The following is a 115,343-nucleotide window of genomic DNA, read 5'->3' on the forward strand; positions in this document are numbered from 1 at the left end:
GATTGGGGTCGACATGTTTTGGCTTGGCTTGTGGGAGTCGTTCAGGAAGGCGATTTGGTTGTCAGCTTCAGCAACGGTTCCTTTGGCGGGCTGTTGTCCTCGCTGCGCGGCGCCTGAGGGGAGAGAACTGCGACGCGTTTGGGTGGGGACACTGGGTTCAAAAGGGTCTTCATTTCTCGATTTTGGTGGGGACAAGTGGGGACAGGCTTCTGAGTTGGGAGTGGGTTTTCGGTCATCGGGAGAAGAGAACTGCGACGCAGTTTGGTGGGTAGTCAGGTTCAACGAAGTTCGGATTTTGCCTGAAAGGTGGGTAGGGCTGGGTAGGCCGGTGGACGTTGGAACTGGTTTTGGCCGGTCGCTTTGCTCGAACATCAGTGTGGAAAGGCGAGACACCCCGACTGCTTCGCGATGTGCCACCCCAAATTCATATGGATCTCCGTCCTGAGTCCCAGCGCGGACCACGTTTGGTTAATCCTTTTCAGACATTCATCGACCATCACTAATAAGCGACAAGAATCGGGTTTTGTCAACCATGCCGCGGCAAAACCGCCCTTTACGTTCTTGTGCCAGGCTTCGAAGTGGGGATCGCGGCTAGCCATTCGGGAACATCGTGCGGGGCGTAGCTCGTCGCTTCGACAGTGAAAGCGCTAAAGAGGTTTGGAAGATCGAGCTGGCCTTGGGCGCGGTTGATGAGGACCCCATAGCCGACGGGGGTTCCACCCGCTTTTTGAATCGCATCTCGGCTCTCGAAGAGTGAGCGACCAGTTGTGAGGACATCGTCGACGATGAGAACTTTCGCGCCTTCGGGCAGGGTTTTGCCTCTTCGTAATGTCTTTTCGCCATTCTCGGACTCGATGTAGACCGCCTGGATGCCCATTTGACGGGCGACTTCGAAGGCGATGATGATGCCGCCGGTGGTTGGTCCGGCGACGAATTCGATGTCCTGCCCTTTGAAGTTCTCCGCGATTTCGCGGCAGAGTGCGACGAGCACTTCGGGTTGCTCAAGCACTCGGAACTTCTCGAAGTAGGTGTCGCTGTGACGTCCACTTGTTAGCACAAAGTGTCCTTTCAGGATTGCTCCCGACGCTTCGAGAATCGCTCCAAGATCAGTCTTCATCTTCGCTGGGATCCTTCTCGGGGCGCATGAAGGGGAACATGAGGCATTCGCGGATGGTGTTTGAGCCCGTCAGGAGCATGGCCATACGGTCGAGGCCGATTCCGCAGCCGCCGGTGGGCGGCATTCCGCATTCGAGGGCGTAGAGGAACTCCTCGTCCATTGGGTGGGCTTCGTCGTCTCCGGCTTCGGCTTCGCCGACTTGGAACTCAAAGCGCTCGCGCTGGTCGATTGGGTCATTGATCTCGCTGAAAGAGTTGCAGACCTCGCTGCCGAGCACGTAGCCCTCAAAGCGACGTGTAAAGCGAGGGTCGTTGGGATCCTTCTTCGCGAGTGGAGAAGTTTCGAGCGGATAGCCTACGATGAAGGCAGGATGAATCAGGGTCGGTTCGACGTAGACTTCGAGAAGCTTCTCCAGCAGCCCACCAAGATTTCTCTCGTCGGCGGGAGCGACCTTCTTTCCGGTCACGGGGTTGACCCGAACGCCGTCGCCAAGGGCTTCAACCGCCGTATTGAGGTCGAGCAGCAGTTCACGAGCGACACCGGTGTGCTTGGAGATTTCATCAAGCATGTCGATGCGTGTCCAAGGCTCGGCAAAGTCGACCGTAACATAGCCGTCTTGGTGCGGGAGGTCTACCTTTGTCCCACCGAACACGGCGAGAGCCACGTACTTGAAGCAGTTCTCAACATGCTCCATCATGTCCTCGAGGTTTGCGTAAGCCTCGTAAAACTCGAGGAGCGTGAAGTCGGGGTTGTGCTTGTAGCTGACGCCTTCGTTCCGGAAGACGCGCCCTACTTCGTACACCTTTGGTACGTCGCCACAAATGATTCGCTTAAGATACAGCTCGAGCGAGATGCGGAGCTTTACTTCAACGTCGTAGGCGTTCAGGTGGGTCATGAACGGGCGGGCAGCGGCTCCGCCAGCTTCCATTTGCAGGACTGGGGTTTCGACCTCTAGATATCCTTGTCCATCGAAATACGACCGAACTGCCGACACGATGCGGGCTCGGTTGAGGAGCTTGGCGCGGCCCTCTTTGCTCGACATGAGGTCCAAGTGACGGTGACGGAGCTTTGTCTCGACATCTTGGAGGCCGTAGAAAACGTGGCCGTCCTTTTCTTTCCCAAGTGGCAGGGGGTGCAGTGCCTTACTGAGCGGGTGGAAGGAAGTGACGTGGATCGACTGCTCGCCGGTTTTGGTGACGAACATCTTGCCTTCGACACCGACGTGATCGCCGAGGTCGAGAAGCTTGTAAACCTCGTATAGGTCATCGCCGAGTTCGTCTTTGCGGAAATAGCCTTGGATTTTGCCCTCGCCATCGCTCATGTGGGCAAAGCCTGCTTTTCCCATATCGCGATAGGAAACGATTCGACCTGCGAAGGAAACTTCACGGTCATCCTCAAACTGTTCGAGCAAGGCCTCTGCAGAATCAGTGAGTTTCCATTTCTCGACCCGATAAGGATCGTAGCCAAGCTCGCGCATTCGGGCGAGCTTGGCAAGGCGGATATCTCTGATAGATTCTTCGTTGCTCATTGGGAGGGTGTAGTTTACTTGAGGAGGGTTCAAATGAGAATCGCCCTCGCCTGATGGCGAGGGCGATTCTTGGTATCTACGGTTCGCTTAGAGACAGGGCTCAGCGATGCCGTTTGGAATTCCGTTGATGTCGAACGGAAGGTTGTAAACGCGCTGGTTGATGTTGGTGTTACCCATGCAAGCGGCGTCATTGGTGCCGAAGAACTGGAGACTTGCGTTGCTCTTGAACGACTTGGCATGGGTGTCTGCGAAGTTGAGGAGCATTTGTCCGTTGTGTCGAGCGGTTCCTGGGAAGTTCTCGCCAGCGAACGGACCAACTGGAGTCAAGTACTTTGTTCGAATACCAGGCGCGGCTGCGTCGATTCCAGCTGCCTCGGCAGCGGTAAGCAAGGAAACTTCAGTGTTCGTAATCCCTGCATTGACTCGCTTTCCGGTTGCGAACATGATGGTGTCTGCCGGAAGGTCGAGCGAGGTTGCGCTGATGGTGACGTCGGAAGATCGCCCGAGGTTCGGGTCTTCGAAGACTGCGAAGTTAGGTGTTACACCAGCGAACTGGATGTAGTTGCCGTTGGCAGCAGCCAAGGTTGCAGCTCCGTTAAGGAATGGAAGCGCGCCGACGGTTGCGAGGGCGTTCACCCAGTTGATCGCCTTTGGCTCGGCGACGTCAAGAATGATGTCTCGGTTCTTAGTGTAAGGCATCAAAGCATCGTACACCGAATAGATCTGCGTTCCGACTGGGCTCTGCGGAGTTGCCTGCGGGGTAGCCGAGTAAGCACTTGCTGGGAACACGTCGTCTGAGTCAGAGAGATAGATCGCAACTGCGGTTGCGTTCTGCTTCAGGTTGCTGAGCGTGGCGGACTTCTTCGCAGCAGCTTTTGCTTGTGCGAAAACGGGGAAGAGGATTGCAGCGAGGATCGCGATAATAGCGATAACCACGAGCAGCTCGATGAGCGTGAATGCTTTTGTGCGAGTCATGTTAATGTTCAAGTTCTCCTAAAAGAATGTCAATGAGTTCGGATCGACAACACTGTCAGCCTTCTTCGACCCGCAGTGCATAGTGACAGATTTTGCAAGTGTTATGCCACTGTTAAGGAAAAAACTCGAATGACGGGTTCGAGCAACCTACAAGACTAGCAATCATGCTTGGTAGAATCTGAAATATGCCTTCTGAGTCGTCGGTCGAGCGCGTCTCCGTACTCGGGTTTCCGATTGACCGTGTTTCTCTGGTTCAGACGGAAGAAATCCTAACAAAGTTCCTGAGCTATGATGGTACGAAGCTGGTCTTCACTGCCGATTCGAACGCATTTGTTTGTGCCGGGAACGACCCCAGATACTCTCGCTGTTTCGATGAAGCTGCTCTGATTACTCCGGATTCTGCAGGGCCAGTTTGGGCTTTAGGACGCTACCGGAAGTCGATAGAGGGCCGCGTAAGCGGGGTTGACCTTGTTGAGGTACTTTGCCAAATTTCGGCCAAGACAGGTGCGAGGATGTATTTCTTGGGATCTGCCCCTGGGGTGGCGGAGGCTGCGGGTAGGAACTTGGCCGCTAAGTTTCCCGGTTGCGTGATTGTGGGCTCCCGAGACGGATTCTTTGGTGGTTCGAGCGATGAGGAGATTGCCAGGGACATTGCAGGAAGTGCGCCTGACATCTTGTTGGTCGGAATGGGGATGCCTCGACAGGAAGAGTTCATCCTGGATACGGCTTCAATCATCGGGGCAAAAATTGGGATCGGAGTCGGTGGCTCGCTGGACGTGCACTCTGGAATGGTGAAGCGGGCGCCTGTCATTTTTCAGAAACTGAAGATCGAGTGGCTGTGGAGGACGCTTTTGAACCCAAAGAAACTCGATAAGGTCAAGAACTTGCCGAAGTTCTACTTCATGGTGCGTAGAGCAACGAAGTGAAGATTTATACAAAAGCTGGAGACGCAGGCGAGACCGGCCTATTGGGTGGTAACCGCATTTCGAAAGCTGACCTGAGAATGGAGGTGATTGGGACCCTTGATGAACTCAATGCTTCGCTGGGGGTTTGTTTGCTTTGTCCGGGGCCAATGCTTGTTCTGAACACTTTGAGTTGGCTGCAAAGTTTGTTGTTTGATGTTGGATCGGAGTTCGCATGCCCGCCAGATGGGAAGTTCGAGTTGATATCCGTGAATTCAGCAGATATCGAACGACTAGAGGTTGAAATCGACGAGATGACTGCGGTGTTGCCTGAGTTGAAGAACTTCATTCTCCCTGGCGGATCGCCATTATCGGCTCAGTTGCACATCGCACGGGCGGTGTGTCGTCGGCTGGAACGCTCACTTGTGGCGTTTTCTGGTCAAACAAAAGTCAGAAATGAACCATTACAGTTCGTCAATCGTCTTTCAGATTGGATATTCTGTAGTTGTCGCCTTGCGAACTTTGAGTCCGGGGTCGCCGACATTCCGTGGAGTAAGAGAGAACAATGATAGCTTCGAGTTTAGCCATGATCTTGATCACCCAACAGGGAGATCAATCCGCTGCGCCAAGCGTCGCTGACGTCATCCAAGGTGTTGCAAAGCGATACTTGGACGCGGAGGCTTTTGCTGGAACGATTACGAGGACGCAGACAGTTGCTGACGTGAAGCAAGTCTATGTCACTCAGCTACAAGCCCAGCGACCAAACAAACTGTTTCTCACCCAGGAGTGGTTACAACCTACGGCAGGACGAACGAGCCGATGGACAGTCATTTCCGATGGAGCGCAGTGGCGCTATGACGCCCCGCAGAGCGAGAAGTTCATCAATGCTCCGCCACAATTTGAACCAACGGCCGTTGAAGAGACCGCCACTGGCACGCGGCGAGTGCTCAAGTTCAATGACTTCATCAATGGCGCACGGCGCAGCCTCGGAGACCCCTGGAACCCCTATCTTCAATTCACGATGCAGTCGCCCGGTGAAGGCAACAACACATCTCTGCGGGCCTACATCAATCGCATGCAGAAGCTCTCGGTTGTTCCGCGTAAGCTTAAGGACGGCTCTGATGGGTGGGCTCTGAAGGGAATGATCCAGTGGGGTGCCAAGTTCGCCGGAGAAGTTAAGCAGATTGGTGTCACCGAAGAAGTTGATCGAATTGAGCGGTTCGAGATGCAGATCAGCAAAGATTTCGACATTAAGAAGGTGCAAACGGTTGAGTCGGTTCGAATTGTTCCGGAAGGAAGCAATGTACCTACAGACTTGAACATTAGCACCATCTGGGAAGGGGAGTTGAAGTTAAACTCTGATCTCAATCAGGCTCTTTTCAAAGTCAACTGAAGGAAACTATACTATTTAGGGTAGATTAAAGAAGCAAGGCTCATGATGACGTTTGCAGAACTCAAGAAGGGAATGTCCGCTAGGATCGTACAAGTTCCGTCGATCGGAGACGACCACCGACGGCTGATGGAAATGGGACTTGTCAAAGACACCGAGTTCAAAGTCATCAAAGTTGCTCCTCTGGGCGACCCAATCGAAATCGACCTTCGAGGCTATCGGTTGTGCCTTCGCAAGCAGGAAATGACCGGTTTTGGCGTCGAAGTCTTCTAAGCGAATTGCCTTTGTGGGCAACCCCAACGCGGGTAAAACCACACTTTTTAACTCATTGACAGGTTCCCGACAGAAAGTAGGGAACTATGCTGGTGTCACCGTCGAGCGAGTTTCCGCGACCCGCAAGGTGGGGTCGTTTGATTGTGAGTTCATTGATGTTCCGGGGCTCTATTCTCTGACCCCCGCTTCCGAAGATGAGGCAGTCGCAGTTCAAGTTCTTGGGGAAGCAACCGACCTGATCGTCTGCGTCATCGATGCCTCCAATCTGGAGCGAAACCTCTATCTGTATTCGCAGATTGCCGAGCTATGGCGACCGGTTGTTGTCGCATTGACGATGACTGACCGAGTTGAGGCGGCGGGATCGATTCTTAAGCTGGATCGCCTTCGGCGTCTTCTTGGTTGCCCCGTCGTTCCGATGGTTGGACACAAAGAAAAAGGTGTGAAGGAACTTCTGGCGGCCATCGAAGCAGCTTTGACTTCACCCTCCGAGCCAACGCTGCTGTCCGACATCGGCGCTCTTCGAGAACTTCAAATCGAACTTGCTCGAAGGGGTTATGATCATTCAATAGGCGATTTACGTTCGGAAGTTTTGAATGACGCTTCGACGATGATCGTCCCGTTCGCCGAGCTTCGACCTGCATGGGATAAAGCGAAAGAAGCGGCTGAAAATGCGGCGTTTACGGACCCCTCCGCGCGATATGCCTGGACCGCACAAGTCCAACGCGAAGCGATCGTACAGGCGGCTCCGAAAAGGGAACTCACTCTGACGGACCGAATCGACAAGGTCTTGACACATCGAGTGTTTGGACTGATCGTGTTTACGGCAGTCATGTACTGCGTCTTCTTCTCGATCTACACGCTGTCGCAACCGTTTATGGATGCGATTGAAGCCGGGTTTGGCTGGCTCGGGGCGGCGATTTCGCCTCGACTTGAGACCATCCCGGTACTGCAGAGTTTTATTGTTGATGGCCTTATCGCCGGGGTGGGCGGAGTCGTCGTTTTCTTGCCACAAATTTTGATCCTCTTCTTCTTTATCGCCATGCTCGAAGGCACCGGATACTTAGCTCGCGCGGCCTTTTTAATGGATCGATTGCTGGGGTGGTGTGGGCTCAACGGGCGCGCGTTTATTCCGTTGCTGTCTTCCTTTGCCTGCGCAATTCCTGGGGTGATGGCAGCGAGAGTGATGCCTGACCCTAAGGCGCGCTTAGCCACGATTCTGGTCGCTCCACTGATGTCTTGCTCTGCGCGGCTTCCGGTTTACATGCTCATCATCGGGTCATTCATCGAACCTCAGTACGGTGCTTTCTGGGCCGGATTCGCGCTGTTTGCGATGCATCTCTTGGGGTTGATCGTAGCAATTCCGGTCGTATTCCTCTTGAACCGAGGAGTGTTGAAAGGGAAGCGATTGCCGTTTATGCTCGAGCTCCCGCCGTATCAGATGCCTCGATGGAAGGATGTTTTCCTGGGGATGATGAACAGAGGGAAGGTCTTTTTGACAACGGCAGGAACGACGATTGTCGTAATGTCAGTGATCATTTGGGCGGCTTCCTACTTCCCTCGCAAAGCGGAGTCTAGGCTTCCGGAGAATGAGGCTGCGGTTGCACAGTTAGAGTATTCCTTGATGGGGCGAGTCGGAAAGGCGGTGGAGCCGGCTTTTGCACCACTTGGGTTTGACTGGCGAATTTCGACCGCGATTCTTAGCGCGTTTCCGGCGAGGGAGACGGTCGTGCCGTCGTTGGGAATACTTTTCTCGTTGGGTTCTGGAGATGAGGCAGAAGCGAAGCTAGGGGAAAAAATTAAGGAGGCGAAGTGGCCCGACGGACGCCCCCTTTTCACGCTGCCAACTTCGATTGGGCTGATGGTGTTCTTTGCGCTGTGCGCACAATGTTTGTCAACTCTGGCAGTAGTCCGGCGCGAGACAAACTCACGCAAGTGGCCACTGTTCATGTTCACCTACATGACCGTTCTCGCGTATATTGGAGCCTGGGTTGTGCAATGGATCGGAAGCCGGATTTAAAGTCGAACTACCCTCGGGAAACGAATCCGGAGCCCGTGTTCCAGGAACCAAAGACTCCTCTTGTGGCTCCGCTCATCGTTATCGGGATGATGGTTTCCCTTGTGGCACCTGCGGGAATTACTCCAAGGAACCAAATTCTGGTCTGCACTCTAGGGATCATTCTGATTTGGTTGATCTATAAAATCGTTTGGATCGAGCGGCAGTTTCGGGTGACGGTGAATGAGGTTGCTCCTGAACCGACCGAGGCTTTACACTCTGTTAACGAAACCAATGGAAACTAGCGATATGTCGGTGATCGAGCAGATCTTTGATCTCTTTAACAATCATGGAGGTTCGCTTTACTTTGGCGAGCAGGTTACAGAGACGGAGCATGCGTTGCAAGCGGCACATCTGGCACGTCAGGCTGGCGCGGCTGATGAGGTGATTGCGGGGGCTTTGCTTCACGATATCGGGCATTTGATGCACGGACTGGGCGAGGATATTGCCGAGCATGGAGTTGATGGCAAGCACGAGGATGTCGGTGCGTCCTGGCTGGAGGGGAAGTTTCCGCAGGTTGTCATTGATTGTGTAAGACTTCATGTGGCGGCTAAGAGGTATCTGACTGCTGCTGATCCGGGTTATCTGGAGGGACTCTCGGCGGCGTCCGTTGAGAGCTTGCGCTTGCAGGGCGGTCCTTTTTCGGACGAGGAAGTTGCCGAGTTTGAGCGGAGTGAGCCGAACTTCGAAACCGCGATTCAGGTTCGGCGGTGGGATGATGAGGCGAAGGTGGTTGGGCTAGCTGTTCCGGCGGTGGAGAGTTATCGGGATGTTTTGGAGCGGGTATTCCTCGGTTAAGAAACTCCCGAAGCTACACGCCGAGCAAGCTCGGCTGACTGAAAGCGCGAGCAAGCTCGCGCACTCCAGAACCCCTTACGGCTCGATCATCTGAGCGATAACGTCCTCTTCCTCGGCTTCCGGAGTCGTGGTGATCGTATGCCTCGGCATCGGCCTTGCCACAGCTTGAACTGCCTCTGCCTTCTCTCGAAGTGCCATCTGCTGGTATCGCTCTTCGGCACCTGGCGAGACGGGCCAGACGGTGTTGGCGGCCCAGTAGCTGTCGAGAAACTCGCGCCAAACGCGGTCGTAAACAGCAATTGTCTGATCAGCCAGATTCGCCCAGTGGAAGTCGGTTTGGAGCCGTTCTTTCGCCTTGGCGGCCATCTCTCGGGTGTGAGCCGCATCTCCTAGAGCTTGACGGATACCCCACGCTAAGGAGGCCGGGTCGTTGGCAAAGCTCGTTGTTCCGGTTACCCCATGCTGTACGATCTCCTTGAGCCCACCGGCATCGGAAGAAACGACCGGAACTCCGGCAGCCATGCCCTCAAGGGCCACAATTCCGAACGGCTCGTAGAGAGAAGGGAAGACGGCGACATCGGCGCAACGGTAGAGCTCGTGGAGCTGACGACCGGACATGAATCCAGTGAACTTGACGCTGTCACCAAGCCCGGCCCAGCGAGTGAAACTCTCGAATTTGTCTCGAACTCCTCCGCCAACAATGAGGAACTTGGTGGTTGGCTGCTCGGCGAGCACTGCATGAACCGCATTTAGAAGCACTTGGATTCCTTTCTCGCGCACAAAGCGTCCGACGTAGATCACGATCTTTTCGTCGTCCTTTGCGTACTTGCGACGAGTCTCCAGTCGCTCGGCTTCGGTCCAGTCGAATTCAAACTTTGCTGAGTCCACCCCATTGAAGATCACATCCACCTTATCCGCCGGGGTGTTGAAAAGACGAACCGCCTCGCCCTTCATGAACTCAGAGCAGACGATGAGCCGCCAGGCTTCGTACGTCAGCCAATACTCCTGCTCGGCGATGTACTTGCTGATGTCGCTGAAAATTCCGCCATGACGCCCCCACTCGGTAGCGTGAAGAGTGGCGATGATGGGGAGCTTGTATTCGTACTTCAGGTTCCTCGCGGCGTCAAGCGAGAGCCAGTCGTGGGCATGGAAAACGGTCGGCTGTCCACCCGGGCGCCAGTCTTCAAGCATCGTTCGCACCCTTCGGTCGGTGGCCTTGTTTAAGAGCTGGATCTCGTGGACGAAGTCTTTGGGTTCGTCGTCGAGGTGAACGCGGTGAACGTGAACCCCGCTCTCCTCAATCTCCTCATCTGGAGCTTTGGGGGTGGATTTCGTGATGACGTGGACTTCGATGTCCTTCTTCACCAGCTCCTGCGAGAGTTCATGCACGTGCGGGCTAATCCCCCCTACGATTCGAGGTGGGTATTCCCAGGAGAGCATCATCACACGCATGCCGCTAGTTTATCAATCTTCGCCGGGGCGCATGCCGTAAATCAGCTTCACGCGCATAATTTCCTCGTCCAAATCGATTTCGATGATGAACTCGTCGACAAGCGGAATCATGATGTCGCCGACGAGGACGATTTGGTGGGCGGGGTAGTCCTCAATGTCGGTGACCGTGCCCAGTTCTTCGCCTTCTTCGGTGATGACTCGTAACCCAATCAAATCTTCAATAAGGAACTCATCATCTTCAAGTTCAGGCTCGCCTTCCGCTTCCATGTACTTCCATTGAAGAGCTTCGGCCTGGTTGATATGATCGACTCCTTGGAGGGTGATCAGAGGGCGGTTTTTGTGGATCTGAAACTTCTGGATGACGTATGGCTTGTCATCAATGAAGACGGTATTGCCTTTCTCGAAGCGGCTCTCGAAGTTGGTGAGGGCTTCGACCTTAACTTGGCCCTTGAGGCCGAAGGCACCGACGATTTGCCCGATCCTGACTCGTTCTTCAGGCATACGGGACTCCGAAACGGAAAAGCCCAGGTTGCGACAACCTGGGCTTTGGAACCACGTACAAAACCATTACTCGGTGACGATTTTAACGTATGCCTTTTCTTTGCTCTTGCTAGCAATCGCAGAAACGACTTGCCGGATGGCGGAGATGACTCGTCCGCTCTTACCGATAACTTTGCCTACGTCTTCTTGTGCAACTCGAACGTTGAAAGTTCGCGTGTTGCCTTCCAGTACTTCGTCGACTTCAACGCTATCTGGCTCAGAAACCATTTGCTTGACGAGCTCTTCTACGAAAGGGGAGTAGCTCATAAATTACTCAGCAGCAGGAGCGGCTTCGACGGCGGTCTTTTTGCTGATGGCAGCGGTGCGCTTGTCCAGGAACTTGTACTTCGGCTTCTGCGAAGGTCGCTCTTCGAGGAACTTTGGAAGAATCTCCATCTTGTTCAGCAGATAAGCGGCGGTTTCGGTAGGCACTGCACCAACTCGGAGCCAGTGCAGAGCGCGCTCCTCGTCGATGCGGATTTCCTTTGGCTGAGAGATCGGATTGTAGATGCCGATGTTCTCAACGAAAGCCGAGTTGCGGCCTGCTTCACACTTAGTGACAACCACGCGATAGAATGGGCGTCCTTTGTTTCCGAGTCTTTGAAGTCGAATTTTTACCATGGTTCCAGTTTGGTTTTAGCGTCGGCGTTGGAGCTTGCTCATCCGGCTCTGCATCTTGGACATTTGTTTCATGCCTCGACGCATTTCGTACATCTGTTTGATCAAGTGGTTGACCTCTTCGACCGACGTACCCGAACCCGCAGCAATGCGTTTCCTTCGCGAACCGTTTATTATATCCGGGTTTCCTCGCTCTTTGCTCGTCATGCTCAGGATGATCGCTTCGGTGCGGTTAATCTGCTTGTCGTTGATGTGCTCCATCGCGTCCTCGGGCAGGGAAGCGGCGAGGCCGGGGATGAGCTTGAGCATCGATTTCATCGACCCCATCTTCTTCATCATGGTGAAGCTCTGGAGCATCATGTTGAAGTCCATTTGGCCCTTTCCGAAGCCTTGCTCCATCGACGCCATGTCGTTGGCGTCGAATGCTTTTTCGACCTTCTCAATGAGCCCAAGCACATCGCCCATGCCGAGGATTCGCTGGGCCATTCGGTCGGGGTGGAAGAGTTCGAGAGCTTCGACCTGCTCACCGACACCAGTAAATCTAACAGGTACGCCGGTCGCTTGGCGGACGCTTAAGATGGCACCGCCACGGGTGTCACCGTCGAGCTTGGTGAAGATTGCACCGGTGATGTTGACCCGGGCATGGAACGCCTCGGCAACACTGACCGCTTCTTGACCGGTAGTGGCGTCCAGGACTAGGAACGATTCGTGGGGGTTTACGGCCTTGTAGATGGCTTCCAGTTCGTCCATGAGCTCGCCGTCGATGGTGGTCCGTCCGGCTGTGTCGACAATCAAAACATCATTGAAGAGATATTTACACTTCGCAAGCGCCTCGGCAGCGATCACCGGAGGCTTCGTGCCGTCCATCTTGGTGAATACCGGAACCCCCACGGACTCGCCGAGAACTTCTAGCTGCTTGATCGCCGCAGGGCGGGCAATATCGCAAGCGGCGAGCATAGGCTTTTTTCCCTGCTCAAGCAGCCATTTGGCTAGCTTGGCGGTGGTAGTGGTTTTTCCCGAACCCTGAAGGCCGCACATGAGAATAACGGTCGGCGGCGCAGATCCCCAGTTGAACTTGACGGCTTCACCGCCAAGCATCTCCTCAAGTTCGTCTTTAACGATCTTGATAATCGTCTGGTCGGCGTTTAGTGATGAGAAGAGTTCTTCGCCAACGGCCTTCTCTTTAACCCTGGCCATGAACTGCTTGGCGACGCCAAAATTGACGTCCGCTTCGAGTAGAGCAACTCGTACTTCGCGGAGCATTTCGTTGACGTCGTCCTCGCTAAGTTTGCCTTTTCCGCGCAAACCGGCAAAAACACCCGAAAGTCTTCGCGTTAAGTTGTCAAACATATAGTTAAGAGTGTACCGACGCTGAAACGTTCAGGTTCTTTGGAACGAATAATACAGTGTTGGCTTCAAAGAAGAAGGGACGCTCAATATGGCCACGGAGAATGTAGAAATGAAGAAAGCCACTTTTTGGATGCTAGGTGTCGCCGCAACCGGCGCCCTTGCTTATGCGCTTGCAAAGAAGCTGCGCGCCACAGAAACTTGCGAACTCGGCAAAAGCTGGGTTGATGCCTGCGATGAGGCAACTAAAAGCTTGCAGTTGAAGCTCGAGACTTATCAGAAGGCTAGCTGATTCTTCTGAAATAGCTTCAAGCGCTAATCCTGTATCTTAGAGTATTCCGCCGAATTCAAACGCCAGCGAAGAGAAACTCAGGGGTCCAGAATTTGGATGGACGCTCCAGCGGATTCCAAAACGCGCCCGGTTAGTGTTCTCGAAGCCGATCATGCTCGAGTAAGACATCCCTTGCGAAGAATAGCCACTGCTCAAATTGCTCCCAAAAATCTTATAAGTGTTGTGCTGGATTCCGAAAGCAATGAAAGGAACTAGAGGCTTCTTTGTCGCGAAAACTTTCGATTCAGATTGTCTTAGGCGATATGGGCTACCAATCGATTGAGTCCACTCGAGACCCAGTGAGTAGGAAAAGAACTCAGACCTGTCGAGGTCAAACAAGTTAATCGGTTCCTCTTGTAAGTCGCGTACTTTGTAGCTGAATCCGAGCTTCCATTGAGTTCGTTCCCCTCTAAGTGAAAAACGGGCCGGCGAGAAGAGATCGATGCCGGAGAAACCTGGGCCGATCACGTCCCGTGTTCGTGAACTGAGCGGCTTTACAATCGTAAAGACTCCAGACGACTCGACGTTGGCGTTCACGTATACAATCTCAATCTCGGGTCGCTCCAAGTTGTCGATCTTGGGAATATCGTTGAGCGTGATCATCTATTCAACTTCTACGCAGCCAGACGACTTACTTCGATATCGCAGGGTACTGATTCATTGCTTTCTGTGAACGAGACCTTTGAACTTGAACTCGAACTCGAACTCGAAAGGACTGCATGCCCGACCTCAAAAGCTCTTCACGATGTCGAATCTAAATCCGCTGACTTTGCCAAATGCGTTACCGGGCTGAACGCCCTGGATTAAGCCAAGTTTCAGCCACATTCCGTCCGACCAACTTCCGTTCTTTAGCAGAGTCGGTCGCTGCAACGGAATAAAGCCTCCAATGTCAAAGGCGGGTTCAAACTGCCTCGTGCCGAACTGGTTAGCTGTTGAAGAAGGGAAGTAGTAGAGGTTCAAACCAAGATTGAACTTCGTGAACCCCGACGCATCAAAAGCCACAGGAATGTTGATACCTGCTGCTCCGTAGATGCCTGAACCGGGATCGGCTCCGCCCGTGGTGTTGGAGTCCACCCGAAGTTGCCGGGTGAAGTAGATCCCGCTCGTAGAGCTAAAGCGCGGCGAGACTTCCCCCTTGTAGTTAAACGGATACTCCGGCCCGAAGAAACTCGTCTTCTCGTATCCGGCCGTTAGCATTTGCGAGGTTCCAAGTTGACTGCTCGCGGCCTGAAGTTTAACGTTTTTCGCCGGAAAGAAATCCAAACCGACGTTCGCCTGCTTGTCTTTCATATTCGTCGACAGCACGCCATTGAGCCTCAATTTCGAATTGAGGGGCATGTTCAGACCGATCTGGTAGACGCCACCGGTAGAGCCGTCAGTAAGTTGAGCTGCGGGCTGAAATCCTAGAAGAGTGAATGAAGATGGCCCTTGGGTGCCCACAGAGTCTCCGTATGTGATGCCGCCCTTGTAGACCTCTTGCCCTCCAAATTCGAGTCTAGGAACCTCCTCGACTGCCTTACCCAGGTAGATGATCAGCTGCTCAGATGGCTCATCGAATTTAACTGCAACCACTGGAATCGATTTCGACAAAGTCGACGCTTTCCAGAACTTCGCGTCGAGGATGTTTAATGGAGCACTCTCTTTGGTTCGATTGTCAACTAGGGGTCCCTTCAACAAACTTGAATGGATCACAACCGCAGCAACACCTGTACTCTCGCTGGCTGGCTGAACCTGAACCAGCTTGAATTGCCTCAAGATCAATGGTGGTTGATAAGATTCTTGGCCACCTCCAATGGTGATTTTTTGCTGAGCAAACACACTTGTAGCCAAACAAAAGCAAACTAGAACTGCGCTACATTTCATAGGAAGCACTATACATCTCAAGCCGAAGCAGAAGGATATGCATACGTTCCGATAATCATTATTATGACTCTTTATGTTGAATCGGAACAGAGTATGCATTTCCTGTTCCGAGTTCCAGCATCTGCTGGGCTATCGAATTCGCTTTTCAGCCAGAGCCAACAAATACTGGCCGTAGTGCGTCTTTTGAAGCGGTCTGCTAATCTCGGTGAGGTGCTGTGCGGAAATCCAGCCTCGACGGAACGCGATTTCCTCTGGACAACACACCATCAGCCCCTGGCGTTGCTCAACAGATTCGACAAACTGAGATGCTTGCAGCATCGACTCGTGCGAGCCAGTGTCAAGCCAGGCGTACCCTCGGCCCATGACCTCAACGCTCATCGAACCCTCTTCGAGGAACAACCGGTTGAGATCAGTAATCTCCAACTCGCCCCTGGCCGACGGCTTGAGGTCCCGAGCCTTGGCGATGACCGAGTTGTCATAAAAGTACAGCCCCGTCACCGCAAAATTGGATTTGGGCGCCTTGGGTTTCTCTTCGAGTCCAATTGCTTTTCCGTTTTCGTCAAACTCGACAACGCCATAAATGGACGCGTCCCTGACCGGATAAGCGAAAACAGTCGCTCCAACCTCCCGCTGATCTGCGTTCTTAAGAAGCAACTCTAAATCGTGACCAAAGAAGATGTTGTCCCCAAGCACTAGCACAGCGGGGTCCTCGCCGACGAAGGAGGCACCAATATGGAAGGCCTGCGCCAGCCCATCTGGCGACGGTTGAACGGTGAATTGAAGAGAAATTCCCCATTGAGACCCGTCCCCCAGCAGGCGCTGGAATGCCGCCTGATCCTCGGGTGTGGTGATGATCAAAATCTCTTTGACTCCGGCCAGCATGAGAACGCTGAGCGGATAATAGATCATCGGCTTGTTGTAGATTGGGCAGAGCTGTTTGCTTGTCCCGAGAGTTACTGGATACAAACGGGTTCCCGAACCACCGGCGAGAATGATGCCTTTTCGCGCCATCAGTTTCGCCCCGCGTAGTTTGTCTCAAGCCATTTCTGATAATCACCGGACTTCACGTCCGCGACCCATGAATCATTCTCTAGGTACCACTGAATTGTCTTGCGGATACCGGTGTCGAAGGTCTCGGTTGGCTCCCATCCGAGCTCGTCCCGAAGTTTTGAGGCGTCGATCGCGTAACGCCAATCGTGCCCAGGGCGGTCAGCGACATACGTGATCAGATGAGAAAGATCGCCCTTCCCCGTTTCTTCTCCCATAAGCCGGCAGATGGTTTTGACAACGTCAATATTCTTCTGCTCAGCGTTGCCGCCAATGTTGTAGGTCTCCCCTTCCCTTCCTCGGTCCACGACCGCCATGATCGCCGAGTTGTGATCGTCCACGTAGAGCCAATCACGAGTGTTGAGTCCTTGACCGTACACGGGCAAGGGCTTCCCTTCTAGGCAGTTCAGAATCATGAGCGGAACAAGCTTTTCAGGGAATTGACGTGGGCCGTAGTTGTTCGAGCAATTCGTGATCGTGACGGGGAGCTTATACGTTCGGTTGTACGCCCGAACCAAGTGGTCAGAAGCTGCTTTTGAAGCTGAATAAGGGGATGACGGATCGTAAGAGGTGGTCTCGACAAAGAAGCCTTCTTCTCCTAGCGAGCCATAGACCTCGTCGGTGGAGACGTGGTGGAAGCGGAAGACTCCTTTCTGCTTTGCGGCCTCCAGAAGGTTAAAGGTGCCGACGATGTTGGATTGAATGAACTCGGCTGGCCCGGTGATGGATCGATCAACATGGGATTCGGCGGCGAAGTGGATGATGACATCCGGTGCGTACTCAGTGACTAACTCCATCGTGGCGGCAAAGTCGACGAGATCCAGTCTTGAGAACTGGTAGTTCGGCGATGCATCGATCGGACTAAGTGAGGCCATATTGCTTGCGTACGATAGCTTGTCGATGCTATGGAAGTGATCGTTTGGTCGCTCTGCGACGTACTTGACCAAAAAATTTGAGCCGATAAACCCCGCCCCGCCCGTGACCAGATACTTCATAAATTGGAAATCCCCATAAATCGTCGGTTTATGCCGCATGAACCTAAACCGGTAAACTACTTATTATGTTCCTTGACGAGGCCATTGTAGAGTTCACCTCGGGAAAAGGGGGCAGCGGAGCGGTTGCATTCCATACCGAAAAGCACGTACCGCGTGGCGGTCCGAATGGTGCTGATGGCGGACGCGGTGGAGATGTCATTCTCATCGCCGAGCGCGGAAAGCGAACGCTATATGACTTCAAGCTCATGGATCACCATGAGGCCGAGAGCGGCGTTCACGGCCTAGGCAACAAGCGGGGTAAGAACGCCAAGGACATCATCATCAAGCTTCCGGTAGGAACCGTGGTGACGAACGTCGAGACAGGCGAGCTGCTGGTTGACCTCACCAAGCACGGCATGAAGTACATCGTCGCCAAAGGCGGGCGCGGTGGGCACGGCAATATGCACTACGTTAATTCGGTGCGCCAGGCGCCAAATTTTGCCGAGAAGGGGGGTCCAGCGGAGAAGGTCAAGGTAAAGCTCGAACTAAAGCTTCTTGCCGATGTCGCCTTAATCGGGCTACCGAATGCCGGGAAGTCGACTTTGATTAGCTCCATTAGTGCGGCGAAGCCCAAGATCGCAGACTATCCGTTCACGACGATCGTGCCAAACCTCGGCGTCGTCAGCTTCCGCGATACCACTTTTACCGTGGCTGACATGCCAGGTCTAATCGAAGGGGCCTCAGAAGGGATTGGCCTTGGTCACCAGTTCCTCAAGCACGTTGAACGTACTCGCGTGCTGGTCCACGTGGTCGACATCCTTCCAATCGACGAAAGTGATCCCGTAGCGAACTACGAGCTCATCGAACGAGAACTAGAAAAATACAGTGAAGAGATCGCGGCTCGCCCACGACTCATTGCGCTCAACAAGATCGACATGGTTCCGGCGGAGTCCATCGCTGAAACAGTTGAGAAGTTCGAAAAGTTTGGTCATCAGATCTTCCCGATATCGGGATTCACGAACCGAGGGTTGACGGATCTTCTGAACGCCATGACGGACGTTGTAGAAGAGGCTCTGCCAGAGAGCGAGATTCCGGTGTTCATGCCCGCACTCGAGAAGCAAGGCGAAGATCATTGGGAGATCATTGAAGAGGAAGATTGCTACCGAGTCGTTGGAAAACGATTGGAACGTATGGTTGCCATGACCGATCTCGAGCGAAAGGACGCGGTTCGCTACATGCAGCGTCGCCTCGAAAGAATTGGAGTTCTGGAGAAGCTCCGGCTGTGCGGAGCTGAGGAAGGCGACACCGTCGTGATCGGCGATTTTGAGTTCTCCTACATTGACGAATCATGAGAATTGGCATTTTAGGCGGGACGTTTGATCCTCCACACTTGGGGCATTTGAGGCTAATCGAGTCCGCTCTCGAAGAGCTTGAACTTGATGAAGTCATTGTTTTGCCTGCAAACAAGAACCCATTCAAGAAGGGTCGCGCGGGTGCCACGCCTCAGCAACGTATGGAAATGGTGAGCTTGCTCGCCAAGCAGAACCCGAAGATCATGGTTAGTGACATGGAGATCACTCGAGGGGGACTCAGCTACACGGTGGACACGCTTGGGGAACTCCAGATGGTTTATCCAGGCGAATACTGGTTCATCATGGGCGCCGATGCCCTCAAAGGATTTGGCGAGTGGAAGAACCCCCAACGCATCCTCCGACAATGCCGATTGGCGGTTGCGGCCAGGGCACCAATCGTTCAAGAAGAAGTTTTATTGGGACTGGAAGACTATGTTAAAGAAAGAGTCGACATCATCGAAATGCCCCTGATCGACGCAAGCAGTACGGACATTCGCCTCAAAGTTCAGCGCGGAATGCCCATCGGAAGCCTCACAACTCCCGAGATCGTCGACTATATTAAGAAGAACAAGTTGTACAAATGACATCACAAGAAACCCTAGAACTGATCCGCAATGCGGCAGACGACATGAAAGCCGAGCGCATCGAAGTGCTTGACGTACGCGCAAAGACCTCCATCGCAGACTACTTCCTAGTCTGCTCGGGAACGTCGGATCGACACGTGGACGCGATCGCCGACCGAGTTGCTGAGAAGCTGGTAGAGCACAAGATTAAGCCCCTGAGAAGCGAAGGAGAACGGAGCGGCTGGATTCTTCAGGACTACGGCGACGTCGTTTTTCACGTCATGAAAGAAGAACAACGGCAGTTTTACGACCTGGAATCTCTCTGGGCCTCCGCTCAGGTAAACACAGACTTGGTGTAATTCTCCATGGATCCGAGCGCACACGTTGCTGAACTGAAAGCCGAAATCGCCCGACTCGGGGCGAAGATCTCGGCTTCCTCGGACAGCGACATTGTTGAAGCTCTTAAGTTCAAAAAGGACGCTATAGAAGCCCAGCTTGTCGAGGCCATTCAAAAAGTCGAGGAAGCGAAAGAACAGGAGACGGCAGAAACTGAACCTGAACTGGAGCTGGCGCCTGACGAGCTCGAGAAACTGATCCGCGCCGCCCGCGCGCACTTTTCAGCCGAGCGAAAGCCTGCCCTTCGCGAAGCGTTGGCTACTTTGGAGAAAGCATCACCAAATCACCCGGACGTTTTGGAACTTAAAGCTGATCAACTGATGGCCGCCAGGGACTTCGTCTCCGCGGTACCCGTGCTGAAGAAAGCCCGAAAGATCGCCCCGAAGAGCAAATCGATCGAGGAAAAACTTGCCCAGGCGAGCCTGAAGGCTGCTTATGCGGGTTCGATCGAATCTCAACTCCGGGCTGGATTATCGGATTCTCCCTTCATCGGCGAAGGCGACATTACAGCTTCACCGACCGCCGCCACCTTTGCGTCACTGTTCCTTCCCGGGTCTGGACACATATTCATCGGCCAAACGGTCAAGGGGATTGCCTACCTTTGCTTTTGGCTCTTCTCTCTGATTCCGCTTCTCATCCTGGTGAAGAATGAATCCGATCGCGGCGGCGGGGCCCGACAGTTCAATTTCTCGATGCCCATGATCGTTTTGGGTTTCGTTGCTGTCATGACCTACATGATTGCGCTTTTCGAGGTCGCTGCCATTGCGAAACGGGGTGGCAGTCGACGAGAACCCCCGAACCGTCCAAAGCCACCTGTGGACTTGCCGTTCGAGTAAACCCGAGCGAAAAAACGGTCTAGCTTCGTTCACGTCGGAGTTCGGCGATGAGGTTTTGCTGACTGACGGTTAACGTGAGATCGCTCCGAGTTCGCTCTAAAACCGCCCGAAGGGCGTCAACCGCACGGCGGAGTCCGTTGGTTAGTGAGTCTGGGAAGTCAAATGTGACGAGTTCTTCGTAGATTCCGTCCATCTGAGCAAGAATTCTCTCCGCTTCGGGCATCTTCCCTTCCCGAATTAGATCCAAGACAAACCGCCGCACCTCGCTGGCGGCCTCACACGCACCGTGGAGATAGGCCATCGTCTGCGCTCCCAGTTCGCTGGGCGATGGCAGTGCTTTGTCCAAAACAATCGCCAGAACGCACGCCGCTTCGACCATTTCCTTCTCGGTATCGTGGAGGTAGGACGGATTGAGATTGGGTTGGGCGGACAACAACTCTCTGACCGCGCCTGCCTCCGCCTGAGCTTCGGCTAGCAAAGCACTAGCCTCATCAAACTGATGCCGATGCACATGCCGGATCGACTTTGCGCTAAGTTGTCCAAGTTTGCGGCACCGTACAAGAACCTGTTCTCTTGCCTCGTGCATCGCTTGCGCGTCCGACCTCAGTTCATCCCAGTGACTCATAGTTATTACAAAATGGAACTAGGTCGGCAACTTGCCGAGTATCTAGACTCATGCGAAGGTTACCACTTGCCCTATCTTCCCTTCTTCTCCTGACGGCGACTGCAGTATTCCCACAGGAGAAGGTCAGACTCGCCCCAGGAGACAAACTTCCCGCACTCAGGGTGGGGGAGTGGCTCAAGGGTGCCCCACCAAAGAACATCAACAAGGGCATCGCGATCATCGACTTCTGGGCGACATGGTGCGGACCGTGCAAGGAGATGATGCCAGAACTGTCCGCGCTCGCCGCCGCTAATCCGGATATCTACGTCGTTGGGCTGAGCGTTTTGGAGCGTGACATCACGTCTGCAAAGCTGCGCTCTTTCGTGGCTGGTATGGGAGACAAGATGAAGTTCAACGTCGCATGTGACAAGAAGGATTTCATCTCGAAGAACTGGATCACTCCAGCTGCAATTAGCCAAATCCCGACTACCATTTTGGCCAAAGATGGAGTCATCCAGTGGATCGGTCACCCCGAGGATCTCCCCAGAACGTTGAGGGCCGTGCGCGAAGGATCGCACGATCTTCCGAAAACGCGCAAGGCTTACGTCGAAACTGGCGACGAGGGACTCCGGGAGCGGGCGTTCAACCAACTCCTCTACGTCGTCGATTCGCAGCTCGATGAACCGAACCCGACCAAGGGTATTCAGGCCTTCGAAAAGCTTAAGACAGACTATCCGAAGTATTGGGGATTAGCATCTGACTGGGAGTTGAAATACCTGCTACGAGCCGATTCGCCAAAAGGTGAAGCTCTCATCGCATCATTGTTTGAGAAGAAGAAATATTTCAAACTCTCCATCAGCCTCACCTATGTAAGATTCGAGAACCAGGTTGCACTGGAGGCTGCGAGGAAGTTGTTGGCCACGGAAGGCATCAAGGACCCCATGGTGTACTTCTTCCTCGCTAACTACTTCGTCGTCTCCAAGCTCAAGACGGAGGCTTTGACCGCCGTCGACTTGGCGACCAAAGCCTACGATGCGAACGGAAAGGACATTCCGGACATTCCCAAGAATATCGAGATGAAGCGAAAGCAAGCCAATGCCCTACCCGGCCTTACATCAACTTCTGTCGATTGAGGCTGACAAATCTGCGCTCGCCGATGATGACGTGATCTAGTAGCTGGATGTCGAGCAACTGACCAGCTTCCTTGATCTTCGCGGTGACCTCGATGTCCTCAGTCGAGGGCTCGGGATCACCGCTTGGGTGGTTGTGGGCCACAATCAGGCTCACGGCGCCCTCGCGGACGGCTTCGCGGAAGATTTCTCGGAGGCCGACGATGGATGCGTTGGCCGTCCCAATATGGATGGTCGCGACCCGCAAGATCACACTCTTGGAATCGAGGTAGATTGCGACAAAGTGTTCTTGCCGTTCATGCCGGAGATCGTCGAGTAGGTCGGCAACATCTTGTGGGTCGGTGATGGTCTCGATCTCTAGTTCCCCTTTGCCGGCAACACCGACTTTTCGGCCCAGAGTAAACATCGCAACGAGCCGCTTGGCAGTTGGTTCGTCTAAGTCGAAAGCACGTTGCAGTTCGTCCGCGGAGAGATCGGCGAACTTTCGGAGCTTCCTCCCAGCTAGCATCATTTCTCGCGAAACCCCAAGCCAGCGGTCAACTTCATCGTCACTCTTGCTCACCGCAAATGCAAGAAGTTCCATCGGAAGCATGGCTTGCATCCCGAGCGTCTTGAGTCGTGCGAGAGTTTCGGATGCCATCTCAATAAGAATAGTCCCGATGCAGGCATCGGGACTATGGTTTTGATTCGAAACTGCCTAGTTAGGCTTTCTTTCGTCGCTTGAGGAGCCCAAGGACTCCGAGTCCGAGAGCAGCCATGCTAGCTGGTTCGGGAACTGGCTGGTTAAGCGAGAAAACATAGAGTTGTCGGTTCGCAAAGTCGGTGACTGCCAGAGTTTGGTTTGATGCGGCATACGAGAAGCCGTAGGCACCGTTTCCGTTCGCCAAACTGAGCGCGGAGCTGTTCATGTCGAACAAGTTCAAAGCGAGGGAACTTCCCGTATTGGAAATGGCCTTTAGAATGGAGGAAGCTGCTTGTCCAGAAGAGCCGGACGTTCTGTCGTTGAAAATCAAGAACGAATTGACTCCTGCCTCGACATAGGCGAGGCTGTTATTATCAACGCCTGTTGTGTAGGTTCCAGGCGTGTAGATAATGGAACTCGAACCTCCGAAGTTGTTATCGGCACTCCGGACAGCTTTGGTAACGGCGTTTCCGTTTCGGGCATACAGGTCTCCGTTGCTGGAAAATGCCATTCCGCGCCATGTGGTTCCACCAGTCACCGGAGCCGCGGTTGCATTGATGATGGCACCAGCGTTCTGGCCGTTTATATATCCACCAGTCGTCTCATCCATCAAGTGACGTCGACCGCCGCCGATCCCGAGATATGCCACCCCTACATTGGATCCGCCACCTAAGAACCCTGGATCAAAACCGACCCCGTTTCCTCTCCGAGTAGCATCTGGAGTGCCGCCGCCCGTCGCCCAATTTAGAGCTCCTGTCGTAGCATTAAAAGCGCGAACACTGTTGACGCTTCCAGCACCATTGTCAAGACTCGCTGCCAGAGTGTTGCCTTTGACAGCAAGTTGAGTGAAACCTCGAGTGTTCGCCGTGCTGAAGACTCCGAATGAAGTACCAAACGCTCCGGCTGATGTGAAATCTGTTGCCTGGTTTAGGCCGTTGAGCGATAAGCTCACCGTTACCGGAGCGATTGCTGTGTTCGCTGTACCACCCGCAGCGTTGTAGCCTCCGACGTAGGCTGTGGAACCGTTCCATGCCACGGCGCTCGGATTTGATCCGATGAATTGAGCATTCGCCCCCACTGCGGTGGAGGACAAGTCAACCTGTCCAACCATGTAGAGGTTAACTTGAGAAAGTGCCGATGCGGAAAGACCACCGAGTGCCAAAAGGAGACTGCTTCGTCTAAACATAATCAAAAACTCTTCAAGGAACGCCCTTGATACACTGATTATCCCGAAAACCTAAAGCAAAGTGTTAGATTCACTACCAGGTTTTCAGCCTCGTACAGGAATAGGCTGGGCAATCTTCAGCCCACCTTCGGGCTCAACCCACTTGTGATCAGCCTTAAGCAATTCAATGAGCTCCTCAACCCCACGCTCCTGCGGAATGTTGTTCTTTACAACGTCACGTTTCCGGTAGAGGGTGATCTTCCCTCCGGCCGCGCCCACGTAGCCATAGTCGGCATCCGCCATCTCGCCCGGGCCGTTTACAATGCAGCCCATGACGGCAATATCCAAGCCGACAAGATGCTTCGTCGCCTCTCGAACCTGATTCAAAACGATTGGAAGGTTGAACTTTGTTCGCCCGCACGATGGACACGCAATGTACTCGACCTTGGTTTTCCGCAAGCCGAGGGACTGGAGGATGTCGTAGCAAACTGGAATCTCATTCTTCGGATCCTCACTAAGGCTAACTCGAATCGTGTCTCCGATTCCCTCCATCAGCAAAGTCGCGATTCCAGCCGTGGACTTGATTCGAGCGTATTCGCCATCCCCCGCTTCGGTTACTCCCAGGTGCATCGCGTAGTTCATTCCTTCCTCCGCCATTCGCTTTACCATGAGGCGATTCGCGGCGACCATGACGGGAACTCGCGAAGCTTTACACGAGATATTGAGGTTTGTATAACCGTGCTTTTCGCAAAGCCGAAGATATTCGAGTGCTGACTCCACCATTCCATCCGGGGTATCTCCATAGGTCACTAGCAACCGCTCGGAAAGGGAGCCGTGGTTCACGCCGACTCGCATCGCCCGGTCGAACTTCTTACAAGCCTCGATGACGGGAACCAAGCTGTCCTCGATGGCGGCAAGTTCTTGTGAGGATTCGTCCGAGGAATAGGCCAGTTCCTCTCGCAACCGAGCAACCTCGTCTCCTTCCCTTCCGCGAACGTCAACTGCGTCACCCACCGCTTTCTTCGCTCGCGACCCGTGTCTTACAAAAACGAACAGCCCAGGATTAAGACGAATCTCGTCGACATGCTTCGCAGCTTCGACAGCAATGTCGGTCCCTTGGTGGTGAACGTCAGCGGTGAGAGGCACATACTGGTACTGCTCCGTCACCTTCGCTCGTATGGCTTCCAAACACTCGGCTTCGCCAAGAGAGGGGGTTGTCACCCGAACCAGTTCGCAACCCGAACGGTGGAGATCAATAATCTGCTCGACACATGCCTCGACATTTCGAGTCTCTTCAGTGATCATCGACTGAACCATGACCGGGTGTCCGGCGCCGATAGTCAGTGGCCCGATACGGCATGGGGTCGTCTTTCGCCGAGGATAGGTCGTGTCGAGATTCATAGGCCTATCCATAGTTTGACACGTCCCAAGTTTTCTCTTCTTTGATAAAATCTTCTTCCAAATCAAACGACAGCGGCGTATATTGAAAACAAGACGACGCCGTCCCCGAGGTTCCCTTTGCTGGGTAACCACCACGGGCACCCCGGTCTCGACGCCGCCCTAACGATAAATCCTTGCAAAAGGGGGAAAACTAGGTGCAGCGATATACGCCCGAAAACATCAGAAACATCGCCGTTGTTGGTCACGGAGGTTCCGGAAAGACCATGCTCGTGGAGCACATGCTCTACACCGCAGGCGCCGCCGATAGAGTCGGCTCAGTCGAAGCGGGAAACACCCAAAGCGACTACGACCCGCTTGAGATCAGGCGCAAGATTTCCTTATCTTCTTCTGTTCTGCCGATTGAATGGCAGAACACCAAGGTCAACCTGATCGACGTTCCGGGATACCCAGATTTCATTGGTGAACTCCATTGCGTCGCCCGGGCGGTCGAAGCGTTCATATTGGTTGTTGACGCAAAGCGTGACCTCGATGTAGGGTTCGAACTCGCCTGGGAAGTTGCCGAGGAGTACGGACTCGCCAAGTGCATTTTTGTAAACAAGCTCGAGCGAGACAATGCCGACTACGATGGCTTAATGGAGACCCTGCACGAGCGCTACGGCCGAGCAGTCGTCGGAGTCCAGCTGCCAATCGGCCACCAAGCCGCCTTCTCCGGAGTACTCGACTTGCTGAGAATGAAGGTCTACAGAGGCAAAGATCGGGGAATCGAGATCGAAGACATCCCGAGTGGTTATGCCGACGATGCTGCGTACCGGCGAGAAAAGATGATGGACGCCGCCGCCGAAGGCGACGACGATCTTGCGATGAAGTACCTCGAAGGCGAGGATCTGACTGAAGACGAAGTCGAGCACGGTCTCCTCGTCGGAGTTGAGCACGGACGGGTCGTGCCAGTCATGCTCGGCTCGGCGCTCAGCGGAATCGGGGTCATGACCCTGCTAGACCATATCGTCCACGAACTTCCATCCCCAACTGATGCCCCGAAGGATGCGATGGGAGTTTCGATTCACAAGTCTGGCGACCCCGCCATTGCAATGAATCAGCCCGATGGACCAGCCGCTGCACTTTGCTTCAAGACAACCGCGGACCCATTCGTCGGAAAGATCAACTTTTTACGGGTCTTCAACGGCACAATCCGGCAAGACGATCACCTGGCTAACGTGAATCGCGAGACTGACGAGAGGATTCACAACCTCTTTTTCCCTCATGGCAAAACGCAAGAACTCGCGCCAATCGTCGGCGCGGGGGACATCTGTGCGGTTGCAAAACTGACCAACACCCACACGGGAGACACTCTGGCCTCCACAAAGACCAAAGTTTTGCTCGAACCAATCCACCTTCCGGAGCCGATCTACCGAATCGCAATCACGCCAGTCACCAAAGCCGATGAAGACAAACTTCCCGGAGCCCTGGCAAAGCTCATGGATGAGGATCCGACCTTCCGGTCATTCCGGGATTCAACCGTACACCAAGAAATTGTTGAAGGCATGGGAGACATCCACCTCGATTCGATCATCGAAAGGTTGAAATCGAAGTTCGGGGTCAGCGTCACGATCAGCGAAGCTAAAGTTGCATTCCGAGAGACGATTCGAAGCAAAGCCAAAGCGCAGGGCCGCCACAAACGGCAGACGGGAGGCAAGGGCCAGTTCGGCGACTGCCATATCGAAGTCGAGCCGCTTGGGCGCGGCGAAGGCTTTGTATTCGAGAACAAAGTTGTAGGCGGAGCAATCCCCAAGAATTTCATTCCGGCAATCGAGAAAGGGATTAGGGAGGCAATGGAGCACGGCTTCGTGAGCGGAAACCCCGCAACAGACTTCAAGGTCACCGTCTACGACGGCTCATATCATGATGTAGATTCCAGTGAGATGGCATTCAAGACCGCAGGAGCACTGACAATCCGCGAGGCTTTTGGCAAGGCCGACGCGGTCGTTCTGGAACCGATCCTAGAAGTAGAAGTGGACGTCAACGACGAGAACGTTGGCGACGTCGTCGGTGATCTTAATGGGCGCAGAGGCCACTTACTCGGAATGGATCCCATCTCAGCGGGAAAGAGCCGAATCCGGGCGACGGTTCCCATGGCAAATATGACCAAGTACGCCTTAGAACTCAGATCTATTACTAAGGGACGCGGCCGCTTCCGTCAACACTTCGCCCACTACGCGGAACTTCCCTATCCGGATCAGCAAGCGTTGGTCACCGAGTACGCGAAGCACCGGGCAGAAGGGGCGGAGGTGCACTGAGCTGGTTGGATGTTGAAAGACGGTAATTGGCGGATCAAAAGAATCCATCGGAAGCTAACTTCCGACTTTCAACTTCCGGCGCCAATTCACGCTGCTCTTGCGCCGCCCATCGCCTCGTCGGCGGCGTCAACTTCCACCATGATCTGAGTGGACACGGCATCGATCTTTTCTTGCTCGAGTCCGAGGCTGGAGAGATATGCTTCGCCATTCTCGCAGCCAGGAAGTCCGGGCATGGCCGGAAAACCGCAGTGATACGCTAGGTGGTTTGCAGCGGCAGCCACAATTGTTGACTGCGTGGTGATTTCATCTTCTTCCGGCGTGTCGTGGTATTTGATGACGTTAGCCATCATCGGAGTCAGTTTCCATTTGTCGGCTAGGTAGCCGCCTACTTGAGTGTGGTCAAATCCGTTAACCATGAGTTCCGCCTCGCGCAGAGGAATTCGCTTCGCGCTTGCGGTCTGCACGGCTCGTACCAGCTCGGGCTGAGCAAATCGATCCATTGTCAAGATCCCGATGTCGTGCATTAATCCTGCAACGTACATTTCTTCAGCGAGCCCAATGTTGACGTAGCGCATCAATCCCCTTGCACCAATCCCTACTGCCAATGAGTGGCGCCAAAGAGCTAGGTGATCAAACGCTGGACGCACATGCTTGCCCGATAAGATCTGTTGATAAGCAAGCGAAATGGCAATCGAGCGTAAGGTGTTCATTCCGAGCACGCTGAGTGCACGGTTGACGGTTGTGACGGATTTCAATCCGTACATCGACGAACCCGCAACCCTCAAGACCTTCGCAGCCATTGCTGGGTCCTGCTCAATGATGTGCTCTAAGCTTCTGGAAGATATATTGGGGTCTTCGTAGAGCTTCAGAATCTGAACTACGACAGTTGGAAGAACTGGCAGGTTCTCGCTTCGAGATATTTTGAGAATAAGCAGCTGAAGGTCCACGAACTGATTTAAGTGTTGGTTGATCGGAAGCAGATTCTTAGGCGGTACACCAAATCCAGATTCAGGGAACACCATCTTTATCTCGACTCTCGGCACATTATTGAACCCAGATCGTTGATTCGTGCCCTGTTCGTTGCCTATTTAGTAGATATAGCGGTCCGAGGTTTCCCCAAATCAGGCATGACGGCACACACTTGCTGGTGCGTGAATCAATGTGGTTGAACTTCGACCTAAACGATTTGCAAGGCTATACCTGCAGTCACTCGAATCGACAGATCCAATTGAACTGGCATGAATCGTTACGTGGATGGATTCCTATGGAGCTGCCTGGTACGGCGAGATAGCAATAAGCAAGTCTCAACTCCAAAAGCAAAGAAGCGTCAATACGAATTGAATCGGGTGGGAATCGCGATGCCCTACGCGTAGTCGTGCTTCTAGAGCAATGCTACTTCTAAGATGTATGATTTGGCTCGGAACTCGATCAATTTTTACGGCAAGTCCTACAAGGTTTTCACTTTTCACGATGTGAACCTCATAGTATCGAACGCAGGTCACTAGTTTCTTCGACAAATTTTCGCCTGACCGTTTGGGTGTTGCTCCAGATTTGGGCGACGAATATTCGCAACAGACCTAGTGACTTGAGCGTCATATACTCATATAATTGAAGGTGATACGATCATGGCAGACTTCTACCAAATACTAGGTGTTCCGAGGGGAGCGGATGAGAAAGAGATCAAATCCGCTTATCGCAAATTGGCTCGGAAGTATCACCCCGACGTCAATCCGGGCGATAAATCAGCTGAAGCAAGATTCAAAGAAGCAAGCGAGGCCTACGAGGTTCTGTCTGATCCAGAGAAGAAATCCCTCTATGATCAGTACGGCTCGAACTGGGAAGCTGTGCGAAACAATCCAGGCGCAGCGGATTTCGGCGGCGCGGATTTCGGCGGAATGGGGGGATTCGGATCAATTTTTGAGCAGTTCTTCGGTGGCCAGGGCGGCGGTGGATTCCGAATGCAGGATTACGACGCTGCGCAGCCACGCGACATTGAGCGAGAAGTGGAGATTTCCCTCGAAGACATTGATGCGGGCACTACCCGTACGTTGACTTACCAAACCATGGATGCCCAGCGCACTCGTGGCGACATTGCCACCGTGCCAACTACCAAAAAGGTCGAAGTCAAAATTCCTGCAGGGATTCCGGATGGGAAGAAACTGCGGGTTCCTTCAAAGGGACATGCGGGAGCGAACGGACGCGCCGGCGATCTTTACGTGCTGATCCGCTGGGCACGAAACGACAAATTCCGAATGGTGGGTGAGCACCTAGAAACCGATGTCCAGGTGTCTTACACCATCGCTGCGCTCGGAGGCGAGATCAAAATTCCCACCCTTCGGGGTGTTGTTTCGATGAAGATTCCACCTGGAACTCAAAGTGGACAAGCTTTTCGGCTGTCAGGTCAAGGGATCTCCAGAATGTCTGGTGGCCGAACTGATTTGATGGCCCGAATCAAGATCACTGTACCGAAAAGTCTTTCGGAACACGAACGACAGTTGCTCTCCGAGCTTCGTGACCTGGAGGTTTCGAAATGAGACAAGAGAACCAGCCGGTCTACATGATCGGCGTTGCCGCGCAACTCTGTAATGTTCACCCCCAAACTCTGCGGCAATATGAACGGCTGGGTTTGGTGATTCCGTCTCGAGCAGGAGCAAAGAACCGCTTGTACTCAGAGCTCGACATCATGCGAGTTCGACGCATCCAACGGCTTACTCAAGAGTTAGGCGTAAACCTTGCGGGGGTAGAAATTATTTTACGGCTGCTCGATGACATGGAAGAGATGCGGAATGATATGGAGCAGCAGATGAACGAGTATGCCGCCGAAGCGGAAAGGAGAATCACCGCAATGTTCACGAACTCAAACATGCCGATCAGAAAGGATGAATCTCTCCTTCCCGTACCAAATGTGATTATCCGAAATCGCAGCGAGCTATAACTCGATTTGAGCGCCCCAAAAACGAAAAGCGGCACCTGCTTATGCAGGTGCCGCTTTGTCTCGAGCCGACGACGATTAGATTTCGTCGAGGCTGATTTCTTCGCTAGCCATATCGGATAGCGATGGGAAGTTGAGGCTCTCGAACTCGTCATCGAACTCCATGTCGTCGGATTCGACGAGGGCTTGGAGCGATTGCTCGGCCCACGATCCGCGCTGGACATTGACATCGATCTCTCGATACTCCTTGACACCCGTTCCCGAAGGAATGAGGCGACCAAGAATGACGTTCTCTTTGAGGCCAACCAGGTAGTCCTTCTTTCCTCGGACCGCCGCTTCCGTAAGAACGCGAGTGGTCTTTTGGAACGATGCGGCGGAGAGGAAGGAGTCTGTTGCGAGCGACGCTTCGGTGATACCGAGGAGAATCCAGGTTGCGGTTGCTTCCTTAGGATCGCGCTCCACGTTCTCACCGGTGATCGGGTCGACGTACTTAATCTTTTTACCGGATCGAGCAGCTTCTTTGACCGTGTCGTTTGCCTTGGCGAACGCGAATCGGTCAACGATCTGGCCAGGGAGGTAAGGCGTATCGCCTGGCTCCTTAACCTGTCGCTTTCGCATCATCTGGCGGATGATGACTTCAACGTGCTTGTCGTTAACGTCAACTCCCTGGCTCTTGTAAACGCTCTGCAGGTTCTCAACGAAGTACTCGTGAACCGCTGCCGCGCCGGCAAGTTCCAGAACCTCGTGCGGATCGCGAGGACCTTCTGTGAGCGGGTCGCCCTTGATGATCCGAGTTCCCTTTTCGACCGGAAGCTTTCCGAGCGGTGGAACCAGGATCGCGTAGATCACGTTCACTTCGGTCACTTCGGCCTTTCGGAGGATCGCGAGAATCGCTGTGGTGAGCTTCTGTCCAACTGCCTTATGGAGACCGCCAGCGTAGCTGCCATTACTGTCCTTTGGCCAGTTCTGCATGTCACTTACGTAGGCATCCTTCAGCGGTCCGGTGACCGGAACCGTTGCGTTGATGACCACGAATCGACCGAACGATGACTCGCGGATATCTTCGACCACACCCGAGACCGGGCAGATGATCGCCTTACCACGAGGCTGTCGTCGTGCTTCAAAGATTTCTTCGACACGGACGATACCGGACGATTCACCAGTCCAAGAGTAGAAGAACGTCTTTCGTGACTTCTCCCACAGCTTGCGGCTATCGCTATCGCTCTTATCAGCGGCCTTCGCAGCGGCTTTGCTCAATCGCTCAGCCTTTCGCTTCGCCTTCGGATCCTCAATCTCCTCAATCGGAGTTTGGTTGATCGTCATCGGTGCGACTTCTGGGTTCTGGAACAGCGACTTGACGATGCCTTCTTGAGTTGCAAGCAGCTTCGTTGGGTCAAAGACCTTCATGTCGTTGTCGGTCGCCATCGCAAAGTCCTCCATGAACTGGCGGATGAACTTACCAGTCTTATACTGGTTCGTTCGAGCAATGGTGGCCGATCCCGCAACACCACCCGTGTGGAACGTACGCATCGTGAGCTGGGTACCCGGCTCACCGATCGACTGTGCGGCGATAATTCCGACCGAGACACCGACTTCGACCAACTTATTGGTCGAAAGGTCGATACCGTAGCACTTGGAACAGACGCCCTGGATGAGGTCGCAATAGAGAGGAGATCGAACCTTTGCCGCGAGCAGACCGTGATCAGTCATCTCGAAGCCAGCTTCGACGTATTTCTTGACGATCTTGTCCCGAGCCTTTTCGTCCTTTGCGCCTTCGACAGCCGCATAGAACTTCTTCTCGATCGCGTTTAGCTTCTTGCTGGTTTCAACCGAGATTGGTGCTTGATACTGAGTCAGCGACTCGCCGGTCTCAGGGTCATTGATCACCGAAAGAGCAAGTCGTGCGACCATTCGGTCACCGATCGACTCGATCTGCTCTCCCATCGAAACGATGCGGTGCGCAGTCATTCCTTCGGCGGTTCCGCAGTCATCGGCCTTGATGATGACGTCTTGTGCGACGTCGCAAAGTCGACGAGTGAGGTAGCCAGCGTCAGCGGTTCGGAGCGCGGTGTCGGCAAGTCCCTTACGTGCACCGTGGGTGGTGACGAAGTACTCAAGCATCGACAAACCTCGGTGGAACGAGTTCTTAACCGGAAGCTCATAGATCGTTTCGTTGAACTGGTTCAACATCAGACCTCGCATTCCGGAGAGCTGCGCAAGCTGCTTGATCGAACCACGTGCACCGGAAACGGTAACAATGCTGAGCGGGTTGAACTGGGTGAGGCCTTGGACGATTTCTTTACCGATAACGTCGTAGGTTTCTTGCCACAGCTTAACCAGCGTGCCCTGCATCTCGTTAAACGCGAGCATTCCTCGGCGGAACTGACCAAGAATCTTGTTTGATCGGTCATCTGCGTCCTTGATGATCTCGTCTCGGCGAGCAGGCGGGTCCATGTCGGTGATGGCGACCGTGAGACCGTATTTGGTTGCCCACTTGAAGCCAGTGTCCTTCATGTCGTCAAGGAACTTAATGGTAGCTCCAACGCCAGCTCGCTTGTGAATCACCAGAATGATGTCGGCAAGGGCTTTCTTCGTCAACTCAACGTTGAGAAGCGGCTCGGAGTAGCGGAGCGGCCAAGGGAGCGCTGCATGGAAGATCACCTGTCCGGCGGTCATCATGCGAATCACGTTCTCGTACTCCATGTCCAGAGCTTCCATTTCGGTGAACTCCTTTCCGTCGTCGTCGAGCGATGTGACGTTCTGGTACTCCTGACCGGTTACTCCATCTCGGAATGCAACTTCGTCGTCTGGTCGGAAGACCGGGCGAGTGAGCTGGACCAAGATCGGTTCGTTGAGTTGAAGTTTCTTCTCTACGGAAGGTGATTCTAGGTTGAATACGACTTCATTGGGGTTAGCGTAAATGTAGGGAGCCGGGTTCTTTTCGGGCTTCGACTTGTGATCAGCGATCTGCTTCTCAAGCTTGGCCTTACCTTCAATCGACATGAACGTCAGGGCGTAGTTACCCAAAACGATGTCCTGCACTGGCGCACAGGTGGCACGTCCGTCTGAAGGAGTGAACAGGTTCTGCGTCGAGAGCATCAGAACTCGGGCTTCGGCCTGAGCTTCCGAGGAGAGCGGAACGTGAACAGCCATCTGGTCACCGTCAAAGTCCGCGTTGTACATGTTACAAACCAGCGGGTGAAGCTGGATCGCCTTTCCGTCAACAAGGATTGGCTCGAAAGCCTGGATACCGAGTCGGTGAAGCGTCGGAGCGCGGTTCAGAAGGACCGGATGCTCCTTAATGACCTCTTCGAGGCCGTCCCAAACCGCCGGGTGCATTCGATCAATCATGCGCTTTGCAGTCTTGATGTTCTGCGTAATGCGCTTTTCAACCAGAGTCTTCATGACGAACGGCTTGAAGAGCTCCAGAGCCATTTCCTTCGGAAGTCCGCATTGGTGCAGTTTAAGGTGAGGGCCAACGACGATAACCGATCGACCGGAGTAGTCAACGCGCTTACCAAGAAGGTTCTTTCGGAAGCGACCCTCTTTACCCTTGAGCATGTCGCTGAGCGACTTGAGCGGGCGAGCGTTAGAGCCAACAACCGGACGAGCACGGCGACCGTTATCGATCAACGCATCGACGGCTTCCTGAAGAAGTCGCTTTTCGTGGTTGATGATCGATTCTGGCGCGTGAATCTCGATGATTTTCTTCAACCGGTTGTTTCGGTTGATGATGCGTCGGTACAGATCGTTGAGGTCCGAGGTTGCAAAGCGACCACCGTCGAGCTGGACCATTGGGCGAAGCTCGGGAGAGATGACTGGAACAACATCCTGGATCATCCACTCTGGGCGGCTCTTGGAGCCTATGAGCGCCTCAACGACTTCAAGTCGCTTGATCGCACGAGCACGTCGTTGCGACGTGGTCATGACGATCTCTTGTCGAAGCTGGCGAGCTAGTGACTCAAGATCAACCTTATGGAGAAGCTCCTTAACCGCGTCTGCACCAATGTTGGCGCGAACGAGCGGGCGAAGATCGCGCTCCATGCGCATACCAACACCATCCAGAAGCTTCGAGACAGCTCGGTACTTATCTTCGTCGATGAGCTGGTTGCGCTCAAGCTTGCCAAGAATTTCGACCGCAATATCAAGATCCTTAATTCGGTCGTCGCAGTCGCGATACTCGGCCTTGATTCGGTCGTTGACCGCTTTGGAACGCTCCCGAACATAAACCTCGTCGTACTCGTCACCGTTGTTTTTCATGTCCTCAGCGAGGCGGCTCAGAGATTCCTCTTCAAGCTCGCGCATACCGAGTTGCATGTGCATCTTTTCGATTTCGACGGCCTTGCGAATCTCAGGAAGAAGCTCCTGAATCTGCTCGGACTCGATGTCGATGATGATAAAGCTAGCGAAGTAGATAACCTTCTCAAGCAGCCTCGGAGAGATATCAAGGATCAGCGAGAGAGGTGATGGAACGCCCTTGAGGTACCAAATGTGGCAGATAGGGGCCGCTAGTTCGACGTGGCCCATTCGCTCGCGTCGGACCTTGCTTCGTGTGACTTCAACGCCGCAGCGTTCGCACACAATTCCCTTGTATTTGATCTTTTTGTAACGACCACACGAACACTCCCAGTCCTTGACTGGTCCGAAAATCTTCTCACAGAACAAGCCATCTCGTTCTGGTTTGAAGGTCCGGTAGTTAATGGTCTCCGGCTTCTTGACTTCCCCATGCGTCCATGAGAGGATGTCCTCCGGGCTTGCGATTCCAATTTTGATTTTGTCGAACAGACTAACGGCTGCCATAATTTCCTTTTCGTGTTCCTATTTCTGTAAAGCTGCGAGTGAGAGTTCCGCTCCGTTTGCAACCGGAGCGGAATGTGAATTAGTTAAAGAACCCAACTGATCGAGCGAGGCGCATGTCGTCGCCGCCGCTGAGCTCATCAAGATCCTTGAGCGGGAGTTCCTTGTTGTTGGAATCCTCAACGCTGACCTTCAGACCGAGTGAGCGGAGCTCGTTCACTAGAATCTTAAAGGACTCAGGAATGCCAGGCTCAGCGATGCTTTCGCCCTTGACGATGCTTTCGTAAGCGCGAACTCGGCCAACGACATCGTCTGACTTGATGGTCAGAAGCTCCTGGAGGGTGTACGCAGCGCCATAAGCTTCAAGCGCCCACACTTCCATTTCTCCAAATCGCTGTCCACCGAACTGAGCCTTACCACCCAGCGGCTGCTGAGTAACAAGGGAGTATGGTCCAATCGAACGAGCGTGAATCTTCTCGTCTACCAAGTGTTCAAGTTTGAGGATGTAGATGACGCCGACCGTAATCTTGTTCGGAAGCGTGTCTCCGGTGAGACCGTCGCGGACCGTTGACTTACAGGTGTGTGGATCAAGACCCGCTCGCTCGAACACGTTGTGCTTCAGCTTTGCGATGAGGTTCGTGTAAACGTCATCTTTGGCCTTGACTGGCTTCTCGTCGATCTCAATCTCAAGATCTTCGAACTCGAAGTTCTCTGCATCAACTTCCATAAGCTCGGATACCGGCTTAACAGGAGGTGCGGCGAGGATTCGAGCCACGCGCTCAAGGCCGTTGACGCCGAGGGTTCGGAGTTTCGCCTCAACCTTTGCCATCATCGCGTCAATTCCGTCGCCCTTACCGAAGTCAACTTCAAGTTGAAGCTCAGACTTGATATAGCTATCAAGAACGCGCTGTCGGAAGTGCTCGGCAAGCCGCTCCATTTCCTCAAGAACTTCGTGCTCAGTAGCTCCCTGGAACGCCGGGCACTTGTACTCGATTCCCAGGTGCTTGCCAACATAGCCAAGGTGGGTTTCAAGAATCTGCCCGATGTTCATTCGCGAAGGAACACCAAGTGGGTTCAAGACGATGTCGACCGGAGTACCGTCCGCAAGGAACGGCATATCCTCAGCCGACATAACCCGAGAGACAACTCCCTTGTTACCGTGTCGTCCCGCCATTTTGTCTCCGACCATCAGCTTTCGCTTCTGAGCAATGAAGACCTGAACGGTCATGTTAGTACCGGCTGGCAACTCGTCTCCAGGAATCTGCAGAAGAGGCTCTTCGGTTCGGTCGCAAATAAGGCGATCTCGCTTCTTGGACTCTTTGTAGATGTAGTTGATCGAAGGCGAGAGGTACTTGTAGCGGCTAAAGACTTTCACGTCGATAACCGTTCCCTTCTCACCGTGCGGAACTCGGAGCGAAACGTCTCGGGTTTCTTCGGCCTTTTTACCAAAGATCGCGATAATCAGCCGCTCTTCTGCGGTCATTTCGACCTGACCCTTCGGAGCAACCTTTCCAACCAGAATGTCTTCCGGACGAACCTCGGCACCGATTCGGATAATTCCGTTCTCGTCGAGATCCTTCAGGGCATCTTCGCCGACGTTAGGAATATCTCGGGTGATTTCTTCAGGGCCGAGCTTGGTGTCAACCGCTTCGGTTTCGTATCGCTCGATGTGGATCGAAGTATAAACATCGTCCTTCACCACGCGGTCACTGATGAGGATCGCGTCCTCATAGTTGTAACCGTTCCACGGCATGAACGCGACAACCACGTTCTTACCAAGAGCCAGCTCGCCATTGTCAACACAAGGACCGTCCGCAAGGGCGTCACCCTTCAGAACGTACTGACCGAGTCCAACGACTGGTCGCTGGGTGAAACAGGTCGACTTGTTCGACTGCACCATGTGCATCAGCGAGTAGTTATCAAGCTGCCCGTCATCCTTTCGGATGCGAATCTCGGTCGCCGAAACGTACTCAACCTTACCAGGATTGTGAGCAACAACCGCCGCACCAGAGTCAACCGCCGCAACACTTTCATAGCCAGTTCCAACGAGAGGCTTGTCAGCGCGAAGGCAAGGAACTGCCTGTCGCTGCATGTTTGCGCCCATCAAAGCGCGGTTCGCGTCATCGTTCTCAAGGAACGGAATGAGCGCGGTTGCAACCGAAATGATCTGAGCAGGCGAGACGTCGATGTAGTCAATCTTTTCGCGAGGAACCGTCGGATACGAAGCACCCTGGAGAACTCCACCGGCGCAGCGAACCTGAATTCGCTCGTCAAGGAAGAGGCCAGCGGCGTCTGTCTTGATGTCCGCAGGAGCAACAAGAATTCCATCTTCCTGCTGAGCGGTTAGGTATACGACCTGATCTGTAATGTGCCCTTCGGTCACCTTACGGTACGGCGTCATGATGAAGCCAAACTCGTCCACTCGAGCGTGCGAGGTGAGCTGCGAGATCAGACCAATATTCGGACCTTCTGGAGTCTCAATTGGACAGATTCGACCATAGTGCGAACGGTGGACGTCGCGAACTTCCAGCTTTGCGCTGGACCGCTGAAGACCACCAGGTCCGAGCGAGGAGAGACGCCGCTTGTTGGTGATTTCCGACAGCGGATTCGTCTGATCCATGAACGTCGAAAGCTGGTTAGAACTGAAGAAGCTCTTGATGGATGCCGAGATCGGTTTGACCGAAAGGATTATTCCCGGCAGCAAGTTCTCTTGATCCTGCGAGGTCATTCGCTCACGAGCAACCTTCTCCATTCGGACGAAGCCGAGGCGAAGTTGCGACTGGAGAAGCTCCCCAACAGAGCGGACTCGCTTGTTCTTCAGATCGTCAATATCGTCCCGATCTTTCTCACGGTTGACGTAAGGCGTCATCGCGATCATGATGTTCGCGAGGTCTTCGGCGGTCAAGTTTCGGACGTTCAAAGGAATGTCGAGGCCGAGCTTCTGGTTCAAGAAGCGGCGACCGACACGACCGAGGTCATATCGCCGAACATCGAAGAACAACCCGTAAACGAGCTGCTTAGCCGCATCCTCGTTAGCCGCTTCGCCCGGACGCATTCGCTTGTAAATGTCGAGAAGAGCATCGCGCGAGTTGTTGGTCGGGTCAGCTTCGAGAGTTGCGTCAACGAGAACCGGCACGTGGCGCACGTCGAGCGACGGCAAGTCCATTGCCACAATTCGCTTGGCAACCGCTGTATCGATCTTCCCACCAGCGGCAATCACGAGCTCGCCAGCTTCAACGATGTCGGCAAGCACTCGCTTGCCAACCAAATCTTCTTCAGAAGGCTTTTCGAGAGTCACGATCTTGGACATCGCCATCATGATCTCTTCGTTAGTTCCCAGCGGAGTTGCCGAGAACACTTCAATCTCAAGCTGATCCTTGTCGAGACCCTTCAGGGTTTCAGCAGAAATCGTCGTATTGATATCAAGAATAACTTCGCCAGTAGACGGATCGACGGCCTTTTCAACGGTTCGCTTTCCGATGGAGTCCTTCAGTGCGCGCTTTCGAGCACCGCGACCGTCAGTCTTCATCTTGCCTTGGTCATCAACCATGTAGAAGCCGTAAAGGGCCTTTACAAGCTGGGTGATCGGGAGCTTCTTGGTCTGAGAAATCTGGGTCCGGACAACGAAGTTACCATCAGATTCAACTTCAAGCCAAGGCCCCTCGTTCGGAATGACACGAGCTGAGATGATGACTTGCATCGCAGAATCAACGCCTTCTTCAAAGTAGAGACCCGGCGAACGGGAAAGCTGCGAAACGATGACACGCTCGCGGCCGTTGATGATAAAGGTTCCGCGGTCGGTCATCAGAGGCAGGTCGCCGAGATAAACTTCGGACTCAATGACTTCGCGCTCCTTTCCGCCAAAGCGGACGATGGCCTTGATGGGGGCTTCGAAGGTGATGTCGCGATCGCGGCAATCCTGAATGGAGTACTTCGGCTCACCGAGAGAGAAGGAGACGAGTTCGATAAAGTTCGACTGCGTAAAGTCGTAGATTGGGGAGAACGTCTTGAAGAGTTCTGAGAGTCCTTCTTCGACGAACCAGCGGTAGGAATTTAGCTGGAGCTCGATAAGATTTGGGACTTCGATGTGGCGGTCAATTCGTTTGGAAGCAGCTTGGATAACTCTCATTCAGACTCCGGGGCAAAAACCGAGGAACATACAGTCTATCCCCTGAACCCTCCGGAGTTCAACGCTAACCTTAAAATTGTAACGCAAGTTACGCGTTTTCGCTTACTCTTTCTTGCAAATTCTTGTTTTGTGATCGAATATCGTCCAGCAAGATTGACTGTTGATTAAGTTGTTCGCGCAGTAGACGCATTTCTTCGCGCATCTGACCAACCGCCGGATCCTGCACAGGAAGCTGTTGCATGTTCTGCTGAGCAAAGTGCTGCGCCATCTCTTTCTGGTGCTTCGTCAAAATCGCGACGATGGGGATGCACAGCGCGAAAATAGGGATCATCAATGCGATAACGCCTTCAATTTGCATACTCTCTATTCTCCCACACGAAGTCGCTCGGATAGTTCACTCTGTGCCTTTACCTCGTGCCTGAGAGAGTCAACATTCATCGAAAGAGAATTAATGGAGTCGCGCAAGTTTTTAAGCTCGTGATAGATTGGGGCAAGGTCCTGGGCCGGAAGCTGGCCTTGCTTCCCGTGGATCAACTCCGCCATTTTGCGCTGATGACTCGTGAGAATGGCAATGATTGGGACTCCAAAAATCATCGCACATGCAATCAAAGGGGCTATGTCGCGCGCTTCCATCATGCAGTCTGATACGGTCGAGCCAAATGAAAGGATTCGCACAAACTCTACAAGCGTCGTTTTGTTAGAGATTGTCAAGTATCCCAGTCAAATGGTAGCCTCCCCAACGATGAGTCCCGTTGCAGTAGTCACCGGAGTTGGAAAGCCCACCGGGCTCGGATTTGAAGTTTGTCGACAGCTCGCCCAAGAAGGATTCAAAGTCATCCTCACCGCGCGCAATAGTGATGCGGCTTCCGAACTCGCATCTACGCTTGCCGCCGAGGGACTTTCCGTGGAGGGGAGGCAACTGGATATATCCAGCGACGAATCCATTCGCCAGTTTGCCAATTCTGTCCAAACTGTCGACGTATTGATCAACAACGCTGTTGGCATGGCCCCCTGGGGAGAAACCGCCTCTAATCCAGATTTCGCCGCCGTCCAATCGGTCCTAGACACAACCCTCTTTGGAACTTGGAGATTGACAGTAGCTCTTCTTGAGAAATTGAAAGCCTCTCCCGGCGGGCGAATCGTCAACGTGTCGAGCGGTGCGGGCTCATTCCACGACACCATTTTTGGAGTCTTTTCGGGAAACCCGATGGGGACTTCGTACCCACTATCAAAGGCCGCTCTCAATGTGTTGACGGCGAAGCTGGCCCAAGAGCTAAGGGATTCGAATCTAAAAATCAATGCCGTCTGCCCAGGATTCACTGCTACGTTTCCAGGCGGTGCCGAAATGGGAGCCAGACCAGCATCAGAGAGTGCGAAAGGCGTGGTTTGGGCGGCGACGCTTCCGTCCGACGGCCCTACCGGAGGGTTTTTTCGAGATCGAAAGCCGCTCGACTGGTGAACTAACCGATCCGACCTTTTGTTGATGTACTTCCCTGTCTCTCGACTCGGGTCGTCGCAGCATGGAGAGCGCGTCCCACCGACTTGAACATGCCTTCAACAACGTGGTGATCGTTGTCACCGGCAAATTTTCGAATATGTAGGGTCAGCCCCGCGTTCACCGCGAAGGACTTCCAGAACTCGCGAACGCACTCGGTCGAGAGTTCGCCCACTCGTTCCCGCTTGAACTCAACATCCGTGTAAAATCCGCCCCTTCCGCTGATATCGACGACGGCTTGAATCAGTGCCTCGTCCATTGGTACGACCGCAACACCATACCGTTCAATCCCGGTGTTGGACTCCAGAGCCTCATGAAATGCGCGCCCCAGAACGATACCGACGTCTTCCACCGTATGATGGTCGTCGATAAACAGATCGCCCTCAGCTTCAATTCCCACGTCAAACTGACCGTGAAAAGCAAGCTGCTGGAGCATATGATCGAAGAAGCCGATTCCGGTGGAGATGTCCTGCTTGGTACCACCGTCAAGATCCAGCACCACATGAATCCGAGTCTCCTTCGTTTCTCGATCAACCTCTGCGAACCTGACTCCCGGCGCGGACTTGCTCATTACAGGTTAAGATTACACCCTCTTAGGTTGGGATTTGGGAATTTGGAGTGGGGAGTTAGGAAAACGCTTCGAACTTGCTGATGCCGATCAGCAGGGTGTGCGAAACTGCGAAACAGGAGCGCGCCGAAACTTTTCTCACAACTCCCCATCCCAAACCCCCAACAAGATGGGGTATATTTCCATGTTCGCGGGTTCTCTCGCGCATTAGCGACTTAGAAATGGCAACTTATCGAGGAAGAAAGACAGACATCTGCCGCACTGTCGGCTACGACATTTGGGGGCGACCAAACAGCCCTGTTACCAAGCGCCCATACCCGCTCGGTCAGCACGGCCCGAACCTGAAGGATCGACGGCAGTCCGAATACGGCGAGCAGCTTTTGGCCAAGCAGGTCATCCGACGCTACTACAACATGCTCGAGAAGCAGTTCTCGAACACGTTCAAGAAAGCGCAGCGAATGAGCGGCAACACCTCGCTTAACTTCCTTCGCCTTCTCGAGCTTCGACTCGCAACCGCAGTCTGGCGACTCGGATACGCAAAGACGATCTTCCAAGCCCGTCAGATGGTCAGCCACTGCCACATCCTGGTCAACGGAAAGGTCGTTAACATCGCTTCCTTCCAACTAAAGGTCGGCGATGTCGTCGAAGTCCGAGATCGAAAGTCGAGCCGAGACATCGCTCGAAACAACAACTACGAAGGTGCTCCGGTTCCTGCGTACATCGAGGCCAACGTTCAAGGAATGAACGGAAAGATCATCGCCATGCCAGAGCGAGAAGATTTCCCTAAGTTCTTCCAAGAGCAGCAGGTCGTCGAATTCTACGCTCGTTAATTTCGAGCATCCATACAAGTCGCAACTCTTCCCGATTTCATCGGGAAGAGTTTTTGCTTTATCAGGGGCTGTCTGATATCATTACCCTCCATGCTTGTTCTTCAAATCCTACTGCTTGCCTTTATTCTGTTGCTCATCTATGTCCAGTCCCGGCCCAATGACTTCCGGTATGAACGGTCAAGATTGATCAACGCTTCGACAGAAAAGGTGTTCGAGCAAGTCAACGAATTCCGGAACTGGGAAAAGTGGTCCCCCTGGATTGAGATGGAACCAACCGCAGTTCTGACTTACGGAGACAAGACCGAAGGCGAGGGCGCATTCTATCGATGGGATGGCAAGAAAACCGGCTCAGGCTCCTGCACCATCCTTCGCTCTGCTCCACACCTCGCGGTCGATGTCGCACTCGAGTTTGAGAAGCCCATGAAGTCCTCAGCCCGGGCCGACTTCAAACTCGTTCCTGAAGGCGCCGGCACCCGAGTCTCCTGGATCATGTCAGGAACCAACAACTTCATCGCCAAGTTCTTCGGAGTGTTGTTTAACTCCGAAAAGATGATTTCAAAGTCGTTCGATCGTGGGCTCGAGCGAATCGCTCAGCTTGTGGAATAGCGACTCTACTCTCAGACAACCGGCCAAGTCGGAAGTACACGTGCGATCGGACGATCCACCCGGTATCCCAACTCATACTCCGCCTGCATCAGCGTGTGAATCTCGTGTGTTCCCTCATAGATCATCGCCCCTCGCGAGTTCCTAAAATACCGCTCGACCGGAAATTCATCCGAGAAGCCGTACGCTCCGTGAATCTCAACCGCCTTATTCGCCGAGTCAAACGCCGCCTCGCAGTTCACCCACTTCGCCATCGAGCACTCCCTAGTATGTCGAAGCCCCTGATTCTTCATCCAACCAACTTGGTAATAGAGCAACCGCCCAACATCTCGACCCCGAACCATCGAGGCAATCATTTGCTGAACCAACTGCTTCTTGCCGATGACCTCACCGCCAACCGAACGCTCATTCGCGTACTTCACCGAAGCATCAAGGCAAGCGGTAATGATCCCCACAGCTCCTGCTGCAACCGTGTACCGACCATGATCCAAAGCCGACATCGCGACTTTAAACCCATCGCCTTCCTCGCCGAGCATGCAAGACTTGTCGACCCGCATGTTCTCAAAGAAGATCTGTCCGGTATTCCCTGCCCGAACTCCCAACTTCCCTTTCAGAGCTTTCGAAGAAAATCCCGGCGTATTCCGATCTACGATAAACGCGGCGTACGGAGCCTTCGCGTCCGTATTCGTCAAACGAGTAATGACCAAAAACTGGTGGGCATAGTCTGCCAGCGAGATCCAAGTCTTCTCTCCATTGAGAATGTAGGAATCGCCGTCTCGAGTTGCCGTAGTCCGCAAGTTAGCCGCATCAGAACCAGCATTCGGCTCCGTAAGTCCAAACGCCCCCCATCGGTTCCCTTTCGCAAGATCCGGCAGCCAGTGCTGCTTCTGCTCCTCGGTGCCCCACTGAAGCAGAGTCAAGGAGTGCAAACCACTGTGAACCGACATCACAACGCGAGCCGTTGAGTCCGCTCGTTCAAGCTCCTCACAAACAATTCCAAGTGAGACGTAATCTGTATCCGACCCGCCGTACTTCGCCGGGATCGAGATGCCCATGATGCCGCCTTCCGACATCTTCTCGAGCATCGAAGCATCGCTTCGGTGCTCACGGTCGCGCTCGGCGAGGCCGGGAAGAACCTCGTTTTGTCCGAATTTGTAGGCCATCTCACGAATCAACTCGTGCTCTTGCGTCAGGGCAAAGTCCATGGGAGAAGTTTACCGACCCTGAAACACAAAACACCCCTCGGTTCACGAGGGGTGTTGAATCTCTTCGAAGTTACTTGATCTTGAGCTTTATCCAGGCTTGCTGTCGAGTCTTCAAGTTCTGCGCAGTGATCTTTCGGAAGCCAGGTTTAGCGACTTTCACCGGGAATGACCAGCGACCGTCGGCCTTAACCGTTCCTCGCATCGATGGCTTTCCATCCACCAATAGCATCACCTTATCGCCAGGAGTTCCCTTTCCTCCGATTTTGATGACTCCATGGGGAACCACATTGAAATTGGAATGGGAGCTGATAGCGAATTTGCTGACCGGCTTGGTCGGTGCAGGCTTCTTCGGAGCCGGCTTCTTTCCGCCAAGTGCCTTCGGTTTTTCGTGCGGCTTCGCGGCAGGCTTGCCCTTTGCTTCCTCGGCGACGACCTTGTCCTTCTTAGCCACGTCGTCCGTGCCTAAGTCTGAACTGCCGGGGTACACCACATCCGATCCGTCGTCTTCTGGGAGGAGGTCGATCGGAAGCTCGTCTGAATCCTTGTGCGCGTCGTTCTTCGCCACTTTAGGAGAAACTTTCGCTGAGCCTTTCGGGGAAGAATGGGCAACGATTTCTTTCGGAGCGTCCTTTGAAACGGTGAACTCGAGGCTCTGCGTCTCAGGCTTCGAATCGCTCTTGCCAGCGTCCTTGACGATAACTTCGATACTGTGAGCGCCTTCCTTCACTTTTTTGGCTTCAAATCGATACGCCCCATCCGAATCCGCGCTCATCTGAACAGGATCACGTTCATCGAGTCGCACTTCGACCTTCTTACCCTTGCCAATCTGTCCCTCGAAAACGTACGTACCCTCGCCGTAGTGCTTTTCATCGCTGGGATGGGTAATCGCGAGTAGACCAACCGTGTCGGCGGTCTTTGCTCCCTTCTTTACCTTTGTTGCCACAGGAGTGGCTGGGGAAGGCCCCATGCCGAATGCCAAAGCCCCACCCAAAAGGACGAGTCCGGCGGCGAGTTTGGTCTGCTTCGAAGTTAGCTTCACGACTTTTCTCCTGCGGCGTACAGAGCGGCTTCTCGGCGCCACTTCATGACGTCAATGTGCTGCCAGTTTTGGGGCTCAATCACCTCGGTGATTCGACTCGGCGAAGCTGCTGCGAGCTGGGCAAAGGTTTTAATGCCGGCTTCATAGAGCTTTTGCTGATACACAGGACCGATGCCGTCAATGTCTTCGAGCGGATCGCGATTATCACCCACGGCAACGGGAGTTGGAACTTCGACCCGCAAAGCAGGGCGGTCCTCAATCGGCTCAAGCTGGGCGGCGGTTGCTACGCCACCTGAGGCAACCATCGGCTGAGCGGTCGGAGGCACAGGATTATCGTTATGAACAACTTCCATTTCAACCGGAGCTGAAGGTTCTTCGACCTTGACAGGCTCGGCGAAAGGAGAAACGACTTCTTCAAGCTTTGGGGTTTCGACAACTTGTGGAGCTTCTACTGCAGCCGGTGCAGAGGCGGGCTCTGGCTTAAGTTCTGCGACCGGGGAAGCTACCGGAGTCGGAACTGACATCGCCTGGTGCATTTCAAACTTGGCTTTGAGATCAGACAGTTCCTGTTGAGTCGCAGCAAGTTTTGCTTCTAGTGCAGCCTTTTCGCTCAGCTGCTGTTCAAGCACCTTCACGCGCATCTCGTGCTCTTCGCTTCCTGGCTCCGCAGAGGCTGCTTCTAAAACCTGTACCTTGGCTTCCAACTGTCGAGTGTAAGAGTGAAGATCGGCGACTTTGTCAGCTTCTTCCTTCACGCCCGCCAATTCGGCCTGGAGTCGAGCGACCTCCTCGGATGAATCGCCCACAAAAGCCTGGGTTGCGGTCTTGCCGGAATTCCCCTTATCAAGTAGCAACCAGATGAAGGATGCAATTCCACCCCCGGCGAGGAGAGACGGTAACACTGTTAGTTGATCGAAGTTCATAACGACAGACGCTTCCTTAAAGCTCTACACTCATTTTCGTGCAACTTGCCACGAAACATTAGGTGTTACGACAAATTCTTTCCGGTACTGGAACTCATTTGACCCTAGAACAAGGTAAAAGCCTCCCTATGCATTATCGGCAACTCCTTGCCCTCTCTGCCGTCCTCTGTTCACTTCCCGGACTTAGCATCGCACAAACTCCGATTCCGCGTCCGAAGAGCGAGGGCAACCTCGCCATGATCCTCGACGCACTTCGACCCCGAGAAGTTGGACCGACCAACATGGGTGGACGAATCATGGACTTCAGCGTTTCGGAAGCTAATCCGGACCTGTTTTACGTCGCAACGGCGAGCGGTGGACTCTTCAAAACCCAAAACGGTGGCGACACATTCGATGCAGTTTTCGATTACGGAAACTCAGTCAGCATGGGGGCTGTGGCCATTTGCCAATCAAAACCAAACGTTGTGTACGTGGGAACAGGTGAGCAATCAAGTCGAAATTCAGTCGCCTGGGGAGATGGCGTCTACAAGTCTGTCGACAGTGGGAAAACCTGGGCTCACATTGGCCTCCGAGAAACTCGACACATTTCCGAAATCTACGTCGACCCGAAGAACCCAGATGTCGTTTTCGTCGCCGCCATCGGTCGGCTTTGGGGTCGGAGCGAGGAGCGCGGTCTTTACAAATCAACCGACGGTGGAAAGACCTGGCGCATGGTCCTCAGTCGAGGCGACCGAGCGGGAATCATCGACCTCGACGTCAACCCCAAGAACCCTCGCATCATGTTCGCTTGTGCCTGGGATCGGTTAAGAAAGCCGTATGTGATGGCAAGCGGCGGACTCGAAAGTGGACTTTTCAAAAGCACCGATGGAGGAGAAACCTGGAAGCCGGTTACGAAGGGACTTCCAAACACGGTGCTCGGCCGAACTTCGGTAAGCATCCACGCCAAGAACCCCAACATCATGATCGCGACTGTGGAGTTCGTTCCACCCAAGGATCCCAAGAATCCATTCGCCGGAGAAGGTGAAGAGGAACAAGAGCGCGAGAGAGACATTGACGGAAGTGAAGCCAACCTGTTTGTTCAGCAGGGTGGGCAGGTCCCACCAGCGCCTGCAACCCAAAAGCCGCAGGAAAAACCAGCACCCAAGAAGCCTGAAGACCCCAATGCATGGCGCAATTCGGTCCCGGCTGGCAGCCAGATGAACGGCGGAGGCATCTTTATCAGCCGGGACGGAGGCGAGTCTTGGTCGCTGCTCAGAATGCTCAATCCAAGACCGTTCTACTTCAGCAACCCAACCATCGATCCGATCAATCCGAACCGAATCTACATCGGCGGCCTCAACCTCCTTGTGACCGAGAATCAAGGCAAAGACTGGAAAATGATTGGTCAGAACACTCACGCTGATCACCACGCTTTTTGGGTGGATCCCAAGAACACTAATCACCTGCTCACCGGTTGCGATGGTGGAATCTACTCATCCAAGGACAAGGGCGTCACTTGGCGGCACCACAACCAGCTCGCTCTTGGTCAGTTCTATGCCGTCGACTTTGACAGCCAGTTCCCATACTGGGTGTACGGCGGACTGCAAGACAACGGTAGCTGGGCGCTTCCCACTCAAACCACCAACGGACCGGTCGGACCTTGGCACGCTACAAACCTGAACGGAGGAGACGGCTTTCACGTCGCAGTCGACAAAGACGAATCGGAGTGGGTATTCAGCGAAAGCCAAGGCGGGGCAACGTCCCGTGTTAACCGAAAGACCGGTGCCCGGAAGAGTATTCGACCAGCTATCAACGGAGAGACTCTGCGCTTCAACTGGAGCACCCCGTTTATGCTCTCGCCTCACGATCAGAAGACGATCTTTATCGGTGCTAACCGACTGATGAAGTCAACCGACCGCGGCGACACTTGGAACCCAATCTCTCCTGATCTCACCACGATGAGCCCAAGGAAGATCAAGTCGGGAGAACTCAGTAAGCGGCTCAGTATCAACATCGAATCGACCGGTGCGGAGAACCACTGCACCATCATCACGCTCGACGAATCTCGACTCGTGAAAGGTCGATACGCCACTGGCTCTGATGACGGACAAGTCAACATCTCGCTCGACAATGGCGAAACTTGGACGGACGTCACTGCCAAACTTTCTGGCTTGCCAGCGAACACATGGATCAGCCGAGTGCTTTGGTCAAAGTGGGAAAAGGATCGCCTCTATGTCACGGCCGACGGACACCGAAACAATGACTTCCGGTCGTACGTGTACGTCAGCGAAGACGCCGGGAAGACCTTTAAGTCTCTCGCTGGCTCGCTTCCTGATTACGATAGCGTCTACGTTGTAAAAGAGGGCGAAACCAACCCGGACCTGCTCTTCCTGGGCTCAGAGATGTCCCTTAGATTCTCAACGGACCGAGGCGCCACTTGGAGCAGAATCCGAGGAAACTTCCCTACCGTCGCCGTCCACGACCTCAAAGTTCACCCAAGAATGAAGGATCTGGTGATTGCAACTCACGGCCGTTCGATCTGGACGATTGACATTTCCGCGCTGGAAGGAATGCCGAAGACTTTCGTTGCAGACTCAACCGATCGAGCGCCAAAAGAGCCCGTGATCCTTGGTGCATCACCAGCGGTCTACAGCGCCTGGGAGTCGGGATCGCCTCTCGATGGCGACACCTTTGGTGGTTCGGCGAACACCGGAAGCTCAGTCCGCGTCTACGTTTGGATTCCCAAAGACCTTCCGGAAAACGCAGCCATAACTGCCACCTTCCAAGGAGCTACAGGTGATGAGCAATCAATCATCATTTCGGACCCTCAAATGTCGGCGATGAAGAAACGTGGAGTCAGCGTCCTCACCTGGCAAGCCAGGGGGTTCACTCGCCCTCAGCCTGGCGAGTACACCATCCGCATCAACGTCAACGGAACAATCCTGAAGACAAAGACCGAGATCATCGCGCCTAAGTCGTACTGAGGTTTGGTTAGATTGCCCCGGTGCAATCGGGGCTTTAGCAGTCCCGATTACATCGGGACTGCTTTCCTTCACAACCCTTTCAAAGAGTTGATAATTTGCCACTCGGCTTCGGTGACGGGCATCACGGAAAGCCGCTGTCCTCGTGCCAGCACTAGCATGCTTTCTAATCCCGAGGTCTCCCGCAATTCACTCATTGGAATCAACCTCTTAAACTTTTGAACGAGTTGGACATTTCGGCAAATCCAGCGCGACCCATCCGCCGGAGCTTTGGGGTCATAGTAGTCGCTGGAAGGATCAAACTGAGTCGGGTCGGGAAACGCGTCACCAACGATTCGCATCGTCCCCACGATCCCGCTTGGGGTGGCATTCGAGTGATGAAAAAACGCAAGGTCGCCATCCGACATCGAATCCCGAAAAATATTCCGAACGGTATAGTTTCTGCATCCCTCCCACATCGCAGGAACCTTGGATTTTTCAAGGTCATCGATAGAATATGTGTCAGGTTCAGACTTCATCAACCAGTAGCGCATTTGAACCTAAGTCTACGCAGTTCGTCGTACTCGAATCGCTACCGAAACAGCTTGAACTTCGTTAAAAACATCACGAATACGTCACTTACTGCCGGGTATCGTATTCCTCACACGGATGAGACAGACTATTCTGGATTTGAGCGACGCCAAGGGCATTTTCGACCGCATTCTTAGCCACTGGAACACAGCAAACCAGGGTCTCACTTCCCCAGGGATCGTCTTGAAGGGCGACTTTGATCGCAACGCATTTCTCAACAAAGCCGTGGAATTCGATCATCTCACAGCTGAGATTGAACGCATCACTGATATTCGTGATAAGGCGAGCGCACAACTCACTCTTTACAAACACAACATGCGCTCCACAATGCAGAGATTTGCCTATTTGGTGCGAGGACTCTACCCGGATTCTGACTTCTCCAAGGGACTTCCCGCTCTGCCCGACACTCGGTCCAACGAAGCTCGCTACATGGCCCCAGTCGAGCGAACGCTCATGATTTGGCGCCACGCCAATTCGGTTCGACCCCTTATCCTGCCTGATGGAACCTCAATCGAGATGTTTGCTGCGGGAGTCCAGGTGCTTCGACAAGCATTCAAAGCTAGAGACAAAGCATTCGCCCAAGAAAGGCAAATTCGAGCAGATCGTCGTCGGCTTCACCAAATTTTGGTTGACCGAGCCGTTCAGTACCGCCAGGTTGTGCTGGGTGTTTTCGGAGACGAGCACGCGCTGGCCTTTGCTCTGCCAACTCTATGGCCCAAGCAAGACCGCCGCAAGAAGCCTGCGCAGCGACTTGAGATTGTCGAGCACCATCCAGAACCTGCTCGTGCGCTGCTCGCTTAACTCAACTTTCAAACTTTCCTGAAACCAAGGGAGTAGAATAGTTGTGATGGCACTTCTCGACGCAATTTCTATCGACTCGATTTCCGAGAAGGTCTACGCCAACGAGCGGATCAGTGCCGATGAAGCTCTGTTTCTCTTCCATCACGAGAATCCACTCGAGTTGGCAGCCCTCGCCAACTTTCGCCGACAACAACGCACTGACCCTAAGGTCGTCACCTATATCGTGGGGCGAATCCTCAACTACACTAACGTCTGCTGGGTTCGATGTAAGTTCTGCGCCTTCTACCGAACTCCGGGGCATGAGGAGGGTTACCTCCACTCCGATGAAGACATTCTGGCAAAGGTCAAGGACACTGTCGACAAGGGCGGCGTCGAAATCCTCTTCCAGGGTGGTCTCAATCCCAAGCTCAAGATCGAATACTTCGAGCACATCTTCTCCCTGATCAAGCGGGAGTATCCTTCGGTCATTCTCCATGCCCTCAGCCCGGCGGAGATCATTTACATTGCCCACATCAGCAAGATCACTCTAGAAGAGTGTCTGACCCGCCTCAAAGCAAGTGGACTCCACTCGATTCCCGGAGCCGGTGGCGAGATTTTGGTCGACCGTGTCCGAAAGATTATCGCGCCCTACAAGGACACCACCGACGAGTGGCTCGCCTGCATGCGCGCCGCCTCCGCGATGGGAATCCGAAGCACGGCCTCCATGATGTTCGGCCATGTCGAGACGCTAGAGGACCGAGTTGAGCACCTCGGTCGAATCCGTGATCTCCAAGACGAGTGCCAGCCGTTCCGCGCCTTCGTCACTTGGTCATTCCAACCAGAAGAAACGATGCTCCAAATCCCCGCCAAGGCCACCGCCGCTGACTACCTCCGCACCTTGGCTGTGAGCAGAATCTTCCTCGACAACTTCGACAACATCCAACTCTCCATCCTCACCCAGGGTCCCAAAATTGCCCAACTTGGCCTCGGCTACGGCGCCAACGACTTCGGCTCGGTTATGATCGAAGAAAATGTCGTCTCGGCGGCCGGAAACAAGTTCATCCTGAACGCAACGGAGTTTGAGCGGTTGATCACAGATGCTGGGTACGAGGCTAGACGGCGGAACACGCGATATGAGCTCCTCGAAGCCTGAAGTCTGGTTTTGGGCGGAAGTCAAAGAACTCCCGGAACGATATCGAACAGTTCCTATGGTCCATAGACTCGACTTCTTTTTCCCAGACGAGTTCCACAGGGGCTATTGCATATGGCCATGCGCAGAGCGTGACGGACACGAACTCGGCTTCACTCCTCTCAATCCTGAGCTCTGTGAGCGCGAGGTGCACCCCCGCCTCTACATTGGAGCGGAATTCCACATTAGGCAGGCCACCCACCCTCATGCTGTTTGCAGAATTACTGAAATCTATGACAAAACCTCGGTCGCGACGATTTGATTCACGTCTAACAACTTCCCCGCAACATCACCAGAAGTGATACAATAAGAAGTTCTTTTGCGACCTTCTAGCGGGTCGCTCCGTCTATACCATGCCCGGTGAAACCAATCACGATTCCCTCCAGGAAAAGCGCTGGCTTACCGCTCTCAATGAGGGCGATACCAAGGCTTTGGGTGGAATTTATGAACTGTACGGAGAAAGGATTTTCCGATACACCTTCAGAATGCTGGGCAACCGTTCTGATGCCGAAGACATCACTGCCGAAACCTTCCTTCGCGTCCTTCGCCGATCAGGCGAACTCCGCGCAGATGGTGCATTTCGAACCTGGCTCTTCCGCATCGCAAGGAACCTTTGCATCGACAAAATGCGGCAGCACAAACTTATGGAGCTGCCCCCAGACGCATCAATCGCGGGAACCGAAGAGAAGTCAACGCTGCGCATCACAGTCCAGCAAGCTCTCTCCGAACTCCCCACCGAATACCGGGAGCCATTAGTGCTTTGTGATCTCGAAGAGATGGCGGCCCGGGAAGCAGCGGAGGTTCTGAAAATCAGTGTTCCGGCACTGAAATCTCGCCTATACAGAGGACGTAGGGCGCTCCGTGACAAGCTAGGAGGCACACAAGAATGAACACCATCTACAACAAACTTGTTGATATGTACGCGGGCCAAGAGCTCGCTGAAGACCTGAACGCCGAACTCGAATCGGCCGCAGAAAACGATCCTGCCCTCAAAGCAGACATGACTTCCCTTCGCGCGACCGTCACCCGGTTGCAGAACGAAGACAACGGGGCCTACACCGATGAAACCCACGCTCGAATCCTTATGAAAATCTACGCGCGAGCCGGGGAAATGCAACAGGGCGCTCCCGAACCGATTTACCTTCAATACCAATTGCCGATGTCCGGCTAAGACCAACCAGATGAAAATCACCTGTCCACGAAAAGAGTTCTTCGAAGCCGTCAGCGCCGCTGGCCAGGCCGCTTCGACCCGCACATCGGTCAACATCCTCCAGACCCTCAAGGTCGAGGCGACCGACACCACCATCCGCGTTGTCGGGTGCGATGGCGAAATGTGGGTCGAAAGGTCACTGCCGTGCGTTGTCGAAGAGCCCGGCGCAATCTGCGTTCCGGCCCGCCTTCTCGTGGACATTGTTTCTTCCCTTCCCGACGGCGATATCAGCCTCTCCACTTCGGACGGCACTAACGTTTTGCTCACCCATGGGGCTTCCGAGTACCGATTGCACTCGTTGGATCCTGTCGATTTCCCCGACGCCCCCACATTTGGCGGCGAGAGCGATTTCAAGATTCCTGCCGGCGAGCTTCGCTCGGCGGTGGATTCCGTCATCTTCGCGGTTTCGACAGATCCACACCGTCAGCTTCTCACCGGCGTAATGCTCAATTACACCGGCGATCGACTCCTTCTCGTAGCAACCGACACCCACCGACTTGCAGTTCGACAGATCACCAAGCCAGGTCTTGGCGGTGAAGTCAATGCAGTGGTGCCGGAGAAAGCTCTTAAAGCGATCAAGGCTCTACCGGTTTCCGACGATACCGAGGTCAAGCTCGAGTTCGGCGCAGGACGCGTCGGCGTCGATGCTGGTTCCGCGAAAGTCGTCACCCAGCTCCTTCAGGGCACCTATCCCAACTGGGAGCGCGTCGTCCCTGCCGAGACAACCCGAACCTGGTCCATCGAAGCCGACCAGCTCGGTAGCAAAGTTAAGCGCGCAATGATCGTTGCTCGAGACAGTGCCAACCGAATCCGATTCAAAGGTGGCGAAGAGACCCTGACAATCGTTGCTCGATCCGAAGAGAAAGGCGACGCGAAGGAAGAACTGCCAATCATCTCGTCCAACGGCGAGATCGAAATCGCTTTCAACGGCAAGTACGTCCTCGACGCCCTAGAACCCATCAGCGGCCCCGGAGTCAAAGTCGAAATGACCGAACCCTCCCGCCCTGCAGTGTTCAAGTCCGGCGACGAAGAGTCCAGCTACTTCTGCGTCATTATGCCGATGTCGTTGATGTAGTAAGTTCTAAATGAAAAAGTCCAATCTGGTCTTGTACCTACAGCAAATGCTGGATAACAGTGCCGATGGCTTTCCCGACTTCAAACATCATAATTCTGTTCACGTTTATGGCGGAGACTCACTTGGAGTCTCGTTTGCTCCTGCAGGCGTTCATCCGCCAAAGCCTGAAGTACCTAAGCCCGAAGAAGTGTCGAGACCATGTTTCTACCTTTACGACCAGGGTGCCGATGCTCTGACGAGCTTCATTCAAGAAACGAGAAGTGATGCGACCCTTGCCCGAGTTAGCCCAGGTGAGGTCAGAGACGAGTGCGAGATATGGCTTCGCGAGAGGAGGGGTTCCCCTAATCCTGCACCTCTGTGCGAAGAAAACGTCAAGACCATTCTAAAAGCGCTGAGAGCGAGAGTTGAACCTCGAGAAGTCACGGTTCACATACCTGGCGTCCACCTTGAGGGAGTGGTGATCAACGTTGGTTCTGTTAGATTTGAACCAATAGCACTCACGAGGGAACGCATATTCGGCGCGTCAAAGAGGCATATTGAGTCCTCCGCACACCCACCCGATCAACATGAACAATTGTTCGTATCTAGTACGCCTTGGATCGAACAAATTCTTCCAAAATCGGGCTGCTCCGCATCCTTCGAAGTATCCGCCACTCCCGCAACCGCTGCTGAGTTGGCACTAAAGGATATTCGAGCCGCCTGTTCCCTGCTGCAAGTCTACGCTTGGTTCGTCGACCGCCGGGAAGATCGGACACGAAATACAATGCCAAGTTGTGATGTCTCAGTCTCAATGGACGGAACGGTTTCGAAGTCAGAAACTGGTATTAGCTACAACTTTAGTCGTCGTGGATGGGATGAACATTTTGTGCTCACCGAAGAGATGACTAGACATCTTGTTGAACGATGTTTTTTGGGGGAACTCTCAGGGTTGTTTCTCTCGGATGTAAATTTGACTACCACTGATGAGTCGGTGCGAACGGCAATTTGGTGGCTCAGCAGGTCGACTATCTCGATCATCCCGTCAGAAGCATTGATGTTTGCAGTGATCTCTACGGAGCGACTCCTGTTCCCGATTGGTAGCCAGAATACTAAAGACAAATGGGAGACCCGCTTACTGTGGCTGCTCAAGGACGAATCAGAAGCTTTTAGAAAGATCGTAGCTTCAAATCTGGCACAAATCTATGAGGCACGAAGTAGGATGGTGCATAGTGGAATCACCCAAGTGGAGATGGAGACTGCAAAATTGTCACGTGAAATTGCATTTTCGGTCCTGATGGCTTTTTGCGACTTTTGGGCTCAAGGCAAGTCACAATCCGAGATATTGTCTGGTTTAGATATCAAAGCCAAAGGGCTCGGTTAGCACCACCTCAGAACTCCTAAATGCCATTCAACTTCCCCACTCTCACCGGACGGACCGTCCGCATCCGCCCACTCCGGCGAGAAGACGCAAATCTTCTCGCCGGGATCACCTCCCTCGACACCTTCAAATACTACGTCACCAGCGTCCCCACCAGCCAAGACCCCGAAGGCTGGCAACCCTTCGTCGACTACATCCTCGAAACCCCCACCATCCACGGCCAAGTCATCGAAGACCTCCAAACTGGCCAGATTCTCGGAATGTCCAACTACCTTGACATCCGCGAAATCGATCGCCAGGTCGAAATCGGAATGACCTGGTACATCGAAGAACGCCGGGGCACAACCCTCAACCCCGAAGCAAAGCTCCTCCTGCTCACCCACGCTTTCGAAACCCTCGGCTGCATCAAAGTCACCCTCAAAGCGGACGACCGCAACGCTCACAGCAAAGCCGCCATCCTCAAACTCGGAGCCAAACCCGAGGGCGTTTTCAAAAAGCACCGCCTCACCCCTTGGGACGAGTTCCGCGACACCGCCTGGTTTGCCATCATGGCGGAGGATTGGCCCGAGGTGAAGCAGTCCCTGCTCGCACGTCTCAAGACCCAAGACTAAAGACTCAAGACCCGATGCAAATCCTTCCCGCCACCCCAAAAGACATCCCAATCATCCGTCGCCTCATTGAGGCGCTGGCGGATTATGAAAAGTTGCGCGATGAATGCGTCATCACCGATGACCAATTGGAGCAGTGGCTCTTCAAGACCCCAAAGGCGAAAGCCGTGGTCTGCTGGCACCAAGGTGAGCCAGTCGGCTTCGCGCTTTACTTTAACAACTTCAGCACATTCAAAGGCAAACCCGGAATCTATCTCGAAGACCTCTTCGTCAAACCGGAACATCGGGGAAAAGGGTACGGAAAAGCGTTGCTCAAATACCTAGCTAAAGAAGCAATTGACAACGGTTACGCACGCTTCGAGTGGAGCGTTTTGGATTGGAACCAGCCAAGCATCGACTTCTACGAATCCATGGGAGCAAAGCTCATGCACGAGTGGAAGATTTGCCGCGTGGACGGCTCGGCACTGGAAAATCTAGCAAGGTAACCTCGGCGTCTCGCCGGGATCCGGAACCCGGCGAGACGCCGGGGGTACCTTGAACTCTCACAACTCTCTTCAGGAATTACTAAAACTGCCAATAAGAGAAGCATATGGCGGAAACAGCGTTTCAATTTCGGCTCCAGCGCGTGCTGGAGTACCGAGAGATGGAGGAGAAATGGGCAAAGGACCACTTCCTTGAGAAGCAGGCCGCCCGCTATGAAGCCGAATCAGAGCTGAACGAGATCGACCGAACCCGTCGAACCTTCCTCGGAATGGGCGCCGATGACCTGACTCAACGACGAGAACTTGAACTCCGCCTCCAAAAGCTCGACGACAACGAGCGAGCACAGCGGCTTCTGATTTATACACTTCAAGAAGAAGAAGACGAAGCTCGTTCTGTCTGGCTAGACAAACGCCAAGAGAAGTCAGTCATGGAGAAACTCAGGGAACGCGCCTATGATGAGTTCAAAACCATTATGGAAAGGCGAGAGCAAAACGCTCTCGACGAATTTGCTACCCAACAAAGAGTCGCCGCATGAGCTTCGACATCGACTTTCAACCCAAAGGTCCCGAAGCAGTTCGGCAACGGATGGACGAGATCAGAGAGCGTCTCGGTGTCAAGGATCCCGACGAGTTCAAAAAGGCAATGAAGGAAGCGGCCAAGCCTCCGATGCGGATGCAAGGCTACATTGGGAATGGCACACCAGATCTGCACATGGAAGACGGTTTGGCTCCGTTCGATCCGGGTCGGCCAGGATCAAAAGTACAAGTTCAGGCTATGATCGAGCGCGTTGCACGAGAGCAAGATATAGACCCGAAAATCATCAGAGCAGTGGTGGAAGCCGAAAGCGACTATAAGATCAACGATGTTTCCCGCACTGGGGCTAAGGGCCTCATGCAACTCATGCCTGACACCGCGCGCGAAATGGGAGTCACAAATCCGTTCGACCCATACGAGAACCTCACCGGCGGAACGAAGTATCTCAAACAGATGATCGCGCGTTACCCAGGCCGCCTTGACCTGGCTTTCGCGGCCTACAATGCCGGTCCCGGAAACGTTGACAAAGCTAAAGGGATTCCAGATTTTGCCGAAACTAGAAACTACGTGGACAAAATCACCGCGAAACTTAACCGACGATAATGGCTGAAGGAAGCAAGAAGACGAAGAAAAAGGGGTTGATGATCGTCATCATCCTCGTCGTCGTGCTTGTCCTCGCCGCTGTTGCCGTGGTGGTTCTCGCTAAATTGGGCAAAATCAACATCCCTGGTCTGACACCCAAGAAGCCAGCGGCAGCCTCGGCCAAAAAGCCGGAAGTGAAACCCAAAGCCGCTCCAAAGAAAAAAGTTGAGGAACCTAAGGCTCCAATCATCGCCGAAGCTCCACTGAACGATAAAGAGGGCGCAATCAAACTTGCAACCGTCTGGAACGAGATTCCGACAGAGGGCCTAGTCAAGATTACAAAGGCCATGACGCCAACAGAACTAGCTCCTGTGCTCGTCGAGATGGATGCCGAAAAGTCCGCCGCCCTTCTTGCGGCGATGGATGCCAAAACCGCCACCGTCGTCAGCCGAGAACTCAAGCGAGTGGCATCCGCAGTTCAACGAGCAGAATAACCGGGTACGCTGGCTGTTCGATGGTAAGACAGGTTATCTGCGCCCTCGACACCGGCAACCTCGATGAGGCCATTGCCACCGTACGCCGCCTCAGCCCTTGGGTGAACACCTTCAAGATCGGCCACGGACTGACCCTTCCGAACGGGCTATCGTGCATTGACAAGCTCCAAGACGCCGGTGCGGAACGAGTATTTCTTGACCTCAAGTTCCACGACATCCCCAACTCGGTCGGTCTAGCCGTTCGAGAAGCCGCAAAGCACAACGTCTGGATGATGACCCTTCATCTCACCGGGGGGCCGGCGATGCTGAGTGCCGCGGTGGAAGAGGCAAACGCATACTCTGATGAGCGGCGTCCGCTTCTCGTTGGCGTCTCAGTCCTCACTTCACTTGACCAAAGCACGCTGACCGAGCATCTTGGTGTTAACCGAACCATCGAAGAGCATATGGTGAAACTCTCCGCCGACGCCATCAATCTCCAGCTCGATGGTGTCGTCTGCTCCGCATTCGAAATCAAGCCGATCAGAGAAGTGATTGGTAAGCAAGGAATCATTGTCACGCCGGGAATTCGCCTCAGCGGCCCGAGCCATGATCAGAAGCGAGTAGGCACTCCGGCACAGGCGATCGCCGATGGTGCCGACTACCTCGTCATTGGACGGGCCCTCACCGACGCCGCCGAACCCGAAGCCGTCCTCGCTGAGATTGGGCTTGAATAGCCTCCACGAAAAGCTCCTCCCCTGGTTTCGGGCGAATCAACGCCCGATGCCTTGGCGTCGAACCAAAGATCCCTATGCCATTTGGGTGAGTGAAATCATGCTCCAGCAGACCCAAGTCAGCGTCGTGATGCCCTATTATGAGCGTTGGATGGCTCGCTTCCCCTCCGTTGGCTCTTTGGCTGCGGCAACCGAAGAGGAAGCGCTTCAACTCTGGCAGGGGCTCGGCTACTATCGCAGGGCAAAGAGCCTCCTGTCAGGTGCAAAACACGTCGTCGAACACGGTTTTCCATCTGAGGTCATTGGCTGGAAAAAGGTGCCCGGCGTCGGTGACTACACCGCCGGAGCGATATGTTCCATCGCTTACAACTTAGCGGTTCCCCTAGTCGATGGAAACGTCGAGCGAGTCTATGCGCGCCTCAACGGCGACAGATCATCGGGTCCCGACCTCTCTAAAGCTGCCTGGCGCTGGGCAGAAGAGAACGTCGCTCCGTCAGCTCCAGGAGATTGGAACCAGGGCCTCATGGAGCTCGGAGCAACCGTTTGCACTCCACGTGAACCCAGCTGCTCAGCTTGCCCGATCAAGCTGAATTGTCGAGCATTTCTTCGGGGGTTAACAAATGAACTTCCGGTAGCTTCTCCAAAACCCGAAATCAAGCGACTCAACCAAACAATGTGGGTTCTCATATGCGACGGGCAAATCCACCTAACGCACTCGGTCGCCGGCGAGTGGTGGGCCGGGATGTACTTATTACCAACCGTTGACGAGCAGCCCACCGAAGGCTGGGTGGAGGACCTCGGCCGATTGACCTACTCTATCACAAACCACCGGATCAAAGCAGACGTCAAGCTAGTTCGGCTCGAGTCAGCCATGGAAGGTTACGTGCTCCACCCATTGGACGCAATCCAGTCGCTTCCTATTCCTGCTCCTCACCGTAAGGCCCTTGCGCTCTATCAGAGAATCTGAAGTTTGAGCGGTTCTTGGCTATCTCCACCTCGAACTCCTTTCAGGTTTAGCTCAACGGAAATTCGGAAGTTTGTTTCAATGATCAGTTCGCCGGGTCGGTTGGGATCAATTCTGCTTAAAATATTCGGCGGGAGGGTAGCACCACTCTGCCCCGGCCGGGTTACTGTTGCGCCTCCGGATTGCTTCTCGCTGAGAGACCGAATGAAGTCTCCAATCGGACGTTTCAGACCAGGATAGTTGTTGAGGTTAAGCCTCGTCGTCGTGTTCGAGTAAGCAAAAGTTTGCTCGATCAGGCTATCACTAAGTACTCCGACAGTTTGGCTCAGCAAGCTGAGGGCTAGTTCTCGACTCTCCTTACTCTTGGCTAAGCTGGGCATTTGCGGCTGGTATTCGTATACTTGACCGCCCGACGGGTCGTATTCCGGCTGGGAGCTCGGGCTCGTGCCTTTACGCACCCCCTCTTGAGCTTTTGATAGCAACACCGAGAAGCTGCGGCGCCACGACGCGGCGTCGAAGTCGATTATCCAAGCGGTGTCCGTTACCCGAAACTTTCCGCCCAGCCCGGTCGCCAGGGACTGCGCCAAGACAACTCCATCCACTCCACCAGGCGCTGAAATCGCTACTTTGAACGGAGACATTTGGGCTCCGACAAAGTAACCGGCTAGCTGAATTTGCTTGCCCAGATTGAGTGGAGCCAGTGTGCGAAGGCTGACGACCGATCCCGAGGCGGATGAGAACACTAGTTTTCCACCTTTTATTGCAGAACCGGGAACGACCTCCTCTGTAGACTTCGTCGATTGTGAGGCACCAACCAAGGGCTTCAGAATCCCCCAATTGCTTTCCGGCAAAATCGTCGGTCGCAATACGGTCATATCGCTTCTGAGTAGCAACGAACCAAGACGGACGATTGGGTCGACAAATGCATCTGGATCCGCGACTCCGCTGTCTACCGAGAACTGCGATGGGCCAGCAGAAACAACCATGCTGGGTCGCTTAGTCTTGAGATTGAGTTGCTCCGAAATCTGAGAGAGGTTTTGTGATTTCGCCTCCGGAAGCATCGCCGTGACCATCAATAGAGTGAGCATTGACATCTAGACGTGCCGCGGCGCCAGAAGCTACTTGACTCTTCTGGTAAATTAGGCAATCTGATGAAAAACGTGTGGCAAGAGCCGCAGCCGTTCGGCTGGGAAGACCATGTTAAGGCCGCACTTCATGAAGACGTGTTCTCGGGTGATATCACTTCTTCAGCAATTCCGGAGGGCAGACTCGTCAACTGGTACATCGAAGCCCAGGCGACGGGAGTTGCATGTGGCGTCGGCATTGTCTCCCACCTTTTCGGCGAGACCACCGAGTGCCTTGTCTCTGATGGTGCCCCGGTGGGTTCCGGAACAATGATTGCCCGCGGTTGCCTCGAAGGCAACCGAGCACTCCAAGTTGAGCGAACCGCGCTGAACTATCTGATGATGCTTAGCGGCGTCAGCACTCTCACAAGTCTCTTTGTCGATACTGTCGATGGCACGAAAGCAAGAATCGTTGATACTCGCAAGACTGTTCCCCTGATGCGGCACCTTCAAAAATACGCAGTCCGGTGTGGAGGCGGTCACAGCCATCGAATGGGTCTCTACGATGCCGTGATGATAAAAGATAACCATATACGAGCCCACGGCTCAATCGAGTCCGCAGTAAAGGCCACAAGAGGCAAGATCTCACACCTCTACAAAATCGAAATCGAATGCGACCACCCGGAGCAAGTTTCCGAAGCAGTCGCCGCTGGCGCAGACGTCATTCTCTTGGACAACATGTTGCCCGCAGTCATGGCCGAGGTCGTGGAGTTGTATCAAGGTAAAGCTCTTTTTGAAGCAAGTGGTGGAGTTTCGTTGTCAACGGTACGAGCCATTGCCGAGTCCGGCGTCGATGTCATTTCAGTGGGTGCTCTCACCCACTCTGCACCTTCCCTTCCTTTCCATCTAGAGCTCAACTAACCATGTACCCACCTAACGGTCCAACAGTATTTGTTTCCGCGGCAACCTCCACCCAAGATCTTATGAAGTCTTCTGAGGATGCTGGAGTCATCTGGACGGACAACCAAACCCAGGGTCGAGGTCGCCACGAACGGTCATGGCTCTGCGAACCAGGAACCGCCCTTGCTGCTTCGTTCAGGTTCGACGAGTTTACAAACCACCCGAGTCCGTATCTGGTAGGCATGGGGCTGGCGGTAGTTGTAGCAACCGAGTTCGACCTCAAAGTTCAGTGGCCAAACGACATTGTATGGGAGGGGATGAAAATCGGAGGAATACTGACCGAAGTTGTGGACGGGGTCCCAATAGTCGGCCTCGGCCTCAACTTAACAACAACAGATTTTCCTAATGAACTTCGACACAGAGCCACAAGTTTGCTTGTCGCGAAAGGAGTTGAAGTCACTCCTCAAGAGGCAATTGACCGGATCCTCCTCGCAATTGGACGCTGCTTGCTCTGCGTCGACAATTGGGGCAGCCTTGCCACTGAGTGGCAAAAGCGAGATGCAACTCGTGGCAAGACTTACACCATCAACGACGGCCGTAAAGTAGTAGCCCAACACGTCACCGAAGCCGGTCACCTCTTCTGGATGGGTGAGACGGACTCAGGAATCACCACTCTGGCGGAGGCGTACTATGAGCCCGGTTCGGCTCGGCAGGAACAGCCCCGAAGGGTTTGAAATATTGGTGGGCGGTGCGGGACTTGAACCCACGACCCCTTCGGTGTGAACGAAGTGCTCTACCACTGAGCTAACCGTATGCTTTTTAGGTTCAGCACTCGGGCGGTTTTGACTCCCGATAATGTCGAACGAAGTGGTGTATCAAAACACCCTACTATCCATTTATACCCTGTTCTTAAAAGTTTCCGTCAATGAATTTATAGTCGGCGTTAATCAGTAGACGACTTTTGCTCGATTGGCGGCCTGTAAAGCTGAAATAGGTTGAAATCTTCACCATGCTCTGTCATACTTGTGTAGTAAGGAATGATACATGCTTCAGGGAAAACCCCTTTGCAATTGTCAAACTGAGGTATTCCGCCAAAAACCGAAAGGATAGTGTGTTTGCTGGCGAAACAGTGAACTATTCAGAAGTGAGAGATATGAACTTCTAGCGGCAGATTCCGGCGAATCGGGAATCCACAACAATAATCTAGGCGGGTAGCTCTAAGCACTCAGTTGTTGTGTAAGCCGAAAGAAGGAACTCTCGTGTATGAAATTTCGCAAACCTACTCAATCAACTACTGGGCAACTTAAGCCTGATCACCTCGAACAACTGAAGTCTTCTGGAATCTCAGAAGAAGTGATCGCCGAAAGAGGCTACGAAACCGTAACGGAACAGGAAAAGTTGAAGAACTTGGGCTTTCCTTGGTATCAGGCCCTAGTTCCAACACTTCTAATTCCTCTCCACCCAGTCGGGGACAATCCGAACGGAGCTGAATTTGTCAGCCGTCCAGACAAACCACGTCATGGCGAAAAAGGAAAGCTCATCAAGTATGAGGCTCCGGCTGATTTCGAGGTACCGATTGACTGCCCTCCAAGGTGCAAAGATGATCTCGAAGACGCAACCGTTCCCCTATTTGTCACTGAGGGAATAAAGAAGGCCGATTCAGCGGCCTCAAAGGGCCTTTGTTGTGTGGCTCTCCTGGGCGTCTGGCAGTTTAGGAATCACGAGTGGGATTCTATCGAGCTAAAGCGTCGCAAAGTTTACATAGCTTTTGATTCCGATTCAATCGAAAATGCTCATGTAAACGACGCGGCAAATAAGCTCAGAAGCTACTTGCGAGGTTTAGGAGCTACGGTTGTTAGACTCTTCATACCTTCCGGGCCGAACGGAGAAAAGGTTGGGTTGGACGACTACTTTGCAAACGGAGGAACGCCAGAGGAGTTAGTCACTTTCACACAAAGGTTTAGAAGTGGAAAGCTCAAAATTCGGGCTGATCTTCCAACCATCGAAAGCCACGAAGAACGCCTCGAAGAAATGGTTGACAGTTCGATTCAGGCTTTGGTGGACAAAAATGATCCTCCGTATCTGTTCGTTTATGGGAGTCGGTTGTCTAGGCTCAAACGGTGTGAAGTCAATGGAGTCATGCTTCCTCAAATCGAAGACGGAACCAAGGATGTAATCATTGACCGTCTGAGTCAGTGTGTGAACTATGTGAGTGTGAGTTCCAGTGGAAGGAGGATTGTCAATCCCCCAGATATTGTTGCTCGAATGATAACAGCACGACCTGAGCTACCGGGAATTCCATCAATCAAGGGAATTGCCACTTCCCCATTCTTTTCCAGAGATGGAAAGCTGATCTCAGAGCCGGGGTTCGATCCAGAAACCGGGGTTTTCTTGTTCATCCGGGACGGCCTGAGATTGCCAAAGCTGGACACTTCCAAAGAAGGTGTTGCAAGGGCCGTTGATCTGATCGAGGACTTGATTTGCGATTTCCCTTTTGAAGATGGCTCTTCAAAATCTCATGCAGTCGCATTTTTGATTACACCGTTTGTTCGGGAAATGATCCACGGCCCAACCCCAATGTTTCTCTTCAACGCTCCCAAGCCGGGGAGCGGGAAGACTCTTCTCATGACAACGCTTGCAAGAGTGTTCGTTGGCGATGCAGTAGCGTTCACATCGGCCCCCCAATTTGAGGAAGAATGGCGAAAGCGATTAACTTCGCTTTTCAAAGAGGGAGTTACACACGGACTTTTCGATAATCTGGCAAAGTTCGGAAGCGAAGCACTCAACACGGCTCTAACTGCACCGGACTGTATTTGGAAGGATCGTCTACTCGGACGGAATGAGACCCCTCACTTACCAATTCGATGTACCTGGGGAGCAACAGCAAACAACTTCGAGGGGACTGAGGAAGAGCTTCGAAGATGTATCAACATTCGGATAAACCCCAATGACGAAAACCCAGCTTCCAGACGTGGTTTCAAACACGCTGATTTGAAGCGATTTGCGGAATCAAATCGGCCCCAACTTTTAGGAGCGGTTGTAACCATCGTCAAAGCTTGGGTGGAGGCTGGTCAAGCCGAGTACTCAGAGACCGAACCTCTCATGGGAAGTTTTGAGAACTTCTGCCGAATCGTTGGTGGAATTCTTGAGTTCGCTGGTTACCCTGGATTTCTCAGTAATCGTGAGGAATTCCTTGAACAATCAGACATTGAAACAGAACAGCACAAAGGGTTCATTCAGGCGTGGTCGGACAGATACGGCAAATCCCTCGTTCGAGCAAGAGACCTTCAGGATATGGCTTGCAACCATTACCCCGAAATAGATGTCCTCTCTCCGACGGTGGCAAGAGTCCAACTTGGAAGACTTCTCGGAAAACTGAGAGATCAAGTGATTCTTGGAAAGAGAATTTGTCGAAAGCAGAGTGACGAAGGATTCCGATATTGGCTTGCTGATGCAGTCAAACCGGGGAAAAGGGTTGCAACCGGGTACATCGGCGAAGACGATCCTATCTAGGTGAATTGCTTTGACCAATCTAGAGAGAACCCGGAGTCCACCGGGTTCTGCCCAGTTGCAACCAGAACAGGACAAAAAACGCCAAGTATCACCCTTGGCAACACGGAACCTTTGACGCTCAGAACTGAGCAACGGGGTTTCCAGAATCAACGAATCCTCGAAGATCGGGGAGGGAAACAATTCAAATGCAAGTCAAGAACGAAACAGAACATATTCGTCAACAAAAGAACCTGGGCAAAATCTTAATCACTCAGGCCGCTACAGTCAAAGAGAATTTAGACATACAGCTTATGATTCTTCATCAGGGCATGAGACCACATTTACACGAAGGAGAATGGACGGGTTCGATCCAATTCCCAAACGGAGTCGTTGGAACTGCATCCAAGAAAGTGCTAAACCAGATTGCTCGAATGATTGTAGATGGAGTCTTTCATGTACCTAGTGTTGACATCCTTCACGAAAGGAAACGACGCGCGAACTACTTACTTCGTGTTGCTCCGTACCGAAGAGAGCATCTCCCAATCAGATATGCATTGAAGCAATCTGGTTTTCTTCCTGAACATCTTAACAGAGAATGGACGGGGCAAGCCGTTGACAACCTCGGAAACAAAGTGAGACTCAGTGCCGAACAGGAAATCCAAATGGCAAAGCTCATCTATGAGCGGTTTTACGGCAACGGCTACACCTAGCCAAGGAAAGCGGGGGTAGTGGGGGTTTCGGGCCCGCTCTTTCCCCCCACCCCACTCTCCGCAAAATTTCGTTAAGATTTTAATGGGGTAACTACTTCAGAATTTGGAGCCGTAGGGCCTCAAAATTTTCCGTGAATTTCCGAGCATCCGAACGCTTCTCAAACTGAAACGACACGGACTTTACAAGCTTCTTACTCTCACGGGGCTGAATCTCCGACGGATCATTTGGTTTAACCTCAGCAATCTTTTGAACCTCTTTCAGTTCTAATTCCCCCGTGAATAGAATCTGAGCTTCAAACCACTTGGTTCCTTCGAGAGGTTCAACCTTTAGCTCCTTTACATTCTGCCAGGGGATCGTCGCAGTTCTGGTCACGACTAAGGTCGTTGTTCCAGATCGTGGTGAAATACTCTTTCGGCGGTAAGTTGTTTCGAATCCAAATTCAGACTTGGTGCATGTCTTGATTCGAGTGAAGAGGGTCTCACTTCGGGTCTGTATGGAAGTATTGTCTTCTAACTGGTCTCTAAAATCTTCGAACTGCTTTTTTAGATTTTCTGGCACCTCAATTCGCGGCTCCTTCTCCCGCTCTTGATAGTAGGAAACAGCACTTGATAAGGAGAGAATCGAAGCACAAAGAAGAGCACCCATTACAGGTTCATTTTACATAAAAGAACCTTAATTAGGTTTCATCCGACTGTCAGCTTCTGGATGTTGCCAGCCAGACACAAGATAATCTCCGATATTGAGCATGTCCGATTCGGCGCATATATGCGTTCGGTCCGAGAGTCCGTTGGTGTGTCCCAGCGGGAGTTAGCAAAGCTTTTAAACTTGCCACAAAGCTATGTTTCCAAGATTGAGCGTGGAGAACGACAACTTCAAGCCCTTGAGCTGATCGAACTTTGCCGACTCCTGAAAGTGAATCCAGTCGATATTCTAAAGGGCTACGTTACAACTCCCTCGGACTAACATCGGGTAGCCCTGGACTGTTTCCAAAAATGTTAAGGCTTTTGGCCGAATCATGCTCCCAAACGATGCTTTGAGATAACACTTGTATAAAGCAGACTAAATATACTAGCCAAAGCTCTACATCCCTGTGTCAAGAACCGTTGACATTGCCGGGTATAATCTTTGCACTCAATCCGAATCAGATTCTGTAGACCAATGATGGCTTCACGATTCGTTGAGGAATTTCAGAGAATTTCAGTCATGTATTGACTTGCCTGACGTCACTCTGTCATTCTGTAATGATTTGGCCCGCTCCCATACGGGTAACGGGCCGAAATCGAGTTTCATTTTTTCTCTGCGCTAACAGAGAACCCGACCAATCTGGCGAACCAATTTGACAGGCCTCCGTATTATGACGGTAGGTTTACAGAAATGTAAACCCTTTACTTACATGATATGGCAAGATTGCTTGCTTCAAATTGGTTCTGTCATCTACCTAGACCGAACTGATAATGAATACAACATCTAATTCAGCACTCGCCGTCATTGATACGGCCTCTACCGAACTCGTCGTCACCTGCCCAGCATGTGACCATGAATTTGAGATTGCGGGAAGCATTCTCTCCAAGCTTCAGCAAGAAGCAAAAGCCACCCTCCAAGCGTGGCAGTCGGACTTCCTTTCGAAGCACCGAGAACGCGAAAAGCAACTTTCCGAGAAAGAAGAGGCACTGAAGCAAAGTGCCGCAGAACAAGCGAAGCTCGTTGAACAGCAGGTTGCAGAGCAACTTGCCACACGGTTCAAGGCCGAATATCCAGACCTGATCAAAAAGGCCAAACAGGACGCCCAGCTAGAGGCAGAGAAGCAGGTGCAGTCGGTTCAGGCTGATCTTGATGCAAAGTCAGAACAGATCGCACAGCTTCAGGCCTCGCAAGCTGACCTTTTGAAAGAGAAGCGCGAACTCAAAGCAAAGCAGGATCAATTCGAGCTTGATAAGCAAATTGCAATCAGTAAAGCTATCCAAGAGGAGTCAGCGAACCTTCAAAAGTCGATCTCCGAGAAGTTTGACACGCAATTCCAGGTTCAAAAAGTCGAACTCGATAGAGCAAGAAAGACCATTGACGAACTCAACGAGAAACTTAAGGCAAAGCCATCTCAAGAACTCCAAGGTGAGGCCCTTGAATTGGATTTGGAAGCCAAGCTTGGTGAAGAGTTCCGAACGGATGAATTCACGCCGGTCAAAAAAGGCCAACGAGGAGCGGACATTCTTCAGGTTGTCAACAACCGACTGTCCCAACCTTGTGGTTCGATTCTCTGGGAGACAAAAAGGGCTCAGAACTGGGGTGGGGATTGGATTCAAAAACTCAAGCAAGATCAACGAGAAGAACGGGCAACCGTGGCAATCATCGTTTCACAAGTGACCCCTGCTGGAGTTGACACTTTTGACATGGTTGAGGGGGTGTGGATTGTAAAGCCGCAATACGCAGTTGCTCTTGCAATTGCAATTCGTGAAGGGATTCTCCAGACTTCGGAGGCACGAAAGGCCGCAGAAGGGATTGAATCAAAAGCGACTCTTGTTTACAGCTACCTGATGGGAGAAGATTTTAAGAGTCGTTTTGGGGCTATTGTCGAAACATTCGTGACAATGCAAAAGCAACTTATCAAAGAGAAGATTGCTGCTACCAAAGCCTTTAATCAGCGGGAGAAGCAACACGAAACGGTTTTGAAAGCTTGTTTTGGTGTGATCGGTGATCTTCAAGGCATCGCTGGGCAAGATCTCAAATCCCTCGAAGAAATCGAGTTAAAGGCGTTGCCCTCCGGCGACGAGGAGGAGAACTAAGTGGCGAAGTCGCTAGAAAACGTTCTTGTGGTTGCCATTTCTTCAAGAGCTTTGTTTGACTTCGAGGAGGAGAACAAAATCTTTGATGAGAGTTCTGGCGACCACTCCGAGCGAGAGGAGAGATATATGCAACTTCAAAAAGAGCGGTGGGAGATTCCTGCCGAACCTTCTGTTGGCTTCCAGCTTTGCCGAAAGCTACTCTCGATGAACGCTGACGGAACCAAACGTACTGAGGTCGTGGTCATTTCTCGAAATGACCCGATCAGTGGAGCAAGAGTTTTCCGAAGTGCTCAACATCACAATTTAGCCCTCACACGAGGTGCGTTTGTTCGTGGGGACGATCCCTTTTTGTATCTCGAACCATTTAAAGCCAAGTTGTTTCTTTCCGCAAAACCTGAAGACGTGAAAAAGGCCCTCGAAATGAATATCCCAGCCGCGACAGTGTTTCCAAGAGTCGTTGGTGACGATCCTCACCCAAACGAACTGCGGATTGCATTTGACGGCGATTCGGTGCTTTTCAGCGACCAAGCAGAGCGAGTCTATAAGGAGCAAAAGCTGGAGGCATTCATGACTCATGAAGTTCAGAACGCGTCCCTCCCCCTTCCCCCAGGCCCTCTGCAACCGTTTCTGAGCGCACTCCATTCTCTACAGAACTCACTACCCAAAGGATCAGGATGCCGAATCAAAACGGCTCTTGTAACAGCTCGTGGTGCTCCGGCACATGAAAGAGCACTAAAAACTCTGTTGCATTGGGGAATTCAGGTAGATCAGGCCCTCTTCCTTGATGGCCTAGAAAAGCGACCGTTCTTGGACGTTTTTCAGCCTGATTTCTTCTTTGACGATCAGCTCGCGCATATCAACCCTGCAATGGGAACTACACCATCGGGCCATGTGCCCTACGGGATTGCCAACGAAGCACCCGTTTCTGAGACGACCACTCAAGACAAGGAGAAAAATTAAAATGGCATTAGCACTCGCAGATAATCGACGGACTCCCTCAGCACTGGAGATTAGCCAGTTGCACGACAAACCAGCCGCTCAATGGGAGCGGAAAATTCGAGAACTAGAAGAAGAGAAGAAGTATCGAGTTTTGGAGTACCTCCCTATTCGGAAGGCGATCATCTCCGAACTGGAAACTCCAGGATCAGGAAAAGCCGTTTTGGTTGAAGAATTGGACGGGTACAACTCGGGATTCTCTACCGACTCCATGATTAAGACCATGAAGGACGGCTTTAATCTGTTCATGTCGAAGAACAGAAAGGTCTTCACCGGAATCTACAGCGAAAATGTTCGGAACTCAAATCCTTACCGGATTCGACTTGGTGGAGGAGAAGTCAAAGTAACACTTCACGCTGAAGTGGAGCACTCCAGGTACGGAAGAAAGAGACTCTTCATCTATTCCTCACAATACTCTCGGCCCGAGGTCAATGCACTTCAGGAGTTGCTTGGTATGGTTGCCGAACAAAGAGACAATGGTACAGCCGAAGACGTTCTTTGGCTTGATCTCAGAGCGGGCACCGTTTCAAAGCTAAAGTCGCGCTCTTCTGTTAGGGCGAATTTGGTTGATACGGTCAACCTTTACAACAAGCTCTTCTGAGGGCAGTTTGTAAGATTGAAATAAGGGTAAGAAGATTGAATCTAAGATGAGTGAACAGAAACCTTGGGGGCCGGAGAATCCTCATCCGTTGAGTCGGATGAAGACGGAGCTTGTTTGGGAAGGCAAGTACGACGAATATGGTCGGCGGCGGGAAATTCAACTTCCGAACTTTCCATTGGTGCTCCAGAAGGTTGAAACCATTGATGAACCCAGAGATAGAGAAAGGGCTGAACAGGGGAATCTTTTCGATGAAGGTGCGTTCACCAAATCTGCACACCGAGATGATTTTCGAAATCGACTCATCTGGGGTGACAACAAGCTTGGCCTGTCTGCCCTACTCAATGATTACCGAGGCAAAGCGAAATTGATATACATTGATCCTCCGTTCGATGTCGGATTGGATTTTGGCACCAGAGTAAGAATTGGTGACGGCTCAGACAGATTTGCAAAGGATCAATCGATTTTGGAAGACGTCGCTTACAGAGACACATGGGGGCAATTTGGGGAGGCGTACCCTAGCTTTTTGAGTGAACGGCTCTCCGTAGCCCGAGACTTATTGTCCGAAGACGGATTCATAGTGGTACATGTGGGTGATAAAGTTGGCCCAGTCGTTAGAGGAATTCTGGAGACCATATTTGGAGCAGAAAACTACCGATCCACCATTATTGTTAGGCGCGGTACAAAGAATGTCCAATCCCAATTTGAGAACATCTCAGCACTTTCAGTTGGGCACGACTATTTGTTTCTCTTCTCAAAGCGGAAGTCGTCAAAGCTCAAAAAACTGACTCTACCTGGAGAGGATGCAAAGCCTGGAAAGTGGGACACGTTTTGGCGCGGGACCGACAGACCCACCATGAGATATGAGTTGCTCGGTGTGAAACCTAATTCGGGCCAATGGAGGTGGAAAGAACAGCGGGCCCAGAAAGCAATCGACAACTACAGTGAGTTCCTCGACAGTGACGAGGAAAGCCTGGATGCCTACTATACACCTCGCTCCGATGAGGGTATCGAGCTAGATTTCCTTAGACTCAGCGACGACGGAGTTGTTCAATATTTTGTCCCTCCGCGTGACTACAAACTAGCCAGCACAAACTGGACCAGCCTTAGAACGGTTGGGAGTAGCACCGACTACGATACCGAAAAGCATGAAGAACTCTTGCATATTGTTGTAAGTTGGCTGACTGATGATTCTGACTTGGTTTTGGATTTCTTTTGTGGCTCTGGTACGACCTTGGCTGTTGCCGAAGAATTGAACAGAAAGTGGATTGGGATTGACCTCGGCAGATACGCAGTCCACACAACAAGAAAGCGACTCATCGGCGTTCAACGCGAGCTACACAAAGCGAATCTGCCATATCGTTCATTCGACGTTTACAATCTTGGACGCTACGAACGGCAATGGTGGCAAGCAGAGAGATTGAAAGGGGCGAATGAAGAGCATCGAGCCACTGTTCTGAAATTCTTCAGAGCAAACACGATTCAAAACCCGCCCAGTGGATTGATCCACGGAACGAAGGGAGGAGCTTACGTTCATATCGATAACATCGATAGTATTTTCACGATCAATGAGCTTCGAGAGGTGGCGAAATCGATAGCTTCGGTTGAGGGCCTGGAAGATTGGCAGAATCACGGCACAGTGCTAGGAAGCAGAAACAAGCCAAAGCTGATTGTGCTTGCCTGGGAGTTTGAGATGGACCTTCGACGAAGAGTTGAGGGGGTTGAAGCCGAAACTGGAGTCGAAATAACGCTCAAATACATTCCTCGTGAAATCATGGAGCCGAACAGGGATACCGTTCAGTTCTTCGATGCGGCGGCCCTCGATGCTGAAGTCTTGGTTTCCGAGGTTGACGGAAAGAAGCAAATTGATGTGAAACTCACCAACTTCTATCCAGCCCTTACCGAGGTGCCGGACCGGGAACTCAACGCACTGAAAGAGCGAGCAGTCAAATCCCCTTTTGATTTCATTGATTTCTGGGCGGTGGACTTTGACTACCAGGAGAACAAACCTTTTGAACACCACTGGCAGGACTACCGAACTCGCAAAGATCGCTCCCTAAAAGCGTTTTCCGATCTTGGTTGGGAATACGAGACCCCAGGGACCAAAAGAATCTGTGTGAAAGTAATCGACGTTTTCGGAATCGATACAACCAAGGTGATTGAGGTGAAGGTTTGATTATCCAAGGGTTCGATTTCGTTGACTTAGGAGAAATCGACTTTCTTAGAGACGAAACAGGGGAGATTCAACAACTGCACCCCCAACAGCTTTTCTCAAATCCGGATGGGCTTTCACTCCATCGGTATGGAGATTTGGAATACTGCAAGTTCTCCGTTCCGGGTTTGCCCAAAGGCCCTGGTGTCTATGCCTTTGCCACGAAAGAAGAAGTGCTCTACATCGGAAAAGCGTCAAAAATATCGAAAAGATTTATGCCGGGGTATCGGTCGATTTCACCGAGAATGTGCTTCACGAGAGGCCCTGAAACTACCTGTCGAATCAATGCGACCATACTAGCCGAAGCGTTAAAAGGGGTCCGACTACATGTCCATGTGTTTGAAACAGCAGAATATGGAAAGGTCGAAGAAGCTTTGCTGAAAGTTCTTACCCCTAAGTGGAATCGAGCAGGGGTGATTCGATGAGCAAAGGCTTCGCGGCCCTTGAACCGTTGTATGCTCCATGGGAAGAACCCAACAAACATCGCGTCAAAGGCGTTGGAATCGTCCCAGGCCGGCGAGCTTCAAGAACTGTTCTTGCCCCGTACATCCGAAGCCAGGTTTCAGACTGGAGACATTCAGGATATGAGGGAGCTTCTGAGACCACAAAAACCCTTCTGAATCATTGGTTTGAAACCGCCCATGAGGACGACTTCCGTTATCACTTCTGCCAACGAGAAGCAGTGGAAACGATTATTTGGCTTGCGGAAGTCAAACGCTATTTGATCCCTTCGGACTTGTTCAGCTCAATTCTTCCTGAAGAAGACAAACGTTATACAGCACTAACCAATATCAAACCAGAGGATGATTTGTGGGCTAGATATTGCTCAAAGCTCGCTACCGGAGCCGGGAAAACTAAGTGCATGAGCTTGGTTATGGCTTGGAGCTACTTCCATAGCCTTTACGAATCCAACTCCATCTTTCCTCGGCACTTCGTAGTTGTCGCACCAAACTTAATCGTTTTTGATCGGCTTAAAGACGACTTCGAATCAGCGAAGATTTTTTACTCCGATCCGATCCTTCCACCAGAGTTCAGAGACGACTTCAACGTTCAAGTCGTCATGCAAGACGACTCAGGAGCCGGAAGCTACCAGGGCACAATCTACCTAACGAACATTCACAGGCTGTTTCCCAAGAATTCCGACAATGAAAACAGTGTCGGAAACTCTAGTTTGCTCGGGCCAACGGTAAACAAGAACCAAGTTTTCAAGGTTGGCGAAGTCCTACGGAATCGAATATCAGCCCACCCTTCCGTGATGATCTTGAACGATGAGGCACATCATCTTCACGATCCAGAATCCGCTTGGAACGAGGCCATCGATGCGATCCATCATCAAAGCCTCACGAAAGGAAATCGAGGAGTTGTCCTTCAAGCAGACTTTACTGCGACACCCAAACACAACAACGGAGACCTTTTCCGGCATATCGTCAGTGACTTTCCACTGGGAGAGGCAGTTGACGCGGGAATTGTCAAAGTTCCGGTCATTGGACGATCCGAGGAAATCAAAGCGAATGACGCGGCAGGAGACGCATTCGAAAAGTACCGAACCCACTTGCTACTGGGCTATCAGCAGTATCAATACATGTGGGAAGAGTGGAGCAAGGTTCGAAAACCGATTCTCTTCGTAATGTGCGAGACGGCTCAAGCCGCGAACGAAATTGCAGCGAAGCTGAATAACGATGAGCGTTTCCCACTACTCAATGGAAAAGTGCTCAATCTTCACACTCGACTAGAGGGCAAGATTGTTACTCGAAATCCGGGAAAGAACGAGTGGAAAGAGTTCGTCTATTCGGAATCGAAGCTCAAAGACGATGATCTTAAAGAAATCCGCCGTTGGTCGGCTGATCTGGACAAGGCTGAATCGCCTTATCGATGCGTTGTCTCGGTGCTTATGCTCAGAGAAGGATGGGACGTTCGGAATGTCACTACAATTGTTCCTCTACGACCATATACAGCGAAATCGAACATCCTCGCGGAACAAACTCTAGGCCGTGGTCTTCGACGTATGGAACGGCCCGGCCCAGATGCCGCTTTCGAAAGGGTGACCGTTGTTGAGCATCCCTCAATGCTCGCACTTTACAATGAAGAACTTGAGCAAGAAGGGCTAGAGATAGGTGAAATCGATCTTGATGAGCGGAAACCCCAGACAGTTCCGATCTTTATTGATCCAAAGAAGGATGCTGAAAAGCTGGATATTGTGATTCCTCAGGTTTCAGATTCTATCGAGACAACCGTCACACTGAATGAAATCAAATTCGAGCAAATCGAGGCTCAGTTCAAAAAGATTTCTAGCGGAAAACTTCCCGTTGGTAAAGCAAAAGATGGGGCAATCAAATTTGAGGAGCGAACCCTTTTCACCGATGAGGTAGTTAAGAGTTATGAGATTGACCGAGGACTACTTGCCCAAGGTTACACGGCTGTTTCGGTTTTCGTGAAAGTTCTTGAAAGGGCCTGTCGGCTCCAAGGTTCTCACGCAACACTCTCACCGCTGGTTCAAAGATTCATCGAAGAAACGCTCTTTGATCGAAAGGTAAATCTGTATCAGGGAGAGGTTGATCATCGTCTAGGAGACATCGATGTCAGAGAGCACATCGAAGCCACATTTGCACCACTGATCAAGAGTCAAACAAACAAAGAAACTAAGCGTAAAAAGCAGAGTTCAGGATTTGCCCTTTCATCATGGAGAGCCTTTCAAGCAACTCAAAGTCAAAAACGTCCCTGCGATGAAGCGGAGAAAACAATCTTCAATCTGGTGGCCTGCTCGAACTACTTTGAAGCAGAGTTTGCGGCCTTCTGTGACGACTGCCTTGATGTAGTCGCATTTGCCAAAAATACTGGCCCCCAGAAGCTGGCAATCGATTACCTCTCGATGAATGGTCGGCCCTCGCTCTATTGGCCTGATTTCTTTGTGAAGTCGGCGGCGGGAATCAACTACCTTGTTGAAACCAAGGGTCAAGAGGATACTTCTGTTGCATTGAAAGCGAAGGCCGCTATCGAATGGTGTAAGGCCGCAACACATGGGGACCAAAAGTGGGAATACGCATTCATTCCCCAATATCTGTTTGATCAGAACACTGAGCCTTCATTAGAAGGGCTTCTACGGGCATGTGAACCGAAGAAGAAGGCTCTTCTGGAATCCTTAAAATCAGCCCAACTGGTGCTTCCGCTAGAGGCAACTTCAGGCGAAATTCGAGCACAAAAATCTTCAGAATTTTTGGGTGCAACCGATGTTTCGATCCTGCCGGACTCTATTCTTCAACTTGTCAATCACAGTATCGTTCTCCTCGATTACGACAAGAGAATGCAGAGTCCAAGATACGGAGCTTGCTTCCAGACACTTTTAGAGGCTCTCGAAAACTTGTGTGGAGCTTCGCTCATTTCGCTTGCAACTCCGTTCATCCCGCAGAACATGGCAGAACACAAGACTTTCTTTGAGCCTTACTATGCTGGTTCAAACGAGGCTATTCTTCGGGATCAAGGGAGAAAGCTTCGAAGAAACGTGGTTGACCGGGGGCGGTCAAACCTACTCGGCAATTTCCTGTTCATGCTTGGCTTCTCTCGTCAATCCAAATTCGATTCCGTCTCTGGAATCGCCTTGTGGGATTCAGTTAGGTTAGCTTTTGGAAAGCCCGAGTTTGACGGCTTGTACGATCAACTCTCCACATGCAACAACTTCAGAAACAAATACATCGCGCATGGCGATACACCATTGACTGACCCCAAGGTCGCTGAAGAAAATTTGCACATGTGGATAGAGTGCATCATAAGGCTGTTCGAAGTCACAAAATCCCTTGGCCTCAAAACACCCTAGTTCCTTGAACTCTCAAGTGTCACTATTCAGACACCACTGTGTGAACTTGGGTAACCAGGGGCTACCGGGTGATCTTAAGCCTTGGTCAAGTAATTCGACAAAGGATATTCACTCTGCCTAAGCGGAGTGAATATCACCCGGTAGCCAACTGTTTCACCTTAAAAGCTATCGTTTCAAGGCTTGAACAGGGCTGAATTGACGGTGCTGGTTCTGAATGTCGGCTTGGGCAAGGCTAACGTACCTGTTAGTCATGGCTAGATCGGTATGACCCAACATTTCCTTCAGGGTGAAAACGCTCCCCCCGGCTCGAAGAAACATCACGGCGAACGTATGCCTCAGAGTATGAGGGGAACAACGAACGGCCTCGATCTTAGCCGATTCTCCGAGTCTTTCCAAGATTTGACGAACTCCATAGCGAGTAAATCTTTCCCCACGTTTCGATTCGAAAAGAGGTGATGCCTGTTCAAGTTCTCTTTCTCGCAAGTATCGCCATAGGACTCTTCCAGTTTCCCGGCTGAAATAGATCGCCCGATGTTTGTTTCCCTTCCCTCGAACAATGGCCTTTCTATTCACGATGTCAATATCTGAATAATCCAGTTCGCAAAGCTCACTGACTCGAACTCCAGTATCGAGCATGAAAAGAACAAGGGCTTCATCTCTCCTAGGATGCTGAGTTTGCTTCGAAACCTTCAACAACTTTTGAACCTGTTCAGCCGAGAATGGTTGAATCTGGTCAGCCCGATGAACTGGAGGCTTCAAATTCTGCATCGGTGACTCTGAAATGTATCCTTCAGCTACCAGGAATCGAAAGAAGGTTCGAAGAATGCCATACACGTCTTTAACCGTTCGAGCATTCACCGGAGCTTTCAAACTCGAATTTCCCCAGCGGCCCTCTTCATCCTTGTGTCCGTTCGCAACGTAGCCAAGAAAGGCCCGAATTTCGAACGTTCCGCATGACTGTAAACCTTCGGTTTCGAGCCACCAAGCTAACTTATCTAAGAAGTGACGACGGAGCGAAAGTGTGTTTGGACTGAGCTGACGGTATTCCCCGTCAAGTATCCATCCTTTAGCGAATCGGCGAAGATCATTGATTCCAATTGTGGAACCAGAATTGAGTGAACGAAGTGCTGTCTGCAAGTTTCTAGGTCTCGTTTTGGTGGTCGATGGAAGACCAAAACTGAGAACGAAGTGCTGAATTTGCACCTAGAAAGCTCTTGCTAACTTCAGGACTGGTGGGCGGTGCGGGACTTGAACCCACGACCCCTTCGGTGTGAACGAAGTGCTCTACCACTGAGCTAACCGCCCCAAGGTGAGGGAGTATACCGCGAGGTTTACGTTAGAGGCATTTGGTGAAGCCGTCAATCGAAATCGAAAATATCACCTAGGAAGCTACGTCTCTTCTTCTTCCCGTTGTAGCGATAGTCGTAGTCGTCATGATCGTTTCTTCGGTGAGCTTGTTGGGGAGATACTTGTTGGTGGGGGTGCTGCGGGTACACAGGTTGTTGATAAGCAGGGAGCGGCTGCAGGGAGAGCTGAATCATCTTTTCGAGCTCACCTCGGTCCAAGAAAACCCCGTGGCACCGTTGGCAGTAGTCAATATGGATGCCTTGTCGTTCAACGATCATCATAACTTCGGTGCACTTCGGGCAAAGGATGCTCATAGTTCGGTTTCTACGAACTGGTATTCGACGAGGTTGCCTATTTCGGCTTTTGGCAAAATGAGATCGATAATGCTCTGCAAAAGCTGATAGTTTCAGGGGCTATGCAGTCTGATCAAAGCGGAACAATGCAGTGATGAGCTTGATCGCCGCACTAGTCATTGGCGCTCCGTCCACGTTGACTAAGACAAAGCTGAATGGGATTCTCTTTGGAAAGTCGATAGTGTTTGATCACGTCCAGATTCTTAAGCTCTCCCACAGAGCTTCCGTAAAGAGTGGAAGCAAGAAGGATGAAGCAGAAGTCTATGTTTTCACGTTTCAGCAAGGTGCCGATCTGCTGTACGACAACGGGATCAAGTTTCACGTCAACTTGAACCCTGGATCAAAACTTGAGAACACTATGATCAATCAGCAGTCCCTTAAGTTCGGCACACCGGAGTACAGCAAGATGGTTCACGGCCACACAACTGGCCCGTCATGTGGTCGAGGTGCTCTCGCAGTGTTTATCGATGCCAATGGCAAAATCGAGTCTGCGAGTGACCGAATCAAATTCAAATTCTTCTGTAAGGCACTGGGAAACGGAGAATACAAAGCCTCGATTTTTGGCTACGCTGCTGAGCACAAAGCCGGAGTTCAGGGCAACTTCAGGTTCAAGCTTGAGAAAGCTTAGCCCAGCCCGTAACTAGTCCGGCCGGGGTCGCGGCGACTTGCTCACTTGAAGCTCCAACGAGCTAAGCTAGGAGGATGACTGCTAGGCAGCTTTCTGATGCGCTCCACACGCTTTGGCCGCACTGCGATCCGAACAAGACTGTTGACCGAGTGATTGCAGGTGACTCAAATCAAGAAATCAATGGAGTCGCCGTCTGCTGGATGCCCTACTCGGCGACTTTAAGGCAGGCGGCGGCGATGGGAGTCAACACAGTTGTGACCCACGAACCGACCTTTTACGATCATTGGGAGCTCAAAAAGGAGGTTTCACACGCTCGATATGAGTCGGCCAAACGCGAGAAGGAAGCCCTGATTGAAGCGCTCGGGCTGACCGTCATTCGATGCCACGATGTCTGGGACGCGATTCAGGAGATAGGTGTGCCATTTGAATGGGGAAGGTTTCTAGGACTCAGCGACTTGGTCAAGTCGGAGCAGTACGTGAACCTGTATCGTATCGAACAGCAAACCGCGATTACCTTCACCCAGTATTTCGCCTCACGCACGGCGGTTGCGGGGCAAGCTACGGTCGAATTCTACGGAGACCCCGAACGGCTCATTGAGACGGTTGGGATTGGGACGGGCTGCTACAGCGACGCGATGCGCCTCTATGATCTTGGAGCGGACCTTGCCGTCTCTGTTGATGATATCGCCCGCGCCTGGATCATCGGTGAGTACTGCCACGACACGGGTAGTCCAATGATTGTAGTGAACCATGGAGTCAGCGAAGATTGCGCCATGGTTTCGCTCCGCGATAAGATTCAGGAGTTGTTACCGAACTTGCGAGTATGCCGAATCGAACAAGGTTGCAGCTACCGCGAGATTTCGGCTAAGATCTGATTCAATCTGAGTTCAAAGAGCCTCCCAACCGATCTTAAGCATTGGAGGTACCGCGAATGAAGAAGTCAGAACGCTTGTTAGGCTTTACGCTTGTCGAACTCCTCATTGTGATCATCCTTGTCGCAGTTCTTGCGGCAATCGCAATCCCTCGATTCTCCGACTCCGTCCTCCGGTCAAAGGAGTCAAGTCTTTCGGCCAACCTCGCTCTCATCCGCCTAGCAGCGGACAGAGCCGAAGCAGACACAGGGCTGACGTTCCCGGTCTCTGCTCTGGACGACCAAGCATCTCCCACCAACGGTTGGGAGAGGGGGGCCATGAATACAGATTGGGCTCAGAAGTCAGTGCCAGCCGGAACTTGGAAAGGTCCTTATTTGACACAAATACCAACGAATCCTTTCACTAACAACAACACGTACACCGGAGGAATCACCAATTCGCCTAGTTCAGCATGGACTCACTACTCAAAGCAGTCTTTTAATCGCAGCTACATCTACTTCCCTTCCACTAAAATAGGATCCGACGGGAAGCCATATCGAGAATGGTAAGTGGTGGGCGGTGAGGGATTCGAACCCCCAACCCTCTCGGTGTAAACGAGACGCTCTACCGTTGAGCTAACCGCCCTTATGGCACCTGCTATTGAACTTTGAGATACCCTCCGAGCGTATATACTTGGAGTGCCTCCCCTTTCGGGTGGAAGCAATGAAGATACCCGAAGGAATGCCGATAATGATTACGGGAGGTTGTAGAATTTGATACAAACGCTGTACAATGGCGGTTCCAGGATGAAAAATGTGCTCACTGCCCTGGCGCTATGGATGGCGCTGTGTGCCGGAGCTTTCGCCCAAGTGCGGAATGCAACGGTGACCTATACCTATCTGGGGGTCCAGCTTCGTGGGTACCGAGTCGGAGACGAGTTTATGATTCCGCTAGATCGGATCATCGAACTAGGTTGGTCCGCAAACTCAAGCTCCGTCGGCTCCAAAATCGTTGCCGAGGGCAAAACCTATCAAGTGCCAACTCGGCAAGTCGATGGCCACGCCTGTATCGCGCTCCGTGAACTTGTCCAAAAAATGGACGGACTCTCCTCATGGATCCCAGGCGGATATGATGCGCTCGAAGTCGTTAGCGCTGTAACTTCGGTTTCCGTGCGAAATGGGTCATTGGCCATCACCGCCGCTCTCAAGGTGAAACCGACTGTTTCGCTGATGGGTTCAAACGACCCGAAAGTTGTGATCGATTTGGAAGGTGCTCGACTTGCACCTGGTACTCAACTCGAACTAGATTCCTGCGCAAAGGTGAGTCAGTATCGGCCTAACAACGTACGGATTGTGCTGAACCTTCCGTTCACGCCAGTCCTGCCCCAGAAGCAACTGGCCAATTCCCACAGTTTCAACCTTGACTTTAACCCGCCTGAGAGGCTAATTCAGAATCCTCCGAAGACTGAGCCCCCAAAGGTCAATCCAACCAAACCGGATCCTGCTCCACCAGTTGCCGACACTGGTGAAGTTTCGATCGCGAAGCGAAACGAGGACGAGATTGCGACGGAGTTGTTCGTCACAGTCCCAAAACCAGATTGGAAGGGCATTGCCACGGTTCGTCGCCCAGCAAGGGATACGGTAGAGATCGCAATTCCCACGATTCAAGCCAAGCTCTCAGCGATTGATAAAGATCTCAGCAAACACATTCGCTCCGTGCAGCTTCGGCAGGACACAGGTCTGACCATTTTGTCCTTCAAACTGAGCGGGCGCATGGGAGCTGTCCTCGAACCGTCTTCAGAAGGCTTTAAACTCACCATTGTCCACCCGACGGGCAACGGAAGCCTGAAGGGCAAAGTAGTCGTCATCGATGCAGGACATGGCGGGAAATTCCCTGGAACCGGCAACGGCGCCTACACTGAAAAGGTTTTGAGTCTAGCGACAGCAAAGGCAGTGCAAAAGGCACTGGAAGCAGAGGGAGCTCAGGTCATCATGACTAGGGACTCCGACAAAAACTTCCGAGAAAGCCTTGCTGATGACTTGGTCTATCGAGCAGATGTAGCGAATCGCAACAACGCCGATTTATTCCTATCGTTCCACTACGATGATGCAGGCGCAACTCCACCAAGCGGTACTAAGTCGATCTACCATGGTGGACGAGACACCGACAAATACCTTGCCGAGTGCATTCAGGAGTTCATCAAGTCGGAGGGTCCACTCCCAGATCTCGGAGCGATCAATGATCGTAAATTTGCCAGGGACAGTGGCTTTTCTGTTCTGCGCAACGCGAAGATGCCCGCCATTCTCATGGAGTGCGCTTTCGTCAGAAATCCAAACGACCGAAAAGTGATTCTGACTGACCAATTCCGCGACGGTATTGCAAAGTGCGTCGTCAAAGGACTTAAACTATTCTTCGGACAAAAATGAAAACGTCTCGCCGCAGCTTCCCTTGGACAATCATCGCAACCGCTGCCGTGGCTGGTGCTAGCTTTGTCGGAATTGCCAGCTATGTTAACGGCAACCGAACTAAGCCACTTGTGTCGGATGAAGCTCCAATCTCGGTTACAGATGTTACGCCGGCAACATCGGCAGGATCAACTGGAGGAAAAGGCCAAAAGAATGAGAACGGTTCGGAGCATCGCGATCTGGTTTCCTCCGACCATGTCACCACTGGAGATTTGAATCGCGCAGTAAAAGGCAAAGGACTTGATAACGCACGGGTCATTGGCCTAGACGTTGAAAATGGAACAGCGGTAGTGGACATGAACTCAGCAATCATTGATAGCCTTGGGTCGACTGGAGAAGCGGAGCTTATAGAATCCCTAAGGACTGCACTCTCGAAGGATAAGCGCGTTAAGAATTTCCAGATTCGAGTCGATGGAGAAATTCAAAAGACCCTTGGTCACACTGACCTCAGCTCGCCCGTTTCTGTCCGCTAGCTCGGTTTAGGCCGATGACGGCCATAACAACTCCGTAAATGCCTAATAGCGTCCAAAGGAGTGCCCAACCGGCAGCGGGAACCCCGGTTTCCCTAGCGAGCATGGCTGCATCCGTGTTTTCCGCTCGCGCTCCAGTGAGCAATAACAAGTCGCGCAACGACTTGAATCCATTGATGCACTGCTGAACTCCTAGGAACTGGGCTACGAGAAGAATTTCACTCGATTGAAGCCTTGCTGCCAGAACAAGGAGGAACACTCCCCAGAAGATGCCGATTGGCCATCCTACGACATCTCCCCGAACCCAAGCAACATTGACCAGCAGAGTCACGACTCCAAGAATCTGACACCACTTTCGGGCACTCTTTTCGTTGACGGACGACCTGACCATGAATGCCCCGAACAGCGAAGCCCCGATGTAGCCGGCCGAATAGATGAGGGGTACGAACCCCCCATAGGTCATGGTCACCCCTTCCGAGTTGCGGAAGACAAGAATCCTATCGACACTACCTCCGGTCAGGACTGCCGCTAATGCGTGAAACATCTCGTGCAAATGTGTGTTGAGGTAATCAAACGGAAGAAGAATCCCCCTAACAATCGGTATGAACGGGAGAATGATAGACGCAGCTACCGCGATCAGGAATGCGTTAGTTGCCGGATTTCGGTTCATTGATTTCCCTCTTCGCCGCTCGGCGCTTTCCGAAATAGTCGTAGAGCGTACAGATGAGTACGGCTGCAAACGCACCGCAGATCCAGCCGAGAACAACTTGGTAGGGATAATGCACTCCGTTGTAGATCCGGCTAAAGGAAACCAAGATTGCGAGAATCAGCCAAGGAATTCCGCCCCAACGCAGCGCGATCAGCATACAGATGGCAACCGCGAGCATGTTGGCACTATGCGCGCTCGCTGTGCCCGCCGAGTCAGATCTGCCAATTCTGAGGATAAGTTCATCGAGAGCGGGATCGTTACAGGGCCGAGGAAGCGGGATCGTCTTTTTAAGGATATTTGTCAACAAATCGGCGATCGGCCACGCTAGCAAAGCGCACACGGCACCCTTTCGTGTGTCTTTTCCCGCGGCAATCATTGCCCCGAGGCACACCAGCAAAATCAAGCGAACCCACCATTCCTGAAGACTCTCGCTGAAGAAGCGCATGGAACCTTCTAGGCCGGATGACCATCTATTGATCCAGTGGAACACCGCGTGATCAACTTGCTGCACGCGCTTAGTGTACTTTGAAGGTGGCGATGAATTGGCTCGCAACTTGGCTATCCAGGAAGACCTGGTTTTTGACCATCCACTGGATGCGGAGACCGTGGATGCGTCGTCTCCACATGGCTCCGCTGCGGTGGATGCCTGCATCACGTCATCCTGGATTCCTCGAAAGCTATCGCACGCAAAACCGCTTTGCTCGCAAGATTGGGTTGCCTCTGCTAAAGGCAACATACTTGTTTTTACTTGCCATGTTCGCGCTACAAATCACCTACTTGGTGGCAATCAAGATGTTTGACAGCGGCTGGCTGACGCCGCCTCAGTTGGAAGAGCGGCGCATTACGGAATGATTGGCGCAAAGCTCGACCAGTCTCCGATGTACATCACTTCTTCTTCGAGTTCGACTCCGAACTTTGATTGAACTTGAGCCTTGGCGTAGTGCGCCAAAGAGCGCAGCTCTGTAGCGTTAGCCCCGGCCACGTTGAGTAGGAAGTTAGCGTGCTTCTTCCCGATCATCGCGCCGCCAATACGGAACCCCTTCAATCCGCACTGCTCGATCAAGAAGCCTGCTGGGACGACGCTGTTCTTGCGCATTCCTTCGGTCAATCCGTCAATGTCATTTGCTAGCTTGGAGTCGATTACGTTCTTAAAGAAACTCCCGGCGCTGGCACTCGGCGGCTGCTTGCCGATCCGCTGCCGCTGATATTCACGGGCCTCGTCATAAGATTTTTTGGCGTCCCCCTTCGGTAAACGGAAGCGAGTTCGCGCGATGAGCGCGGAACGAGGATTTTCGCATCGAAGCACTGAGTCTCGGTACTTGAACTCCATCCAGCTCGGATCAACCCACTCGGCCTTTCCATCTTGGACGATTTCTAGGGCAATCAGAAATTCACTGATGTTGCTGCGATAAGCACCCGCGTTGCTGACGAGGGCGCCACCGACCGTTCCAGGAATTCCGACTGCAAACTCTAATCCGACCAAGCCTGATTGGGTCGTTTTCAGCCAAAGATCTTGAAAGGCTGCGCCCGAGTCTGCGATTACCTCATCTCCTTGAATCGTGATCTCGCGAGTCTGATTCAGAAGTATGAGCCCGTTAACACCTTGGTCTGATGCCAAGAAGTTAGATCCCCACCCCAAGGGCGTCACTTTGATCCCTTCCTTCTGAAATGCGGACGCGGTTTCAATCAATTGCGCAGAACTTCTCGCCTGGGCAAAATACTCCGCTTCTCCTCCCGCTTTGAGAGTGGTAAGCCGCTTCAGAGATACCCTACGTTGGACCGCTTCCCAGTTCAAGTTGATCCTCCGACGCGGCTAAGCGGTTGCTTGGGCTGAGAGATGCTTGGATCTATCAGATAGAGCGGCACGAGTGTTTCTGGTGCGATTCGTTCGACTTGATTCAGTAACGAAACAAATCTCTCCGCGTGGGGAAAAACAGGATTCTCGACCAAAGGCCCGAACCCGACGAAACCGACGTCAGGAAGGGACTCGCTCCTCGCAACCTCGCCTCCCGGCGGACGGATGAACCACTCACCTCGCTTGCTCGGAAACACGACGGTTTGGTCGAGTGAGATCAGATCAAACGCCGAGGCACCACCGCAGTACGCACCCGCTGACCATGCCAATGTCTTAGCCATCGTGACTCCAACCCGTGTCCCGGTGAACGATCCAGGACCAAGATCTGCGAGAAAGAGGGTCCCCGCCAGGACATCAAAACCTGAATCGGCGAGAAGTTCTAAGCACGCGTTGGAAGCCTCTTGCCGAGACTCTCGCTCACCGGAGAACAGTAAAGTCCCTTCCACATCGAACACTCCGACCGATACGATAGGGCTACTTGTCGAGAATGCGAAAATCACTTCTTCTCGTCAAGGCGAATCGCGTTGATGAACGCGGTAAGTGCTTTTTCCTCAGCCTTGAAAACCGACTTGTTCGTTTGGACATAAGAAGCGAAGATATACTGCGGATTGAGCTGGGCGATGAGGACATCACATGTCATTAAATCTCCACCCTTTTGAGATATCCCGTAACGCCATACGTACTGTCGCTGTTGCATGTCCTTCCGCACCGGCACAAGGCGGTCAACACGGTTAACCGCTCCCTTAAAAAGCTTAGCGGTCGCGGCTGGCTTTTCTGAAAACGTCTTCGTAATCGGCGTGATCTTCTGTGAGTAGCAGTCAATGATCACCGACTGGCTCAAGCCAGGGACGCTTATAGTGGCAGAACTCTCACCTAGCTTGGCGGCGCTACAGCCTTTCGGTAGTCGAAGCACATAGTTGGACCCGCTAATCATGATGGGGTGCTGAATCGGGGTCGGAATGATCGAGCCTGGAAACTGCTCAGAGATTTCAACTTTTCGCTCTGTGGGAACCGCCGGACGAGCTGCTTCCTTAACCGCAGTCTCCTTCATCGTACTCAGCACCCTCGTTAGCTGAGGCTCAACAGATGCAAAAACATCGCTTGGAGATGAGAGCAGTAGAACCATTTTGCTCTTCGTCTTACGGAAGAACACTCCCCTGATCGTCGTCTCGTTCTCTTTTTTGCTTTTCGTAAAAATGAATGGGGAGCCAAGAGCTTCAACTGTCCATTGCCGCTCTACGGTAGAGCCTGACCGAGTGAGGATGTCCTTCTGAGCGGCCAAAAATCCTTCTGTATCCGTGGACTCATCGATGACGTACCCAAGGTCGAGCTTGCCGACAACTTTGCTGTCCTGGATCGGCACCCGTGCCGAGATTGCTAAGTTAGAATCTTTGGGGTTGAGCTTCCAAATCTTTGGAATTTCTAGAACCAGCCCTGCCGGCTTGATCTCAACCTTCCGCATTGGTTCAGTCTGTGCGGAGAGCGCGAATGCGAGGAGCGGAAGCAAGTTCATAGAGGTCTCTAAGGATTATGGACGCCTGAGTGCCCTGTTAGTTATCCCAGGCTGGCGATCTCATCGCCGACGGCCCGCAAAACTTTGCCTCTATGGCTGATTTCGTGCTTCTGCTCTGCCGTCAGGTCGGCCATTGTGCAGTTATGATCTGGAAGAAAGAAGATCGGGTCATATCCGAAACCGCCACCGCCGCTAGGTTGATCAGCGATGACTCCTTCGCACGTCGCTTCGAACACCTTGGCCGCGTAGCCCGGTCCGATGAGAGCAACATTGCAACGAAACCGGGCTGCTCTCGATGGCGCACGTTGAATTTTGTCGAGAATGAGAGACATCTTCTGAGCGAAAGGCAGCCCCTCACCTCCGAAGCGTTTGCTGTAAAGCCCCGGCGCACCGTCCAGAGCATCGATTTCGAGTCCGGCATCGTCGGCCACACACCATTCACCAGTGAAGGCAAACGCTGATTCAGCCTTGATCCGCGCGTTTTCGTTGTAAGTCGTTCCTATCTCTTCGGGTTCCGGCGCCCCATCGTAGTCAGCCAAAGTCGCAATTTCCATTTGTGGAAAGCGCTTCGATAGAATCGTGACCATCTCTCCCGCCTTCTTGCGGTTGTGGGTGGCAATAACAAGTTTGCTGATCATAACCCGAGGACTTCACGCTGAGCGGCGAAAAGCTCATCGCATCCACCTTTGGCAAGCTTGAGCATCCGACCGAGTTCGTCTGCTGCGAATGGTTCTGCTTCGGCGGTGCCCTGAACCTCGACAAACTTCCCTGCCCCGGTCATGACGACGTTCATGTCGGTCTCGGCAACAGAGTCCTCGTCGTAGTTCAAATCGAGCACCTCGGTTCCACGGTAAATTCCCACCGAAATCGCCGCGATCTGGTCCTTGAGTACATCCTTCTTCAGAAGACGTTTCCCTTTCAGGTGTTCAAGGGCATCATACAACGCAATGTAAGCTGCCGTGATGGACGCACATCGAGTTCCGCCATCGGCACGGATAGCATCACAGTCAATTGTAATTGTTCTCTCGCCAAGGCTTTCAAGATCCACTACGGCCCGAAGTGCGCGTCCGATCAGCCGTTGAATCTCCATCGACCGACCATTCGGCTTCACCAAGTCGCGATTATTCCGTTGCCTTCCCGAACGAGGGAGCATGGAGTACTCAGCCGTCACCCATCCTTGTCCTTTGCCTTTTAGAAACGGAGGTACACGTTCCTCTACCGTCGCGGTCACCAACATGTGAGTATCGCCTAACTTGAGCAGGCAGGACCCCTCGGCGAACTTTGCAAAGCCTCGCTCAAAGGTGTAAGGGCGTAGTTGGTCCGGCTGGCGTCCGTCAGGTCTCATTCAGCAAAGAGGCTACCCTTTTGCCAGGTCGCATCGAATGAGTTTGTAAGTTGCATCTTCGAACAGAACCTCGTCGGTGGTCTTCAAGAGAGCGGATGTCGAGCGGTGGTCAATGACGAAAACGTAGACTCGGTTTATGCCGAATGGGGCGAGTTTCTCCGAGATATGGGCTCTCCACTGATCGAACCCTCTCTGCTGAGATTCGATCCTTCCCTCTTTGTCATTAGACAAAATCGGTAGTGCCGCCTGAAGACCATTCTTGACCACCACCGGCTGCTGCGTGGGATAGGAAAATATCCCCTGCACATGCATTGGGCGCTCGGGAACAGCGACGAACTGAAGCATGTTGTAATTCGGATACCAAGTGTCGCGATGCGTGGCTTGACCAAAGTTCAGTCCGAGAACCGTAACGACCGAGTTTGCCGGAATCGCAGCCAAGATTGAGCGAACCCTGCTTGCTTCCGCGTCAGTCCGAATCATCGCCGCAGCAACCGTACCCAAATGTGTGATGGTTACCGCAGCGGAAATCCACACGACCGCACGTGAAAACCGTTGAGTTGCGTTAAACCCTGACAAAGCCACCAGGAACGTAAACAAGATCGCCGGAATGCGAGCGTCAAAATTACCTCCAATACTCAATCCCATCGGGCAGATCAAGAACAGAACAAGGATTGCGACCAAGACCTTACCGCTGTCCGGCGTGAGCCGGAAGCTCTTGGCGCAGATCAAACCCAATAGGAGAAGAAAAAATGCTCCCGAAGAAAGCTTCCAAAAGGGCCCAAACACGAACGTAGCGAAGAAGAACTTGACCTTGTCGGCAGGAGACGACCAAATGATTCGAGATTCCTCTGTAGAGGATGGACTCAGTTTGTAAAGCGCGACATACGCCAAAAAAACGAGCAGAAGTGCGATTGTTTCGGCGGCTTTCGGTTTGGTCCCTGACCTAAACTGGAACCAAACCAATGTCAAGTAGGCAAAGATCATCCATGCGAAGAAATGACAGAAGAACAGCGCCGTGGACCAAGCAATGAGTCGAAGCCACCACTTTACGTCCCTCGGCTTAAGTGTCGACATCAAGGCCCAAGGCAGCAGGCTTAGAGCCAACGCAAAATTAACGAACCCGAGCAAGTAGGAGTAGCTGAGGGCCGTCATCGGCAAGAGGAGCACTAGTGGAGAACAAATACTTCCGTGCAACGACCGATGCAACCGGAGAAAACCGAAGCAGTGAAGCAGAACGATTGATCCGAGTACGACACGAAAAGCAATTCCCGGTTCGATGACCCTCCCTAGAATGAACATGATGGCATCCACGCCAACATTCGGAAGCAGCCTAAAATTTGTTTGATAAACGGAGTCAAAGAATGGAGAATGGAAGTCTCTCGTCATCACGTAATAGCGAGCGAGGTGATTCGGAGCATCTAGGAAACCGGGATTCCTAACCAGGCAAACCAAACAGACCGCGATTCCCGTAAGGGCAAAGAACAACCGTTCTATGAGCTTACTGTCTTGGTTTTGAGAGGGGCTACTTTCCATAACGCTGCTTGCGCCGTGTGCCAAAGTAAACGGCGAAGAGGAGTTCTTGTGCCTAGATGCACAAGAACTCCCCATAGTTTGCACCAAATCCGAGTTGCTTTGTCAGCTGAGATCCGAAACAGGAGACCTTGGCTAGCCGACTGCGCAGCCTACGCGGGACAGTTTACGTGCCAAGGTGTTCGGGTCGGCTGGCCCGGTGTTGGCGGGATCGGGAACTGACGCATCAGTTGGACACCTGAAAATGGGAGTCCGCAGGGGTCTCTGAGAATGAGTCCCTTCGACATCCACTTGGCATGACCGTCGAAAAAGGTGTTGTTGACGCCGCCTATCTGACCGTCGAGCCACAATACCGGAGGAGTCGTAGCGGACTTGTTGTACAAATTTTTGGGTGGCTCATACCACGAATCGTCGTAGATGCCATTCTTCAAAGTGACAACGACAATCTCGGCGGGGGTTTCAACGCTCGTGTAGTTCAGGCCTTCTGCAGCTCGGTTAGCGACATAAGAACGGGGAACAAAGGGTCGGCCTGATTGACCATCTTCCAGAGGATGTGGCTTTCGCCCTGAATCGCTGGGTGACCAGAGAACGTCGCGATTCTTCAGATAAGGCTGAATCTGGTTCCACCAACGGTTTTCGATTGTCGCACCAAAGGGGGTGAGAGGTCGAGTGCGAGAAGGATCGACGTTATGAGCGAAAAAGAAGATGGTGTCATCCTCGTCCGCCATGTACATCATTAGTCCGATACCAATCTGGCGAGTGTTGGAGAGGCAAGCAGACTTTTTCGCCGATGCCTTGGCCTGGGCAAACACGGGAAACAAGATTGCGGCAAGAATTGCGATGATTGCAATAACTACCAATAGCTCTATTAAAGTGAAGGCGCGTCTCACTTGGAAATCGTATCATGCACTTAGGCCCATCCAGGTTAAGAGATGAAGAAGGTTGTTCTCTGCGTTCGTTCTTCTGCTATTGACCAGTTCGGTTAGCGTGTTGGTCGGGTTGGCGATAGCTCTTACGATTGCCTCATCCGAGAGTGAGTGGGGCCAGCTTTCTTTTTGAGGAGTTTTTGACTCGCAGCCGGCATGCTCAAGGTTCAGGCCGGACTCCTGCGTCTCCCGGGAGATCCCAGGCGGTAGCGAAGTCCGGGCATGGAACCGAGTATTATATTGATCGCAAGACCAAGATTGGAGAGATGGCGGAGTGGTCGATCGCGCTTGTCTTGAAAACAAGAAGCCTGCAAGGGCTCAGGGGTTCGAATCCCCTTCTCTCCTCCAGATTATTCTTACTGCTCGGATCGGAACACAATCGCGGCCCGAGGTGAATACTCCGCCCCACTCTCCAGGCGGAGGGTGGTTTTTCTAGCACTGGCAAGTTCCACGATCGAAGCGAGATAAGCCAAGGTCGATTCGGCCCCTTGATTTTCGTTTAAACCAGTCGCTTCGATTCCATCGTAACAAGCCCCAGTGAACGGATCACCGACATTGAGACCCAGAGCGTTCGTTCCTTGGAACCAGGCGGCGCAGAGCTCTGCCGCCGCGAGGAACCGGCTCTGATGCGTGAGATCATATGCGGTGAGACATGCCGAAAGAGTGCTGCTCGCTTCGATGGGTTGCTGGTCAAACTGGACCGTGCCTAACTCCTCAGGTGACGCCCCAGCGGCTCCGACCGGTGAGAAGAAGCCACCCGCATTGATTTGCGACTCCAAGAGCCATTTCATGGAGTTCACTCCCAGAGCAACGAGAACAGGACGGTTGAGTGTCGTTCCGGCGACCATCAAGGACTGAGGGATCCTTGCGTTCGCATAAGCGAGTCGATCCTCCAGCCATTTCCAATCAGGAGAAGATTCGATCAAGAATCCCCGTTCGAGTCGATTTGCCCCGGCGACAAGAAGCTCCATCGCAGGTAGCGAATCGGGATACCGCTCTAGATAAGCGGCTGCTCCAAGAATTGAGTAAGCCCAGGTCCGGGGGCTGGTGGCCGCCAAAAGACTCGGAGCCGCAGTTTCAAACAGTTTGGACGCTAGCTTGGAATGAGCCCGATTCTTACTCCTTCCCGCAACTGCGCCAACCGACCACAGCGCCCGACCTTGAGAGTCTTCAGAACCTTGAGCTTCTAACCAAGTTCGATCGTATCCCATAAAGTTTCGAAACTTCGAGTTCAATGGGTTGAGAGAGTGAGCTAGGAAGGCGAGGTAACGGGCCTGCAACTCGTTGGTTCGCGGCGACTCGGGGAGTTCCAGAGTCAATAGGAGTGCTCTCGCATTGTCGTCGACGCAGTACCCTTCGTGTCGATTAGGAACGCTAAAGGTAGCGTGCTGAAGAATCCCAGTATCGTCCGTGAGACGCTCAAGATGGCTCAGATTGATCTCGCATTTCGTCTGCGACACTGAAGGCTGCACCAAGATTGGGATCAGTTTGGAGTCGCTCACCGCTTGACTAAAGCTGTCGAGATACAGCTGCCCGACGCGCTCCCAATGCATGAGAGAACCGTACTTGGCGGCCCTGTCCCCCATTGTCCTCCTGACGCTGGGTTGGGTCCAACTGTTGATGACGGCATCGGCAATTGGCCCGCTTTCGGCAAATGGAACCAAAATTCCTCGCCCTTCAGCCAGAACTTCCTTCGCGTATTCGTATGGTGTGGATAAAACGACCTTGCCGGCACCCATTGAATATGCAAGCGTCCCTGACGTAATCTGCGCCGCGTTCAAGTACGGCGTAATATAAAAGTCCATCGCCGAAAGATATGAAAGGAGCTGTTCCAGACTGACGAAGTCGTCGACAAACTCGACACTCTCAGATAATCCAAGCTCCTTAACCGTCTTTTCCAAGTTTTTTCGGTAGGATTCCCCGCTGAATGCCTTGACGTGCGGATGGGTTGCGCCCACCACAAGATACTTGGCCTCCTGACACCTGGCAAGAATCTCAGGCATCGCCTGAATGACATGCTCGACGCCTTTGTCAGGTGAGAGCAATCCGAAGGTGAGAAGTATCGGCCCCGCACCTCCAATTTTGGCGCGCATTTCGGTGCCAGCGGCTTTTGATATCTTTGGAATTCCGTGGGGGATAAAGTCGATCTTTGAGGCGTCCACGGAATGGACTCTGTGCAGGAGGTCTATTGCCGTTCGGCTCATGACAATCACTCGTGTCGAGAGTTGCAGAAGCTCTTCCATAACCGCCCGCTGGTCAGGAGTAGGATTTCTCAGAACTGTATGGAGCGTCGTCACGACTGGCATCTTCACAGCTCGGATCAGGTCAAGCAGATACCGACCCGCATCTCCACCGAAGATTCCATATTCATGTTGGATCGAAAGGACGTCATATCTTCTCTCGTTGAGCTGTTCGGCTACTGCTGTGTACCGGGCGCGATTGCCTACCTCGATCACCGTCACTTCGGACGAGTGATTGTCTTGCAAGTCGCTCATCACAAAGGGATCAACCTTGACCAGAGGGTCCGCAGTGCAGAATGAGTTGGCTAAATCCGCTGTAAATGTCGCGATTCCGCATCTTCGCGGTGGGTAGGTGCCAAGGATTGCGATTGATTGAATTTCTGCTCGGCTTTTCTGGTTGGGCACAACTGTCCGTACTCCGCATATGACGAAGTGTCGCAAGTTGTGAAATTACTTTTCGCTTTTTGCTCAAACGAAAAATGGTCAGCTAAGCCTAAAATCTCCAGGTGCTAGGTCGAACTCTTGAGTGGCTTTGATGCCGTCAATGCTAGATCCGTAACCTGAAAGCAATTCGGTCATCCCTGCCCGAGCAAGGACTCGATCTTTATGCATCACTATTTCCAGACCATGGTCTTTATCCCAAGATGTCTGAAACTCAAAGCCAACGAAGGCATGATCCTCCAACCCATTTGAATCCAAAACGATTCCAACCAGCTTGAAAAATTTGTCGATTTGCATTTCCGCATCGGGAATGGCAGATTGAATCATTTTCCAATGATCCGCGAATGGTCCGCCGTCTTCAATCTCTTCTGCAAGCAGAGTGAGGTCGCTTTGCTGAATTTGAAGGAGTTTTGCTCGGAGCCTTTCCTCGATTACGACAGAATTGTCCAGAAGAAACATCCATCCATTCTCGCGAAGCTGTGTCGCCTCCGGATTTTTGTCGAAGACAAAAACCGGCACTTCGGCGTCTTCAACTCGAGAATTGTAACCAGAAGGTTCTAGGGGGTAAGGCTTGTTTTCCAACTTTCCCTTGTGAAAATCCTCATCGTAAACCGCAAACGCTGACACAAATGATTTCAGAACCAGTTTTGGTGTTGTGAACGACCAACGCTCATCCGGAAACTCCTTATCTGGTTTGAATTGGTTGAGAAAATCGCTCATGTCAATTCCGCTTATAGTGACAACGTACCGCCCAGTCTTCTTTACCATCCGGATGAATGTTCGTCATCTCGAATTGCAAGATTTCTCCGTTCAAACTAAGTTCGAACCGCCAGCCCCATTCAGGCCCGGAACCGGCGGAATAGTGACCCAGAACCGAGATTGAATTGTCCTTGTCCCACTTCCCGGACATGGTCATAACGTTTGGACTCTGATGCCAGGAATCAACCCAGCCCACTGTCACATTGCCCCCCAGCTTGTTCCCAGCAATCAACAAGACTCCGTGCTGAACAGCTCCTTCGTAGCTCCAGCGATACTCAATCTGCGCAAACGATCCGCGAGGTCCAACATCGATGTGCAGAGAAGAATTGGAATCGTATGGCTCCTTGCTCTGCCATGGAAGACTGAGGGACGATGTGCCATCCCACCAGCCGAGAGCATCTTCAAAAAACTTTGGAACTGGCATGGCGGCATTTTATCAGAGTAATGGCTAAGTTGGACACGAATTGTGCATTGAGCGAAGGCAATGTTATAATCCGGTTAGGTGTAGTTATGCTGAGTGTAAACAGTCTGCTTTTCCTTGCAATCCCAGTTGCAACACTGCACAGTTGTTCGGGGGTTGCCCCGGCTCCAAGTAGCGAAGTTTTGGCATATCAAAGTTCAAAAAGAGGCGGTGTTGTCGATCGTGAGGACCCATTTTTGCAGGGAGTCTTCCCAATTGGCGTATTCTCACAACCTGAACAGTCCTTTGCAAAATGGAAGTCTCGGGGAATAAACACGATTCTTGAAACGCCACAAGGACATGATCCTGTCAGCTGGGACCGTGCCGCACAAGTTGCAGGTCTATACGTTATTCGCCGCCCAATGCAGAACCCACGACAGGACATCGGACGCAAGGACCTGTTGGCTTGGTCTCACTGGGATGAGCCAGACGCGGCAGGGCGTATCGCTGAGTGGACGCCGATGTTTGAGAAGACCGCAGCCGAATGGCGCGCCATCGATCCGAACCGCAAGATCTTTATCAATTTCGCGGGACCCGACCTGAGTTGGTTCACGCAACTCGGCGACGCGTACTCAAAGAAATACGCCTCTTACTATCCCAGATTGATTGCATCGGCAGATTGGATTGCCAACGATCTTTATCCGTGTGGAGGTTGGCTCAATCAGTCGCAAACTCGAAGGCGTGGTGACATCACTCTCCTGGGTGAGCCGATTAGGATATTGAAGGGTCTCACCTCGAAACCCCAGTTCGCCTTTATTGAAGCCAGCGAGATTGAACGAGGAAATGTTGAGGGAGCGCGCTGCCCCAGCGTCGCCGAATTCAGGGCCGAAATTTGGTATGCCCTTACGCAGGGTGTCCGAGGCATTTTCTACTTTCCTGCCGTCGTCGGGAAGAGCGGATTTCAGTTTGATGGTGCTCCATCGGATATCGTCTCTGAAATGTCGAAGCAGAACGCGATTATTGCACGAATTGATCGACTGCTACAGTCCGAGGTTGATCCCTCCGGCCTGAAGGCAGCGACGCCTCCGGGGGTCATTGCCGGCTGGAGACGAAGAGGTCGCGAAATTCTGCTGATTCTAGTCAATACCCGCGCCCAGACCGTAGCAGAAACAGATATCTCGCTGGCAGGTTTGGGCAATGTGACTTCTGCCAACTCCTTAATCGACGGGAAGTCAACAACTGTCACGTCAGGGAAGCTTCGTACCTCTTTTGCGGCACTTGGTGTCCAGGTACTCCAGTTCCAGACTGATTGAAACTGGGAAATATGCTCACCACCCCCCCCCCCACGGGTCGGTGAGCACAACGCATTGCCAGGAGCTGACGGTTCTGGGCGATGTTGCCTTGAAACTCCAACTATCGCAACCGCCAAAAACCTCCGGCTAAACCTAAGGCTTAGCCAGTTGCTTTTGTACGACGGCGAGGCGATTCAGCTGGACTTGCAGTTCTGCAGACAAGAGTCGGAAAACTTCACGAGCTTGGTCTGTCGGCTTTGTTGATCCGTTCATCGCGTTGCTGAAGACTCCGGCGAGTTTATCATTGAGCCGTATCGGGTAGTTCAGAGGATCTTGACCGCTCTTGTTTTTTGTCTGGTAGATCGCTTCTTCGATGCTGGTGAGCTCTTTCGTGATCTCCGCCGAGGGGTTCTTTTCACGAAGTTCTCGGCAGGTCTTCACCGCACGGTTTGCCTCGGTAAGCCTCGCCGACACCCTTTGGAGGAACTCGAACTGGGCGACAAGGTCTTTGTCCGAACCGACCGCCGTCGGATCGCGTTGCCACTTAAACTGGTGGGTGAACTTCTCGCCATCGATGGTGGTCTCGAGTGTGTACCTACCTGGCGGAGCTTGAATCGGCTGCGGGAAGCCCGACCAAAGGATCATCCCAGGCACGGTCTCCCATGAAGGATATTCGAGCCAGAGCGAAGTTCTTTGGAATCCAGCGGTTCCTGCTCGCGTCCGCTTCAAGACGACGTTGCCTTTGGCGTCCCGTACGACCATCTCGACTGATTTAGCCTCCTTGGGTAGGTAGTAGGAAACCACCAATCCAGAGAGAGGGTTTGTCCCGATCTCACTGATCGGCGTCCCTGATCCAGGAGCTCGACGACGGGTGAAGCCTCCGCCCCAGCGAACTGCCACGGGGTCCTTGGGAGCGAACACAATCTGCTTCGCGCCAGGGGCTAACTGTTGCAATGGCGTCACATCGTCCAGAACCCAGAATCCCCGTCCGTGGGTTGCGGCGATCAAGTCATCGTCCTTCCAAGCAAGGTCATGAACGGGGGTAACGGGCAGATTCAGACTCAGCGGCTGCCAGTTGGAGCCAGCATCAAAGCTGACGAGAACACCTCGCTCGGTACCACCGTAAAGGAGACCTTTTCGCTTCCGGTCTTCCCTAATCACCCTGAAGAACTCGTCTTTCATGACACCACCGGTGATTGGAGTCCAAGTCGCGCCGTAGTCCGTCGTTCGATATGCATGCGGGGCATAGTCATCGTTTTCGTGATTATCCACCGCTGCGTAGGCGGTGCCCGTATCAAACGGAGATGCCTCGATCATGCTAACAAGACCGTTTTTCGGCATGGTAGGCGGAGTGATCTCCTTCCAGCTTCTCCCTCCGTCCCGAGTGACATGGATTCGGCCGTCGTCCGAACCAGCCCAGAGCACATTCTTGTCTTTGGGAGATTCGGCGAGGGTGAACACCGTTCCGTAGTACTCAACACTTGTGTTGTCCTTGGTGATTGGACCTCCCGAGGGACCCATCGTCGACTTGTCATTACGCGTCAAGTCAGGGCTGATCCGCCGCCAGCTCTGCCCCATGTTCGTACTCTTCAGAACGAATTGTGAACAAGTGTAAAGGACGTTTGGGTTGTGCTGAGAGAACAGGATCGGATAGGTCCATTGGAAGCGGTATTCGCTGTCTTCTGCGCCATGTCCCATCGGGTTGTTCGGCCACGGGTCAACCGCGCGGCTTTGTCCCGTTCGGTGATTGATCCACGACAGATCTCCTCCGTACGATCCGCCGAACACGATATCTGGGTCGTTCGGCTTGACTGCGATGTACCCACTCTCCCCTCCTGCTGTACTGGTCCAATCCTTTTCGCCAATGTTTCCACCTTGTTTGCGACTCACGATTCGAATCGTGCTGTTATCTTGCTGGGCGCCAAGAATTCGATAGGGGAAAGCGTTATCAGTTGTGACATGATAGAACTGGCCCGTGGAGTAGGTTGACTCCGTCCAGGTTTTTCCGCCATCTAGTGAGACATTAGCTCCGCCGTCGTTTGCCTCAATCATTCGACTTGGATCATCAGGGCTCACCCAGAGATCGTGATTGTCCCCATGCGGGGGGTTAAGTTGAGTGAAGGTTTTGCCTCCATCAGTCGACTTACCGAATCCCACGTTGAGCGCATACACCTCATCCTTGTTCTTTGGACCCGCGTAGACATGGGTGTAGTACCAGGCGCGCTGTCGCCAGTTCCGATCTGAGTTAACGAGTTGCCACGTCTTTCCCGCGTCATCGCTCCGGAAGAGTCCTCCGTCCAAGGCTTCGATCTGAGCATAGTAACGCTTGGAATCAACCGGCGAAATCGTGAAGCCAATCTTGCCAACAGTTCCTTTTGGGAGTCCCTCATTCCGGCTAATGTCGTCCCAGGTCTCCCCGCCATCGGTGGATTTCCACAGTTTGGAACCCGGGCCGCCTGAGTTCATCGAGTATGGCGTTCGCCAAGCTTCCCAAGTGGCGGCGAGGACGGTATTACTGTCGTTCGGATCGAGGGTGATGTGCACTGCTCCGGCCTTCTCAGACTCAAAAAGAACCTTCCGCCAGCTTGCCCCACCGTCGGTCGTTTTGTAAACGCCTCGCTCTCGATTCGGGCCATAAACATGGCCAAATGCGGCGACGAGAATCTTGTCTGGATCTTTGGGATCAATTACAATTCGGGAGATCGTTTGGCACTCTTTCAGCCCAATGTGCGACCAACTTTTGCCGCCGTCCTTCGACCGATAAACCCCATCACCATGGGAAATGTTGCCTCGAATATCACGCTCTCCAGTCCCGGCGATGATGATATCCGGGTTGCTCGGGGCCACCGCAAGCGCGCCCACGGACGCCGTGCCGAACGTGTTATCGCTCACTTGCGACCAACTCACCCCAGAGTCGGTAGATTTCCAGACTCCGCCACCTGTGGCTCCAAAGAAAAACTCTTTCGGTCGTTGGATACTTCCTGCGACGGCGATGGAACGGCCGCCGCGAGCTGGTCCCACATTTCGCCAAGACATGCCGGCAAAAAGGTCCGGGTTAACCTGGCCGAAGGTGATCGCGCCAAGTCCAAACAGCAAGAGAGAAGAAAGGAGTTTCACGGTGCGATCACCATGTCCACGCCGGAAGGAAGCGGAGCGCCCATCAGATGCTGCACGAAGTATTCGTACATCCGTTGAGTGAAGTAGTTTTGCATCGGCCCGAAGCCGTGAGCTTGCCCTGGCATCGACATGAAGTCAAATCGCTTGTTTGCCTTGATGAGTGCATCCATGAGCCTTACGGTACCTGCGTAGTGGACGTTGTTATCCATATCTCCGTGAACCAGGAAAAGGTGCCCCTTCAAGTTCGCAGCGAGTTCGGCGTTTGTCGGGACTTTAATGTCAAAGCGGGTACCGGTAGTGCCGTAGCCACTATCGAACTGTGGATCATCCCAACCGAGGTAGTCATCGTAGGGTTTAGCTTCAGTGGCTTTTGCCGTAGTCGTCACAGGAACTTCCTTGAGGCCGTGGTGCTGTTCACTCCAGTTCTGGTTGTACACGTTGTTATCGTGGTTGCCCGCGCTAGAAACTCCAACTTTGAAGAAGTCGTTGTATGGTGGCAACATGAGCGCCGCAGCGGTCATGAAACCTCCCCCCGAGTGGCCGTAGATACCTACTCGGTCGATGTCGATCCAAGGATTCTGGGCCGCTAGTTGCTCGATTCCCGCTTTCTTGTCGGCGAGGCCGTAGTCCCGCAGGTTGTAGTACCCGTAGCTGTGGTAGGCGTTGGAACGGGCCGGGTTTCCACCTCGGTTTCCGATTTGAATCACGATGAAGCCGAGTTGGGCGAGCCGCTGGTTTCCAGCGGTTGCCGAGAATGCGGTTGTCACTGACTCCGTCTGAGGGCCTGGGTAGACGTTTGCGATGATTGGATACTTCTTGGTTTTGTCGAAGTCGAACGGTAGCCACATGTTTCCGTAGATGTCCGTCACTCCGTCGGCGGCTTTGACCTGAAAGGTCTTAGGCATCTTCCAGCCCGTTTGATAGAGCCGACTCAGGTCCGTTTTTTCGAGCTCAAGAATCATCTTGCCTTCGTTGTCGCGTAGAACTGCCGAGGGTTCCAAGTCGGTCCGCGAGGAAACGTCGACAGAGTAGTTCTTCGACGTCGTAAGAACGGTGTTGTGATCTGCGTCGCCTTTATCAAGTAGCGTGAGATCCTTTCCGTTGAGCTCAACTCGGTAGAGGTGGCGATAGTATGGGTTCTCGTCGTCCTCGCGACCATTGGAAGCGAACCACATTCGACCCTTCTCGGGTTCGACGTCGACCAGGGTGCTCGCCCGGTAAGGCCCGCTCGTGATTGCGTTTTTCAGCTTCCCGTCGTTCGAGTACAAATAGAAGTGCCCCCAACCGGTCCGCTCTGACCACCAGATGAAGTCGCCCCCCGGCTTCAAGTATCGAATCTGTTGAGACTCCAGAAACGCGTTCTCAACCGATTCCGTGAGTAGAACCGTAGTCATCTTCGTCTTGACGTCATAGTCGCAGACTTCTAAGTTTCGTTGAAGCCGATCTCGCCTAACGAACCGGATCACATCAGAAGACGCATCCTGGAAGTGCATGTCCATGGCCCGCTGATCCTTCCACTTGCCGATCTCCATCTTGCTAATGGTTTTAGTTTCAGGCTCAAAGACGTACGTCTCTTGCTGAGGGACTTCGACCTCGCCGGGCATCGCGTACTTGTAAGTCATGAGGGATGGCCGAGGCAGGGTCAAGCTGTTCACTAAGAAGAGGTCTTTGACTCTTCTTTGGTCGGTTCGACTCGTGTAGAACCGCTTGGAGTCCTTCGACCAGGTTCCCCCAGCACGAACCCTCTGCTCGTTACTACTCGCACCGCCACCTTGGGTGGTGGTTGTCCCATCTTGTTGCATCATCTGCTGGAGCTCGGCTTGCTCGGAGCGAGAGCCAAAGCTGTAGTCCTTGACCCCATCTTTGCTCAGTTGGACCGGCGGTTGCTCTTTCTTATCGACTACAGAAACATAGTAGAGGTTGTGATCTTGAGCGTAGATAAATGCACTCTTATCGGGTGACCAGTTGCGGAAATCTCGCGCCGCAGCCGCTCCGCCGGCCCCCCGGCCTCCACCGAAGCCGCCCCCGCCGCCCGTCCTACCAATGTAAGCCGGGTCCTCCAGCGGAGTTGGAGCTGGAGGCGTCTCTTTCGGTTTCTCAAGCTTCTTGAATTCGTCTTTCTCAGTGTCGTAGCTGAAGAGGATGTTGTCGACAGTGAACTTGATCAGTCGGTCGTTCTTATCTTCAAATGTCAATGTCGTCAGAGGTAAGTTTGTCGTGTCATACGGTTTCTTCGTGTATTCGCTCAGGTACGCCGCCATCTTCGCTGAGTCGAAAAGCGGCTCTTTCTTCCTTGCTTTTGGGTTCACTCGCCAAAACTTGACGCCCTTGCTATCCTTCCACGAATACCAAAATTCATCGGTCTTGTTGATGAAGTTCGGAGTCAGGGATGTGCTGTAGACATATTGTCGGATGTAGTTTCCGCCGAACTGATTCATGAGTTTCCAGTTCGCCTGGGGCTGTTCCTGAGCGGATAAGACTCCCGAAACCCCGAGCACAAGAATCAAAGCGAATAAACGCATGAAGCGCAGTTTAGTTCAATTCCGCTATTCTTTTGCAACTGGAACTGTACCGTAGTTACAAACAGTAATATCAATTCATGCTCCGATCGTTGAGTCTCATCGCTATCACCTCATTGACCTTTTTCTCCCAAGCCCAAGAGCTGCCAAGACGCGGAGCCCTTGGTCTTCAAATGGTCCCGCTGACCGCAGAAGAAGCTAAGGCCAACGGCATGAAGGCTGGAGTCAAGGCGGCAGGCGTCCTGCCCGGACTGACCGCCGAAGCCCTGAAGTTAGAGCCGGGCGATATCCTGGTCAGCATCAACAAGAAGCCGATCCAGGCGAACACCGACGTCTCGGCAATCTTGAGAACTCTTCGGGCAGGTGAACTCATCACGGTCGTGACGAAGCGGGGCAAGTTCGTGATGACCACCACGACCAAGCTCATCGAGAAGCCAAAGCAGAAGCCGGACGGATTTGAGGTTGTCTACACTCACGTCGTCAGTAACGGAAACCGCATTAGAGTCATTGCAACTCATCCCAAGGGCGATGGTCCATTCCCAACGCTGTTTGTCATTGGCGGAATTGGCTCCTACAGCATGGATGGGGAATTCAAAGCGGTCCCTTACGGCAACATTCTTGAACCTATCAGCAAAGCCGGCTACGCAATTGTTCGCACTGAAAAGCCGGGTCAAGGAGATAGCGATGGACCCGCCTACACCGACTTGCTGTTTAACGACGAACTAGACGCGTACATCACATCACTTAGAAAGGTGAAGACTCTTCCGTTTGTCGACAAGAATCGGATCGCGATTTTTGGCCACTCGATGGGCGGAGCTTTTGGGCCGCTCGTCGGAGCTGCAGAATCTGTCGCCGGAATCGCGTCTTGCGCCACCATGTACAAAAGCTGGATTGAGTACAACCTGGAAAACTCTCGCCGACAATCCGCTCTGGCCGGAGCCACGGGTCCCGAGATCGAGAAGCAACAGGTTGACCTGAGCAAGATTCTTCACTACACCTACAACGATCAGCTCCTGCCAGCCCAGATCATCAAGAAGTATCCAGCGCTCAAGGCGGCCGTGATGGACACCTACCCAGACGGCAAAACCTATTCAGGAGTAGGAATCAAGTTTTTCCAGCAGCTCTCCCAAAAGAACCTCCCCGAAGCTTGGGTTAAGGCAAACACCCGAGTGCTTTCGCTTTGGGGAGATGCCGACTTCATCAGCACGGGATGGGATCAGGAAGAAATTGCCAACTGCGTCAACGCCGCACGTCCCGGCTACGGGGAGTTCAGACTTCTCAAGAATGCCGACCACGGCTTCTTCCAAACCACGTCGTTCAAGGACAGCATGTCGAAGTGGGGTAAGCCAGGCAATGTACACAACCCAGAAGTCACGTCCGTGCTTCTTGAGTGGCTTGGCCGCGTACTCAAATAGCGAAGCCTTGAGGTAGCGTGATGACATGCGAGTATTCGCTTTGCTCGTCACGTTACTCATGTCTGGTTCAGTGTTCGCAAAATCTGTTCAGCAAGATCTAGTCAAGCAAGATATTGTCTGGACAACGCCGTCTGTCGATGCGGCTGGCTCAATGCCGATCGGGAACGGCGAGGTTGTTCTGAACGCATGGGTGGACGCGAGGACGAGCGAGATTTGCCTTCTGATTGCTCGTACAGATGCGCTGTCGGAGATCGCCAGAATTCTGAAGATCGGACGCGTCCGGGTGAAGCTAACTCCAAACCCGTTTGTTGGAGGTTCTTTTGAACAGAGACTTGATCTCTATAACGGCCAAATTCACTTTAGGGGCAAAGATGCATCACTGACGCTGTTTGTCGATTCAGACAACCATGTGGTGCACTTGACCGGCACCTCTAAGTTGCCAGTCATAGCCCAGGTAACTACTGATAACTGGCGCGATACTGACCGTCCGCTGCCTGAAATTGACTTTAACTCCGCCTGGAGCGCAAAAGGGGCTCCGGTCGCGCTCGTGGAATCTGCCGACGTTCCAATTGATCGGCGAAGGAATAACCAGATCGGCTGGTACCACACGAATCGTTCATCGATTGTCCCTGTCCTGTTAGCGGAGCAGACCTTGACGGGGCTCAACGGCACCTTTGATCCGCTGCTGGGCAGAACCTTTGGGGCAGTAATCTCGGGAGCTGAGATGACGGCCGAAGGCAAGACTAAGCTGGTTTCACAGTCGCCTTCCAAGGCGATTAACGTGAACATCGCGGTTCATACCAACCGCGAATTGAGTGCTTGGGAATCCGAAACGGTGACCCTGTTGGCTCGTTCCCCTTCCGAAGCAGCTTCTGCTCGGACGAAGAAATGGTGGAACCAATACTGGGACCGATCCTACGTCTTCGTGGAGGAGAAGCTTCCCTCGAAGGCAATTCCCGACAACGACTTCCCGATCCGGCGTGGCCAAGATTCTAACGGACAAAACATGCTACCCGGCTCGATCCGCGAGTGGAAATACTCCAACTCTGTTGATCCGAAACAGGTGGAGCAAGACTTCGGCCACTGGCTGGACAGCATGGACTCGGATGTTCCGTTCCATCCGAAGGACCTCACCCTCAGGGCTTACATTCATTTAACAGAGCTGAAACCAGGCCGAATCTTTGACAAGCTGACCGCGGGTCGCAACGACGGATTTCTTCTCGATACTCACCCCGGAGACTCACTTCGGTTCATCGTCGGCGATAAAGAGATCACGGCGAAAGGTGTCCTCACAGTTGGCAAAACCTACGCCGTTGAAGCAAGTTTCAACAGCGCAACCGGTGAAGCTAAAATCTTTCTCGATGGAAAACAAGTAGCCTCTTCGCCCGCTGAACTAGGCTCGCCAATCACTCGTGGCTACACGCTCCAACGCTACGTCCAAGCTTGCCAAGGTCGCGGAAATCTTCCGATCAAGTTCAACGGGGGTTACTACACGGTAGAGCCGACCGCAATGGGACGGCAAACAAACTCAGATTTCCGTAACTGGGGAGACGCCTTCTGGTTCCAAAATACTCGGCACGTGTATCATCCGATGCTCGCCAACGGGGATTTTGACATGATGGAGCCGTTTTGGCGACTCTACGAAGACGCTCTGCCTCTCGCCAAGAGCCGGGCAGCGAGCTACCACGGTGTAAAGGGTGCCTACTTCCCGGAAACGATGACTGCATTTGGGACCTACGCGGGCAGTGATTACGGTTGGGATCGCAAAGGTCTCAAGCCAAACGAAGTTCAGTGCCCGTGGTGGGACGATGCCTGGAACCAAGGGCTTGAACTGGTCAACCTAATGCTGGATCGTTTTGACTACACTCAAGACCGAGCCTTTTTGACCAAACGAGTTCTGCCAATGGCCGACGAAGTGCTCGCATACTTCGATTCGCGCTTCAAACGCGACGGAAAAGGAAAGCTCTTGATTGATCCAACCCAAGTTGTCGAAACGTATTGGGACGGGGTGGTAAACGATATGCCGGTGGTTTCGGGTCTTCACCGTATTCTTGGTCGCCTGAATTCTCTTCCTGCTGGTGCTGTAAAGCCAAGTCAGGCATCAACTTATTCGAGGCTACTTGGAGAATTGCCCGAACTACCGCTTGAAGTTCGGGACGGTAAGCGACAACTTTCACCTGCCGAGAAGTACATCAAGAAGGAGTCAAACGTTGAAAACGGCGAACTCTATGCAGTCTGGCCCTTTGGCACTGCTTCGCTAGCGCAGTCAAAACTGGTAGTGGAAGCAAAGAATGCTTACGCCACCCGAAAGAATCGTCTTGACACTGGCTGGGGTTACGATGGCAATGTTGCGGCGATGCTGGGAATGACCGAAGAAGCCGCTCGAATTCTCAACGTGAAGGTTCGTAATTCTCACCCCGCCTACCGCTGGCCCGCTACTTGGGGACCCAACTTTGACTGGCTCCCTGACCAGAACCACGGCGGCAACCTGATGACTCAGACCCACTTGATGCTGATGCAGTGCGAGCCTATGGAACTAGGCGGAGCGATTCGACTGCTACCCGCTTGGCCAAAGGATTGGGACGTCAAGTTTCGGCTGTTCGCACCCGGAAAGACGGTGATCGAGTGTGATTTTCGGAATGGCAAGGTCGAGAAACTCAGCGTTACTCCCGAAACTCGGCGGAAAGACATCATCATGCCCTAGTAATGTTGCATTAAAGAGTCGTTCCGGCTAAACTCCGCACAGATGCTAGTTTCCGCCGCCGTCCTCGCCTGTTCGATTCTTCCATATGAACTTCGGATAAATGCACAGACTCAACCGCTCGCGATTCAGGGGCTGGAGCCAACATTCAGCTGGAAGCTCCGCGCATCAGATGCGAAAGCGACGAACCTGCGGCAAACCGGCTACCGGCTGTTGGTTGCCACAAATCCGAACTTGTTGAATCAGGAGATTGGTGACCTTTGGGACACCGGCCGGGTCGCATCGGCTTCGACTTACGGAATTCGCTATGCCGGAAAGGCGCTTAGCCCCAAGCTGAACTGCTTCTGGAGGCTTCAAGTGTGGGATCAGGATGGAGTGGTTTCGGCTTGGACAAAAGTGGAGAAGTTTGGGACCGGTATTCAATCGCCCAAGGACTACTTGGCGAAGTGGATCTACGGGGCCACTCCAAAGGCGTCCACAGGCTTCCTCGATGGGTCGAAGTGGATTTGGGGACACGACGAGGCCGGAGACCAAACTCCGCAAGGGACTCATACTTTCAGCTACACGTGCAGTGCTCCTTTAATCGGGGGCAAAGCAATGCCGACTAAACTTGTCGTGACAGCAGACGATTCCTTCACCGTGTTGATTGATGGCAAAGAAAAGTTCAAGTCGATGGGCACGGACAGCTGGAAAAAGCTCACTGCGATCAGCCTTCCGGAGCTATCAACTGGCGAGCACACAATCAGCATTGTTGCGACCAACGCTTCAAAAAGTCCGGCGGGGGTAATCGGGGCACTAGTTTCTGAACTGGACGGCACCCGAGTCGTCACCCCGACCGATGAACGCTGGCTGATCAATGGACAACCGGTGAAGGTAGTTGGTCCATACGGAATGAATCCGTGGGGCCGACCCGAACCAAAGGAGATGGTCAAGGCTCCTGCACAATACTTCGGCAAAGGCTTTGAAGTAAGCAAGAAAGTCTTCAGAGCAACACTCTATGCCACGGCTCTGGGCATTGCCGATTACGAATTGAACGGCAATCGAATCACCGAAGATTTGTTCACTCCGGGATGGACCGAGTATGAGAAGCAGGTTCTCTACCGAACCTTCGACATAACCAAGTCGATCAAACAAGGCAAGAACAACCTCGGTGCGGTTCTCGGGCAGGGTTGGTACACGGGGTACGTCGCTTGGGGAGCTCAACGGGAGCACTATGGTTCCACTCCGATGCTACTCATGCAAGCTGAGATCGAGTACTCAGACGGAACAACGGAAACCATTGTTACAGACTCCTCTTGGGCTGTGACTGAGGGTCCGATTAGAGACGAGCACTTCCTTCATGGCGAGAAGTTTGACGCGCAGCCTGTAAAGCGAGAAGCGATGGCTGCCAAAGTCGGTAACCCGAACGTGGGTCCCCTGGAAGCTTTCGACGGTGACCCGGTACGAGAGTACGCTCGGCTGAAAGCCAAAACGGTCACAGCGCAGGGCACGGGTAAGTACCAGATCGACTTCGGTCAGAATCTGACCGGGTTCGTTCACCTAAAAGTGAACTACCCAGCAGGAACGAAGATCACAATTCGACACGGAGAGCGGCTCGACCCGAAAGGCAATCTCTACACGGACAATCTTAGGCTTGCTCAGGCAATCGACACCTATACCTGCCGAGGTGGCGGAGAGGAGTGGAATCCTCGATTCACCTTCCATGGCTTCCAGTACATCGAGGTCACCGGTGTGCCAACGCAACCATCGAAGGACACTTTCCAGGCAATTGCCATTTCTTCTTCCACTCCTGAAAGTGGGACCCTCAAAACCAGTGACGCGATGCTCAATCAGCTGGTGAGCAACGCTTGGTGGACGCAGAAGATGAACTTCGTAGACATTCCTACGGACTGCCCGCAGCGCGACGAGCGGCTTGGCTGGACCGGTGACGCTCAGGCTTACATCCGAACCGCAACTTACTACAGTGATGTTCAGGCCTTCTTCCAGAAGTGGCTCGTCACCCTCGACGACTCGCAGGGCGCAGACGGCAACTTCCCCAAGGTTTCTCCGGTACTGAAGGGCCTCGACGATGGCGGGCCGGCTTGGGGAGACGCCGGGGTGATCTGCCCGATGACGATTTATCAGGTGTACGGCGACAAAGACCTGTTGGCGAGGCACTATCCGCAGATGAAGAAGTTTGTCGATTTCTGCCGGGCGCGTTCGACTGCGGACATGCTACCACCGAAGAACTATCACTTGTTTGGCGACTGGCTCAGCATCAACGCCGAGACCCCGCGCGATGTGATTACCACTGCCTACTTCGCGGGGAGTACTAAGATCGTCGCCGACGCGGCTCGCGTCCTTGGCCATCGAGCCGAGGCGGCGGAGTACGACGAACTACATGAAAAGATTCGCACCGGGTTCCAAGGTGCATTTATCGACAAAGATGGCCATGTCAAGGGCGAGACTCAGACGGGATACGTTCTGGCTCTGTTCTTTGACCTTGTTCCTAAGGATCTGATTGAGAAGGCGTCAAGCCACCTCCTTAAGAATATTGAAGATCGGCAGTGGCACCTGTCGACAGGCTTCGTAGGAACTCGTGACCTGATGTACGTCCTGAGCAAGATCGGGCGTAATGACGTTGCTTTCCGACTGCTACACAACAAGACATTTCCTTCGTGGGGATTCCCGATTGTCAACGGTGCGACCAGCATCTGGGAGCGTTGGGACGGCTGGACTCCAGAGAGGGGCTTCCAAGATGTCGGAATGAACTCGTTTGCCCACTATGCTTATGGAGCAGTCGTTGGTTGGATGTTCGAGAAGATCGGCGGAATCAAGGAGTTGAAACCTGGTTTTGAAGAAATTCTGATTGCGCCGGAAATTGATCCCAACCTTACATTCTCAAATTGTGTTTATAAGTCGGTCCGAGGAGACGTAAAGACGTCTTGGAAGGTTTCCAAAGGTGTGCTTACCTTAACCGTGCAGGTGCCTGTTAACGTTAGCGCACTTGTGAAAATGCCAAGTTCCAAAGGCATCACTGAGCATCGAATTGGCTCTGGACAACACACCTTCACCTCGCCGTGGACCGAAAAGTAGCCGATGCGCTCGGAAGGTTGAGTTCGACAGCTGTCAAAAACAATTCCCCTCTTCGAGAGGGGATTTTATATCCTCAAACAGTTTCCAAACAAGCATCACCTAAACTAAGTGATCATGAGGTTTCAACCGAAGTCAATTGCCATCCTCAGCGCTGGCACAATCGCTGCGATCGTCGTTGCCCAAAGCGGGCGATTCGTCGCGGCAAACCAAACTGCTGGATACAAAAACGAAGTTTCGATCACCGTCCAAGGAGATAAACGAATCATCACTTCCAATGGGATTCCCGACCATTCTGTTGGTCGTTTCCCTAACCCCGGGAATCCGAATCGGATCGCACCTCAGAAGTATTCTTGGTCGATTCCGCTTAAGCCGACGCCAGCATCCCGTCCGGCCAGAGGAAACCTTTTCGGCGTTGCTGTCAACGGGGTTCCTTTCGATCCTGGCACTGCGGAGCTTTGGAACAACAACTTTGCTTGGCACTACGAGGCCCTTGTCGGCCAAGTCGCAAACGGACGTGGCCTTGGCGTCGATGAGAACCTTGCCCACGTTCAGCCAAACGGGGCGTACCACTATCACGGGCTTCCGTACGGGTTGCTGAACAAGTTGGACTACAAGAACAAGATGGCTATCGTCGGCTGGGCGGCCGACGGTTATCCTGTTTACGGCAACTATGCTTACTCGGATGCTTCGAGGGTGAGTTCGATGAAGAAGCTGACTTCGGGTTATCGCCTTAAGTCAGGTACCCGGCCGGATGGCCCTGGCGGAGCTTATGACGGCTCGTTTGCTTCGGACTACGAGTGGGTCTCCGGCGACGGTGATCTCGATCAGTACAACGGTCGAACTGGCGTCACGCCAGAGTTTCCGAACGGAACCTACTACTATGTTTTGACCGACTCATTCCCGTTCATTCCTCGCCAATTGAAGGGACAAGCTGACCCTAGCTTCAGCAAGGGTGGACCCGGTGGCCCGGGCGGTCCAGGGGGTCTGCGTGGTCCGGGTGGCGGTCAGGGAGGTCCGGGACAAGGTGGACCAGGACAAGGTGGACCAGGACAAGGCGGACCAGGACAGGGTGGGCCTGGCCAAGGCGGGCCGGGTTTTGGCGGGCCGGGCGGACCACCGAGAGGAATGGTTCCGGCGGACGTTCTGGCCAGCTACCTTGAGCTTTCGGCAGACCAGCAGGCACGGCTGAAGACGTTCAAGACGGCGCTTGAAAAACTGTCTGGCGCAGGGGTGATGCCCCACCAGCTCACCGCTTTGAAGCTGAGCAAGTCGCAAATTGAGAAGATCGCTCGAGGCGAAAAGCTGGACTCTGTGCTGACGAAAGAACAGCAGTCTCAAGTTCAAGATGACGGGCCACCGATGCAGGATTAGTCTGGTCGGATCGCAATGGAATCTGCAGCGATTGGTCGTGATGTAAGATTCCACTGGTTGCCGCGGATTCTGTCTCCGCCGACCAGTCGTCTTGTCCAAACGGCGATCTTTCCGATATTCGTCGTTTCCTTATGGTTACCGAGGGCGACCCAATACCGCTTATCAGGATCGAATTCGGGGCCGAAGATTGAGTCAGCAATGACGCGAGGTTTCGCGGTCTTCAAGTCCATCTCAAAAATCCATCCGAAGCTACCAGCGGAGCCGGAGCGAAATCGATTCTCCGCATACAGTTTGCGCCCGTCAGCCGACTTCCAGGCTTGCCGAAGATCGATTGCTGGCCAGACATAGTCTTTGCCATTGAGAGTGAGTACACCGGTTTGGCCTGATGATTCGTAACTCCCAAACGTGTTCGTCCTCATTTCCCCAGCCTTAAAAGTGCATTTCAGACCTAACGGCACAAACGGGTTCGGAAACGTTTCTCCTTCATCAGTCCAGGGCTCTGGAATCAGATTAGGAATTGGCGAGCTGACGAGCCGACCTTTCTTTATCGTCCAACTTCGGATGGGGACCCGTGCTGGGTCGTCCAATCGCGCGAATTCCACAAAATGCGGCTTAGCACGGCTAGCCGCTAGCCCAGGAAAATTGTAGTCATCGGCTCTTTCAAAGTATCCGGTTCGAACTGCGTTCCGTTTTCCCGTCTTTAAGTTCAGTGTAAACACCTTGGTTTTCAAGTGAGTCGGAAAATGGTATCCGAGCCAAGTTTCGGCTTTCGTGACGCCCACCGACTGTCTCCAACCGATGGTGTATGAATCTAGCCAGAAGACATCGAACTTCTCGGTGCCATCGAAGGTTAGTTGCCTGAACTTCTTCCCTTTCAGGTCGCACAGATAGACTTGGTGGTAGCTGGTCCGGCGGTCGCCCGGCGGGTATTAGAAGCGGACACAGCACGCTACGACGGGTGGTGTTTGAGCCGTTACCGAAAGCAGAATGAGTTGCGAAGAAAGCATCGGCAGTCGTAGTTCTTTCCGCAGATCCTAGTTGGCCAGCCTAATCATTGCGGAATCAGTGTGGACAACACCACTTGTCAGCCTCCACTGACCACCAGATTGCAAGTTTCCTGCCCAAAGATCACGGTTCCATACAACTTTCTCTCCCAGCATGGCAAAGGATTTCCAGTTGGATAAGCCTATCCATTCATCTCTTGATCCGTCAAATCCAGTTAGATCGACTCTTCGTACGACGGATTGCACAATCCCGCTTGGCAAGTGACACTTCCAGACCCAATGTTCTGGTCCTCGATTCACTCCTCGCTCTTGTGAGATCGCATATATGCTTTGTGAGCCTCCGCGGACAAATGCTTTCTCAATGTGGCTGGATGGCCAAACGATGGTTCGTCCTCCAATTTTCATGAGACCAGAATGACCATCCCAACTGCTGTCGTCATACCAACCATAACTCGGCAGGGCTGGTGCCCTCTCAAATGTGCATTTAACTCCGGCGGAAACAAATGGGTTTGCTAGGAGCTTGCCTTCCTCTTGGTCGAATGAAGTATTGAGAGCCGGGCACTGTTCAAACTCGGAGGCTTCGAAGGGTCCTGTTGCTTTCATTAGACGACCGTGACTCACTGTAAATCGTAGCTCTTGCCGCTTGTTGATAAATCCAAAGTGTAAGGGATATTCATAGAGTGTTGACAGCTCGAGAGTTCCTCTTGCGACCACCTTTGCTCGTCCAGACTTTAGGGAGTATTGAATCAATCGAAATTTGGGTTTTGTGGTGAAGTTTTTGATTCTGTAGCCATTTGCTGAGACCCCAAACTCTGGTTCCTCAGACTCAAGCCAGGCAAGTTCATCTTTGTTCACCCAAGTCGCGCAAATTGAGTCCCTATCACTGTGAGTTAGTTGCTTCACCGCGCCGCGGCCATCAATCCGAAAAAGGTAAATCTGGTGAAAACTTGGGCGCTTAGCCGGATGCGCGATGTACTTGCGGATTGAGGCGACAACAAGTGTTGCCGACTCGCTCGGAGGAAGCAATGCCGTTAAGCCCGGTAGCATGACCTATTCTACAAAATCCGGCCTACTTATCACCAAAAATTGGCTGACCCCATTGATCCAACGGATTGGCATAGGGGTCGAGGGGTTCGGGGAGCTGGGTGAAGCGTTGGCGGTCGACTTGGACGCTGGACCAGTCGAAGGTGTAGATCGGGGCGCCTTTACGCTTTAGGACGTGTTCAACGAGCTTGGAGCGGCCGTGGGCTCGGGTGTCCTTGGGGGCGTCGGCTTGGGCGACCATGATGTCGAGGTCGCGGAGGAGGCGTTTGGATCGCCCCATCTCTTGCCAGCCGTAGAAAAGCGATGCGGCGGGGTCGATGTTGTGGTACTCGAGGTCAACCGATTGGAGGGCGTCGTCTTCCCAGCCGATTTGCTCGCTCGCCATGTATTCTTCGCAGATCAGCTTTTTGGCGACCCAGTCGAGCCGGTCGCCCATCTGCATGGGGTCAGCCTTGAGGTCGTTGAGGGTTCTTTCCCATTCGGTAAGGATCCAGTCGTTTTGATCGGATTCACCTTTGAATGCTTGGCATGCTTCGAGGTAGCGGCTTTGGAGATCGAGGGCGGAAACGATGGAGCCGTCTTGAAGCTCGAGAAGCCATTGGAAGGAGTCGTCTCGGCTGATGTCCCTTAGTGCCACTAGCGGTTGGGCGAGGAGGAAATCGTGGGAAATGAGACCGCTTTCGCAGGCGCGGATGGCGAGGGCGGTGGTGCCGATTTTGAGGGCGTAGCCGTATTCGTTTTGGTTGGCTTCGCCGAAGAGGAGGTGGAGTCGTGTCATGCCGTTTTGGCTGTACATCGTCTCCCATTTGGGGTTGACTATGGCTCGATTGAACCTGACTTTGCTCGCGATGGTTCGCAGGATGTGATCGGCGCGTTGGCTGAGTTGGAACTTGACCGACGGATCGGGGGCGACGCCGTAGACGTGGGAGACCCAGATGTAGTCGATGGGGTTTTGGCTCAGCTGCTCGTAGGTCGGGGCGTCGCCCTCGAAGAGGACGTGGCCGCCGACGCGCCCGACTCCGGCGTAGACCTGGCGCGTCACGAGGAACGGGATGAGGAGGTGGAGCGTGCCGTTCATCAGCTCGCCTTCGGCGCGAACGAGGTAGTTTTCGTGGCAACCGAAGGTGTGTCCTCCGAAGTGGTCGACAGAGTTATTGTAGATGGCGCAGTCTTCGGCGAGGCCGAGGTCGTGGAGGGCTTGGACGATCAGCCTTTGACCAGCTCTATCATTGGCGACGAGGTCTTTGAGAGACTGGCATTCGGCGGTGGCGTACTCGAGGTGCGAACCGACGGCGTCGACGTAGAGCCGTGCTCCGTTAAGCAGGAACCCGCCGCTTTCGGCGGGTTCAAAGACATCGTCTCGAGCGTGGTGGTCGATCAAGCCGATCTTCTTGTCGTAAAAGAGGTGGTCTTTGATCTCTTCGACGATCTGCTCGGGATTACCAAGATTCTCGTCGGCGACGAGGCACCCGAACTCCGTTTCCACTCCGAAAACCCGCTTGTCCATGTTGTTTAATCTACGTTATCGAGGTCGATTCTTTTCGGCTTTGCCGCCTTTTCTTCCTCGACTGCTTTGAGGTCTTCTTTTGTTCCGGTGATGATGTCGGGTCCCTCGCCAGCGGCTTTCTCCCAGACGCCTTTTTCGGCGCGCTTGTACGTTGTGAAACCTTTCTTAGCAGCTTTATCGGCGGTTGGTTCGTTGCCAACTTTGAACGTGGCTCGGCTGACGACCTTTTTGACATCGAGCCCGCAGTAGGGGCAGAACTTGTAGGCCTCGGCTCCGATTTCTTGGATGACTTCGATGCGGTTCGGGCACATGAAGCAGTCCCGATCGACGGGTTCGTATTCGTAGATGGGCATGGTTGGATTTTACGCTAGCGGCACCTAGATGAAGCGATCAAAACCGTGAGAACTGCAACGCATTTGGTTGGGTAGTCAGGTTCGTTGAATAGTGCCTTTGGCGTTTTTGGTGGGTAGGGGTGGGTACGCGTCTGTCTAACTATTTGGGTCGAAATTTGGGCGGTAGCGGTCGTTCTTGTGATTGTCTCGCTTCTGCTTGGGGACTCGTAGGGGCAAGGTGAGATCAGAACGGTAGTGTCAGAAATTTGTGCATCTACTTATCATCACTCTGGAGCACGAAAGTCAACCAAGAGAATCAACATTGAGAAAGGCTACGGCTTGTCCGGAACCCATTTGGCGTGACCATCGGCATAGACGACGGCTCGACCGCCTGGGCCGTTGGTGAAGCCTAGTTCGGTGTTCGCGATATCTTTGATCTGATCCAGTGGTCCGCCCCCAAAAGTGTAGTTGAATCCATCCAACATTTTTCTGTTCTTCAGGTACGGCATCAGACGGTTTACGAAATTCTCGCCGTTGGGTAGAACGTCTTCCATGTCCGATGCATAGAGGATCAGCGCTAAGCCGACCTGCTTTGCCTGGCTCAACGCCTGAGCTTTGAGTGCGGCAAGTTTCATTTTCTCAGCCAGATCACGATCGAACGGCTTGATGTCTCTGATCAGCAGTGCCCCGTTATCAACATAGACGACTGATGCCGCCAAAGGATGGAGTACTGGGTTAAATCCGGAAGGGCAAAGGTAAGTCGTTCGATCAAGGAGGGTTTTTTTGGGTTTGCTGCCTCGTTTGTCCGGAAGTTCCGGGAGCCCGATCCGGAGTTCAGCGTCTTCTCCACTGAGTTCAAAGGGTTTCTCTGGCTCCACATAAGCGAGCTTTCCCCACAGATCGGACTTAATCTCCTTGACGGCTACTTCTCCGGTTGCTCGGTCAAGAGTGGCGTCTAAGTATTGAATGGGGTTTGTATTTCGGCTGTAACTGGCAAACTTGATCACGCGTGCATCGGCGTAGTAGGGTGCCTGGAAACCCACCCGGAGCTTTACTTTGTAAACGACAGGTTGTCGACCAGGTTCTAGGATCCCGAAGGAAGACTCACCTACTTCGTACATGAGGAGCGGGGCGACACTTTTCTCGCCAGCGTAGAACAATGTCTCGGGGGTGATGGCTGTCGCTTGGATGCGACCTGTGCTGAGGTCTAAGAATCCTTGCAGTTTTGGATTTGAGGAGTCGAAAAAGAAGATCGTCTTGCTGTCGCCTAGGGCTGTTAGCTGGGTACTCGGGGTGGCACCCGGAATCATGAGCTCAGTTGAGACGCCGCGTTGGCAATCATAGGCGAACCATTTGGAAGACGGTGCGGCTGTGAGGCTTGGGTTGAATATTACGTTTGGGTCGATACGGTTGTAGAAGATACGCTCGCCGTTCGCCGAGTAGCTGAAGTTCATTACCATTCCGCTCGACACGGATTTGGCGGGACCAACCATCCAGGCTCGGGTTTCGTCCCCGAAGATGGATTGAGCGTTTGACGCAGCTACCGCGAACAACGCAACTAGATTGAGAGTTGCTTTCATGTTCGCCTTGACGAGGTCGGGTTACTCATCCGTTCGGAGAGTTTCGGGAATTTTCACTTTGTCACCGACTTTGAGACCCATCCGATCGGCGAGGCCGAGTTTGAGTTCGATGACGTATTGGTAGGCGCCTTTGGGTTCAAGCATCGTATCGTTCAGCGGCTGGCCTTTGGCGATGCTAACGATCTTTTTGTCTTTGCTGATGTAGGCGATGTCGAGCCCGAGCGGCGTGTTGTGCATCCAGAAGCCGTGCTTGCCGTCGTCGGCCTGGGTCTCGGGGAAGACGAAGATCATTCCTTCGTCGTCTTTAACTTCCCTGTCGACC

General features: G+C 52.9%; 106 protein-coding genes and 3 tRNA genes (2 of these 109 cut by a window edge). 57 read left to right on the top strand and 52 right to left on the bottom strand.

What is annotated here, in order from left to right; all coding sequences use genetic code 11:
- Positions 1–117, top strand: the final stretch of a protein-coding gene (locus WCK51_13120) for a Mur ligase family protein (protein MEI7577828.1). 1,338 nt of this gene lie to the left of the window's left edge; only the last 117 of its 1,455 coding nucleotides appear in the window; its start codon lies beyond the left edge, outside the window; the stop codon is at positions 115–117.
- Positions 118–553: 436 nt separating this feature from the next.
- On the opposite strand, the gene pyrE is transcribed toward WCK51_13120, so the two are convergent.
- The 3 genes from pyrE to WCK51_13135 all read right to left on the bottom strand — a co-directional run bounded on the left by pyrE (position 554) and on the right by WCK51_13135 (position 3,620).
- The gene (gene pyrE, locus WCK51_13125) at positions 554–1,117 is read right to left on the bottom strand and encodes an orotate phosphoribosyltransferase (GenBank protein ID MEI7577829.1); all 564 of its coding nucleotides are present in this window, start codon (positions 1,115–1,117) and stop codon (positions 554–556) included.
- Positions 1,107–2,645, bottom strand: a complete 1,539-nt coding sequence (lysS, locus tag WCK51_13130) for a lysine--tRNA ligase (GenBank protein ID MEI7577830.1) — start codon at positions 2,643–2,645, stop codon at positions 1,107–1,109. The genes pyrE and lysS overlap by 11 nt, the downstream gene beginning before the upstream one ends.
- Positions 2,646–2,732: 87 nt before the next feature.
- Entirely contained in the window at positions 2,733–3,620 is an 888-nt protein-coding gene (locus WCK51_13135; GenBank protein ID MEI7577831.1) for a prepilin-type N-terminal cleavage/methylation domain-containing protein, read from the bottom strand.
- 185 nt (positions 3,621–3,805) lie between these two features.
- Between WCK51_13135 and WCK51_13140 the strand changes: the two genes are divergently transcribed.
- From WCK51_13140 to WCK51_13170, 7 genes are read left to right on the top strand one after another with little or no spacing between them, the layout of a single operon-like run.
- The gene (locus tag WCK51_13140) at positions 3,806–4,546 is read left to right on the top strand and encodes a WecB/TagA/CpsF family glycosyltransferase (protein ID MEI7577832.1); all 741 of its coding nucleotides are present in this window, start codon (positions 3,806–3,808) and stop codon (positions 4,544–4,546) included.
- The gene (locus WCK51_13145) at positions 4,543–5,091 is read left to right on the top strand and encodes a cob(I)yrinic acid a,c-diamide adenosyltransferase (GenBank protein ID MEI7577833.1); all 549 of its coding nucleotides are present in this window, start codon (positions 4,543–4,545) and stop codon (positions 5,089–5,091) included. The genes WCK51_13140 and WCK51_13145 overlap by 4 nt, the downstream gene beginning before the upstream one ends.
- 17 nt (positions 5,092–5,108) lie before the next feature.
- Entirely contained in the window at positions 5,109–5,915 is an 807-nt protein-coding gene (locus WCK51_13150; GenBank protein ID MEI7577834.1) for a hypothetical protein, read from the top strand.
- A 42-nt stretch (positions 5,916–5,957) separates the two neighbouring features.
- Positions 5,958–6,185: a FeoA family protein gene (locus WCK51_13155; protein ID MEI7577835.1), complete on the top strand. Its 228-nt coding sequence runs from the start codon at positions 5,958–5,960 to the stop codon at positions 6,183–6,185.
- A 13-nt stretch (positions 6,186–6,198) separates the two neighbouring features.
- On the top strand, positions 6,199–8,202 hold the full coding sequence (feoB, locus tag WCK51_13160) for a ferrous iron transport protein B (GenBank protein ID MEI7577836.1): 2,004 nt from the start codon (positions 6,199–6,201) through the stop codon (positions 8,200–8,202).
- Positions 8,181–8,483 (top strand): hypothetical protein, encoded by a 303-nt coding sequence (locus WCK51_13165; GenBank protein MEI7577837.1) that lies wholly within the window; start codon positions 8,181–8,183, stop codon positions 8,481–8,483. The genes feoB and WCK51_13165 overlap by 22 nt, the downstream gene beginning before the upstream one ends.
- Positions 8,473–9,036 (top strand): HDIG domain-containing metalloprotein, encoded by a 564-nt coding sequence (locus tag WCK51_13170; GenBank protein ID MEI7577838.1) that lies wholly within the window; start codon positions 8,473–8,475, stop codon positions 9,034–9,036. The genes WCK51_13165 and WCK51_13170 overlap by 11 nt, the downstream gene beginning before the upstream one ends.
- 75 nt (positions 9,037–9,111) lie before the next feature.
- On the opposite strand, the gene WCK51_13175 is transcribed toward WCK51_13170, so the two are convergent.
- The 5 genes from WCK51_13175 to ffh all read right to left on the bottom strand — a co-directional run bounded on the left by WCK51_13175 (position 9,112) and on the right by ffh (position 12,996).
- Positions 9,112–10,488: a glycosyltransferase family 4 protein gene (locus WCK51_13175; protein ID MEI7577839.1), complete on the bottom strand. Its 1,377-nt coding sequence runs from the start codon at positions 10,486–10,488 to the stop codon at positions 9,112–9,114.
- A 12-nt stretch (positions 10,489–10,500) separates the two neighbouring features.
- Positions 10,501–10,989 carry a ribosome maturation factor RimM gene (gene rimM / locus WCK51_13180; protein MEI7577840.1) on the bottom strand — a complete coding sequence of 163 codons (489 nt, stop codon included), beginning with the start codon at positions 10,987–10,989 and terminating at the stop codon, positions 10,501–10,503.
- Between the two features lie 66 nt (positions 10,990–11,055).
- A complete protein-coding gene (locus tag WCK51_13185; GenBank protein ID MEI7577841.1) occupies positions 11,056–11,295 on the bottom strand; it encodes a KH domain-containing protein in 240 nt (79 codons plus the stop codon).
- Positions 11,296–11,298: 3 nt separating this feature from the next.
- Positions 11,299–11,649 carry a 30S ribosomal protein S16 gene (gene rpsP, locus WCK51_13190; protein ID MEI7577842.1) on the bottom strand — a complete coding sequence of 117 codons (351 nt, stop codon included), beginning with the start codon at positions 11,647–11,649 and terminating at the stop codon, positions 11,299–11,301.
- Between the two features lie 15 nt (positions 11,650–11,664).
- The gene (gene ffh / locus WCK51_13195) at positions 11,665–12,996 is read right to left on the bottom strand and encodes a signal recognition particle protein (protein ID MEI7577843.1); all 1,332 of its coding nucleotides are present in this window, start codon (positions 12,994–12,996) and stop codon (positions 11,665–11,667) included.
- Positions 12,997–13,105: 109 nt separating this feature from the next.
- On the opposite strand from ffh, the gene WCK51_13200 reads away from it, so the two are divergent.
- On the top strand, positions 13,106–13,285 hold the full coding sequence (locus tag WCK51_13200; protein ID MEI7577844.1) for a hypothetical protein: 180 nt from the start codon (positions 13,106–13,108) through the stop codon (positions 13,283–13,285).
- A 36-nt stretch (positions 13,286–13,321) separates the two neighbouring features.
- Here the strand turns inward: WCK51_13200 and WCK51_13205 are convergent, their stop codons facing one another.
- The 4 genes from WCK51_13205 to rfbB form a co-directional block, all read right to left on the bottom strand.
- The gene (locus tag WCK51_13205; protein ID MEI7577845.1) at positions 13,322–13,927 is read right to left on the bottom strand and encodes a hypothetical protein; all 606 of its coding nucleotides are present in this window, start codon (positions 13,925–13,927) and stop codon (positions 13,322–13,324) included.
- A gap of 126 nt (positions 13,928–14,053) precedes the next feature.
- Positions 14,054–14,914, bottom strand: a complete 861-nt coding sequence (locus tag WCK51_13210) for a hypothetical protein (GenBank protein MEI7577846.1) — start codon at positions 14,912–14,914, stop codon at positions 14,054–14,056.
- Positions 14,915–15,316: 402 nt separating this feature from the next.
- Positions 15,317–16,201 carry a glucose-1-phosphate thymidylyltransferase RfbA gene (rfbA, locus tag WCK51_13215; GenBank protein MEI7577847.1) on the bottom strand — a complete coding sequence of 295 codons (885 nt, stop codon included), beginning with the start codon at positions 16,199–16,201 and terminating at the stop codon, positions 15,317–15,319.
- On the bottom strand, positions 16,198–17,229 hold the full coding sequence (gene rfbB, locus WCK51_13220) for a dTDP-glucose 4,6-dehydratase (protein ID MEI7577848.1): 1,032 nt from the start codon (positions 17,227–17,229) through the stop codon (positions 16,198–16,200). The genes rfbA and rfbB overlap by 4 nt, the downstream gene beginning before the upstream one ends.
- Before the next feature lie 65 nt (positions 17,230–17,294).
- Here rfbB and obgE point away from each other — a divergent pair, with 65 nt between their 5' ends.
- The 4 genes from obgE to WCK51_13240 are packed head-to-tail and all read left to right on the top strand — an operon-like array spanning position 17,295 to position 20,355.
- Entirely contained in the window at positions 17,295–18,560 is a 1,266-nt protein-coding gene (obgE, locus tag WCK51_13225; GenBank protein MEI7577849.1) for a GTPase ObgE, read from the top strand.
- Positions 18,557–19,144: a nicotinate-nucleotide adenylyltransferase gene (gene nadD / locus WCK51_13230; protein ID MEI7577850.1), complete on the top strand. Its 588-nt coding sequence runs from the start codon at positions 18,557–18,559 to the stop codon at positions 19,142–19,144. Before obgE ends, nadD begins: the two co-directional genes overlap by 4 nt.
- A complete protein-coding gene (rsfS, locus tag WCK51_13235) occupies positions 19,141–19,482 on the top strand; it encodes a ribosome silencing factor (protein MEI7577851.1) in 342 nt (113 codons plus the stop codon). Before nadD ends, rsfS begins: the two co-directional genes overlap by 4 nt.
- Before the next feature lie 6 nt (positions 19,483–19,488).
- On the top strand, positions 19,489–20,355 hold the full coding sequence (locus WCK51_13240; GenBank protein MEI7577852.1) for a hypothetical protein: 867 nt from the start codon (positions 19,489–19,491) through the stop codon (positions 20,353–20,355).
- Positions 20,356–20,374: 19 nt separating this feature from the next.
- On the opposite strand, the gene WCK51_13245 is transcribed toward WCK51_13240, so the two are convergent.
- The gene (locus tag WCK51_13245) at positions 20,375–20,980 is read right to left on the bottom strand and encodes a haloacid dehalogenase (GenBank protein ID MEI7577853.1); all 606 of its coding nucleotides are present in this window, start codon (positions 20,978–20,980) and stop codon (positions 20,375–20,377) included.
- A 50-nt stretch (positions 20,981–21,030) separates the two neighbouring features.
- Between WCK51_13245 and WCK51_13250 the strand changes: the two genes are divergently transcribed.
- A complete protein-coding gene (locus WCK51_13250; protein ID MEI7577854.1) occupies positions 21,031–22,092 on the top strand; it encodes a TlpA disulfide reductase family protein in 1,062 nt (353 codons plus the stop codon).
- Here the strand turns inward: WCK51_13250 and radC are convergent.
- From radC to ispG, 3 genes are all read right to left on the bottom strand, one after another.
- Positions 22,070–22,729 (bottom strand): DNA repair protein RadC, encoded by a 660-nt coding sequence (gene radC, locus WCK51_13255; GenBank protein ID MEI7577855.1) that lies wholly within the window; start codon positions 22,727–22,729, stop codon positions 22,070–22,072. The two genes, WCK51_13250 and radC, sit on opposite strands and share 23 nt — an antisense overlap.
- A gap of 61 nt (positions 22,730–22,790) precedes the next feature.
- Positions 22,791–23,957: a PEP-CTERM sorting domain-containing protein gene (locus WCK51_13260; GenBank protein ID MEI7577856.1), complete on the bottom strand. Its 1,167-nt coding sequence runs from the start codon at positions 23,955–23,957 to the stop codon at positions 22,791–22,793.
- 84 nt (positions 23,958–24,041) lie between these two features.
- Entirely contained in the window at positions 24,042–25,349 is a 1,308-nt protein-coding gene (gene ispG, locus WCK51_13265) for a (E)-4-hydroxy-3-methylbut-2-enyl-diphosphate synthase (GenBank protein MEI7577857.1), read from the bottom strand.
- 182 nt (positions 25,350–25,531) lie between these two features.
- On the opposite strand from ispG, the gene fusA reads away from it, so the two are divergent.
- A complete protein-coding gene (gene fusA, locus WCK51_13270; GenBank protein ID MEI7577858.1) occupies positions 25,532–27,631 on the top strand; it encodes an elongation factor G in 2,100 nt (699 codons plus the stop codon).
- Positions 27,632–27,717: 86 nt separating this feature from the next.
- On the opposite strand, the gene WCK51_13275 is transcribed toward fusA, so the two are convergent.
- Positions 27,718–28,578 carry an HDOD domain-containing protein gene (locus WCK51_13275; protein ID MEI7577859.1) on the bottom strand — a complete coding sequence of 287 codons (861 nt, stop codon included), beginning with the start codon at positions 28,576–28,578 and terminating at the stop codon, positions 27,718–27,720.
- A 291-nt stretch (positions 28,579–28,869) separates the two neighbouring features.
- Between WCK51_13275 and WCK51_13280 the strand changes: the two genes are divergently transcribed.
- From WCK51_13280 to WCK51_13290, 3 genes are all read left to right on the top strand, one after another.
- Entirely contained in the window at positions 28,870–29,004 is a 135-nt protein-coding gene (locus WCK51_13280) for a hypothetical protein (protein MEI7577860.1), read from the top strand.
- Positions 29,005–29,256: 252 nt separating this feature from the next.
- Positions 29,257–30,165 carry a DnaJ C-terminal domain-containing protein gene (locus WCK51_13285; protein MEI7577861.1) on the top strand — a complete coding sequence of 303 codons (909 nt, stop codon included), beginning with the start codon at positions 29,257–29,259 and terminating at the stop codon, positions 30,163–30,165.
- Complete coding sequence (locus WCK51_13290) at positions 30,162–30,566, top strand: helix-turn-helix transcriptional regulator (protein ID MEI7577862.1); 405 nt, start codon at positions 30,162–30,164, stop codon at positions 30,564–30,566. The genes WCK51_13285 and WCK51_13290 overlap by 4 nt, the downstream gene beginning before the upstream one ends.
- A 75-nt stretch (positions 30,567–30,641) precedes the next feature.
- Here the strand turns inward: WCK51_13290 and rpoC are convergent, their stop codons facing one another.
- From rpoC to WCK51_13310, 4 genes are all read right to left on the bottom strand, one after another.
- The gene (gene rpoC, locus WCK51_13295; protein ID MEI7577863.1) at positions 30,642–35,363 is read right to left on the bottom strand and encodes a DNA-directed RNA polymerase subunit beta'; all 4,722 of its coding nucleotides are present in this window, start codon (positions 35,361–35,363) and stop codon (positions 30,642–30,644) included.
- 79 nt (positions 35,364–35,442) lie between these two features.
- Positions 35,443–39,489 carry a DNA-directed RNA polymerase subunit beta gene (gene rpoB, locus WCK51_13300; protein ID MEI7577864.1) on the bottom strand — a complete coding sequence of 1,349 codons (4,047 nt, stop codon included), beginning with the start codon at positions 39,487–39,489 and terminating at the stop codon, positions 35,443–35,445.
- Between the two features lie 88 nt (positions 39,490–39,577).
- Positions 39,578–39,847, bottom strand: a complete 270-nt coding sequence (locus WCK51_13305) for a hypothetical protein (GenBank protein MEI7577865.1) — start codon at positions 39,845–39,847, stop codon at positions 39,578–39,580.
- Positions 39,848–39,852: 5 nt separating this feature from the next.
- Complete coding sequence (locus WCK51_13310; protein MEI7577866.1) at positions 39,853–40,200, bottom strand: hypothetical protein; 348 nt, start codon at positions 40,198–40,200, stop codon at positions 39,853–39,855.
- 31 nt (positions 40,201–40,231) lie between these two features.
- On the opposite strand from WCK51_13310, the gene WCK51_13315 reads away from it, so the two are divergent.
- Positions 40,232–40,948: an SDR family NAD(P)-dependent oxidoreductase gene (locus WCK51_13315; protein MEI7577867.1), complete on the top strand. Its 717-nt coding sequence runs from the start codon at positions 40,232–40,234 to the stop codon at positions 40,946–40,948.
- A 1-nt stretch (position 40,949) separates the two neighbouring features.
- Here the strand turns inward: WCK51_13315 and hisB are convergent, their stop codons facing one another.
- Positions 40,950–41,555, bottom strand: coding sequence for an imidazoleglycerol-phosphate dehydratase HisB (gene hisB, locus WCK51_13320; GenBank protein MEI7577868.1), 606 nt, complete (start codon positions 41,553–41,555; stop codon positions 40,950–40,952).
- Between the two features lie 218 nt (positions 41,556–41,773).
- On the opposite strand from hisB, the gene rpsD reads away from it, so the two are divergent.
- Positions 41,774–42,382 carry a 30S ribosomal protein S4 gene (gene rpsD, locus WCK51_13325; GenBank protein ID MEI7577869.1) on the top strand — a complete coding sequence of 203 codons (609 nt, stop codon included), beginning with the start codon at positions 41,774–41,776 and terminating at the stop codon, positions 42,380–42,382.
- Positions 42,383–42,472: 90 nt separating this feature from the next.
- Positions 42,473–42,988: an SRPBCC family protein gene (locus WCK51_13330; GenBank protein ID MEI7577870.1), complete on the top strand. Its 516-nt coding sequence runs from the start codon at positions 42,473–42,475 to the stop codon at positions 42,986–42,988.
- A gap of 11 nt (positions 42,989–42,999) precedes the next feature.
- Here WCK51_13330 and WCK51_13335 read toward each other — a convergent pair whose 3' ends face one another.
- From WCK51_13335 to WCK51_13345, 3 genes are all read right to left on the bottom strand, one after another.
- Complete coding sequence (locus WCK51_13335) at positions 43,000–44,190, bottom strand: acyl-CoA dehydrogenase family protein (GenBank protein MEI7577871.1); 1,191 nt, start codon at positions 44,188–44,190, stop codon at positions 43,000–43,002.
- 70 nt (positions 44,191–44,260) lie between these two features.
- Complete coding sequence (locus WCK51_13340; GenBank protein ID MEI7577872.1) at positions 44,261–45,229, bottom strand: hypothetical protein; 969 nt, start codon at positions 45,227–45,229, stop codon at positions 44,261–44,263.
- Positions 45,226–46,152: a helix-hairpin-helix domain-containing protein gene (locus tag WCK51_13345; GenBank protein ID MEI7577873.1), complete on the bottom strand. Its 927-nt coding sequence runs from the start codon at positions 46,150–46,152 to the stop codon at positions 45,226–45,228. Before WCK51_13345 ends, WCK51_13340 begins: the two co-directional genes overlap by 4 nt.
- Positions 46,153–46,280: 128 nt before the next feature.
- Here WCK51_13345 and WCK51_13350 point away from each other — a divergent pair, with 128 nt between their 5' ends.
- On the top strand, positions 46,281–49,115 hold the full coding sequence (locus WCK51_13350) for a hypothetical protein (protein ID MEI7577874.1): 2,835 nt from the start codon (positions 46,281–46,283) through the stop codon (positions 49,113–49,115).
- A 68-nt stretch (positions 49,116–49,183) separates the two neighbouring features.
- Here the strand turns inward: WCK51_13350 and WCK51_13355 are convergent, their stop codons facing one another.
- Positions 49,184–49,645: an EVE domain-containing protein gene (locus WCK51_13355; protein MEI7577875.1), complete on the bottom strand. Its 462-nt coding sequence runs from the start codon at positions 49,643–49,645 to the stop codon at positions 49,184–49,186.
- A gap of 115 nt (positions 49,646–49,760) precedes the next feature.
- Between WCK51_13355 and WCK51_13360 the strand changes: the two genes are divergently transcribed.
- The 13 genes from WCK51_13360 (at position 49,761) to WCK51_13420 (ending at position 59,671) form a co-directional block, all read left to right on the top strand.
- The gene (locus WCK51_13360) at positions 49,761–50,483 is read left to right on the top strand and encodes a hypothetical protein (GenBank protein ID MEI7577876.1); all 723 of its coding nucleotides are present in this window, start codon (positions 49,761–49,763) and stop codon (positions 50,481–50,483) included.
- 46 nt (positions 50,484–50,529) lie between these two features.
- A complete protein-coding gene (gene mqnC / locus WCK51_13365; GenBank protein MEI7577877.1) occupies positions 50,530–51,615 on the top strand; it encodes a cyclic dehypoxanthinyl futalosine synthase in 1,086 nt (361 codons plus the stop codon).
- Between the two features lie 389 nt (positions 51,616–52,004).
- A complete protein-coding gene (locus tag WCK51_13370) occupies positions 52,005–52,541 on the top strand; it encodes a sigma-70 family RNA polymerase sigma factor (GenBank protein MEI7577878.1) in 537 nt (178 codons plus the stop codon).
- On the top strand, positions 52,538–52,822 hold the full coding sequence (locus tag WCK51_13375; GenBank protein ID MEI7577879.1) for a hypothetical protein: 285 nt from the start codon (positions 52,538–52,540) through the stop codon (positions 52,820–52,822). The genes WCK51_13370 and WCK51_13375 overlap by 4 nt, the downstream gene beginning before the upstream one ends.
- Before the next feature lie 10 nt (positions 52,823–52,832).
- Positions 52,833–53,936, top strand: a complete 1,104-nt coding sequence (dnaN, locus tag WCK51_13380; GenBank protein MEI7577880.1) for a DNA polymerase III subunit beta — start codon at positions 52,833–52,835, stop codon at positions 53,934–53,936.
- Positions 53,937–53,946: 10 nt separating this feature from the next.
- Positions 53,947–55,296, top strand: coding sequence for a hypothetical protein (locus WCK51_13385; GenBank protein MEI7577881.1), 1,350 nt, complete (start codon positions 53,947–53,949; stop codon positions 55,294–55,296).
- Between the two features lie 20 nt (positions 55,297–55,316).
- The gene (locus tag WCK51_13390; protein ID MEI7577882.1) at positions 55,317–55,904 is read left to right on the top strand and encodes a GNAT family protein; all 588 of its coding nucleotides are present in this window, start codon (positions 55,317–55,319) and stop codon (positions 55,902–55,904) included.
- A 14-nt stretch (positions 55,905–55,918) separates the two neighbouring features.
- Positions 55,919–56,386 (top strand): GNAT family N-acetyltransferase, encoded by a 468-nt coding sequence (locus WCK51_13395; GenBank protein ID MEI7577883.1) that lies wholly within the window; start codon positions 55,919–55,921, stop codon positions 56,384–56,386.
- 104 nt (positions 56,387–56,490) lie between these two features.
- Positions 56,491–56,919, top strand: a complete 429-nt coding sequence (locus WCK51_13400; GenBank protein ID MEI7577884.1) for a flagellar FliJ family protein — start codon at positions 56,491–56,493, stop codon at positions 56,917–56,919.
- Complete coding sequence (locus WCK51_13405) at positions 56,916–57,521, top strand: lytic transglycosylase domain-containing protein (protein MEI7577885.1); 606 nt, start codon at positions 56,916–56,918, stop codon at positions 57,519–57,521. Before WCK51_13400 ends, WCK51_13405 begins: the two co-directional genes overlap by 4 nt.
- Positions 57,521–57,994: a hypothetical protein gene (locus WCK51_13410; GenBank protein ID MEI7577886.1), complete on the top strand. Its 474-nt coding sequence runs from the start codon at positions 57,521–57,523 to the stop codon at positions 57,992–57,994. Before WCK51_13405 ends, WCK51_13410 begins: the two co-directional genes overlap by 1 nt.
- A 20-nt stretch (positions 57,995–58,014) precedes the next feature.
- Positions 58,015–58,707 (top strand): orotidine-5'-phosphate decarboxylase, encoded by a 693-nt coding sequence (pyrF, locus tag WCK51_13415; GenBank protein MEI7577887.1) that lies wholly within the window; start codon positions 58,015–58,017, stop codon positions 58,705–58,707.
- A gap of 46 nt (positions 58,708–58,753) precedes the next feature.
- Positions 58,754–59,671, top strand: a complete 918-nt coding sequence (locus WCK51_13420) for an A/G-specific adenine glycosylase (protein ID MEI7577888.1) — start codon at positions 58,754–58,756, stop codon at positions 59,669–59,671.
- Here the strand turns inward: WCK51_13420 and WCK51_13425 are convergent.
- Positions 59,659–60,756 carry a hypothetical protein gene (locus WCK51_13425; GenBank protein ID MEI7577889.1) on the bottom strand — a complete coding sequence of 366 codons (1,098 nt, stop codon included), beginning with the start codon at positions 60,754–60,756 and terminating at the stop codon, positions 59,659–59,661. The genes WCK51_13420 and WCK51_13425 overlap by 13 nt on opposite strands.
- Before the next feature lie 63 nt (positions 60,757–60,819).
- Between WCK51_13425 and nadC the strand changes: the two genes are divergently transcribed.
- The 4 genes from nadC to WCK51_13445 all read left to right on the top strand — a co-directional run bounded on the left by nadC (position 60,820) and on the right by WCK51_13445 (position 65,834).
- Positions 60,820–61,653: a carboxylating nicotinate-nucleotide diphosphorylase gene (gene nadC / locus WCK51_13430; protein ID MEI7577890.1), complete on the top strand. Its 834-nt coding sequence runs from the start codon at positions 60,820–60,822 to the stop codon at positions 61,651–61,653.
- Between the two features lie 2 nt (positions 61,654–61,655).
- A complete protein-coding gene (locus WCK51_13435; GenBank protein MEI7577891.1) occupies positions 61,656–62,366 on the top strand; it encodes a biotin--[acetyl-CoA-carboxylase] ligase in 711 nt (236 codons plus the stop codon).
- A gap of 529 nt (positions 62,367–62,895) precedes the next feature.
- Positions 62,896–65,145 carry a DUF3854 domain-containing protein gene (locus WCK51_13440; protein MEI7577892.1) on the top strand — a complete coding sequence of 750 codons (2,250 nt, stop codon included), beginning with the start codon at positions 62,896–62,898 and terminating at the stop codon, positions 65,143–65,145.
- Between the two features lie 308 nt (positions 65,146–65,453).
- Complete coding sequence (locus WCK51_13445) at positions 65,454–65,834, top strand: hypothetical protein (GenBank protein ID MEI7577893.1); 381 nt, start codon at positions 65,454–65,456, stop codon at positions 65,832–65,834.
- A gap of 91 nt (positions 65,835–65,925) precedes the next feature.
- Here the strand turns inward: WCK51_13445 and WCK51_13450 are convergent, their stop codons facing one another.
- Positions 65,926–66,480 carry a hypothetical protein gene (locus WCK51_13450; GenBank protein MEI7577894.1) on the bottom strand — a complete coding sequence of 185 codons (555 nt, stop codon included), beginning with the start codon at positions 66,478–66,480 and terminating at the stop codon, positions 65,926–65,928.
- 60 nt (positions 66,481–66,540) lie between these two features.
- On the opposite strand from WCK51_13450, the gene WCK51_13455 reads away from it, so the two are divergent.
- The 6 genes from WCK51_13455 to WCK51_13480 all read left to right on the top strand — a co-directional run bounded on the left by WCK51_13455 (position 66,541) and on the right by WCK51_13480 (position 76,232).
- Positions 66,541–66,798 (top strand): helix-turn-helix transcriptional regulator, encoded by a 258-nt coding sequence (locus WCK51_13455; GenBank protein ID MEI7577895.1) that lies wholly within the window; start codon positions 66,541–66,543, stop codon positions 66,796–66,798.
- 491 nt (positions 66,799–67,289) lie between these two features.
- Positions 67,290–68,615, top strand: a complete 1,326-nt coding sequence (locus WCK51_13460; protein ID MEI7577896.1) for a DUF2130 domain-containing protein — start codon at positions 67,290–67,292, stop codon at positions 68,613–68,615.
- Entirely contained in the window at positions 68,616–69,575 is a 960-nt protein-coding gene (locus WCK51_13465) for a 5'-nucleotidase (GenBank protein ID MEI7577897.1), read from the top strand.
- Position 69,576: 1 nt separating this feature from the next.
- Complete coding sequence (locus tag WCK51_13470) at positions 69,577–70,212, top strand: hypothetical protein (GenBank protein ID MEI7577898.1); 636 nt, start codon at positions 69,577–69,579, stop codon at positions 70,210–70,212.
- 46 nt (positions 70,213–70,258) lie between these two features.
- Positions 70,259–72,385, top strand: coding sequence for a site-specific DNA-methyltransferase (locus tag WCK51_13475; protein ID MEI7577899.1), 2,127 nt, complete (start codon positions 70,259–70,261; stop codon positions 72,383–72,385).
- Between the two features lie 457 nt (positions 72,386–72,842).
- The gene (locus tag WCK51_13480; protein MEI7577900.1) at positions 72,843–76,232 is read left to right on the top strand and encodes a DEAD/DEAH box helicase family protein; all 3,390 of its coding nucleotides are present in this window, start codon (positions 72,843–72,845) and stop codon (positions 76,230–76,232) included.
- 165 nt (positions 76,233–76,397) lie between these two features.
- Here the strand turns inward: WCK51_13480 and WCK51_13485 are convergent, their stop codons facing one another.
- From WCK51_13485 to WCK51_13495, 3 genes are all read right to left on the bottom strand, one after another.
- The gene (locus tag WCK51_13485) at positions 76,398–77,369 is read right to left on the bottom strand and encodes a tyrosine-type recombinase/integrase (GenBank protein MEI7577901.1); all 972 of its coding nucleotides are present in this window, start codon (positions 77,367–77,369) and stop codon (positions 76,398–76,400) included.
- Between the two features lie 93 nt (positions 77,370–77,462).
- Positions 77,463–77,537 (bottom strand) — tRNA-Val (locus WCK51_13490).
- Between the two features lie 53 nt (positions 77,538–77,590).
- Complete coding sequence (locus tag WCK51_13495; GenBank protein ID MEI7577902.1) at positions 77,591–77,893, bottom strand: zf-TFIIB domain-containing protein; 303 nt, start codon at positions 77,891–77,893, stop codon at positions 77,591–77,593.
- A 133-nt stretch (positions 77,894–78,026) separates the two neighbouring features.
- Here WCK51_13495 and WCK51_13500 point away from each other — a divergent pair, with 133 nt between their 5' ends.
- The 3 genes from WCK51_13500 to WCK51_13510 all read left to right on the top strand — a co-directional run bounded on the left by WCK51_13500 (position 78,027) and on the right by WCK51_13510 (position 79,980).
- Positions 78,027–78,560, top strand: a complete 534-nt coding sequence (locus tag WCK51_13500; protein ID MEI7577903.1) for a hypothetical protein — start codon at positions 78,027–78,029, stop codon at positions 78,558–78,560.
- A 74-nt stretch (positions 78,561–78,634) separates the two neighbouring features.
- Positions 78,635–79,435: a Nif3-like dinuclear metal center hexameric protein gene (locus WCK51_13505; GenBank protein ID MEI7577904.1), complete on the top strand. Its 801-nt coding sequence runs from the start codon at positions 78,635–78,637 to the stop codon at positions 79,433–79,435.
- Between the two features lie 56 nt (positions 79,436–79,491).
- Positions 79,492–79,980 (top strand): prepilin-type N-terminal cleavage/methylation domain-containing protein, encoded by a 489-nt coding sequence (locus WCK51_13510; GenBank protein MEI7577905.1) that lies wholly within the window; start codon positions 79,492–79,494, stop codon positions 79,978–79,980.
- 1 nt (position 79,981) lies between these two features.
- Here WCK51_13510 and WCK51_13515 read toward each other — a convergent pair.
- A tRNA-Val gene (locus tag WCK51_13515) sits at positions 79,982–80,056 on the bottom strand.
- Positions 80,057–80,217: 161 nt separating this feature from the next.
- Here WCK51_13515 and WCK51_13520 point away from each other — a divergent pair.
- Both WCK51_13520 and WCK51_13525 read left to right on the top strand, forming a co-directional pair.
- Positions 80,218–81,837 carry an N-acetylmuramoyl-L-alanine amidase gene (locus WCK51_13520; GenBank protein ID MEI7577906.1) on the top strand — a complete coding sequence of 540 codons (1,620 nt, stop codon included), beginning with the start codon at positions 80,218–80,220 and terminating at the stop codon, positions 81,835–81,837.
- Complete coding sequence (locus tag WCK51_13525; GenBank protein ID MEI7577907.1) at positions 81,834–82,349, top strand: hypothetical protein; 516 nt, start codon at positions 81,834–81,836, stop codon at positions 82,347–82,349. The genes WCK51_13520 and WCK51_13525 overlap by 4 nt, the downstream gene beginning before the upstream one ends.
- Here the strand turns inward: WCK51_13525 and WCK51_13530 are convergent.
- Entirely contained in the window at positions 82,324–83,016 is a 693-nt protein-coding gene (locus WCK51_13530; protein ID MEI7577908.1) for a M50 family metallopeptidase, read from the bottom strand. The two genes, WCK51_13525 and WCK51_13530, sit on opposite strands and share 26 nt — an antisense overlap.
- On the bottom strand, positions 82,994–83,566 hold the full coding sequence (locus WCK51_13535) for a phosphatase PAP2 family protein (protein ID MEI7577909.1): 573 nt from the start codon (positions 83,564–83,566) through the stop codon (positions 82,994–82,996). Before WCK51_13535 ends, WCK51_13530 begins: the two co-directional genes overlap by 23 nt.
- 98 nt (positions 83,567–83,664) lie before the next feature.
- Between WCK51_13535 and WCK51_13540 the strand changes: the two genes are divergently transcribed.
- Positions 83,665–83,907, top strand: a complete 243-nt coding sequence (locus WCK51_13540; protein ID MEI7577910.1) for a hypothetical protein — start codon at positions 83,665–83,667, stop codon at positions 83,905–83,907.
- Here the strand turns inward: WCK51_13540 and murB are convergent.
- From murB to WCK51_13575, 7 genes are all read right to left on the bottom strand, one after another.
- Positions 83,897–84,850, bottom strand: coding sequence for a UDP-N-acetylmuramate dehydrogenase (murB, locus tag WCK51_13545; GenBank protein MEI7577911.1), 954 nt, complete (start codon positions 84,848–84,850; stop codon positions 83,897–83,899). The two genes, WCK51_13540 and murB, sit on opposite strands and share 11 nt — an antisense overlap.
- On the bottom strand, positions 84,847–85,410 hold the full coding sequence (locus WCK51_13550; protein MEI7577912.1) for a hypothetical protein: 564 nt from the start codon (positions 85,408–85,410) through the stop codon (positions 84,847–84,849). The genes murB and WCK51_13550 overlap by 4 nt, the downstream gene beginning before the upstream one ends.
- Positions 85,407–86,372, bottom strand: a complete 966-nt coding sequence (locus tag WCK51_13555; GenBank protein ID MEI7577913.1) for a hypothetical protein — start codon at positions 86,370–86,372, stop codon at positions 85,407–85,409. The genes WCK51_13550 and WCK51_13555 overlap by 4 nt, the downstream gene beginning before the upstream one ends.
- A gap of 92 nt (positions 86,373–86,464) precedes the next feature.
- Complete coding sequence (gene rdgB, locus WCK51_13560; GenBank protein MEI7577914.1) at positions 86,465–87,061, bottom strand: RdgB/HAM1 family non-canonical purine NTP pyrophosphatase; 597 nt, start codon at positions 87,059–87,061, stop codon at positions 86,465–86,467.
- Positions 87,058–87,768 (bottom strand): ribonuclease PH, encoded by a 711-nt coding sequence (rph, locus tag WCK51_13565; GenBank protein MEI7577915.1) that lies wholly within the window; start codon positions 87,766–87,768, stop codon positions 87,058–87,060. The genes rdgB and rph overlap by 4 nt, the downstream gene beginning before the upstream one ends.
- A gap of 12 nt (positions 87,769–87,780) precedes the next feature.
- Entirely contained in the window at positions 87,781–88,935 is a 1,155-nt protein-coding gene (locus WCK51_13570) for a hypothetical protein (GenBank protein ID MEI7577916.1), read from the bottom strand.
- Between the two features lie 515 nt (positions 88,936–89,450).
- Entirely contained in the window at positions 89,451–90,188 is a 738-nt protein-coding gene (locus tag WCK51_13575; protein MEI7577917.1) for a prepilin-type N-terminal cleavage/methylation domain-containing protein, read from the bottom strand.
- A 296-nt stretch (positions 90,189–90,484) separates the two neighbouring features.
- Here WCK51_13575 and WCK51_13580 point away from each other — a divergent pair.
- Positions 90,485–90,572 (top strand) — tRNA-Ser (locus WCK51_13580).
- An 8-nt stretch (positions 90,573–90,580) separates the two neighbouring features.
- On the opposite strand, the gene WCK51_13585 is transcribed toward WCK51_13580, so the two are convergent.
- From WCK51_13585 to WCK51_13595, 3 genes are all read right to left on the bottom strand, one after another.
- On the bottom strand, positions 90,581–92,869 hold the full coding sequence (locus WCK51_13585; GenBank protein ID MEI7577918.1) for a glycosyltransferase family 4 protein: 2,289 nt from the start codon (positions 92,867–92,869) through the stop codon (positions 90,581–90,583).
- Positions 92,870–92,947: 78 nt separating this feature from the next.
- Positions 92,948–93,625, bottom strand: a complete 678-nt coding sequence (locus WCK51_13590) for a hypothetical protein (GenBank protein MEI7577919.1) — start codon at positions 93,623–93,625, stop codon at positions 92,948–92,950.
- A 1-nt stretch (position 93,626) separates the two neighbouring features.
- On the bottom strand, positions 93,627–94,088 hold the full coding sequence (locus WCK51_13595; protein MEI7577920.1) for a DUF1579 family protein: 462 nt from the start codon (positions 94,086–94,088) through the stop codon (positions 93,627–93,629).
- A gap of 398 nt (positions 94,089–94,486) precedes the next feature.
- Here WCK51_13595 and WCK51_13600 point away from each other — a divergent pair, with 398 nt between their 5' ends.
- Positions 94,487–95,377 (top strand): hypothetical protein, encoded by an 891-nt coding sequence (locus WCK51_13600; GenBank protein MEI7577921.1) that lies wholly within the window; start codon positions 94,487–94,489, stop codon positions 95,375–95,377.
- Between the two features lie 132 nt (positions 95,378–95,509).
- On the opposite strand, the gene WCK51_13605 is transcribed toward WCK51_13600, so the two are convergent.
- A complete protein-coding gene (locus WCK51_13605; protein MEI7577922.1) occupies positions 95,510–98,473 on the bottom strand; it encodes a glycosyl hydrolase in 2,964 nt (987 codons plus the stop codon).
- On the bottom strand, positions 98,470–100,995 hold the full coding sequence (locus WCK51_13610) for a DPP IV N-terminal domain-containing protein (GenBank protein MEI7577923.1): 2,526 nt from the start codon (positions 100,993–100,995) through the stop codon (positions 98,470–98,472). The genes WCK51_13605 and WCK51_13610 overlap by 4 nt, the downstream gene beginning before the upstream one ends.
- A gap of 77 nt (positions 100,996–101,072) precedes the next feature.
- Between WCK51_13610 and WCK51_13615 the strand changes: the two genes are divergently transcribed.
- The 4 genes from WCK51_13615 to WCK51_13630 all read left to right on the top strand — a co-directional run bounded on the left by WCK51_13615 (position 101,073) and on the right by WCK51_13630 (position 109,554).
- Positions 101,073–102,407 (top strand): alpha/beta fold hydrolase, encoded by a 1,335-nt coding sequence (locus tag WCK51_13615; protein ID MEI7577924.1) that lies wholly within the window; start codon positions 101,073–101,075, stop codon positions 102,405–102,407.
- Between the two features lie 25 nt (positions 102,408–102,432).
- The gene (locus WCK51_13620; protein MEI7577925.1) at positions 102,433–105,111 is read left to right on the top strand and encodes a DUF5703 domain-containing protein; all 2,679 of its coding nucleotides are present in this window, start codon (positions 102,433–102,435) and stop codon (positions 105,109–105,111) included.
- Positions 105,112–105,153: 42 nt separating this feature from the next.
- Positions 105,154–108,183: a family 78 glycoside hydrolase catalytic domain gene (locus WCK51_13625; GenBank protein MEI7577926.1), complete on the top strand. Its 3,030-nt coding sequence runs from the start codon at positions 105,154–105,156 to the stop codon at positions 108,181–108,183.
- A gap of 114 nt (positions 108,184–108,297) precedes the next feature.
- The gene (locus tag WCK51_13630) at positions 108,298–109,554 is read left to right on the top strand and encodes a YHYH protein (GenBank protein ID MEI7577927.1); all 1,257 of its coding nucleotides are present in this window, start codon (positions 108,298–108,300) and stop codon (positions 109,552–109,554) included.
- On the opposite strand, the gene WCK51_13635 is transcribed toward WCK51_13630, so the two are convergent.
- From WCK51_13635 to WCK51_13660, 6 genes are all read right to left on the bottom strand, one after another.
- Entirely contained in the window at positions 109,551–110,336 is a 786-nt protein-coding gene (locus WCK51_13635) for a hypothetical protein (GenBank protein ID MEI7577928.1), read from the bottom strand. The two genes, WCK51_13630 and WCK51_13635, sit on opposite strands and share 4 nt — an antisense overlap.
- 252 nt (positions 110,337–110,588) lie before the next feature.
- The gene (locus tag WCK51_13640; GenBank protein MEI7577929.1) at positions 110,589–111,605 is read right to left on the bottom strand and encodes a hypothetical protein; all 1,017 of its coding nucleotides are present in this window, start codon (positions 111,603–111,605) and stop codon (positions 110,589–110,591) included.
- A 22-nt stretch (positions 111,606–111,627) separates the two neighbouring features.
- The gene (locus WCK51_13645; GenBank protein ID MEI7577930.1) at positions 111,628–113,109 is read right to left on the bottom strand and encodes a proteasome accessory factor PafA2 family protein; all 1,482 of its coding nucleotides are present in this window, start codon (positions 113,107–113,109) and stop codon (positions 111,628–111,630) included.
- A gap of 5 nt (positions 113,110–113,114) precedes the next feature.
- Complete coding sequence (locus WCK51_13650; GenBank protein MEI7577931.1) at positions 113,115–113,462, bottom strand: FmdB family zinc ribbon protein; 348 nt, start codon at positions 113,460–113,462, stop codon at positions 113,115–113,117.
- Positions 113,463–113,773: 311 nt separating this feature from the next.
- Entirely contained in the window at positions 113,774–115,021 is a 1,248-nt protein-coding gene (locus WCK51_13655; GenBank protein ID MEI7577932.1) for a hypothetical protein, read from the bottom strand.
- A gap of 21 nt (positions 115,022–115,042) precedes the next feature.
- Positions 115,043–115,343, bottom strand: partial view of a DUF192 domain-containing protein gene (locus WCK51_13660; protein ID MEI7577933.1) — the 3' portion only. Its footprint extends 248 nt past the window's final position; only the last 301 of its 549 coding nucleotides appear in the window; the start codon falls outside the window, past its right edge — the gene reads right to left on this strand; the stop codon is at positions 115,043–115,045.

The sequence above is a fragment of the Armatimonadota bacterium genome (assembly GCA_037138755.1).
GTDB lineage: Bacteria > Armatimonadota > Fimbriimonadia > Fimbriimonadales > Fimbriimonadaceae > Fimbriimonas.

Bases quoted from the DNA above. Each gene is read 5' to 3' on its own strand.
- pyrE (MEI7577829.1), bottom strand. From the start codon at position 1,117: ATGAAGACTGATCTTGGAGCGATTCTCGAAGCGTCGGGAGCAATCCTG.
- lysS (MEI7577830.1), bottom strand. From the start codon at position 2,645: ATGAGCAACGAAGAATCTATCAGAGATATCCGCCTTGCCAAGCTCGCC.
- WCK51_13135 (MEI7577831.1), bottom strand. From the start codon at position 3,620: ATGACTCGCACAAAAGCATTCACGCTCATCGAGCTGCTCGTGGTTATC.
- WCK51_13140 (MEI7577832.1), top strand. From the start codon at position 3,806: ATGCCTTCTGAGTCGTCGGTCGAGCGCGTCTCCGTACTCGGGTTTCCG.
- WCK51_13150 (MEI7577834.1), top strand. From the start codon at position 5,109: ATGATCTTGATCACCCAACAGGGAGATCAATCCGCTGCGCCAAGCGTC.
- WCK51_13155 (MEI7577835.1), top strand. From the start codon at position 5,958: ATGATGACGTTTGCAGAACTCAAGAAGGGAATGTCCGCTAGGATCGTA.
- WCK51_13165 (MEI7577837.1), top strand. From the start codon at position 8,181: ATGGATCGGAAGCCGGATTTAAAGTCGAACTACCCTCGGGAAACGAAT.
- WCK51_13170 (MEI7577838.1), top strand. From the start codon at position 8,473: ATGGAAACTAGCGATATGTCGGTGATCGAGCAGATCTTTGATCTCTTT.
- WCK51_13175 (MEI7577839.1), bottom strand. From the start codon at position 10,488: ATGCGTGTGATGATGCTCTCCTGGGAATACCCACCTCGAATCGTAGGG.
- rimM (MEI7577840.1), bottom strand. From the start codon at position 10,989: ATGCCTGAAGAACGAGTCAGGATCGGGCAAATCGTCGGTGCCTTCGGC.
- WCK51_13185 (MEI7577841.1), bottom strand. From the start codon at position 11,295: ATGAGCTACTCCCCTTTCGTAGAAGAGCTCGTCAAGCAAATGGTTTCT.
- rpsP (MEI7577842.1), bottom strand. From the start codon at position 11,649: ATGGTAAAAATTCGACTTCAAAGACTCGGAAACAAAGGACGCCCATTC.
- ffh (MEI7577843.1), bottom strand. From the start codon at position 12,996: ATGTTTGACAACTTAACGCGAAGACTTTCGGGTGTTTTTGCCGGTTTG.
- WCK51_13200 (MEI7577844.1), top strand. From the start codon at position 13,106: ATGAAGAAAGCCACTTTTTGGATGCTAGGTGTCGCCGCAACCGGCGCC.
- WCK51_13205 (MEI7577845.1), bottom strand. From the start codon at position 13,927: ATGATCACGCTCAACGATATTCCCAAGATCGACAACTTGGAGCGACCC.
- rfbB (MEI7577848.1), bottom strand. From the start codon at position 17,229: ATGAAGTATCTGGTCACGGGCGGGGCGGGGTTTATCGGCTCAAATTTT.
- obgE (MEI7577849.1), top strand. From the start codon at position 17,295: ATGTTCCTTGACGAGGCCATTGTAGAGTTCACCTCGGGAAAAGGGGGC.
- nadD (MEI7577850.1), top strand. From the start codon at position 18,557: ATGAGAATTGGCATTTTAGGCGGGACGTTTGATCCTCCACACTTGGGG.
- rsfS (MEI7577851.1), top strand. From the start codon at position 19,141: ATGACATCACAAGAAACCCTAGAACTGATCCGCAATGCGGCAGACGAC.
- WCK51_13240 (MEI7577852.1), top strand. From the start codon at position 19,489: ATGGATCCGAGCGCACACGTTGCTGAACTGAAAGCCGAAATCGCCCGA.
- WCK51_13245 (MEI7577853.1), bottom strand. From the start codon at position 20,980: ATGAGTCACTGGGATGAACTGAGGTCGGACGCGCAAGCGATGCACGAG.
- WCK51_13250 (MEI7577854.1), top strand. From the start codon at position 21,031: ATGCGAAGGTTACCACTTGCCCTATCTTCCCTTCTTCTCCTGACGGCG.
- radC (MEI7577855.1), bottom strand. From the start codon at position 22,729: ATGGCATCCGAAACTCTCGCACGACTCAAGACGCTCGGGATGCAAGCC.
- WCK51_13260 (MEI7577856.1), bottom strand. From the start codon at position 23,957: ATGTTTAGACGAAGCAGTCTCCTTTTGGCACTCGGTGGTCTTTCCGCA.
- ispG (MEI7577857.1), bottom strand. From the start codon at position 25,349: ATGGATAGGCCTATGAATCTCGACACGACCTATCCTCGGCGAAAGACG.
- WCK51_13280 (MEI7577860.1), top strand. From the start codon at position 28,870: ATGAATCGTTACGTGGATGGATTCCTATGGAGCTGCCTGGTACGGCGA.
- WCK51_13285 (MEI7577861.1), top strand. From the start codon at position 29,257: ATGGCAGACTTCTACCAAATACTAGGTGTTCCGAGGGGAGCGGATGAG.
- WCK51_13290 (MEI7577862.1), top strand. From the start codon at position 30,162: ATGAGACAAGAGAACCAGCCGGTCTACATGATCGGCGTTGCCGCGCAA.
- rpoC (MEI7577863.1), bottom strand. From the start codon at position 35,363: ATGGCAGCCGTTAGTCTGTTCGACAAAATCAAAATTGGAATCGCAAGC.
- rpoB (MEI7577864.1), bottom strand. From the start codon at position 39,489: ATGAGAGTTATCCAAGCTGCTTCCAAACGAATTGACCGCCACATCGAA.
- WCK51_13305 (MEI7577865.1), bottom strand. From the start codon at position 39,847: ATGCAAATTGAAGGCGTTATCGCATTGATGATCCCTATTTTCGCGCTG.
- WCK51_13315 (MEI7577867.1), top strand. From the start codon at position 40,232: ATGAGTCCCGTTGCAGTAGTCACCGGAGTTGGAAAGCCCACCGGGCTC.
- hisB (MEI7577868.1), bottom strand. From the start codon at position 41,555: ATGAGCAAGTCCGCGCCGGGAGTCAGGTTCGCAGAGGTTGATCGAGAA.
- rpsD (MEI7577869.1), top strand. From the start codon at position 41,774: ATGGCAACTTATCGAGGAAGAAAGACAGACATCTGCCGCACTGTCGGC.
- WCK51_13330 (MEI7577870.1), top strand. From the start codon at position 42,473: ATGCTTGTTCTTCAAATCCTACTGCTTGCCTTTATTCTGTTGCTCATC.
- WCK51_13335 (MEI7577871.1), bottom strand. From the start codon at position 44,190: ATGGACTTTGCCCTGACGCAAGAGCACGAGTTGATTCGTGAGATGGCC.
- WCK51_13345 (MEI7577873.1), bottom strand. From the start codon at position 46,152: ATGAACTTCGATCAACTAACAGTGTTACCGTCTCTCCTCGCCGGGGGT.
- WCK51_13350 (MEI7577874.1), top strand. From the start codon at position 46,281: ATGCATTATCGGCAACTCCTTGCCCTCTCTGCCGTCCTCTGTTCACTT.
- WCK51_13355 (MEI7577875.1), bottom strand. From the start codon at position 49,645: ATGCGCTACTGGTTGATGAAGTCTGAACCTGACACATATTCTATCGAT.
- WCK51_13360 (MEI7577876.1), top strand. From the start codon at position 49,761: ATGAGACAGACTATTCTGGATTTGAGCGACGCCAAGGGCATTTTCGAC.
- mqnC (MEI7577877.1), top strand. From the start codon at position 50,530: ATGGCACTTCTCGACGCAATTTCTATCGACTCGATTTCCGAGAAGGTC.
- WCK51_13370 (MEI7577878.1), top strand. From the start codon at position 52,005: ATGCCCGGTGAAACCAATCACGATTCCCTCCAGGAAAAGCGCTGGCTT.
- WCK51_13375 (MEI7577879.1), top strand. From the start codon at position 52,538: ATGAACACCATCTACAACAAACTTGTTGATATGTACGCGGGCCAAGAG.
- dnaN (MEI7577880.1), top strand. From the start codon at position 52,833: ATGAAAATCACCTGTCCACGAAAAGAGTTCTTCGAAGCCGTCAGCGCC.
- WCK51_13385 (MEI7577881.1), top strand. From the start codon at position 53,947: ATGAAAAAGTCCAATCTGGTCTTGTACCTACAGCAAATGCTGGATAAC.
- WCK51_13390 (MEI7577882.1), top strand. From the start codon at position 55,317: ATGCCATTCAACTTCCCCACTCTCACCGGACGGACCGTCCGCATCCGC.
- WCK51_13395 (MEI7577883.1), top strand. From the start codon at position 55,919: ATGCAAATCCTTCCCGCCACCCCAAAAGACATCCCAATCATCCGTCGC.
- WCK51_13400 (MEI7577884.1), top strand. From the start codon at position 56,491: ATGGCGGAAACAGCGTTTCAATTTCGGCTCCAGCGCGTGCTGGAGTAC.
- WCK51_13405 (MEI7577885.1), top strand. From the start codon at position 56,916: ATGAGCTTCGACATCGACTTTCAACCCAAAGGTCCCGAAGCAGTTCGG.
- WCK51_13410 (MEI7577886.1), top strand. From the start codon at position 57,521: ATGGCTGAAGGAAGCAAGAAGACGAAGAAAAAGGGGTTGATGATCGTC.
- pyrF (MEI7577887.1), top strand. From the start codon at position 58,015: ATGGTAAGACAGGTTATCTGCGCCCTCGACACCGGCAACCTCGATGAG.
- WCK51_13420 (MEI7577888.1), top strand. From the start codon at position 58,754: ATGCCTTGGCGTCGAACCAAAGATCCCTATGCCATTTGGGTGAGTGAA.
- WCK51_13425 (MEI7577889.1), bottom strand. From the start codon at position 60,756: ATGCTCACTCTATTGATGGTCACGGCGATGCTTCCGGAGGCGAAATCA.
- nadC (MEI7577890.1), top strand. From the start codon at position 60,820: ATGAAAAACGTGTGGCAAGAGCCGCAGCCGTTCGGCTGGGAAGACCAT.
- WCK51_13435 (MEI7577891.1), top strand. From the start codon at position 61,656: ATGTACCCACCTAACGGTCCAACAGTATTTGTTTCCGCGGCAACCTCC.
- WCK51_13440 (MEI7577892.1), top strand. From the start codon at position 62,896: ATGAAATTTCGCAAACCTACTCAATCAACTACTGGGCAACTTAAGCCT.
- WCK51_13445 (MEI7577893.1), top strand. From the start codon at position 65,454: ATGAGACCACATTTACACGAAGGAGAATGGACGGGTTCGATCCAATTC.
- WCK51_13450 (MEI7577894.1), bottom strand. From the start codon at position 66,480: ATGGGTGCTCTTCTTTGTGCTTCGATTCTCTCCTTATCAAGTGCTGTT.
- WCK51_13455 (MEI7577895.1), top strand. From the start codon at position 66,541: ATGTTGCCAGCCAGACACAAGATAATCTCCGATATTGAGCATGTCCGA.
- WCK51_13460 (MEI7577896.1), top strand. From the start codon at position 67,290: ATGAATACAACATCTAATTCAGCACTCGCCGTCATTGATACGGCCTCT.
- WCK51_13470 (MEI7577898.1), top strand. From the start codon at position 69,577: ATGGCATTAGCACTCGCAGATAATCGACGGACTCCCTCAGCACTGGAG.
- WCK51_13475 (MEI7577899.1), top strand. From the start codon at position 70,259: ATGAGTGAACAGAAACCTTGGGGGCCGGAGAATCCTCATCCGTTGAGT.
- WCK51_13480 (MEI7577900.1), top strand. From the start codon at position 72,843: ATGAGCAAAGGCTTCGCGGCCCTTGAACCGTTGTATGCTCCATGGGAA.
- WCK51_13495 (MEI7577902.1), bottom strand. From the start codon at position 77,893: ATGAGCATCCTTTGCCCGAAGTGCACCGAAGTTATGATGATCGTTGAA.
- WCK51_13500 (MEI7577903.1), top strand. From the start codon at position 78,027: ATGAGCTTGATCGCCGCACTAGTCATTGGCGCTCCGTCCACGTTGACT.
- WCK51_13505 (MEI7577904.1), top strand. From the start codon at position 78,635: ATGACTGCTAGGCAGCTTTCTGATGCGCTCCACACGCTTTGGCCGCAC.
- WCK51_13510 (MEI7577905.1), top strand. From the start codon at position 79,492: ATGAAGAAGTCAGAACGCTTGTTAGGCTTTACGCTTGTCGAACTCCTC.
- WCK51_13520 (MEI7577906.1), top strand. From the start codon at position 80,218: ATGAAAAATGTGCTCACTGCCCTGGCGCTATGGATGGCGCTGTGTGCC.
- WCK51_13525 (MEI7577907.1), top strand. From the start codon at position 81,834: ATGAAAACGTCTCGCCGCAGCTTCCCTTGGACAATCATCGCAACCGCT.
- WCK51_13530 (MEI7577908.1), bottom strand. From the start codon at position 83,016: ATGAACCGAAATCCGGCAACTAACGCATTCCTGATCGCGGTAGCTGCG.
- WCK51_13540 (MEI7577910.1), top strand. From the start codon at position 83,665: ATGCGTCGTCTCCACATGGCTCCGCTGCGGTGGATGCCTGCATCACGT.
- WCK51_13555 (MEI7577913.1), bottom strand. From the start codon at position 86,372: ATGCGGAAGGTTGAGATCAAGCCGGCAGGGCTGGTTCTAGAAATTCCA.
- rdgB (MEI7577914.1), bottom strand. From the start codon at position 87,061: ATGATCAGCAAACTTGTTATTGCCACCCACAACCGCAAGAAGGCGGGA.
- rph (MEI7577915.1), bottom strand. From the start codon at position 87,768: ATGAGACCTGACGGACGCCAGCCGGACCAACTACGCCCTTACACCTTT.
- WCK51_13590 (MEI7577919.1), bottom strand. From the start codon at position 93,625: ATGAGCGATTTTCTCAACCAATTCAAACCAGATAAGGAGTTTCCGGAT.
- WCK51_13595 (MEI7577920.1), bottom strand. From the start codon at position 94,088: ATGCCAGTTCCAAAGTTTTTTGAAGATGCTCTCGGCTGGTGGGATGGC.
- WCK51_13600 (MEI7577921.1), top strand. From the start codon at position 94,487: ATGCAGAACCCACGACAGGACATCGGACGCAAGGACCTGTTGGCTTGG.
- WCK51_13610 (MEI7577923.1), bottom strand. From the start codon at position 100,995: ATGCGTTTATTCGCTTTGATTCTTGTGCTCGGGGTTTCGGGAGTCTTA.
- WCK51_13615 (MEI7577924.1), top strand. From the start codon at position 101,073: ATGCTCCGATCGTTGAGTCTCATCGCTATCACCTCATTGACCTTTTTC.
- WCK51_13620 (MEI7577925.1), top strand. From the start codon at position 102,433: ATGCGAGTATTCGCTTTGCTCGTCACGTTACTCATGTCTGGTTCAGTG.
- WCK51_13625 (MEI7577926.1), top strand. From the start codon at position 105,154: ATGCTAGTTTCCGCCGCCGTCCTCGCCTGTTCGATTCTTCCATATGAA.
- WCK51_13630 (MEI7577927.1), top strand. From the start codon at position 108,298: ATGAGGTTTCAACCGAAGTCAATTGCCATCCTCAGCGCTGGCACAATC.
- WCK51_13640 (MEI7577929.1), bottom strand. From the start codon at position 111,605: ATGCTACCGGGCTTAACGGCATTGCTTCCTCCGAGCGAGTCGGCAACA.
- WCK51_13645 (MEI7577930.1), bottom strand. From the start codon at position 113,109: ATGGACAAGCGGGTTTTCGGAGTGGAAACGGAGTTCGGGTGCCTCGTC.
- WCK51_13650 (MEI7577931.1), bottom strand. From the start codon at position 113,462: ATGCCCATCTACGAATACGAACCCGTCGATCGGGACTGCTTCATGTGC.
- WCK51_13655 (MEI7577932.1), bottom strand. From the start codon at position 115,021: ATGAAAGCAACTCTCAATCTAGTTGCGTTGTTCGCGGTAGCTGCGTCA.